This is a genomic window from Citrobacter sp. Cpo069 (assembly GCF_030332785.1).
GTDB lineage: Bacteria > Pseudomonadota > Gammaproteobacteria > Enterobacterales > Enterobacteriaceae > Citrobacter > Citrobacter portucalensis.
In genome coordinates, this window is record NZ_JAOWHD010000063.1 from 1 (window position 1) to 115,343 (window position 115,343).

Annotated in this window: 99 protein-coding genes, 1 tRNA gene and 1 other annotated feature (1 of these 101 running past the window's edge); of the genes, 49 read left to right on the forward strand and 51 right to left on the reverse strand. The window is 52.2% G+C overall.

Going from position 1 to position 115,343, the window contains the following annotated elements; genetic code table 11:
• Window positions 1–32: 32 nt before the first annotated feature.
• Window positions 33–1,001, forward strand: coding sequence for an IS5-like element IS903B family transposase (locus OGY08_RS22695; RefSeq protein WP_031942297.1), 969 nt, complete (start codon window positions 33–35; stop codon window positions 999–1,001).
• Window positions 1,002–1,026: 25 nt separating this feature from the next.
• Here the strand turns inward: OGY08_RS22695 and pdeB are convergent, their stop codons facing one another.
• Window positions 1,027–2,553, reverse strand: coding sequence for a cyclic di-3',5'-guanosine monophosphate phosphodiesterase PdeB (gene pdeB / locus OGY08_RS22700; RefSeq protein WP_286566641.1), 1,527 nt, complete (start codon window positions 2,551–2,553; stop codon window positions 1,027–1,029).
• Between the two features lie 188 nt (window positions 2,554–2,741).
• Between pdeB and OGY08_RS22705 the strand changes: the two genes are divergently transcribed.
• The gene (locus OGY08_RS22705) at window positions 2,742–3,002 is read left to right on the forward strand and encodes a type B 50S ribosomal protein L31 (RefSeq protein ID WP_008783961.1); all 261 of its coding nucleotides are present in this window, start codon (window positions 2,742–2,744) and stop codon (window positions 3,000–3,002) included.
• Window position 3,003: 1 nt separating this feature from the next.
• Entirely contained in the window at window positions 3,004–3,144 is a 141-nt protein-coding gene (ykgO, locus tag OGY08_RS22710; RefSeq protein ID WP_005125190.1) for a type B 50S ribosomal protein L36, read from the forward strand.
• A gap of 78 nt (window positions 3,145–3,222) precedes the next feature.
• On the opposite strand, the gene OGY08_RS22715 is transcribed toward ykgO, so the two are convergent.
• From OGY08_RS22715 to acrA, 6 genes are all read right to left on the reverse strand, one after another.
• Window positions 3,223–3,693: a YlaC family protein gene (locus OGY08_RS22715; protein WP_020996574.1), complete on the reverse strand. Its 471-nt coding sequence runs from the start codon at window positions 3,691–3,693 to the stop codon at window positions 3,223–3,225.
• Window positions 3,694–3,809: 116 nt separating this feature from the next.
• The gene (maa, locus tag OGY08_RS22720; protein ID WP_125362854.1) at window positions 3,810–4,361 is read right to left on the reverse strand and encodes a maltose O-acetyltransferase; all 552 of its coding nucleotides are present in this window, start codon (window positions 4,359–4,361) and stop codon (window positions 3,810–3,812) included.
• A gap of 181 nt (window positions 4,362–4,542) precedes the next feature.
• Window positions 4,543–4,761 (reverse strand): hemolysin expression-modulating protein Hha, encoded by a 219-nt coding sequence (gene hha, locus OGY08_RS22725; RefSeq protein WP_002892050.1) that lies wholly within the window; start codon window positions 4,759–4,761, stop codon window positions 4,543–4,545.
• Between the two features lie 27 nt (window positions 4,762–4,788).
• Entirely contained in the window at window positions 4,789–5,163 is a 375-nt protein-coding gene (gene tomB / locus OGY08_RS22730; RefSeq protein WP_003021733.1) for an Hha toxicity modulator TomB, read from the reverse strand.
• A 488-nt stretch (window positions 5,164–5,651) separates the two neighbouring features.
• Window positions 5,652–8,801, reverse strand: a complete 3,150-nt coding sequence (gene acrB, locus OGY08_RS22735; RefSeq protein WP_008783964.1) for an efflux RND transporter permease AcrB — start codon at window positions 8,799–8,801, stop codon at window positions 5,652–5,654.
• A 22-nt stretch (window positions 8,802–8,823) separates the two neighbouring features.
• Window positions 8,824–10,017, reverse strand: a complete 1,194-nt coding sequence (gene acrA / locus OGY08_RS22740) for a multidrug efflux RND transporter periplasmic adaptor subunit AcrA (protein ID WP_003831044.1) — start codon at window positions 10,015–10,017, stop codon at window positions 8,824–8,826.
• A gap of 141 nt (window positions 10,018–10,158) precedes the next feature.
• Here acrA and acrR point away from each other — a divergent pair, with 141 nt between their 5' ends.
• On the forward strand, window positions 10,159–10,809 hold the full coding sequence (gene acrR / locus OGY08_RS22745; RefSeq protein WP_003831045.1) for a multidrug efflux transporter transcriptional repressor AcrR: 651 nt from the start codon (window positions 10,159–10,161) through the stop codon (window positions 10,807–10,809).
• Window positions 10,810–10,937: 128 nt separating this feature from the next.
• Window positions 10,938–14,303 (forward strand): mechanosensitive channel MscK, encoded by a 3,366-nt coding sequence (gene mscK, locus OGY08_RS22750; RefSeq protein WP_125362855.1) that lies wholly within the window; start codon window positions 10,938–10,940, stop codon window positions 14,301–14,303.
• 39 nt (window positions 14,304–14,342) lie between these two features.
• Here the strand turns inward: mscK and OGY08_RS22755 are convergent, their stop codons facing one another.
• The 3 genes from OGY08_RS22755 to priC form a co-directional block, all read right to left on the reverse strand.
• Entirely contained in the window at window positions 14,343–15,266 is a 924-nt protein-coding gene (locus OGY08_RS22755; RefSeq protein WP_048214781.1) for an Rpn family recombination-promoting nuclease/putative transposase, read from the reverse strand.
• Between the two features lie 69 nt (window positions 15,267–15,335).
• Window positions 15,336–15,503 carry a pleiotropic regulatory protein RsmS gene (rsmS, locus tag OGY08_RS22760; RefSeq protein ID WP_065772037.1) on the reverse strand — a complete coding sequence of 56 codons (168 nt, stop codon included), beginning with the start codon at window positions 15,501–15,503 and terminating at the stop codon, window positions 15,336–15,338.
• Between the two features lie 14 nt (window positions 15,504–15,517).
• Complete coding sequence (gene priC / locus OGY08_RS22765; protein ID WP_048214780.1) at window positions 15,518–16,045, reverse strand: primosomal replication protein N''; 528 nt, start codon at window positions 16,043–16,045, stop codon at window positions 15,518–15,520.
• Window positions 16,046–16,114: 69 nt separating this feature from the next.
• Between priC and OGY08_RS22770 the strand changes: the two genes are divergently transcribed.
• From OGY08_RS22770 to hemH, 8 genes are all read left to right on the forward strand, one after another.
• On the forward strand, window positions 16,115–16,492 hold the full coding sequence (locus OGY08_RS22770) for a DUF454 family protein (RefSeq protein ID WP_008783969.1): 378 nt from the start codon (window positions 16,115–16,117) through the stop codon (window positions 16,490–16,492).
• A gap of 193 nt (window positions 16,493–16,685) precedes the next feature.
• Window positions 16,686–17,237 carry an adenine phosphoribosyltransferase gene (gene apt / locus OGY08_RS22775; RefSeq protein ID WP_003021759.1) on the forward strand — a complete coding sequence of 184 codons (552 nt, stop codon included), beginning with the start codon at window positions 16,686–16,688 and terminating at the stop codon, window positions 17,235–17,237.
• 210 nt (window positions 17,238–17,447) lie between these two features.
• Window positions 17,448–19,376 carry a DNA polymerase III subunit gamma/tau gene (gene dnaX / locus OGY08_RS22780; RefSeq protein WP_003831049.1) on the forward strand — a complete coding sequence of 643 codons (1,929 nt, stop codon included), beginning with the start codon at window positions 17,448–17,450 and terminating at the stop codon, window positions 19,374–19,376.
• Window positions 18,709–18,773, forward strand: a sequence feature (DnaX frameshifting element). Its footprint overlaps the gene before it by 65 nt.
• Before the next feature lie 57 nt (window positions 19,377–19,433).
• A complete protein-coding gene (locus tag OGY08_RS22785) occupies window positions 19,434–19,763 on the forward strand; it encodes a YbaB/EbfC family nucleoid-associated protein (RefSeq protein WP_003021764.1) in 330 nt (109 codons plus the stop codon).
• Window positions 19,763–20,368, forward strand: coding sequence for a recombination mediator RecR (recR, locus tag OGY08_RS22790; RefSeq protein ID WP_003831050.1), 606 nt, complete (start codon window positions 19,763–19,765; stop codon window positions 20,366–20,368). The genes OGY08_RS22785 and recR overlap by 1 nt, the downstream gene beginning before the upstream one ends.
• Window positions 20,369–20,478: 110 nt before the next feature.
• Window positions 20,479–22,353, forward strand: coding sequence for a molecular chaperone HtpG (gene htpG, locus OGY08_RS22795; protein ID WP_087051624.1), 1,875 nt, complete (start codon window positions 20,479–20,481; stop codon window positions 22,351–22,353).
• Between the two features lie 231 nt (window positions 22,354–22,584).
• Window positions 22,585–23,229 (forward strand): adenylate kinase, encoded by a 645-nt coding sequence (adk, locus tag OGY08_RS22800; RefSeq protein WP_003021773.1) that lies wholly within the window; start codon window positions 22,585–22,587, stop codon window positions 23,227–23,229.
• Between the two features lie 163 nt (window positions 23,230–23,392).
• Window positions 23,393–24,355, forward strand: coding sequence for a ferrochelatase (gene hemH, locus OGY08_RS22805; protein WP_003831052.1), 963 nt, complete (start codon window positions 23,393–23,395; stop codon window positions 24,353–24,355).
• Here the strand turns inward: hemH and aes are convergent.
• Window positions 24,352–25,311: an acetyl esterase gene (aes, locus tag OGY08_RS22810; protein ID WP_125362857.1), complete on the reverse strand. Its 960-nt coding sequence runs from the start codon at window positions 25,309–25,311 to the stop codon at window positions 24,352–24,354. The two genes, hemH and aes, sit on opposite strands and share 4 nt — an antisense overlap.
• Before the next feature lie 152 nt (window positions 25,312–25,463).
• Between aes and gsk the strand changes: the two genes are divergently transcribed.
• Complete coding sequence (gsk, locus tag OGY08_RS22815; RefSeq protein ID WP_003021781.1) at window positions 25,464–26,768, forward strand: inosine/guanosine kinase; 1,305 nt, start codon at window positions 25,464–25,466, stop codon at window positions 26,766–26,768.
• Window positions 26,769–26,813: 45 nt separating this feature from the next.
• On the opposite strand, the gene ybaL is transcribed toward gsk, so the two are convergent.
• Together ybaL and OGY08_RS22825 are read right to left on the reverse strand one after the other, a co-directional pair.
• On the reverse strand, window positions 26,814–28,493 hold the full coding sequence (gene ybaL, locus OGY08_RS22820) for a YbaL family putative K(+) efflux transporter (protein ID WP_048214776.1): 1,680 nt from the start codon (window positions 28,491–28,493) through the stop codon (window positions 26,814–26,816).
• Window positions 28,494–28,718: 225 nt separating this feature from the next.
• Window positions 28,719–29,939, reverse strand: coding sequence for an MFS transporter (locus tag OGY08_RS22825; RefSeq protein ID WP_286566645.1), 1,221 nt, complete (start codon window positions 29,937–29,939; stop codon window positions 28,719–28,721).
• 174 nt (window positions 29,940–30,113) lie between these two features.
• Between OGY08_RS22825 and ushA the strand changes: the two genes are divergently transcribed.
• Window positions 30,114–31,766 (forward strand): bifunctional UDP-sugar hydrolase/5'-nucleotidase UshA, encoded by a 1,653-nt coding sequence (gene ushA, locus OGY08_RS22830; RefSeq protein WP_125362858.1) that lies wholly within the window; start codon window positions 30,114–30,116, stop codon window positions 31,764–31,766.
• Between the two features lie 107 nt (window positions 31,767–31,873).
• Here ushA and ybaK read toward each other — a convergent pair whose 3' ends face one another.
• The 10 genes from ybaK to OGY08_RS22880 form a co-directional block, all read right to left on the reverse strand.
• On the reverse strand, window positions 31,874–32,353 hold the full coding sequence (gene ybaK / locus OGY08_RS22835; protein WP_003831056.1) for a Cys-tRNA(Pro)/Cys-tRNA(Cys) deacylase YbaK: 480 nt from the start codon (window positions 32,351–32,353) through the stop codon (window positions 31,874–31,876).
• A 201-nt stretch (window positions 32,354–32,554) separates the two neighbouring features.
• Entirely contained in the window at window positions 32,555–33,349 is a 795-nt protein-coding gene (locus tag OGY08_RS22840) for a TraB/GumN family protein (protein WP_003831057.1), read from the reverse strand.
• 153 nt (window positions 33,350–33,502) lie between these two features.
• Window positions 33,503–36,004, reverse strand: a complete 2,502-nt coding sequence (gene copA / locus OGY08_RS22845; RefSeq protein ID WP_032942557.1) for a copper-exporting P-type ATPase CopA — start codon at window positions 36,002–36,004, stop codon at window positions 33,503–33,505.
• Between the two features lie 147 nt (window positions 36,005–36,151).
• Complete coding sequence (locus tag OGY08_RS22850; protein WP_008783976.1) at window positions 36,152–36,922, reverse strand: heme ABC transporter ATP-binding protein; 771 nt, start codon at window positions 36,920–36,922, stop codon at window positions 36,152–36,154.
• Complete coding sequence (locus OGY08_RS22855) at window positions 36,919–37,911, reverse strand: FecCD family ABC transporter permease (RefSeq protein ID WP_219013519.1); 993 nt, start codon at window positions 37,909–37,911, stop codon at window positions 36,919–36,921. Before OGY08_RS22855 ends, OGY08_RS22850 begins: the two co-directional genes overlap by 4 nt.
• 51 nt (window positions 37,912–37,962) lie before the next feature.
• Window positions 37,963–38,586, reverse strand: a complete 624-nt coding sequence (gene chuY, locus OGY08_RS22860) for an anaerobilin reductase (protein ID WP_125362860.1) — start codon at window positions 38,584–38,586, stop codon at window positions 37,963–37,965.
• Window positions 38,586–39,080 (reverse strand): heme utilization cystosolic carrier protein HutX, encoded by a 495-nt coding sequence (gene hutX, locus OGY08_RS22865; protein ID WP_032942563.1) that lies wholly within the window; start codon window positions 39,078–39,080, stop codon window positions 38,586–38,588. Before hutX ends, chuY begins: the two co-directional genes overlap by 1 nt.
• Before the next feature lie 12 nt (window positions 39,081–39,092).
• Window positions 39,093–40,430 carry a heme anaerobic degradation radical SAM methyltransferase ChuW/HutW gene (gene hutW / locus OGY08_RS22870; RefSeq protein WP_111465977.1) on the reverse strand — a complete coding sequence of 446 codons (1,338 nt, stop codon included), beginning with the start codon at window positions 40,428–40,430 and terminating at the stop codon, window positions 39,093–39,095.
• Window positions 40,431–40,448: 18 nt separating this feature from the next.
• Complete coding sequence (locus tag OGY08_RS22875; protein WP_125362861.1) at window positions 40,449–41,273, reverse strand: heme/hemin ABC transporter substrate-binding protein; 825 nt, start codon at window positions 41,271–41,273, stop codon at window positions 40,449–40,451.
• A gap of 2 nt (window positions 41,274–41,275) precedes the next feature.
• Window positions 41,276–43,420, reverse strand: coding sequence for a TonB-dependent receptor plug domain-containing protein (locus OGY08_RS22880; RefSeq protein WP_100272827.1), 2,145 nt, complete (start codon window positions 43,418–43,420; stop codon window positions 41,276–41,278).
• A gap of 290 nt (window positions 43,421–43,710) precedes the next feature.
• Between OGY08_RS22880 and cueR the strand changes: the two genes are divergently transcribed.
• Window positions 43,711–44,121: a Cu(I)-responsive transcriptional regulator gene (gene cueR / locus OGY08_RS22885; RefSeq protein ID WP_048214774.1), complete on the forward strand. Its 411-nt coding sequence runs from the start codon at window positions 43,711–43,713 to the stop codon at window positions 44,119–44,121.
• Here the strand turns inward: cueR and OGY08_RS22890 are convergent.
• From OGY08_RS22890 to OGY08_RS22905, 4 genes are read right to left on the reverse strand one after another with little or no spacing between them, the layout of a single operon-like run.
• A complete protein-coding gene (locus OGY08_RS22890) occupies window positions 44,118–44,834 on the reverse strand; it encodes a DUF3142 domain-containing protein (protein WP_125362863.1) in 717 nt (238 codons plus the stop codon). The two genes, cueR and OGY08_RS22890, sit on opposite strands and share 4 nt — an antisense overlap.
• Window positions 44,804–46,948, reverse strand: a complete 2,145-nt coding sequence (locus OGY08_RS22895) for a PA5441 family protein (protein WP_125362864.1) — start codon at window positions 46,946–46,948, stop codon at window positions 44,804–44,806. Before OGY08_RS22895 ends, OGY08_RS22890 begins: the two co-directional genes overlap by 31 nt.
• Before the next feature lie 19 nt (window positions 46,949–46,967).
• Window positions 46,968–47,426, reverse strand: coding sequence for an NfeD family protein (locus tag OGY08_RS22900; protein WP_048235951.1), 459 nt, complete (start codon window positions 47,424–47,426; stop codon window positions 46,968–46,970).
• Window positions 47,423–48,340: an SPFH domain-containing protein gene (locus OGY08_RS22905; RefSeq protein WP_003831073.1), complete on the reverse strand. Its 918-nt coding sequence runs from the start codon at window positions 48,338–48,340 to the stop codon at window positions 47,423–47,425. Before OGY08_RS22905 ends, OGY08_RS22900 begins: the two co-directional genes overlap by 4 nt.
• Window positions 48,341–48,473: 133 nt before the next feature.
• Here OGY08_RS22905 and fetA point away from each other — a divergent pair, with 133 nt between their 5' ends.
• Both fetA and fetB read left to right on the forward strand, forming a co-directional pair.
• Window positions 48,474–49,151, forward strand: a complete 678-nt coding sequence (gene fetA, locus OGY08_RS22910; protein WP_057067790.1) for an iron efflux ABC transporter ATP-binding subunit FetA — start codon at window positions 48,474–48,476, stop codon at window positions 49,149–49,151.
• Complete coding sequence (fetB, locus tag OGY08_RS22915; RefSeq protein WP_008783989.1) at window positions 49,138–49,917, forward strand: iron efflux ABC transporter permease subunit FetB; 780 nt, start codon at window positions 49,138–49,140, stop codon at window positions 49,915–49,917. The genes fetA and fetB overlap by 14 nt, the downstream gene beginning before the upstream one ends.
• A gap of 105 nt (window positions 49,918–50,022) precedes the next feature.
• On the opposite strand, the gene OGY08_RS22920 is transcribed toward fetB, so the two are convergent.
• Genes OGY08_RS22920 through tesA form a run of 3 tightly spaced genes read right to left on the reverse strand, consistent with a single transcriptional unit; the run spans window position 50,023 to window position 52,358 of the window.
• The gene (locus tag OGY08_RS22920) at window positions 50,023–50,877 is read right to left on the reverse strand and encodes a co-chaperone YbbN (protein WP_048226259.1); all 855 of its coding nucleotides are present in this window, start codon (window positions 50,875–50,877) and stop codon (window positions 50,023–50,025) included.
• A gap of 58 nt (window positions 50,878–50,935) precedes the next feature.
• Complete coding sequence (locus OGY08_RS22925; protein ID WP_032942576.1) at window positions 50,936–51,706, reverse strand: SDR family oxidoreductase; 771 nt, start codon at window positions 51,704–51,706, stop codon at window positions 50,936–50,938.
• Between the two features lie 28 nt (window positions 51,707–51,734).
• Window positions 51,735–52,358, reverse strand: coding sequence for a multifunctional acyl-CoA thioesterase I/protease I/lysophospholipase L1 (gene tesA / locus OGY08_RS22930; protein ID WP_032932667.1), 624 nt, complete (start codon window positions 52,356–52,358; stop codon window positions 51,735–51,737).
• Between tesA and ybbA the strand changes: the two genes are divergently transcribed.
• From ybbA to OGY08_RS22960, 6 genes are all read left to right on the forward strand, one after another.
• A complete protein-coding gene (gene ybbA, locus OGY08_RS22935; protein ID WP_008783992.1) occupies window positions 52,329–53,015 on the forward strand; it encodes a putative ABC transporter ATP-binding protein YbbA in 687 nt (228 codons plus the stop codon). The two genes, tesA and ybbA, sit on opposite strands and share 30 nt — an antisense overlap.
• Window positions 53,012–55,426, forward strand: coding sequence for a putative ABC transporter permease subunit YbbP (gene ybbP / locus OGY08_RS22940; RefSeq protein ID WP_125362865.1), 2,415 nt, complete (start codon window positions 53,012–53,014; stop codon window positions 55,424–55,426). The genes ybbA and ybbP overlap by 4 nt, the downstream gene beginning before the upstream one ends.
• A 186-nt stretch (window positions 55,427–55,612) precedes the next feature.
• Window positions 55,613–56,746, forward strand: a complete 1,134-nt coding sequence (locus OGY08_RS22945) for a porin (RefSeq protein WP_048214766.1) — start codon at window positions 55,613–55,615, stop codon at window positions 56,744–56,746.
• A 261-nt stretch (window positions 56,747–57,007) separates the two neighbouring features.
• Window positions 57,008–57,838 carry a MetQ/NlpA family ABC transporter substrate-binding protein gene (locus OGY08_RS22950; protein ID WP_048214765.1) on the forward strand — a complete coding sequence of 277 codons (831 nt, stop codon included), beginning with the start codon at window positions 57,008–57,010 and terminating at the stop codon, window positions 57,836–57,838.
• A 63-nt stretch (window positions 57,839–57,901) separates the two neighbouring features.
• Window positions 57,902–58,918, forward strand: coding sequence for a virulence-associated ABC transporter ATP-binding protein SfbB (sfbB, locus tag OGY08_RS22955; protein ID WP_125362866.1), 1,017 nt, complete (start codon window positions 57,902–57,904; stop codon window positions 58,916–58,918).
• Window positions 58,911–59,570 carry a methionine ABC transporter permease gene (locus OGY08_RS22960; RefSeq protein ID WP_003831085.1) on the forward strand — a complete coding sequence of 220 codons (660 nt, stop codon included), beginning with the start codon at window positions 58,911–58,913 and terminating at the stop codon, window positions 59,568–59,570. The genes sfbB and OGY08_RS22960 overlap by 8 nt, the downstream gene beginning before the upstream one ends.
• On the opposite strand, the gene mnmH is transcribed toward OGY08_RS22960, so the two are convergent.
• The 5 genes from mnmH to ppiB form a co-directional block, all read right to left on the reverse strand.
• Window positions 59,571–60,656, reverse strand: a complete 1,086-nt coding sequence (mnmH, locus tag OGY08_RS22965; protein WP_008783998.1) for a tRNA 2-selenouridine(34) synthase MnmH — start codon at window positions 60,654–60,656, stop codon at window positions 59,571–59,573.
• 96 nt (window positions 60,657–60,752) lie between these two features.
• Window positions 60,753–61,820, reverse strand: a complete 1,068-nt coding sequence (purK, locus tag OGY08_RS22970; RefSeq protein WP_008783999.1) for a 5-(carboxyamino)imidazole ribonucleotide synthase — start codon at window positions 61,818–61,820, stop codon at window positions 60,753–60,755.
• Window positions 61,817–62,326, reverse strand: a complete 510-nt coding sequence (purE, locus tag OGY08_RS22975; protein ID WP_003831107.1) for a 5-(carboxyamino)imidazole ribonucleotide mutase — start codon at window positions 62,324–62,326, stop codon at window positions 61,817–61,819. Before purE ends, purK begins: the two co-directional genes overlap by 4 nt.
• A gap of 238 nt (window positions 62,327–62,564) precedes the next feature.
• The gene (gene lpxH, locus OGY08_RS22980) at window positions 62,565–63,287 is read right to left on the reverse strand and encodes a UDP-2,3-diacylglucosamine diphosphatase (protein WP_032942583.1); all 723 of its coding nucleotides are present in this window, start codon (window positions 63,285–63,287) and stop codon (window positions 62,565–62,567) included.
• A gap of 2 nt (window positions 63,288–63,289) precedes the next feature.
• The gene (gene ppiB, locus OGY08_RS22985; RefSeq protein WP_003021875.1) at window positions 63,290–63,784 is read right to left on the reverse strand and encodes a peptidylprolyl isomerase B; all 495 of its coding nucleotides are present in this window, start codon (window positions 63,782–63,784) and stop codon (window positions 63,290–63,292) included.
• 173 nt (window positions 63,785–63,957) lie between these two features.
• On the opposite strand from ppiB, the gene cysS reads away from it, so the two are divergent.
• Complete coding sequence (gene cysS / locus OGY08_RS22990) at window positions 63,958–65,343, forward strand: cysteine--tRNA ligase (protein ID WP_125362867.1); 1,386 nt, start codon at window positions 63,958–63,960, stop codon at window positions 65,341–65,343.
• A 77-nt stretch (window positions 65,344–65,420) separates the two neighbouring features.
• On the opposite strand, the gene OGY08_RS22995 is transcribed toward cysS, so the two are convergent.
• The 3 genes from OGY08_RS22995 to folD all read right to left on the reverse strand — a co-directional run bounded on the left by OGY08_RS22995 (window position 65,421) and on the right by folD (window position 67,151).
• On the reverse strand, window positions 65,421–65,945 hold the full coding sequence (locus OGY08_RS22995) for a metal-dependent hydrolase (protein WP_057067804.1): 525 nt from the start codon (window positions 65,943–65,945) through the stop codon (window positions 65,421–65,423).
• A gap of 125 nt (window positions 65,946–66,070) precedes the next feature.
• Complete coding sequence (gene ybcJ, locus OGY08_RS23000) at window positions 66,071–66,283, reverse strand: ribosome-associated protein YbcJ (RefSeq protein WP_003831111.1); 213 nt, start codon at window positions 66,281–66,283, stop codon at window positions 66,071–66,073.
• Window position 66,284: 1 nt separating this feature from the next.
• Window positions 66,285–67,151 (reverse strand): bifunctional methylenetetrahydrofolate dehydrogenase/methenyltetrahydrofolate cyclohydrolase FolD, encoded by an 867-nt coding sequence (gene folD, locus OGY08_RS23005; RefSeq protein ID WP_003831112.1) that lies wholly within the window; start codon window positions 67,149–67,151, stop codon window positions 66,285–66,287.
• Between the two features lie 575 nt (window positions 67,152–67,726).
• Between folD and fimA the strand changes: the two genes are divergently transcribed.
• From fimA to sfmF, 6 genes are all read left to right on the forward strand, one after another.
• A complete protein-coding gene (gene fimA, locus OGY08_RS23010; RefSeq protein WP_032934356.1) occupies window positions 67,727–68,281 on the forward strand; it encodes a type 1 fimbrial major subunit FimA in 555 nt (184 codons plus the stop codon).
• A gap of 77 nt (window positions 68,282–68,358) precedes the next feature.
• The gene (fimI, locus tag OGY08_RS23015; protein ID WP_057067806.1) at window positions 68,359–68,892 is read left to right on the forward strand and encodes a type 1 fimbrial protein subunit FimI; all 534 of its coding nucleotides are present in this window, start codon (window positions 68,359–68,361) and stop codon (window positions 68,890–68,892) included.
• A 41-nt stretch (window positions 68,893–68,933) separates the two neighbouring features.
• A complete protein-coding gene (fimC, locus tag OGY08_RS23020; protein WP_008784004.1) occupies window positions 68,934–69,626 on the forward strand; it encodes a type 1 fimbria chaperone FimC in 693 nt (230 codons plus the stop codon).
• Window positions 69,627–69,633: 7 nt separating this feature from the next.
• Window positions 69,634–72,255, forward strand: coding sequence for a fimbrial biogenesis usher protein (locus OGY08_RS23025; RefSeq protein WP_057067808.1), 2,622 nt, complete (start codon window positions 69,634–69,636; stop codon window positions 72,253–72,255).
• Window positions 72,256–72,259: 4 nt separating this feature from the next.
• Window positions 72,260–73,267 (forward strand): type 1 fimbria D-mannose specific adhesin FimH, encoded by a 1,008-nt coding sequence (gene fimH, locus OGY08_RS23030; RefSeq protein WP_125362869.1) that lies wholly within the window; start codon window positions 72,260–72,262, stop codon window positions 73,265–73,267.
• Between the two features lie 34 nt (window positions 73,268–73,301).
• Window positions 73,302–73,796, forward strand: a complete 495-nt coding sequence (sfmF, locus tag OGY08_RS23035) for a fimbria assembly protein (protein ID WP_187392937.1) — start codon at window positions 73,302–73,304, stop codon at window positions 73,794–73,796.
• A gap of 49 nt (window positions 73,797–73,845) precedes the next feature.
• On the opposite strand, the gene fimZ is transcribed toward sfmF, so the two are convergent.
• The 3 genes from fimZ to fimW all read right to left on the reverse strand — a co-directional run bounded on the left by fimZ (window position 73,846) and on the right by fimW (window position 76,767).
• Window positions 73,846–74,478, reverse strand: a complete 633-nt coding sequence (gene fimZ / locus OGY08_RS23040; protein ID WP_003831119.1) for a fimbria biosynthesis transcriptional regulator FimZ — start codon at window positions 74,476–74,478, stop codon at window positions 73,846–73,848.
• 586 nt (window positions 74,479–75,064) lie between these two features.
• Window positions 75,065–75,787, reverse strand: coding sequence for a fimbria biosynthesis regulator FimY (gene fimY, locus OGY08_RS23045; protein ID WP_008784008.1), 723 nt, complete (start codon window positions 75,785–75,787; stop codon window positions 75,065–75,067).
• 386 nt (window positions 75,788–76,173) lie between these two features.
• Window positions 76,174–76,767: a fimbria biosynthesis transcriptional regulator FimW gene (fimW, locus tag OGY08_RS23050; protein ID WP_125363824.1), complete on the reverse strand. Its 594-nt coding sequence runs from the start codon at window positions 76,765–76,767 to the stop codon at window positions 76,174–76,176.
• A gap of 34 nt (window positions 76,768–76,801) precedes the next feature.
• Here fimW and OGY08_RS23055 point away from each other — a divergent pair, with 34 nt between their 5' ends.
• Window positions 76,802–76,981 carry a hypothetical protein gene (locus OGY08_RS23055; RefSeq protein WP_048235938.1) on the forward strand — a complete coding sequence of 60 codons (180 nt, stop codon included), beginning with the start codon at window positions 76,802–76,804 and terminating at the stop codon, window positions 76,979–76,981.
• A 39-nt stretch (window positions 76,982–77,020) separates the two neighbouring features.
• Window positions 77,021–77,097: transfer RNA gene (locus tag OGY08_RS23060), tRNA-Arg, on the forward strand.
• Between the two features lie 37 nt (window positions 77,098–77,134).
• Here the strand turns inward: OGY08_RS23060 and torS are convergent.
• Complete coding sequence (torS, locus tag OGY08_RS23065) at window positions 77,135–79,900, reverse strand: TMAO reductase system sensor histidine kinase/response regulator TorS (protein WP_286566667.1); 2,766 nt, start codon at window positions 79,898–79,900, stop codon at window positions 77,135–77,137.
• Between the two features lie 82 nt (window positions 79,901–79,982).
• On the opposite strand from torS, the gene torT reads away from it, so the two are divergent.
• The gene (torT, locus tag OGY08_RS23070) at window positions 79,983–81,014 is read left to right on the forward strand and encodes a TMAO reductase system periplasmic protein TorT (protein ID WP_241176339.1); all 1,032 of its coding nucleotides are present in this window, start codon (window positions 79,983–79,985) and stop codon (window positions 81,012–81,014) included.
• Here torT and torR read toward each other — a convergent pair.
• A complete protein-coding gene (torR, locus tag OGY08_RS23075) occupies window positions 80,987–81,679 on the reverse strand; it encodes a two-component system response regulator TorR (RefSeq protein ID WP_003831125.1) in 693 nt (230 codons plus the stop codon). The genes torT and torR overlap by 28 nt on opposite strands.
• A 131-nt stretch (window positions 81,680–81,810) precedes the next feature.
• On the opposite strand from torR, the gene torC reads away from it, so the two are divergent.
• Genes torC through torD form a run of 3 tightly spaced genes read left to right on the forward strand, consistent with a single transcriptional unit; the run spans window position 81,811 to window position 86,130 of the window.
• Window positions 81,811–82,989, forward strand: a complete 1,179-nt coding sequence (gene torC, locus OGY08_RS23080) for a pentaheme c-type cytochrome TorC (protein WP_003831126.1) — start codon at window positions 81,811–81,813, stop codon at window positions 82,987–82,989.
• A complete protein-coding gene (gene torA / locus OGY08_RS23085) occupies window positions 82,979–85,519 on the forward strand; it encodes a trimethylamine-N-oxide reductase TorA (RefSeq protein WP_241176338.1) in 2,541 nt (846 codons plus the stop codon). Before torC ends, torA begins: the two co-directional genes overlap by 11 nt.
• Window positions 85,516–86,130, forward strand: a complete 615-nt coding sequence (gene torD, locus OGY08_RS23090; RefSeq protein WP_286566671.1) for a molecular chaperone TorD — start codon at window positions 85,516–85,518, stop codon at window positions 86,128–86,130. Before torA ends, torD begins: the two co-directional genes overlap by 4 nt.
• A 55-nt stretch (window positions 86,131–86,185) precedes the next feature.
• Here torD and uspF read toward each other — a convergent pair whose 3' ends face one another.
• Window positions 86,186–86,614 (reverse strand): universal stress protein UspF, encoded by a 429-nt coding sequence (gene uspF / locus OGY08_RS23095; RefSeq protein ID WP_003831130.1) that lies wholly within the window; start codon window positions 86,612–86,614, stop codon window positions 86,186–86,188.
• A 527-nt stretch (window positions 86,615–87,141) separates the two neighbouring features.
• Between uspF and OGY08_RS23100 the strand changes: the two genes are divergently transcribed.
• Both OGY08_RS23100 and OGY08_RS23105 read left to right on the forward strand, forming a co-directional pair.
• The gene (locus OGY08_RS23100; protein WP_048235934.1) at window positions 87,142–88,236 is read left to right on the forward strand and encodes a NapC/NirT family cytochrome c; all 1,095 of its coding nucleotides are present in this window, start codon (window positions 87,142–87,144) and stop codon (window positions 88,234–88,236) included.
• Window positions 88,237–88,256: 20 nt separating this feature from the next.
• On the forward strand, window positions 88,257–90,701 hold the full coding sequence (locus OGY08_RS23105) for a trimethylamine-N-oxide reductase 2 (RefSeq protein WP_032942601.1): 2,445 nt from the start codon (window positions 88,257–88,259) through the stop codon (window positions 90,699–90,701).
• Window positions 90,702–90,770: 69 nt separating this feature from the next.
• Here the strand turns inward: OGY08_RS23105 and OGY08_RS23110 are convergent, their stop codons facing one another.
• The 5 genes from OGY08_RS23110 to cusR form a co-directional block, all read right to left on the reverse strand.
• Entirely contained in the window at window positions 90,771–91,574 is an 804-nt protein-coding gene (locus OGY08_RS23110; RefSeq protein ID WP_286566674.1) for an MBL fold metallo-hydrolase, read from the reverse strand.
• A gap of 83 nt (window positions 91,575–91,657) precedes the next feature.
• Window positions 91,658–92,161, reverse strand: coding sequence for a hypothetical protein (locus OGY08_RS23115; protein ID WP_008784020.1), 504 nt, complete (start codon window positions 92,159–92,161; stop codon window positions 91,658–91,660).
• A 372-nt stretch (window positions 92,162–92,533) separates the two neighbouring features.
• A complete protein-coding gene (locus tag OGY08_RS23120) occupies window positions 92,534–92,860 on the reverse strand; it encodes a PcoE/SilE family metal-binding protein (RefSeq protein ID WP_048214749.1) in 327 nt (108 codons plus the stop codon).
• A gap of 125 nt (window positions 92,861–92,985) precedes the next feature.
• Entirely contained in the window at window positions 92,986–94,437 is a 1,452-nt protein-coding gene (locus OGY08_RS23125) for a Cu(+)/Ag(+) sensor histidine kinase (protein WP_167820312.1), read from the reverse strand.
• Window positions 94,427–95,110, reverse strand: a complete 684-nt coding sequence (gene cusR / locus OGY08_RS23130) for a copper response regulator transcription factor CusR (protein WP_003831137.1) — start codon at window positions 95,108–95,110, stop codon at window positions 94,427–94,429. Before cusR ends, OGY08_RS23125 begins: the two co-directional genes overlap by 11 nt.
• A gap of 195 nt (window positions 95,111–95,305) precedes the next feature.
• On the opposite strand from cusR, the gene OGY08_RS23135 reads away from it, so the two are divergent.
• The 4 genes from OGY08_RS23135 (at window position 95,306) to OGY08_RS23150 (ending at window position 101,593) form a co-directional block, all read left to right on the forward strand.
• Window positions 95,306–96,688, forward strand: coding sequence for an efflux transporter outer membrane subunit (locus OGY08_RS23135; RefSeq protein ID WP_286566677.1), 1,383 nt, complete (start codon window positions 95,306–95,308; stop codon window positions 96,686–96,688).
• Between the two features lie 32 nt (window positions 96,689–96,720).
• Window positions 96,721–97,068, forward strand: a complete 348-nt coding sequence (cusF, locus tag OGY08_RS23140) for a cation efflux system protein CusF (RefSeq protein ID WP_057068636.1) — start codon at window positions 96,721–96,723, stop codon at window positions 97,066–97,068.
• Between the two features lie 77 nt (window positions 97,069–97,145).
• Window positions 97,146–98,438: an efflux RND transporter periplasmic adaptor subunit gene (locus OGY08_RS23145; RefSeq protein WP_191226292.1), complete on the forward strand. Its 1,293-nt coding sequence runs from the start codon at window positions 97,146–97,148 to the stop codon at window positions 98,436–98,438.
• 11 nt (window positions 98,439–98,449) lie between these two features.
• Window positions 98,450–101,593: a CusA/CzcA family heavy metal efflux RND transporter gene (locus tag OGY08_RS23150; protein ID WP_103015055.1), complete on the forward strand. Its 3,144-nt coding sequence runs from the start codon at window positions 98,450–98,452 to the stop codon at window positions 101,591–101,593.
• 52 nt (window positions 101,594–101,645) lie between these two features.
• Here OGY08_RS23150 and rclR read toward each other — a convergent pair whose 3' ends face one another.
• On the reverse strand, window positions 101,646–102,500 hold the full coding sequence (gene rclR / locus OGY08_RS23155) for a reactive chlorine-specific transcriptional regulator RclR (protein ID WP_286566682.1): 855 nt from the start codon (window positions 102,498–102,500) through the stop codon (window positions 101,646–101,648).
• Window positions 102,501–102,737: 237 nt separating this feature from the next.
• Here rclR and rclA point away from each other — a divergent pair, with 237 nt between their 5' ends.
• The 6 genes from rclA to OGY08_RS23185 all read left to right on the forward strand — a co-directional run bounded on the left by rclA (window position 102,738) and on the right by OGY08_RS23185 (window position 107,775).
• Window positions 102,738–104,063: a reactive chlorine resistance oxidoreductase RclA gene (rclA, locus tag OGY08_RS23160; protein WP_137377131.1), complete on the forward strand. Its 1,326-nt coding sequence runs from the start codon at window positions 102,738–102,740 to the stop codon at window positions 104,061–104,063.
• 171 nt (window positions 104,064–104,234) lie between these two features.
• Window positions 104,235–104,465, forward strand: a complete 231-nt coding sequence (rclB, locus tag OGY08_RS23165; RefSeq protein ID WP_048216347.1) for a reactive chlorine resistance periplasmic protein RclB — start codon at window positions 104,235–104,237, stop codon at window positions 104,463–104,465.
• Window positions 104,466–104,476: 11 nt separating this feature from the next.
• Window positions 104,477–105,037: a reactive chlorine resistance membrane protein RclC gene (gene rclC, locus OGY08_RS23170; protein WP_008784029.1), complete on the forward strand. Its 561-nt coding sequence runs from the start codon at window positions 104,477–104,479 to the stop codon at window positions 105,035–105,037.
• Between the two features lie 571 nt (window positions 105,038–105,608).
• Complete coding sequence (locus tag OGY08_RS23175) at window positions 105,609–106,304, forward strand: flagellar brake protein (RefSeq protein WP_192464014.1); 696 nt, start codon at window positions 105,609–105,611, stop codon at window positions 106,302–106,304.
• 21 nt (window positions 106,305–106,325) lie between these two features.
• Window positions 106,326–106,907: a helix-turn-helix transcriptional regulator gene (locus OGY08_RS23180; RefSeq protein ID WP_286566685.1), complete on the forward strand. Its 582-nt coding sequence runs from the start codon at window positions 106,326–106,328 to the stop codon at window positions 106,905–106,907.
• 100 nt (window positions 106,908–107,007) lie between these two features.
• Window positions 107,008–107,775: a putative bifunctional diguanylate cyclase/phosphodiesterase gene (locus OGY08_RS23185; RefSeq protein ID WP_003831149.1), complete on the forward strand. Its 768-nt coding sequence runs from the start codon at window positions 107,008–107,010 to the stop codon at window positions 107,773–107,775.
• A gap of 144 nt (window positions 107,776–107,919) precedes the next feature.
• Here OGY08_RS23185 and OGY08_RS23190 read toward each other — a convergent pair whose 3' ends face one another.
• A protein-coding gene (locus tag OGY08_RS23190; protein WP_219013520.1) for an autotransporter outer membrane beta-barrel domain-containing protein crosses the window boundary here: on the reverse strand, window positions 107,920–115,343 show its 3' portion. Its footprint extends 1,921 nt past the window's final position; the window shows 7,424 of its 9,345 coding nt (coding positions 1,922–9,345); its start codon lies off the right edge, out of view; the stop codon is at window positions 107,920–107,922.

Below are 115,343 nucleotides of genomic sequence, written 5' to 3' on the forward strand. Positions count from 1 at the left end.
GGCTTTGTTGAATAAATCGAACTTTTGCTGAGTTGAAGGATCAGATCACGCATCTTCCCGACAACGCAGACCGTTCCGTGGCAAAGCAAAAGTTCAAAATCACCAACTGGCCCACCTACAATAAAGCCCTCATCAACCGTGGCTCCATAACTTTCTGGCTGGATGATGAAGCTATTCAGGCCTGGTATGAGTCAGCAACACCTTCTTCACGAGGCAGACCTCAGCGCTATTCTGACCTTGCCATCACGACTGTGCTGGTCATTAAACGCGTATTCAGGCTGACCCTGCGCGCTGCGCAGGGCTTTATTGATTCCATTTTTTCTCTGATGAACGTTCCGCTACGCTGCCCGGATTACAGCTGTGTCAGCAGGCGGGCAAAGTCGGTTAATGTCAGTTTCAAAACGTCCACCCGGGGTGAAATCGCACACCTGGTAATTGATTCCACCGGGCTGAAGGTCTTCGGTGAAGGCGAGTGGAAAGTCAAAAAGCATGGCCAGGAACGCCGCCGTATCTGGCGTAAGCTGCATCTCGCCGTTGACAGTAAAACACATGAAATCATCTGCGCTGACCTGTCGCTGAACAATGTTACGGACTCAGAGGCCTTCCCCGGGTTAATCCGGCAAACCCACCGGAAAATCAGGTCAGCCGCCGCCGATGGCGCTTACGATACCCGGCTATGTCACGATGAACTGCGGCGTAAGAAAATCAGCGCGCTTATCCCTCCCCGAAAAGGTGCGGGTTACTGGCCCGGTGAATATGCAGACCGTAACCGTGCAGTGGCTAATCAGCGAATGACCGGGAGTAATGCGCGGTGGAAATGGACAACAGATTACAACCGTCGCTCGATAGCGGAAACGGCGATGTACCGGGTAAAACAGCTGTTCGGGGGTTCACTGACGCTGCGTGACTACGATGGTCAGGTTGCGGAGGCTATGGCCCTGGTACGAGCGCTGAACAAAATGACGAAAGCAGGTATGCCTGAAAGCGTGCGTATTGCCTGAAAACACAACCCGCTACGGGGGAGACTTACCCGAAATCTGATTTATTCAACAAAGCCAGCCAGCCCTGACCGTACTGCACGCCATGCTGGCGTAGCCAGGTTTCCTGATTCTTGGTTTCGATACCTTCCGCCACCATCTCAAGTTTCAGCGTTTTTGCTATCTCGATGATATGCGGCGTCACGTTGTTGTATTCCAGTGCATCAACGAACGATTTGTCTATCTTCAGGATGTCGACATCCAGATCCTGTAAATAGCTCAGGCTGGAATAGCCGGTGCCAAAGTCATCAATATAGATTGAATGACCCGCCTGACGGTATTTGGCAATAAACGGCGCGCTGTTTTTTGGGTCGGCAAACTCGCGTTCGGTTAGTTCCAGCGCGATTTGCGCAGGCTTAAGTTGCCAGTGGTTCACCTTCTGACCTAACAGGGCAGGAAGCGTTTCGGAAGACAGATCGGCTGACTCAAGGTTGATGGATATATGCTGCTCCGGATGCTGACGTAGCCATTTACCTAAATCTTCAAATACGCTTTCAATGATCAATCGGGTGAGGGACTCTGTCAGCCCGGTTTCATGCGCCAGCGCGACGAAAACTTCCGGCGACAGATAGCTTCCGTCGGCCTGCTGCCAGCGAGCCAGCGCCTCTGCTCCAACCACTTTCCCCGTTTTGAGCGAGATAATTGGTTGGTAGTGGACTTTGATGTCCCGATGCTGGATAGCGTCCTGTAATTGGTGATGGGGCGACTGTAAGCGGCGCAAAATACGCAAAACAAAGGCGGCGGTGAGCAAGCCTATAAGAATGCCTGCCGGGAGCCAGATCAGTGCCTGCCGGTGCCAGGTTTTTTGCAATGGCAGGGTAGATGCCCAGGTTACGATCGTAATACCCAACTCAGGAAAGGGGCGGGCGTTATAAATGCTGCCATCTTTTTTAAAATGAGTAATCGATTTTTCTTGCTGTACATGCTGCAAAACGTCCGATGGCAGATCGGCGCTACTGGCAACAACAACGTTGCGCACGGTGCCAATGATAGTCACTTCAATCGGCCATGAGCCAAAAGGGATGACGTCAATGAAAGAACCCGGATCGACCATCACAACATAATGTTCGCTCCCTAATGCTGCCATAAAGCGCTTGATGCCCAAATCATTTTGCGTGGTAAGCCATGCGCGATATCCATCAGGCGTGACTTTCATTGCGGGTGGAAATGCGTCTGCCTGGCTTCTTTTTTCCAGAGATGAGCATTGCGGAACATTATCTTTGAGGTACAGCACTTCCTGAATATAGCGGTAGCTATAGGACAAACGACGCATTTCCAGCAAATGCTCGTCACTGCAAGGCACCCCCTGAAATGCTTCAATATGGCGTAATGCTTTTTTCGCCTGCTCGCCTACGCGTTCCGTACGTAATGCGACTCGAGTTGAGAACATGTCGAGTTCATCGATAAATTTCGTTTCGACCTGACGATGTGCCAGCCACAGGCTTAAACCTACAGGCGCGAGGATGGAAAGGAACAGTACCCCAGTCACCAGGCTTATCAGATGTCGTGTTGTCACAGTGATATCCTTATTTACACAGCGTAGGGAAAGTATATCCGAAACCCCAAAAAGCTATTCGATTGGCATCATATATTTACGGCCATTTATCATCCCGTTTGACTCCCTGTAGCGTAAATCAGGTTGTGGTTTGTACAAGAGTGGTGTATTTTTATGGTTATGTTATAACGTATCAAATTGAGGTTGCTATGAAACCGGATATTCATCCTTTTTACCGTACCGTAGTGTTTCACGATACCAGTGCCAATGAATTCTTTAAGGTCGGTTCGACCATCAAGACTGAGCGTGAAATTGAGTTTGAGGGGAAAATGTACCCGTACGTGACCCTCGATATCTCTTCTAAATCACATCCGTACTATACCGGGAAACAAAAAACCTTTGATAATGAAGGTAGTGCAGCACGTTTCCAAAAACGTTTTGGTCATTTTATTGGCGTTAAGCGGGGTTAAAATGCAGGTACTCAATTCACTTCGCAGCGCAAAACAGCGCCATCCTGACTGCCAGATAGTAAAACGCAAAGGGCGTTTGTACGTTATCTGCAAAACGAATCCGCGCTTTAAAGCAGTACAGGGGCGTAAAAAAAGACGTTAGTTTCTTTGCCAGCATTTCAGGGATTAAAGTGCGTTACCTTCGCAGGAACGCACTTTTTTTATCTGTGCTGAGATGCCGTTACTGGCTGGTCTGGGCGCGGGTAAGCGTAAAGACATCGTAAAACGAGAGTTCGCCTTTGCGCGATATCATCTTTTGCAGCTGTGCTTTATGTTCGCTATCCACGGACGGTGAGTGCAGGATAGTATCGATGAGAGAGGAGGGGACAAAGCGAGTGTTGTACCATTCTCCGTTATAGCAAACTCTAAAATCCAGAACGTCGATATCTTCAAAGCGGTATCGTGGCGCAACGTCGAAAAAGAAAAAGCCGTTGAGTACAACGAACAGCACCACCAGCAGCCATACTGAATCGACTAACGTTTCTGACTGTAGCATCACCGCCAACGTGGCAAACCACGCAACATACATGCCGATAAACAGCCCTGGGTGTTTGCGAATAAAGCTGATGCTAAAGCGCGGTTTGTTGTCGCGCTTCTCTCGAATATTTAAATCGTCGATTGTTTCAGTAAGCAGGCGCTGTATTTCTGTCATCTCTTGCCTTCGTGATATCTGCAAAATTCAGGAGGGATCGCCCTATTTTAAAAGGGGATACCCTTTGAAGAAAGTAACAGATTAACCGCAATTTAGCATAACAGTTACATTTAAGATCACAGCGTTTTGATGATCCTCGCGGGATTGCCCCCAACCACGGTGTTTGCCGGAACGCTTTTAGTGACCACTGCGCCTGATGCCACAACCACGTTATCGCCCAGCGTGACGCCGGGATTGATCACTGCACGGCCACCTATCCAGACATTATTGCCGATAGTCACGGGCTTTCCGAACTCCAGGCCACTGTTGCGCTCGGTAGCATCCAGCGGATGGGTCGCGGTATAGATATGAACGCCTGGTGCCAGCATGCAGTTGTCGCCAATATGAATTGGACAGACGTCGAGCATAACGCAATCGAAATTAGCGTAAAAGTCTTTACCAAGATAGATGTTATAACCGTAATCACAACGGAAAGAGGGTTCAATATAGGCTCCCTCACTCTGACCTAACAGATCGTGCAGGATTTCCTGACGCTCATTTTTTTCATCGGGTGCGGTGAGATTGTAGCGATGGATCAACTGACGAGCGCGTAGTCGGTCACTGCGCAGCATTTCATCTGCCGGGCGATAGTATTCGCCGGCGATCATTTTTTGCTTTTCATTACGCATTACGAATTCCCTGTGTACTGAAGGTTATTTCAGCACAGTAAAACGTAATGCAAACAAGGGGAACGTTCCCGCTTCTTTGCTGTGATCATAGTCACGCGATTTGAATTAAATAACCATTGTAAATACGAAAATGGTCAGCCAGACAACGGTACCGCTATACCTGACTTAACCTTGAGTGCAATTAGCGAATGAATTTCCAAACAGAAGTTGGAATCTTGTCGTAAAGCTTATTCATGGTCAATTCAGCAAGGCGATGATCTGCTGCTGAGTAAAATACAGCCAGTTCGTTGTCGGACAATTCATATTTATTTTTTTCAATAACGCGCTCTAGCGTATCAATTGTCTGGCAACGTCGCAGGCGCATCAAATAATCTGTTTTAGTTAATGGTTTATCGGACATAACTCTTACCTATGATTGTAATAATTTTTAACAAGACAAACTAACAGGATTAGCCCTGGTGGCATTGACAAAACAGCGAAACAGTCGATTACCTGACTTCCGCCATTTCTGCAGATCCTGCGTATTAATACCATAACTGCTGAACAACATAAAAGTGTCATCCAGGTATTCATCTATCTGTGCGATCAGCTTATTGTCCTCATTGTACTTAATTTTATAATTAAGTGCGAAGGTTGCAATATGCTCTATCAGTTCATTGAGCTGCAAGCTGGTTGCAGAGGTAGGGTCATTAACCCAGCCATGGTTACTTTGTTCAAGGTTTGCAAGACAGTCATGATACAGAGTTTCGCAGAGAAATTTAAGCTGCGCGATATCATGTCTTTTGGGTGAGTATTCATCCATAACGCATCCCCTTCTTAGTGGCTTAAACTAACCGAACACCTTTCGGGATGGATACAACAACTACCTGGAACTTGCCCGCGACTCCTGATGATTTAACTATAATCTACTCTAAAAAAGATTTCATCGTCATATCACGAAAAATTACAATTATGTAAAATTATGATGCTAAGTCATTTTTACATTTTAACAGATAAATGCCGCTATTCGAAATGGGACAATTTCTTTATTCTTCGGGCAATCATCGGGTTATCTTGTTTAGGTTTAGCAACGAAAGGCAACAACCGACAATGTGAACCAGTGGATAGGATTAATCTTAATATTTATTAAAGTAAATAAGAACTCTCGCTGTTTTTTTAAGAATAGCCTTTAAGGCTGCAAGGATTATATCGCTTATTTATCCGATAGAAAATAAACGGAATGGCAATAAGTGATTTTTATGATTTTTCCAGAAAAAAGGCCGCTTGCGCGGCCTTATCTTTAGAGATGTATCAATGATGCTCTACTGAGTGGCTATGCTCAATATCTTCATTTTTGCGGCTAAAGCGGCGGCGTACCACCACAAAGAACACCGGAACAAAGAAGATAGCCAACACGGTAGCCGTCACCATCCCGCCCATTACGCCAGTACCAACGGCGTTCTGTGCACCGGAACCTGCGCCGGAGCTGATGACCAGCGGCATTACGCCCAGAATAAAGGCCAGTGACGTCATCAGGATTGGACGTAAACGCATGCGTACTGCGTCCAGCGTCGCCTCTATCAGACCTTTACCCTCTTTATCCATCAAGTCTTTGGCGAATTCGACGATAAGTATCGCGTTCTTCGCCGACAACCCAATGGTTGTGAGCAGGCCTACCTGGAAGTAAACGTCGTTGGTCAGGCCGCGGAACGTTGCTGCCAGCAATGCACCGATAACACCCAGCGGTACAACCAGCATTACGGAGAACGGAATTGACCAGCTCTCGTACAGCGCTGCCAGACACAAGAACACGACGATCAGTGAAATGGCATACAGGGCAGGGGCCTGGTTGCCGGACAGTCGTTCCTGGTAGGACATACCGGTCCAGTCATAACCGATACCGGATGGCAGTTTGCTGGCCAGTTGCTCCATCATGGCCATGGCTTCACCGGTACTTTTACCCGGAGCGGCCTGACCTAAGATTTCCATGGAAGGCAAACCGTTATAGCGTTCCAGACGCGGTGAACCGTATTCCCAACGTGAGGTAGAGAAGGCGGAGAACGGTACCATCTGTCCATCGCTGCCGCGGACATACCAGTTTCCAATATCTTCCGGCAACATACGGTATTTCGCTTCAGACATGACGTAAACTTTCTTCACACGACCACGGTCGATGAAGTCATTCACGTAGCTTCCGCCCCATGCTGCACCCAGCGTTGTATTAATATCACTAATGGAAACGCCCAGAGCCTGCGCTTTTTCCTGATCGATATCGATCTTGAACTGCGGCGTATCTTCCAGACCGTTAGGACGAACACCGACCAACAGATCAGGATGCTTCGCGACTTCACCAAACAGTTGGTTACGCGCCTGAGTCAGCTTCTCATGGCCCAGACCTGCCTGGTCAATCAACTGGAAGTCAAAACCGGTTGCGGTCCCTAACTCCACAATCGCTGGCAGGTTAAAGGCAAAGACCATCGCGTCTTTGATCTGCGAGAATGCGCCCATTGCACGTTGAGTAATCGCTTCAACTTTGTTCTCTTTACCTGGACGTTCACTCCAGTCTTTCAAAGAGACGAATGCAATACCGGTGTTCTGACCACGACCTGCAAAACCGAAGCCGTTAACGGCAAACACCGATTCAACGTTCGCTTTTTCTTTGGTCAGATAGTAATCCGTCATTTCGTCCAGCACCTTCTGGGTACGCTCTTGCGTTGCACCCGCTGGCAGCTGAGCCATAGACAGGAATACCCCCTGATCTTCATCTGGCAGGAACGAACTTGGCAGACGAACGAACAGATAGGCCATGCCCACAACGATGATCAGATACAGCGCCAGATAACGACCGGTGCTGCGCAGAATACCGCCTACGCTATCGGTGTAATGGTGCGTACTCTTATCGAACATGCGGTTAAACCAGCCGAAGAAGCCTTTTTTGCCTTCTCCGTGATCGCCTTTAGCAATCGGTTTGAGCATGGTCGCACACAGGGCAGGGGTCAGAATCAATGCCACCAGTACAGACAACGCCATCGCGGAAACAATGGTGATGGAGAACTGACGGTAAATTGCACCGGTAGAACCCCCGAAGAACGCCATTGGGATAAATACCGCTGACAGTACCATCGCGATACCCACCAGTGCGCCCTGAATCTGGCCCATTGATTTACGCGTTGCTTCCTTCGGCGGTAGTCCTTCCTCAGCCATTACACGTTCAACGTTCTCGACCACAACGATGGCGTCATCCACCAGCAGGCCGATGGCGAGCACCATCCCGAACATCGTCAGGGTGTTTATCGAGAAGCCGAAAATCGCAAGGACGGCAAACGTACCCAAGAGCACCACCGGCACGGCGATAGTCGGAATCAGCGTCGCGCGGAAGTTCTGCAGGAACAGATACATTACCAGGAACACGAGGATGATTGCTTCCGCCAGCGTTTTCACTACTTCGTGAATAGATATTTTCACGAACGGCGTGGTGTCATACGGGTAAACGATCTTCAGACCTGACGGGAAGAACGGTTCCATCTTCTTCAGTTCATCGCGGATAGCGTTTGCTGTATCCAGGGCGTTAGCACCTGTCGCCAGCTTGATACCCAGACCGGATGCCGGTTTACCGTTGAACTTCGCAATGATATCGTAGTTCTCACCGCCCAGTTCCACTTTCGCCACGTCACGCAGACGAACCTGGGAACCATCCTGATTCACTTTCAGCAGAATTTTGCTGAACTCATCAGCGGAGGTCAGACGGGTTTGCGCGATGATTGACGCGTTAAGCTGCTGGCCTTTCACCGGTGGTGTACCACCTAACTGACCGGCTGCAACCTGGGCGTTCTGCGCTTTGATGGCGCTGATTACATCAACCGGCGTCAGCTGGAAGTTGTTCAGTTTGTTCGGATCCATCCAGATACGCATCGCGTACTGAGAACCGAACAGCTGAACATCACCCACACCTGAAGTACGGCTGATGGCATCCTTCATGTTGGCGCCAACGTAGTCGGAAATATCCTCCTGCGTCATGGTGCCGTTGGTGTTGATAACACCGACAACCATCAGGAAGCTGCTGGATGACTTCTCAACGCTAACCCCTTGTTGCTGTACTTCCTGAGGCAGCAACGGCATGGCCAGCTGCAGTTTGTTCTGCACCTGTACCTGCGCGATATCCGCATCAGTACCAGACTGGAAGGTTAGGGTGATCTGCACGGTCCCCGTGGAGTCACTGTTAGAGGACATGTACATCAGGTTATCGATACCGTTCATGTTCTGTTCGATAACCTGCGTAACAGTATCCTGTACTGTTTTGGCATCAGCGCCAGGGTAGGTCGCGGAGATCGTCACTGCTGGCGGTGCAATAGTCGGATATTGCGCTACCGGCAATTTGAGGATCGCGAGCCCCCCTGCCAACATGATGATAATGGCGATCACCCACGCAAATATTGGGCGATCGATAAAGAAATTAGGCATGTCTTAACGGCTCCTGTTTAAGTTAAGACTTGGACTGTTCAGGCTGGCTACCGCTTTGGCCTTGCTGGTTGTTATCAGCGGTGATTTCCTGCGCTTTTACCTGCGCGCCAGGACGTACTTTCTGCAGCCCAGTGACAATCACGCGGTCGCCCGGCTTAAGTCCATCAGTGACTAACCATTTGTCGCCAATCGCTTGTGCCGCGACAATTTGACGAGTTTCAACTTTGTTGTCTGCACCGATAACCAATGCACTGGCATCGCCACGCGGTGTACGGGTAACGCCTTGCTGTGGAACCAGTAATGCCGTTGGGTTAATCCCTTCTTCCAGACGTGCGCGAACGAACATACCCGGCAGTAAGGTGTGATCCGGGTTAGGGAAGATGGCGCGTAACGTAATCGACCCGGTAGTTTGATCAACCGTCACATCAGAAAATTCCAGCGTGCCGGACTGCGGGAATTTAATGCCGTCATTGGTTACCAGTTCGACTTTCGCTTTGCCGTTCTCTTGCTTCAGCGTGCCGTTGGCCAGCTCTTGTTTCAGGCGCAGGAAGTCGTTGCTTGACTGCGTCACGTCCACGTAGATCGGGTCCAACTGTTGAACGGTCGCCAGCGCGGTCGCTTGACCGTTTTGCACCAGAGCACCTTCCGTAACGGATGATTTACCAATGCGGCCGCTGATCGGCGACGTCACTTTGGTATAGGCCAGATTGATGCGTGCAGTTTCTACCGCGGCTTTCGCGGCGACAACGGCGGCGTTTGCCTGCTGTGCGTCTGCCAGCGCGCTATCATAGTCCTGTTGACTGATGTACTTGGTACCCAACAGTTTCTGATAACGTTTAACCGTCAGTTGAGCGATATTTGCTGCGGCTTGTGCTTTGGCCAGATCGCCTTTTGCGCTTTCATAAGCGGCCTGGTAAGTCGCAGGATCAATCTGATAGAGAGACACACCCGCTTCGATGTCACCACCTTCGGTGAAATTACGCTTCAGGATAATACCGCTAACCTGAGGACGAACTTCTGCAATGCGAAACGCACTGGTGCGACCCGGAAGCTCAGTTGTTATCTGTAGAGGTTCAGTTTTGAGCGTAACAACTCCAACCTCTGGCATCTGCTGGCCCCCTTGTTGGGCCTGTTTGTCGTCACATCCTGTTAGCGCTAAGCTGCCTGAGAGCATCAGAACGACTGCCAGAGGCGTTAACCCTCTGTTTTTGTTCATATGTAAACCTCGAGTGTCCGATTTCAAATTGATCAATGGCTTAAAGCCCATAAACCCATTGCTGCGTTTATATTATCGTCGTGCTATGGTACATACATTCACAAATGTATGTAAATCTAACGCCTGTAAATTCACTGACATATGGCACGAAAAACCAAACAACAAGCACAGGAAACACGACAGCATATTCTCGATGTTGCTCTGCATTTGTTTTCGCAACAAGGGGTATCATCCACCTCGCTTGCGGAGATCGCAAAAGCCGCTGGTGTCACGCGCGGCGCAATCTATTGGCATTTCAAAAACAAGTCGGATTTATTCAGTGAAATCTGGGAGCTAGCAAAACCTAACATTGATGAGTTAGAGACTGAGTATCAGGCAAAATTCCCCGACGATCCACTATCAGTATTAAGAGAAATTTTAATTTACGTTCTTGAAGCTACCGTGACAGAAGAACGCCGACGTTTGTTGCTGGAAATTATATTCCACAAATGCGAATTTGTCGGGGAAATGGCCTCTGTTCAGTTAGCTCAACGCCATCTTTGTATTGAAAATTACGATCGTATCGAACAAACATTGCGGCACTGTATGGATGCCAATATGCTGCCGGAAAACCTGAACACCCGTCGCGTGGCGGTCCTGTTGCGTAGCTATATTACCGGAATCATAGAAAACTGGTTATTTGCCCCCGAATCGTTTGATCTGAAAAAAGAAGCTCGGGAATACGTCGCAGTGCTGCTGGAGATGTGCCTTATGTGCCCAACTCTGCGGCTTGGCGTGGCGGAAATCCACTAAATGTTTTGGGCCTGTACCAGGAATTCTCCTGGTCGTTTTGCCTGCTGCTATTCTGCCGGTCACAGCCGTGATATTCTTGCCGCTTGACTATTTTCGGTCACTTTTCCGGTTCAGAAACGTTCACTCTCATGACTATGTTGCAGCTCTATAAACGTTCACAGCATCTTATTGCTATTACCATCCTTTTCTTCATTCTCTTGCTTTCTTGCCAGTCGTCTGCTTTTGCGCGGGCGCAACAGAGTGGTGAACTGCCGACGAAAGCGGATATTCAGAGCCAACTGGATGCACTGAGTAAACAAAAAGATCTCTCCGCGCAGGATAAGCTGGTTCAACAGGATCTCCTCGATACCATCGCCACGCTGGATAAAATCGATCGCGTGAAAGATGAGACCGTACAGCTTCGTCAGAAAGTTGCCCAGGCGCCGGAGAAAATGCGTCAGGCGACGGATGCGTTAAATTCGCTCAGCGATGTCGATAACGACGATGAAACGCGAAAAACGCTGAGTACACTCTCCTTACGACAGCTTGAGTCGCGCGTGGCACAGGTTTTGGATGATCTGCAAAGCTCGCAAAACGATCTTGCTGCCTACAACAGCCAATTGGTGTCGCTGCAAACGCAGCCAGAGCGTGTGCAGAATGCGATGTACACCGCGTCGCAGCAAATGCAGCAAATCCGCAATCGACTCGATGGCACCAATGTGGGAGAGGCGGCGTTACGCCCCAGCCAGCAGGTGTTGCTGCAGTCACAGCAGGCGCTGCTGAGTGCGCAGATCGACCAACAGCGTAAGAGCCTCGAAGGTAATACTGTTTTGCAGGATACCTTGCAAAAACAACGTGATTACGTAACAGCTAACAGTAACCGGCTTGAACATCAGCTCCAGCTTCTGCAAGAAGCGGTGAACAGCAAACGACTGACGTTAACCGAAAAGACGGCTCAGGAAGCGGTAACGCCGGATGAAGCCGAGCGTATTCAGTCAAATCCGTTAGTGAAGCAGGAACTGGACGTTAACCATCAGCTAAGTCAGCGTCTGATTGCCGCGACCGAAAACGGCAACAACCTGATGCAGCAGAATATCAAAGTCAAAAACTGGCTTGACCGCGCGTTGCAATCCGAACGCAACATTAAAGAGCAGATTGCTGTCCTGAAAGGCAGTCTGCTGCTGTCGCGTATTCTGTATCAGCAACAACAAACGCTGCCGTCGGCGGATGAACTTGCCGATATGACTAACCGGATCGCTGATTTGCGTCTGGAACAGTTTGAGATAAACCAGCAGCGTGATGCGCTATTCCAGAACGATGCGTTTGTCGCCAAACTGGAAGAAGGGCACAGCAACGAAGTGAATGGTGAAGTCCATGATGCCCTGCTGCAGGTTGTGGATATGCGCCGTGAACTGTTGGATCAGCTGAACAAGCAGCTGGGCAACCAGTTGATGATGGCGATTAACCTGCAAATCAATCAACAGCAGCTAATGAGCGTGTCGAAGAACCTGAAAGGGATCCTCACGCAGCAAATCTTCTGGGTTAATAGTAATCGTCCGATGGACTGGGACTGGATTAAAGCCTTCCCGCAAACGCTAAAAGACCAGTTTAAGTCGATGAAAATCACGGTGAACTGGGAAAAAGCCTGGCCCGCCGTCTTTATTGCGTTCCTGGCGGGGCTACCGCTGCTGCTTATTGCCGGGTTAATCCGCTGGCGTTTGAAATGGTTGAAAGAGTATCAGGCGAAATTAGCCGCCGCAGTAGGGAATCTGCGTAATGACAGTCAGCTCAATACGCCAAAAGCGATTCTGATCGATCTGATCCGAGCGTTGCCGGCGTGCCTGATTATCCTCGCCGTGGGCCTGATTCTGCTTACCATGCAGTTGAATATCAGCGACCTGCTGTGGGCGTTCAGTAAGAAGATGACAGTCTTCTGGCTGGTGTTTGGTCTGTGCTGGAAGGTGCTGGAAAAAGATGGCGTGGCAATTCGTCATTTTGGTATGCCAGCGAAGCAGACCAGCCACTGGCGCCGCCAGATCGTGCGTATTAGCCTGGCGCTGTTACCGCTCAACTTCTGGTCAGTCATTGCTGAGCTGTCGCCGCTTAATTTGATGGACGATGTGCTGGGTCAGGTAGTTATTTTCCTCAACCTGCTGCTGATCGCCTTCCTGGTATGGCCAATGTGTCGTGAAAGCTGGCGCGACAAAGAGTCGCATGGCTTGCGTCTGGTTACCATTACTGTCCTCTCAATTATCCCGATTGCATTAATGGTGCTGACGGCGACAGGGTATTTCTACACCACGTTGCGCCTGGCCGGTCGTTGGATTGAAACGGTCTATCTGGTTATCCTCTGGAACCTGCTGTATCAGACGGTACTGCGTGGATTGAGCGTGGCGGCACGGCGTATCGCCTGGCGCCGTGCCTTAGCGCGTCGTCAGAACCTGGTGAAAGAAGGGGCAGAAGGAGCCGAGCCGCAGGAAGAACCGACCATTGCGCTTGAGCAGGTGAACCAGCAAACGCTGCGCATCACCATGCTGGTAATGGTTGCCCTGTTTGGTGTTCTGTTCTGGGCTATTTGGTCTGATTTGATAACTGTATTCAGCTACCTCGATAGCATTACGCTCTGGCATTACAACGGCACCGAAGCGGGAGCTGCGGTGGTGAAAGACGTCACCATGGGCAGCCTGCTGTTTGCGATTATTGCGTCAATGGTCGCGTGGGCGCTGATCCGTAACTTACCCGGCCTGCTGGAAGTGCTGGTGCTGTCGCGACTGAAGATGCGTCAGGGCGCTTCGTATGCGATCACCACGATCCTTAACTACGCGATCATCGCCATCGGCGCGATGACGGTCTTCGGATCGCTCGGTGTTTCATGGGATAAGCTACAGTGGCTGGCAGCAGCCCTGTCGGTTGGTCTTGGTTTTGGCTTGCAGGAAATCTTCGGTAACTTTGTTTCGGGTCTGATTATTCTGTTTGAACGCCCGGTCCGCATCGGCGATACCGTGACTATCGGTACGTTCTCAGGAACGGTCAGCAAGATCCGTATCCGTGCCACCACCATTACCGACTTCGATCGCAAAGAGGTGATCATCCCGAACAAAGCATTTGTGACGGAGCGTTTGATCAACTGGTCGCTTTCCGATACCACCACGCGTCTGGTGATCCGCATCGGCGTGGCCTACGGTTCGGATCTGGATAAAGTGAAGAAAGTGCTGCTGCAGGCGGCGATGGAACACCCGAAAGTGATGCACGATCCAGAGCCTGCGGTGTTCTTTACCGCCTTCGGCGCCAGCACGCTGGATCATGAACTGCGATTATACGTACGTGAACTGCGCGATCGTAGCCACACGGTTGATGAACTGAACCGTGCGGTCGATCGTTTGTGCCGTGAAAACGACATTGATATCGCCTTTAACCAGCTCGAAGTGCATCTGCATAACGCGAAAGGTGATACCGTGACCGAGGTTAAGCGTGACATCATTAAAGGTGATGATCCGACGCCTTCGGTAGGTTAAGTTGCAATCAGGGCGGCATATTTGTCGCCCTGATTGCATTTAGTGCGCCAGCGCGACCAGTTCTTCCTGCGTCAGGCCTGTAAGGTGCGTAATCAGCTCCAGTTCCAGGCCGCGGGCGAGCATTTTTTGTGCGATATTACGCGCTTCAACCTGCCGACCTTCTTCTAACCCTTTTTCCAGCCCTTGTTGTATGCCTTCCACTCTGCCTTTTTCTTCCAACCATTCGGCAATCGTCATCAGCTGTTCCTTGTACTGTGGCGCACTCTGCGCCAGATGGCGGACAAGTACGCCGGGTTCCGTGGTATTTCCTGCTTTAAGCATGTAATTAATCAAAACGTCGATTTGATATTCTGTCAGATGCTCTTGTGTTAAGAGTGTGACCAGTTGATCCAATAGCTCACTCAGATCCCGTCGACGAATATGTTTTTGCAGGAGTTCCAGCATCGCTACCCGTTGATGCTGCAAGATCTGATTATCTGGCATTACGGTCAGGTCTACCAGTGTAAATTCATTGCCGTAAAGCGCTTTCGCAAGCTTTGGTTCGCTAAACAGGTGATGCCAGTTAAGGGTATAAGGCCACGGGCTTTCCATACCATGGTAAAACAGGATAGGAACGACCAGAGGTAATGTCTTATGCCCGGCGTTAAGATGGTGTTGCATGGCGGCAATTGCGTAGCGCATCAGGCGAAAGGCCATGAATTTATCGGGCTTACTCTGATGTTCAATCAGTGCGTAAACGTAGCTGGGTCCATGTGTTGTTTGCAGGGAATAGAGGATATCTGAATAGCTGGTATGTAAATCGTCCTCAATAAAGCTGCCTGATTCCAGCGTTAATGTATCCATATCGCATATATTGAGAAATGCTTCAGGCAAATGGATCTGCAAAAAATCTCGGGCAACCTCCTTTTGCGTCAGCATTTGCCGAAAGACCGCGTCGTGGGGTGTGGTGGGGAGTCGTTCCATGATCTGTCCGTTATCGTCGTGATGTTGCGACGACTCTGACACCGAAGCCAATGGCAGACCAGAGGGCAATTAATCAGTTTGCGAGGTGCCTTCCGCAGTTTTAAGTTTGTTTTCATAATCACGCATGACGATCTCCAGCGCGCGTAGCACCGTTCGTGCTGGTAGCTGATTTTCCTCAAGTAAAACAATCAAATCGACGGCCAGTTTGACCTCGTCCGGGGCGTTCTCTAATGACATAAATTCTCCGGGGATTAACGGGTTAAACGCGCCAGCACGTTTTCTATTCTTGCCAGAGCATGGCGACAGCGCGCCAGCCGCGCCTCGAATGCTTCTACTTCACGATGCAGTTTTTGCTGTTCTTCAAAGCCGGTAGCCTGAGCCAGACGCTCTTTGCGTTCACGCGTCATTTCAACCAGACGGCGTTCAAATTCCTGATGTTGGACCCGCTTGCGCTGCCAGCGCGCCAGACCTGGAGAAGCGCTGTCCCACTCTCGAAGGGACCAACTGGCGGTTTCACGTGAAATCGCCTCTAACTGTGAGGCAAGGTGTTCCGCAAGCCAGGTGATTTGTGGGAGTTGCTGCTGCTCAACGGCGCGGCGCAGGGCAGTAAGATTATCGTCAGCTTCTTCCAGGCAGGCCTGCAGCAACGTGCTGCGCGTGTGAAACAGATGCCTGTCAAAGCGGGCGCTAAGCGTTGTGTGGTGCGCCAGCGGGGCGCAATGTTGTCGCAAGCGGTTAAGCTGGTTTTCGAGCGTCTGTAACAGCATGGCGGTTTTCACAACAACACTCCGATGAAAATGAGAACCGTTATGCTAAAGTAGCGATTCTCTGTGTTAAGTACTCATATTATGCAACGCATTATTCTAATCATCATTGGCTGGATAGCGGTAGTGCTAGGTACGCTGGGCGTTGTATTGCCTCTGTTGCCGACGACGCCGTTTATACTGCTGGCCGCCTGGTGTTTTGCCCGCTCATCGCCGCGTTTTCACGACTGGTTGCTTTACCGTTCGTGGTTCGGCGGGTATTTGCGCCACTGGCAAAAACACCGTGCGATGCCGCCGGGAGCAAAACCGCGCGCTATTTTGTTGATCCTGGTGACGTTTGGCATTTCACTGTGGCTGGTCAATATGATGTGGGTGCGCGGCCTGCTGCTGGTTATTCTCGCCTGTTTACTGATTTTTATGTGGCGGATCCCGGTGATTGATGAAAAACAACAAAAGCAGTAAAGCGCAATAATCGCTGTTGCAATTGTCTCTCACAGCCAGTAAATTCGACCGTTTTCGAGCACAGGCGCAGGTGGTCAAAGGTTAAGCAAGTGTAACCTTGGCTCTTATATAGACACAAAATCATTCAAGATACGTCGAGGATGAAGTGTTTAGTGCGCCGTGAAGTAATACTGTATTAATCAGGCACAAACTTATGACCGCGACAGCACAGCAGCTTGAGTTTCTCAAAAATAGCATCAAAAGCATCCACGACTACCCAAAACCGGGCATTCTCTTTCGTGATGTCACCAGTTTACTGGAAGACCCGAAAGCCTACGCCCTCAGCATTGAATTGCTGGTTGAACGCTACAAAAATGCGGGTATCACTAAAGTGGTTGGCACCGAAGCGCGTGGCTTCCTGTTTGGCGCGCCGGTAGCGTTGGGTTTGGGCGTCGGCTTTGTTCCGGTACGCAAACCCCGTAAGCTTCCGCGTGAAGTTATTGCTGAGACCTATGAGCTGGAGTACGGCACCGATCAGCTGGAAATCCACGTTGATGCCATCAAACCTGGCGATAAAGTGCTGGTTGTGGACGACCTGCTGGCAACTGGCGGCACGATTGAAGCGACCGTGAAGCTGATCCGTCGTCTGGGTGGTGAAGTTACCGATGCTGCTTTTATCATTAACCTGTTTGATCTGGGCGGCGAACAGCGTCTGGAAAAACAGGGGCTGACCTGTTATAGCCTGGTTCCATTCCCGGGCCACTAATTTAGGGCTATCTTTTTTGCCATTTTGGCCCCGGTCAGTGCTCGAAATCCTCACGTACTGCGTGTACGCTCCGGTTTCTGTGCGCTGCCCGAAACCAAACTGACTGCAACGATAACGCCCGAATATAACGTGTCAACCTCGCCGTCGCTGCGAGGTTGTGTTAGCATTATCCCCCTGTGAATCCACCCTCCAGCCTTTCAGAGCCTGCCAATGAGTTATCAGGTCTTAGCCCGAAAATGGCGCCCACAAACCTTTGCTGACGTCGTCGGCCAGGAACATGTGCTGACGGCACTGGCGAACGGCTTGTCGTTAGGGCGTATTCATCATGCTTATTTGTTTTCCGGCACCCGTGGCGTCGGGAAAACCTCTATCGCCCGCTTGCTGGCGAAGGGATTAAACTGTGAAACCGGTATCACCGCTACGCCGTGCGGCGTGTGCGATAATTGCCGGGAAATCGAGCAGGGGCGTTTTGTCGATCTGATTGAAATCGACGCCGCCTCACGCACCAAAGTCGAAGACACCCGTGACCTGCTGGATAACGTCCAGTATGCGCCTGCGCGCGGTCGCTTTAAGGTCTACTTGATCGACGAAGTGCACATGCTGTCGCGCCACAGTTTTAATGCCTTACTGAAAACGCTCGAAGAGCCGCCCGCGCACGTTAAGTTCCTGCTGGCGACTACCGATCCGCAGAAGCTGCCGGTGACTATCCTGTCGCGCTGTCTGCAATTCCATCTTAAAGCGTTGGATGTCGAACAGATTCGCCATCAGCTTGAGCATATCCTCAAAGAAGAGCATATCGCCCATGAACCACGTGCACTGCAACTGCTGGCTCGCGCCGCGGACGGCAGCCTGCGTGATGCGCTGAGCCTTACCGATCAGGCGATCGCCAGCGGCGATGGTCAGGTCTCGACCGAGGCGGTAAGCACCATGCTCGGCACGCTGGACGACGACCAGGCGCTCTCGCTCGTTGAAGCGGTTGTGGCTGCGGACGGCGAACGCGTTATGGCGCTGGTAAACGACGCCGCCGCGCGCGGTATCGAATGGGAAGCGCTGCTGGTTGAGATGTCGGCTTTGCTGCATCGTATTGCCATGGTTCAGCTTTCGCCTGCCGCGCTCGGCAGCGATATGGCCGCCATTGAACAGCGTATGCGTGAACTGGCGCGAATTGTTCCGCCAACTGATGTGCAGCTTTACTACCAAACTTTGTTAATCGGGCGCAAAGAACTGCCGTATGCGCCGGACAGGCGAATGGGCGTCGAAATGACGCTGCTGCGTGCGCTGGCTTTTCATCCGCGCATGCCGCTCCCGGAACCTGAAGTTCCACGACAGTCGTTTGCCCCGGTCGCACCCACGGCGGTGATGACCCCGACGCAGGTGCAGCAGCAGCCTGCGCCTGCCCAACAGCAACAGAATGTGCCGCTCTCCGATGCCACCAGTCAGGTGTTGGCGGCGCGTAGCCAGTTGCAACGTGCTCAGGGAGCAACCAAAGCAAAAAAGAGTGAACCGGCAGCCGCTTCCCGCGCGCGGCCGGTGAATAATGCTGCGCTGGAAAGACTGGCTTCGGTGTCGGAACGTGTTCAGGCGCGTCCGGCGGTCTCTGCGCTGGAAAAAGCACCGGCGAAGAAAGAAGCGTATCGCTGGAAAGCGACCAATCCTGTTGCAGAAGTTAAAGAAGTCGTTGCCACGCCGAAAGCGCTGAAAAAAGCGCTTGAGCATGAAAAAACGCCGGAACTGGCGGCAAAGCTTGCGGCTGAAGCCATTGAACGCGACCCGTGGGCCGCCCAGGTGAGTCAGCTCTCGCTGCCTAAACTGGTGGAGCAGGTGGCGCTTAATGCCTGGAAAGAAGAGAATGGCAACGTAGTTTGCCTGCACCTGCGTTCCACGCAGCGACACCTAAATTCCAGCGGCGCGCAGCAAAAACTGGCTGAAGCACTGAGTTCCTTAACGGGGTCAACGGTTGAATTGACCATCGTTGAAGATGATAATCCAGCGGTGCGTACGCCGCTGGAGTGGCGTCAGGCCATTTATGAAGAGAAACTCGCGCAGGCGCGTGAGTCGATTATTGCGGATAATAACATCCAGACGCTGCGTCGTTTTTTCGATGCGGAGCTGGACGAAGAGAGTATTCGCCCCATTTGATCGTGAGCCTAATGGTTTGACGGTCGTCATCCCTTAACGTGATTGAGAGAGAAGCCTATGTTTGGTAAAGGCGGTCTGGGTAACCTGATGAAACAGGCCCAGCAGATGCAAGAAAAAATGCAGCAGATGCAGGAAGAAGTCGCCAAGCTGGAAGTGACCGGCGAATCTGGCGCGGGTCTGGTAAAAGTGACCATTAACGGCGCGCACAACTGCCGTCGCGTGGAGATCGATCCAAGCCTGCTGGAAGACGACAAAGAGATGCTGGAAGACCTGGTTGCTGCGGCATTCAACGACGCGGCGCGTCGCATTGAAGAGACGCAGAAAGAGAAGATGGCCTCTGTTTCCTCCGGAATGCAGCTGCCGCCTGGCTTTAAGATGCCGTTCTGATGCAAACCAGCCCGCTGTTAACTCAGCTTATGGAAGCACTGCGCTGTCTGCCGGGCGTTGGCCCGAAGTCGGCGCAGCGCATGGCGTTCACGCTACTTCAGCGCGATCGCAGCGGCGGGATGCGTCTGGCACAGGCGTTAACGAAGGCAATGTCGGAAATCGGCCATTGTGCCGATTGCCGCACCTTCACAGAGCAAGACGTCTGCAACATTTGCTCGAACCCGCGTCGCCAGGAAAACGGTCAGATTTGTGTGGTGGAGAGTCCGGCGGACATCTACGCCATTGAGCAAACCGGGCAGTTTTCCGGACGTTACTTCGTGCTGATGGGACACCTGTCGCCGCTGGACGGTATTGGCCCTGATGATATCGGGCTGGATCGTCTCGAACAGCGACTGGAGTCTGAGCAAATCAACGAACTGATCCTGGCGACCAATCCTACGGTCGAAGGAGAGGCGACCGCCAACTATATTGCTGAGCTTTGCATGCAATATGGCGTTGAAGCCAGCCGTATCGCCCATGGCGTACCGGTCGGCGGCGAGCTGGAAATGGTCGATGGCACTACGCTGTCGCACTCTCTGGCAGGGCGACACAAGATTAAATTCTGAACAAACGGAGGCCGCGACGGCGGCTTCCGCTTGAAATCCTTCCCGCTTGTCCCCATTTCACCCTCAACGTGTTTTTACCATTGAAAATGGCATTGTTGAGGTAGATCTACATGAAAGGACAAGAAACTCGTGGTTTTCAGTCAGAAGTAAAACAGCTTCTGCACCTGATGATCCACTCTCTGTATTCCAATAAAGAAATCTTCCTGCGTGAGCTTATCTCTAACGCCTCGGATGCGGCAGACAAGCTGCGTTTCCGCGCCCTGTCTAACCCGGACCTGTATGAAGGGGACGGTGAGCTGCGTGTACGTGTTTCCTTCGATAAAGATAAACGTACGTTGACCATTGCCGATAACGGCGTGGGGATGAACCGTGATGACGTTATCGATCATCTGGGGACCATTGCGAAATCCGGTACTAAATCTTTCCTCGAATCCATGGGATCCGATCAGGCGAAAGACAGCCAGTTGATCGGCCAGTTCGGGGTGGGTTTCTACTCTGCGTTCATCGTGGCGGACAAAGTCACCGTGCGTACCCGCGCTGCGGGCGATAAGCCGGAAAACGGCGTGTTCTGGGAATCTGCGGGCGAAGGTGAGTACACCGTTGCCGACATCACCAAAGACGATCGCGGCACCGAAATCACCCTGCATCTGCGTGAAGGCGAAGATGAGTTCCTTGATGACTGGCGCGTACGTTCCATCATCAGCAAATATTCCGACCATATCGCGCTGCCGGTAGAGATCGAAAAATCCGAAGAAAAAGACGGCGAGACCGTGGTTTCCTGGGAAAAGATCAACAAAGCGCAGGCGCTGTGGACCCGTAACAAGTCGGAAATCAAAGACGACGAATACAACGAGTTCTACAAGCACATCGCCCACGACTTCACTGACCCGCTGACCTGGAGCCACAACCGTGTGGAAGGTAAGCAGGAGTACACCAGCCTGCTGTACATCCCGTCCCAGGCTCCGTGGGATATGTGGAACCGCGATCACAAGCATGGTCTGAAACTGTACGTCCAGCGTGTGTTTATTATGGACGACGCCGAGCAGTTCATGCCGAACTACCTGCGCTTTGTGCGCGGTCTGATAGATTCCAACGATCTGCCGCTGAACGTTTCCCGTGAGATCCTGCAGGACAGCACCGTCACCCGTAACCTGCGCAGCGCGCTGACCAAACGCGTACTGCAGATGCTGGAAAAACTGGCGAAAGACGACGCGGAAAAATACCAGACCTTCTGGAAACAGTTCGGCCTGGTACTGAAAGAAGGCCCGGCGGAAGATCACGCCAACCAGGAAACGATCGCTAAGCTGATGCGCTTCGCGTCTACGCACACTGACTCCTCCGCACAGACCGTGTCGCTGGAAGACTACGTGTCGCGTATGAAAGAAGGGCAGGAGAAAATCTACTACATCACCGCAGACAGCTATGCGGCAGCGAAGAGCAGCCCGCACCTGGAACTGCTGCGTAAGAAAGGCATCGAAGTGCTGCTGCTTTCTGACCGCATCGATGAGTGGATGATGAACTACCTGACCGAGTTCGACGGTAAGGCATTCCAGTCTGTTGCCAAAGCTGACGAGTCCATCGACAAGCTGGCGGATGAAGTTGATGAATCGGCAAAAGAAGCGGAAAAAGCGCTGACGCCGTTCGTTGAGCGCGTGAAAACCCTGCTGGGCGACCGCGTGAAAGAAGTGCGTCTGACTCACCGTCTGACCGACACGCCAGCCATCGTCACCACCGATGCGGATGAAATGAGCACCCAGATGGCGAAACTGTTTGCCGCTGCGGGCCAGGCCGTACCGGAAGTGAAATATATCTTTGAACTGAACCCGGACCACGTGCTGGTAAAACGCACGGCAGATACCCAGGACGAAGTGCAGTTCAAAGAATGGGTCGAACTGCTGCTGGATCAGGCGCTGTTTGCTGAGCGCGGCACGCTGGAAGACCCTAACCAGTTCATCCGTCGTATGAACCAGTTGCTGGTGTCCTGATACCCGTAATGTAATGCCGGATGGCGTTAACGCTTATCCGGCCTACAGCATCTCGTAATAGTATGCCGGATACGGTGTTTCCACCGCCATCCGGCATTTTCTCGCCTTATTTTTAATTTTCCCACCGTTAACCGTTTCAGCGTCGGGCGTCTTTCTTGAGCCAATTGCGTGATGGTGGTATCGTTTAGCGCTTTTTAAAAAATATCGACAACCTTTAAGGGGATTTTCGTAATGCGTATCATTCTGCTTGGCGCTCCGGGCGCGGGTAAAGGAACTCAGGCTCAGTTCATCATGGAGAAGTATGGTATTCCGCAAATCTCCACCGGTGATATGCTGCGTGCTGCCGTGAAATCTGGCTCCGAGCTGGGCAAACAAGCGAAAGACATCATGGACGCCGGTAAGCTGGTGACTGATGAGCTGGTGATCGCGCTGGTAAAAGAGCGTATTGCTCAGGAAGACTGCCGTAATGGTTTCCTGCTGGATGGCTTCCCGCGTACTATTCCGCAGGCAGACGCCATGAAAGAAGCGGGCATCAACGTGGACTACGTTCTGGAGTTCGATGTTCCTGACGAACTGATCGTTGACCGTATCGTGGGTCGTCGCGTACACGCTGCTTCTGGCCGCGTTTACCACATCAAATTCAACCCGCCTAAGGTTGAAGGTAAAGACGACGTGACCGGCGAAGAGCTGACCACCCGTAAAGACGATCAGGAAGAAACTGTACGTAAGCGCCTGGTGGAATACCATCAGATGACCGCTCCGCTGATCGGCTACTACTCTAAAGAAGCGCAGGCGGGTAACACCAAATACGCGAAAGTTGACGGCACCCAGGCCGTTGCTGACGTGCGCGCAGCGCTGGAAAAAATCCTCGGCTAATTTTTTCGCGTAATAAACCTCTTATCAGGCCTGCCATTATCGCGTAGGCCTGATAAGCGTAGCGCCATCAGGCAAATTCTCGTCTTACCTCTCACAGCAATTAGTTCTTCTTTATCGCTTTTCCGCTACAATTATCAACAATTTGAATCGATAAGAGGCGGTAATGCGTCAGACGAAAACCGGTATCCTGCTGGCAAACCTCGGCACTCCCGATGCCCCAACCCCCGAAGCCGTTAAGCGCTACCTGCGCCAGTTTTTAAGCGATCCACGCGTAGTTGATACGTCACCTGCACTGTGGTGGCCGCTTCTGCGCGGGGTGATTTTACCGTTGCGTGCGCCACGCGTAGCCAAGCTGTACCAGTCAATCTGGATGGAAGACGGTTCCCCGCTGATGGTTTATAGCAAGGCACAACAGCGGGCGCTGGCAGAACGCCTACCAAATACCCCTGTTGCGCTGGGAATGAGCTACGGTTCGCCGTCGCTTGAAAGCGCGGTCGATGAACTGTTGGCAAGCGGGGTTGAACACATGGTGGTGTTACCGCTGTACCCGCAATATTCCTGTTCGACGGTGGCGGCAGTCTGGGACGAGCTGGCGCGTATCTTAGCGCGTAAACGCGGTATCCCTGGCGTTTCATTTATTCGTGATTACGCCGATGACAGCAGCTACATCGATGCGCTGGCGAAGAGTGCCCGGGATTCATTTGCTCAACACGGTGAACCTGATTTGCTGCTGCTCTCCTATCACGGCATTCCGCAGCGTTACGCCGATGAAGGCGATGACTACCCGCAGCGTTGTCGCGATACCACCCGAGAGCTGGTTTCAGCGCTTGGCCTGCCGCCAGAAAAAGTAATGATGACCTTCCAGTCTCGCTTTGGTCGCGAACCGTGGCTGACGCCGTATACCGACGAAACGTTAAAAATGCTGGCGGAGAAAGGGACACAACATATCCAGGTTATGTGTCCGGGCTTCTCGGCAGATTGCCTCGAAACGCTGGAAGAGATAGCGGTACAAAACCGGGAGATTTTCCTCGAAGCTGGCGGTAAGCAATATGAGTATATTCCGGCGCTTAATGCCGCACCGGAACATATCGAAATGATGGTTAAACTGACCGACGCTTACCGTTAAAGCTGGGCTCTGAAGTAACGAGCGCCTTCCCGTAATGCATCGTCGGCGGTTTTCATCATTCGCGAATAGTGCAGGAAGGCGTGCAGCGTACCGGGGTACATTTTGTACTGGCAGGGCTGCTGATGCGCCTGCAACGTCTGGAATAGTAAGCAGCTATCGTCAATCAGCGGATCAAACTCAGCGCCAGCGATAAAACACGGTGGCACGTCACGCGTCAGATCGTTATTAAACAGGCAATAATACGGTGACTCGCGATCGTCAGCGCTACGCAGGTACGCGTTTTCGTACATCTGCAAGTCCTCGCGGGTTAACCCATCCCACGCTCCGCCCATCAGCCGTCGGCTCAGTGAATCCTGCAGGCCGTAAAGCCCATACCACAACAGCACCCCAGCCACCTTGCCGCAGACAATGCGTTTATCCCGCAGCCACAGCGCACTGGCAAGCGCCAGCATGGCTCCGGCGGAATCGCCCGCAAAACCGATATGATTCACATTAAGAGAATAGTCGCCAGCGTGCTGATGAAAATACTGGCAGACGGCGGCAATCTCTTCAATGGCTTGCGGGAAACGGGCTTCTGGCGCAAGCGAATAGTCGATACCAATTACCGTGCACTGCGTATAGCGCGCCAGCAAGCGCATAATACGGTCGTGGGTATCCAGATTACCGAGAATAAAACCGCCGCCGTGCAGATAATACAACGTTGCCAGACTATGGGGCTGCGGTGAGTAAATACGTGTGGCCACGGGGCCGCATGCGGTAGAAATAACGCATTCGCGAGTATTCATCTCTGGGGCATCGGCATTCCACAGCTGCCGTTCATGAATGTAGTGTTGGCGCTGGGCCACGAAGTCATCTGCAGCGGGCCACGGCGGCAGATCGTAGCGATGAAAATTCACCACGCTTTTCATTTCATCCGAAATTCTGTCGAGTACGGGGATCTTGTTTTCCGGCTTCATAAAACGCTCCTTGTGAAGGTGAGTTATTGTAGAAATTAATCCCGTATAAACTGCGATCTCACCGTCTGATATTGAAACTTAGCGCCGCATCGCATGCGTGGCAGGGAATGTGCTACCATGCATCGCTCAGTTAACCACCCGTAAAATCGACCATGAAATTTCCCGGTAAACGCAAATCCAAACACTATTTTCCCGTCAGCGCGCGCGATCCGTTGCTGCAACAAATTCAGCCAGAAAATGAAACCAGCGCAGCCTGGGTGGTAGGTATCGACCAGACGCTGGTGGATATTGAAGCCAAAGTGGATGATGACTTTGTAAAACGTTATGGATTAAGCGCCGGGCATTCTCTGGTGATTGCCGATGATGTCGCAGAAGCGCTCTACCAGGAACTGGTGCGTGAAAACTTGATCACCCATCAGTTTGCGGGCGGTACTATCGGTAACACGATGCACAACTACTCTGTACTGGCGGATGACCGCTCGGTGCTGCTGGGCGTGATGTGCAGCAATATCGAGATTGGCAGCTATGCGTACCGCTATTTATGCAATACCTCCAGCCGTACCGACCTGAACTACCTGCAAGGCGTTAACGGACCGATTGGCCGCTGCTTTACGCTGATTGGCGAGTCAGGTGAGCGTACCTTCGCAATCAGCCCTGGGCATATGAATAAGCTACGGGCGGATAGCATCCCTGAATCGGTGATTGCCGGAGCGTCCGCGCTGGTGCTGACGTCTTATCTGGTGCGCTGCGAACCGGGTGAGCCGATGCCGGAAGCGACCATGAAGGCGATTGAATACGCCAAAAAGCACAATGTGCCGGTGGTTCTGACCCTGGGCACCAAATTCGTCATTGCCGATAACCCGCAGTGGTGGCAGGCATTCCTGAAAGAGCATGTCTCTATTCTGGCGATGAATGAAGAAGAGGCTGAAGCGCTGACCGGCGAGAACGATCCGCTGCTGGCATCTGACAAGGCGCTGGATTGGGTGGATCTGGTGCTGTGCACGGCGGGTCCGGCGGGTCTGTATATGGCGGGCTTTACGGAAGAAGAAGTTAAACGTAAAACCCAGCATCCGCTGCTCCCTGGTGCTATTGCCGAATTTAACCAGTACGAATTCAGCCGCGCCATGCGCCATAAAGACTGTACCAATCCGCTGCGCGTGTATTCGCACATCGCACCGTATATGGGCGGGCCTGAAAAGATCATGAACACCAACGGCGCAGGTGACGGCGCGCTGGCGGCATTGCTGCATGATATTACCGCCAACAGCTATCACCGCAGCAACGTGCCTAACTCCAGCAAGCACAAGTTCACCTGGCTGACCTATTCGTCGTTAGCCCAGGTGTGTAAGTATGCTAATCGCGTGAGTTATCAGGTGCTGAACCAGCATTCACCGCGCCTGACGCGCGGTTTACCGGAACGTGAAGACAGTCTCGAAGAGTCGTACTGGGACCGTTAAATCTTGCATAGGCCGGATAAGCGATAACGCTATCCGGCACGGACATTAACTGGCCGTAGCAACTTCACCTGCAGGCGGCGTTTCAATCAGCTCCAGCATGGTGCGGGCGATTTCACGCTCACCCATGACGACCTGGTTGGCGCCGCGTTCGGTAATATATTCCACCTCATCGTCATAATGCGCGCGGGCGATAATCTCAATCGACGGGCATTTCTCACGTGCAGAAGCGACAATTTCACCCGCTTCATAACCATTGGGAATGGTCAGCAGCAGCCAGCGCGCGCAATCCAGATGCGCCAGATTCATAATCTCTTCGTTGGCGGCATTTCCCAGTACCGCGCGGATCCCACGCTCGCGCAGTTCATCCACCCGGGTACGTGAGGTTTCGATCACCACCAGCGGGATCCCCGCAGCCATCAATTTCTCACCCAGCAGGCTGCCGACGCGACCAAAGCCAACCAGCAAGGCATGATTGCAGATATCCACCGGAATTTGCTTCTCTTCTTCGATAGCCTCTTCCAGCGTCTGCTCCTCCAGCGTTTCTGTTTTGGCGAGGTATTTTTCTAACACCGCAAACAGCACCGGGTTGAGCATAATGGACAGGATTGCCCCGGCCAGCACCAGATTCTGTCCGGCCTGCGGCAGCAGGTTCAACGCCATTCCCAGACCCGCCAGGATAAAGGCAAATTCACCAATCTGCGCCAGGCTGGTGGCAATGGTGAGCGCTGTGCGTTGGGAGTGACCAAACAGGCGCACCAGGAAATAGGCGGCAAGGGATTTACCAAAGATGATAATCGCCAGCGTGCCCAGTACCGCCAACGGCTGCTGGATCAGAACTAACGGATCGAACAGCATCCCGACTGAAACGAAGAACAGCACGGCGAACGCATCGCGCAGCGGCAGAGTATCATGCGCCGCACGGTGGCTTAGTTCAGATTCATTCAGCACCATACCGGCGAAGAACGCGCCCAGCGCAAAGGAGACATCGAACAGCTCTACTGCGCCAAAGGCGATACCTAAGGCGAGGGCGAGGACAGAGAGGGTAAACAGTTCGCGTGAACCGGTTGCGGCGCTGCGGGCCATAATCCACGGTACCAGGCGACGACCCACCAGCATCATGATCGCGATAAACGCCACCACCTTACCGATGGTAATACCCATATCGACGGCCAGCGAGGCAAAGCCGACGTCTTCTTTTTCCAGCATCCCGGCGACGGCTGGCAGGAGAACCAGCGTCAGCACCATCATCAGATCTTCGACAATCAACCAGCCAATGGCAATTTGCCCGCGCTGGCTGTCAATGAGCTGTCGTTCTTCAAGCGCACGCAGTAGCACCACGGTACTGGCGGTTGAAAGACACAGACCAAAGACGATACCCACCATCAGTGACCAGCCCAATATGGCGGAAAGCGCCATACCCAGCAGCGTTGCCACCGCTATCTGGGCAATCGCGCCGGGAATGGCGATAGACTTTACCGCCATCAAATCCTTCAACGAAAAGTGCAGCCCCACGCCAAACATCAGCAGAATAACGCCAAGCTCGGCCAGCTCAGGCGCGAGCTTAGTATCAGCAACAAAACCAGGTGTAAATGGACCGGCCAGAACGCCCGCTAACAGATATCCCACCAGAGGAGAAATACGCAGTTTATTGGCAATCATGCCTAATATAAAAGCGAGCACAAGGCCGCCGACAATGGTGGTGATAAGCGGGGTGGCGTGATGCATTCCGTCTCCTTTGGTTGCTGTGATGATCCTGAAAACCCAAACTACGAGTAATAGTTTATGACAATTTTAATGTTTATGTTTATGAATAATTATTGAATTTTGAAGAAAACGGGATTTTAAGAGTAAAAAAGCACGGATCGGAAAAGTACGGTGATATGTGAGAGGTAAAGGCTGATGGCTACTGCAAGTAATGACGGCCAAAATTTACTTTTGGCCGTCAGAAAATCAGGCTTTGTGTCGGTTATCAGGTAAGAATATGGTCAGTATCCCCAGAAGTGGCAGGAAAGCACATATTTTGTAGACCAAATCGATGCTGGTATGGTCGGCTATTAGTCCTAGCACCGCGGCTCCCAAGCCGCCCATGCCGAAGGCAAACCCGAAAAATAGTCCAGAAACCATGCCGATACGCCCAGGAAGCAGCTCCTGCGCGTAGACCAAAATAGCAGAAAACGCCGATGCGAGGATAAAACCAATGATCACGGTTAAAATCCCGGTCCATTCCAGCGTTGCGTAGGGTAAAACGAGGGTAAATGGCGCAACTCCGAGGATAGAGCCCCAAATAACATATTTTCTGCCAATTTTATCGCCTAATGGTCCGCCAATCACCGTCCCGGCCGCGACGGCAAACAGGAAGGCAAACAGATGAAACTGGGCGTTTTGTACCGATAATCCGAATTTTTGCATCAGATAAAAGGTGTAATAGCTGCTGATGCTCGCCATATAGAAGTATTTGGAGAAAATCAGCACCAGCAGGATGCTTACCGCCAGCACCACTTTATTGCGCGGTAACGGATTTACGATGGCGACTTTCGGTTTTCCTTTACTCATCCGATGCTGCGCGGCATACCAACGGCTGATTTGTGTCAGGACGACAATCGCTAATAACGCAGCCAGAACAAACCAGGCCACATTACCCTTACCATATGGCGCGATGATGACAGCTGCCAGCAAGGGCCCCAGAGAGCTGCCGAAGTTGCCGCCAACCTGGAAAATTGACTGCGCCAGGCCGTGACGACCGCCGGAGGCCATGCGTGCCACGCGGGACGATTCCGGATGAAATACCGAAGAGCCGGTGCCAACCAGCGCCGCGGCGAGCAGCACCATATGGAAGCTGCCAGCCATGGCCAGCAAGACAAGTCCGCTCAGCGTGAAGCACATCCCAATGGGCAGCGACCACGGCATCGGGTATTTGTCCGTCCAGTAACCCACCACCGGTTGCAGCAGCGAGGAAGCAAGCTGGAAGGTTAGGGTGATCATCCCGATCTGCATAAACGTTAGCGAGAACTCTGACTGCAATAGCGGATAAATCGCCAGGATCAGCGACTGAATCATATCGTTTAGCAGATGGGAGAGGCTGATCGCTCCTAAAATGCCAAATGAGGTGCGTGCTTTAGCAACCGACGCTGACGCGCCAGCCACAGGCTGGGTTGGTTCACTTATTGCCATAGAAAGTCACTTCTGTTTGGGTTGCGATTATGAGGGTAATCTATTTTGTTATTATTACCTGACTAACATACCTGCGGAAGGTGTTTGAAGGAAGTCTCATTTCTGAAAACATTTTCGACTATTATTTCATATCATTGTAATTTCAGTCGTTGATTTTGGCTCAGGGAGAGAAATATGAAGTTTTTAAAACGGGGCGTGGCGCTGGCGTTATTAGCCGCATTTACGCTGGCAGGTCAGCCAGCGCAAGCGTACGAAAAAGATAAAACCTACAAAATTACCATTCTGCATACCAACGATCATCACGGTCACTTCTGGCGCAGCGAATACGGAGAATACGGACTGGCGGCGCAAAAAACGCTGGTGGACAGTATTCGTAAAGAGGTGGCAGAGGAAGGGGGAAGCGTACTGCTGCTTTCCGGTGGCGACATTAATACCGGCGTACCGGAGTCCGATCTGCAGGATGCGGAACCTGATTTTCGTGGGATGAACCTGATTGGCTATGACGCAATGGCGGTCGGAAACCACGAGTTTGATAATCCCATGACCGTACTGCGCCAGCAGGAAAAATGGTCCAAATTCCCGTTTCTCTCGGCCAATATCTATCAGAAAAGCACTGGCGAGCGTTTGTTTAAGCCGTGGGCCATCTTTAAGCGCCAGGATTTAAAAATTGCCGTACTCGGTTTAACCACCGACGATACGGCAAAAATAGGCAACCCCGAGTTCTTTACCGATATTGAGTTCCGTAAACCTGCTGATGAAGCCAAACTGGTTATCCAGGAACTGAATATGGGTGAAAAGCCAGACATCATTATCGCGACCACCCATATGGGACATTATGACAACGGCAACCACGGCTCGAACGCCCCTGGCGATGTCGAAATGGCGCGTAGCCTGCCGGCGGGATCGCTGGCGATGATTGTCGGTGGTCACTCGCAGGATCCGGTGTGTATGGCTTCAGAGAACAAGAAGCAGGTTGATTACGTACCGGGTACGCCGTGTGCGCCAGACAAGCAAAATGGGATCTGGATTGTGCAGGCGCACGAGTGGGGGAAATATGTGGGCCGGGCGGACTTTGAGTTCCGTAACGGCGAAATGAAAATGGTCAACTACCAGCTCATTCCCGTCAACCTGAAGAAAAAAGTGACCTGGGACAACGGTAAAAGTGAGCGCGTACTCTATACCCCGGAAATAGCTGAAAATCAGCAAATGCTTTCGCTGCTGACGCCGTTCCAGAATAAAGGTAAAGCGCAGCTCGACGTGAAAATTGGTAGCGTCAATGCGCGCCTCGAAGGCGACCGAAGCAAAGTCCGTTTCGTGCAGACCAACATGGGACATTTGCTGCTGGCTGCGCAAATGGCGCGAACCAGCGCTGATTTTGGCGTGATGAGCGGCGGTGGCATCCGTGATTCCATCGAAGGCGGTGATATCACCTATAAGAGCGTGCTGAAAGTACAGCCGTTCGGAAACATCGTGGTGTATGCCGACATGAGCGGGAAAGAGGTGATTGACTATCTGACCGCCGTGGCGCAAATGAAGCCGGACTCCGGGGCCTATCCGCAGTTTGCTAACGTCAGCTTTGTGGCGAAAGACGGCAAGCTTAACGATTTGAAAATCAAAGGTGAACCCGTTGACCCAGCCAAAACCTATCGCATGGCAACGCTAAGCTTCAACGCAACCGGTGGTGATGGCTATCCGCGCATTGATAACAAACCAGGCTATGTGAATACCGGGTTTATTGATGCAGAAGTGCTGAAAGAGTTCGTGCAGAAGAACTCACCGCTGGATGCCAGTGTGTATGAGCCGAGGGGTGAAGTTACCTGGCAGTAACAGGGCGGAGTGCCGGATGGCGGTGCGGGCACCTTATCCGGCCTACAGGTCAGTGCGATTTGTAGGCCTTAAAGCTGCGCGCCATCAGGCAATCAGTCTATAACCGCTTAATCGCGACGAGCGATGTCGGCGAATTTCGCATCCAGAATTTTCGCCAGATCGCCCGCTGCCAGTTCGATATCCAGCCCGCGTTTGCCGCCGGAAACATAAATGGTGTCAAACGTCTGGGCAGGGGCATCAATGAGCGTTGGCAATCTCTTTTTCTGTCCTAATGGGCTGATCCCCCCCACCAGATAACCGGTGGTTCGTTGCGCAACCATTGGATCGGCCATATCAACCTTTTTAGCCCCCAGCGCCTTAGCGACCTTTTTGAGATCCAGTTGACCGGCTACAGGCGTGACCGCAACTGCCAGATGCTTCATATCGCCATTCACGGCAACCAGCAGCGTTTTGTAGACCTGGTCCGCATTCAGACCTAACTTGCGTACCACTTCATCACCAAAGTTCGTCTCGGACGGATCGTGATCGTAGGTGTGAATCTGGAAAGAAATTTTGTTTTTTTCGAGTAATTTAACGGCGGGTGTCATAGCAATTTTCCTGGACCAGACAAAATACGACTCAAGCATACGCCTGATGTCTGTCTAAAAAATAGTACCATCTTGCGCAATAGTATTGGCAGGATGATGACTTTGAGCGACAATCGAACTACACCGATGCTTTAAGCATTGGGATCATAATAATGATGAAATTCCTCTTTGACGGGCCAATAGAAATATTGGCCATTTTTTTTACCGTAACATCTCCGGCAAATTTCCCTCTCCGTACAGATGTAGCGCGCCAACGGCCACGACGTAATGACCAGCAGGCATCGCCCTGAGCCGATCGCGCCAGGCAGTGTTGCGTTGATGCATCAATACGTCATACAACGACTGGCTAAAGGTATTGGGAAGCGTCAGTTCGCTATTGCGTGGCGGTGTTTTAAGCCACCAACCCATCATCTGTTGCAACAATCTGGCATTGGTATGCCAGTGCGTCAGAGTATCGTCCAGCAGGGCCAGTCCGTTATCAGGCAACTGACATAACAGCTCGATTTGGCTGGATGCGCCTTCCAGTTCGATGACGGGTTTATGCGCTTGCTTTGCCGCTTTCAGCAATTGGTAATCAATTCCGTATTCCGCCCGTAGCCCCAACTGCTGTGCCTGTGTCGCCTGTAATACCATGGCGATTTGCCACAACGGCTGAGTAGATAACAGGGAGGGGGAAATGCCCAGTTCATTGGTGACTTTACGCAGGTTTTCTAACTGCTCCGGGCTGATACGTTCTTCGAGTGCGGCAAATGTAGGAAGGTTAGCAAACGGCGCGTCGTCACCGGAAACATCTGCTTCGACAATCAGCGCATCGGCATGGTTGAGTTTTTTGAGTAATTTGGCAGGCAGAGGTGCCATATCGCGACTGCCCATATGAATACTGCCAATCAGATGAAAATGGCGGTTGCCGGGCAATGAAATGTCGATGGCAGGCCAGGTATAGTGGTTGCCGCGTAGCGCGGTGAAAAATGTTTTTACCCGGTATAACAGATCCATACGACCTCCCTAAGTAGACTTTCATGCTAGCGCGTGGTCCTGGAAGGTGCAATGCGAGAATCGCCGGATGGCGACGCGAAATCGTCTTATCCAGCCTACAATGCTACCTGCAATTTGTAGGCTGGATAAGCATGAGCGCCATGTGGCAGAAGGTTACTCTTTCGGTTTGAAGCGTAGCAGTCGGTTAGCGTTGCTCACCACAGTAATGGAGGAGAGCGCCATCGCCGCCCCTGCAACGACCGGATTCAGCAGAGTTCCGGTGAACGGCCACAGGATCCCAGCGGCAACGGGGATACCGATGCTGTTATAAATAAACGCGCCGACCAGGTTCTGCTTCATATTACGCAACGTTGCCCGGGAGATAGACAGTGCATCCGCAACGCCCATCAGGCTATGACGCATCAGCGTAATCGCGGCGGTTTCAATCGCCACATCGCTGCCGCCACCCATGGCAATTCCGACATCGGCCTGAGCCAGCGCAGGCGCATCGTTAATACCGTCACCCACCATGGCAACCTGACGCCCCTGGCTTTGCAGACGTTTAATCGCCTCGGCTTTACCGTCCGGCAGAACACCGGCAATCACCTCATCAATACCGGCTTCTTTGGCAATAGCGTTAGCCGTGGTCGGGTTGTCACCGGTAAGCATCACCAGACGATACCCGTTGCGGTGCAGACGCTGAAGTGCTGCCACGCTGTCGCTACGCAGCGGATCACGCACCGCTAACAGAGCCGCCGCTTTACCATCAATCGCCAACAGGACCGGGGTTGAACCCTGGGATGCCTGAGCGGTGATTTCAGCTTCCATTTCAGTGGTATCTACCTGTTGCTCATTGAGCAGCGCCTGGTTGCCCAGCAGCAGCGTATGACCTTCCGTTTCACCGCTTACGCCTAAACCGCGCAGCGTACGGAAACCATTGACCTGTGGCAGCGTAACATCACCGGCTTTGTCCAGTATCGCTCTGGCCAGCGGGTGGCTGGACCCCTGTTCAAGGGCTGCTGCCAGACGAATTGCCAGTGCTTCATCGGTGTTGCCAAACGTTTTGATGGCGACAACCTGCGGTTTACCTTCAGTCAATGTCCCGGTTTTATCAAATACGACGGTATCAAGCGTACTGGCGCGCTGAAGCGCATCGGCATCACGTACCAGAACCCCAAACTCAGCAGCACGACCCACACCGGAAATAATCGACATTGGTGTAGCCAGGCCCAGCGCACAAGGGCAGGCAATAATCAGTACGGTAGTGGCAATCACCAGCGTATAAACAATTTGTGGTGCCGGCCCGAAGAAATACCAGATTGCCGCACTCACCAGCGCAATGACGACGACGACCGGAACGAACACTGAGGAGATACGGTCGGCTAGTTTACCAATCTCCGGTTTACTGCTTTGCGCCTGGCGCACCATACGAATAATGCGTGACAGCGTGGTATGGCTGCCAACGGCACTGGCGCGGAACAGCACGCTGCCATCCTGTACGACCGTACCGGCGTGGACGCTATCGCCTTCGCCTTTTTGTTGCGGAATAGGCTCTCCGGTCAGCATGGCTTCATCCAGCCAGGCTTCGCCCTGAGTGATTTCGCCATCTACCGGAACGCGGTCACCGGTGGTCAGGCGCAGCAACATTCCCGCCTGAACGTCTGCCAGCGGCACGTTCTTTTCGCCTTCGTCGGTAACAACACGCGCGGTCGGCGGCGTCAGATCGAGTAATTTTTCCAGTGCTTTGGACGAACGCTGGCGAGCCCGCGCTTCCAGCATGTGCCCGAGGTTAATCAGACCGATAATCATCGCACTGGCTTCATAATAGAGGTGTCGCGCTTCCATCGGGAACCATTGCGGCCAGAGGTTGACGCTCATGGAATAAAGCCATGCCACCCCCGTACCCAGCGCCACCAGCGTATCCATGGTCGCGGTGCCGTTCATCAGGCTTTTCCACGCGTTGCGGTAAAAATGACCGCCCGCGAAAACCATCACGGCAAGCGTTGCCAGACCAATCGTCAGCCACAGGCTGCGGTTGTCGGCAGTGACCATCATGTTTTCGCCAATCATTCCCCATACCATGACAGGGATACCCAACAGCAGCGCGACGGCCGCCTGCCAGCGAAAACGTTTCATGGTTGCTACGGCGGTTTCTTGCTGACGCTCGCGGCGCTTAACATCATCTTCAATGGCTTCTGCGCCGTAGCCCGCTTTTTCCACCGCTTTCACTAACTGGTCGGCGGACGCACTGCCCATTACCAGCGCAGTACGTTCCGCCAGGTTTACCCGTGCCTGCGTGACACCCGGTACGCTTTGCAGAGCATCTTGTACGCGGATAACACAGCTGGCGCAGCTCATGCCGTTTAACAGCAACTGTTGGCTGTCATCATCAGCCGTAGCTGCCGGAAGCTCGGAAGGGACCGCTGCCAGTGCTTCCGACGGGATTGATGACTCCGTCAGCGGTTTAGCCTTTGGGTGGCTTAACTCCGCGCCGTAACCGGCTTGTTTGATGGTTTCAATCAGCGCTTCAGCACTAGCGCTCCCGGTGATGTGCGCTTCAGTCACAGTGACATCCGCTTGCTCAACGTCCGGGCGTTGCTCCAGACTTTCTTTAACGCGTTTTACGCAGTGACCACAGGACAAGCCGTCCAGGGTTAGATCGATTGTTTGAGACATAACCAACTCCTTTATTGCAGGATTAACTGACTGTGATAAAGGTTAAACCTTCCATCTAGGGGAAGGTCAAGGGAGTTTTTAGAAAAGGTGCAAAAAGGGCGTAAAGGAAGAAAAACGGGAACGTCAGGTCAGCACGTTCCCGGTCTGTTATTGATTGAGAACGATAAGCGGCGTTCGATGCTGCGGTTCATTCATCACCGTGAGATCGGCGCCGTACAGTGCATTTAGTGACGATTGCTGCAGAACATCCTGCGGACGACCGTTATCAACTATCCTGCCGCGTTCCATCAATACAACGCGGTCAGCATAGCGCGCCGCAAGGTTGAGATCGTGCAGGACGCAGCAGACGCTGAACTGTCGTTCACCTACCAGACGACGCAGCAGACGAAAAAGATGCTGTTGGTGGTGAATATCCAGGGCGGAGGTGGGTTCATCGAGAAACAACCATTTTGGCCTGGGTTCGGGCTCCCAAAGTTGAACCAGCAGACGCGCCAGCTGTACCCGCTGTTGTTCTCCTCCCGACAGGTGCCGGTAATCGCGCGCGGCCAGCGCCTGGCAGTCACACAACGTCATGATGTGCTCCGTTTCATCGCCCGTGTTGCGCGTACGATACGGATGCCTGCCCATGCGGATGACCTCCTGCACGCTAAACGGGAAGGCCATATGACTGTTCTGGCGCATCACAGCACGGGTTTTGGCCAGCTCGGTGATTGGCCACTCGTTCAGCGGCTTGCCAAACAAGCTACAACGCCCGCTGTGGGGCTGCAGATAGCCCGTAAGCTGGCGGAGTAGCGTTGATTTTCCTGCCCCATTCGGGCCAAGAATCGCGATGATTTCTCCATCAGGTAGCGTCAGGGAAACGTCATCGGTCAGTCGTCTGCCCTGAATGTGGTAGACCAGATTTTCAGCGACGATCATGACATCCTCCGGCTACGCAGTATTAACCACAGGAAATACGGTCCACCGATCAGGCTGGTTAACAGACCAACGGGCATTTCGGCAGGCTGAACAAGTGTGCGGGCCAGCGTGTCGGCAATCAGAAGTAAACAGGCACCGGCCAACGTAGAGCAAGGAATCAACCAGCGATGATCGGCGCCGGTAGTCATTCTGATCAGATGCGGGATCACCAGGCCAATAAAGCCAATCACGCCGCTGACGGAAACGGCAGCGCCAACCAGGAGCGAGCTGAGCAACAGTAACTGCTGGCGCTTACGTTTGACGTTTACGCCGAGGTAATGCGCCTCTTCATCACCCAATTGCAGCAAATTAAGCGTTCCTGCCATACAGACGGTGACAGCAATGGCTGGAAGAACAAACGTGCTGGCAACCAGCAGCGTTGGCCACTGGGCCTGGCCGAGATTCCCCATCATCCACAGCGTAAGTTGACGTAGCTGCTGTTCGTCACCCACATAGCTCAGCACGCCAATAGCCGAACCGCACAGAGCATTGATAGCGATACCGGCTAACAGCAGTTGCATCATTCCGCCGTGGTTATGACGCTGGCCTATTAGAAAAATAATCGTGCAGACCACCATGCTGCCCGCGACGGCAAAAATCATCTGCTCATACAACACCAGCACTACGGGGAATGAAAATGGGATAACTATCGCGATGCCGACCATCAGCGCGGAGCCGCTGCTGACGCCAAGCAGGCCGGGATCGGCCATTGGATTGCGAAAAAGTCCCTGCATAATGACCCCTGCCGTAGCCAGCGCAGCACCGACCAAAACGGCCAGCAGTACGCGGGGCAGGCGGATGTTCAACCAGATATCTCGGTATTCGTCGTTGAACAGGGCGCTGAAGCTAATGTTCAACGCCCCCTGGCTGGCACCGAACAGCATCAGAGCGACCAGCAAGAGAGAAAGGCCCGTCAGAATGCTGACGGAAGAAAGCGAGTCCTTAAGCACGCAACGCTCCATAACGTCTTTGCGGCGCGAAGTTTCCGCGCCGCGAGGGGTTTACGCGGGTTTCAGTCCCGGCTCAACCAAACTGTAAATCTGGTTATTGAGTGCCGGCGCCGTGGCCAGTTCGTGAATGTGCCTGGCAACATCTGCGCGCATCACAAAGCCATGACACTCCTCGGTCTGTATGCGTTGCGCCAGGCCTGTGGCTTCACCGTTCAGCAAACCGCCGGGGCGGAGAATGGCGTAGTCCAGTTGACTGGTTTGTAGCCAGCTTTCAGCCAATGATTTTTCCCGTACGGCCTGGCCAAATGCGGCCCTGGCGCGTGGGGACAAAAAGGGCCAACTGTTACCACAGCCCAGGGAGGTGACCAGAATCATGCGTTTGATCTCAGCTTTTTCTGCTTCATCAATGACGGTTCTGTGCGCCAGATAATCCTGGGCACCACCCATGGAGGAGATCACCGTGGCATGCTGACCCGCTGCGCGACAGGCGCAGGCGGTGACCTGGCTGTCGCAGGCGTCGCCAATAAAGACCTGCACACCTTTTTCCTGCAGCCCGGCAGCAACCTGGGGATTACGAACGACGGCAATCACCGGACGATGCTCCGCCAGCGCGAGTTCCAGCGTTTTCGCGCCGACGCCGCTTCCACCTGCACCAAAAATAAGCCATGGAGCCATCAGGCATGTTCCTTTAAAGATGAAGACAACGTGTGAAAGGCGCTGACCTGTTCGGCCAGCAGCTGTCGATGCTCATCGCGACCGAGGAAAATTTTGAACATAGCGCTACCCGCCTGGTTGAAGAAGAGAATGGACGCAGTGTCCATTCCCATAAATTTGCGTTCAATCAGGGCAATATGCGTGCAGTTTTCTGCCTTGATATGACCGGTCATGCCTTTTTTGCCGCGCAGGTTGAAGTAACCGTGGCGGTGGAATCCGGAAGGTAATTCACCAGTGAATTCCAGAATGACATCAGCAGTATGGACCAGGGTGGTGACTTTGCCCCATTCGCAGACGGTTTCCCAGACGGTATCAAATTGACTGCCGGAAACCAGCGTTGGGGAAGGGAGGTTTTTCACCACCTCCAGCAATGTAGTGTTGTACTGGGCTGCGATAGCTTCCAGCGTACCGTCCGGCTCAGTTTTCAAAAAATCCTGTAAAGAGACATGGCTCATTATTCACTCCTTTTATGGTTGCTCTACCGCAATGCGCGGCGCGTTAAGTTCCTGAATCAGTTCATCAAGAGACTGCAAAATATTGCTCGCCCAAAAACGCCCTTCATTGGTCAGGCGTACACAGGTGCTGGCATCTCGCGTCAGTCCTGCGTGATGCCATTGGGTCAGTAGCGGGGCCAGTTTTTGTGCATGAGGCGTCAGCTCATCCAGCGGAACGCGGGCCGTCTCAATACCAGCCTGGAGAGTGTGTCGCCACTGGAAACCACGCTCGGCGGTGCGCATCATCATCATTAGCGGTTTTTTTCCGGCGGCGATAGATTCATGCCATGTATTCAGGTTGCGCTCGACCATCCAGGAATAGCCATTGACTGACCCTCCTGCGCCAGAGCCGAATGCCAGACAGTCTGCACCCTGTTTAATCAGCAGGTTGTACAGATTGCGTTCCCGTGTGGTACGCGCCCAGTGGCTGTTGCTGATGCAGCGCCAGCCCGCGCTGTCCATGAAATCGCAGCCCTGAAGATAGAGATCGCGGCGTTCGGCGGGAGAGGGAACGGTTGTGCGCCCGGTTTCAACCGCTTTGCCAAGCGGTGTATTAGGGATCAGATTCAGCGCATAAAGATCTACGCCGTCGAGGCCGATGTCGCGGGCAATCGCCAGATCCTCGCCCCACAGTTTTGCGTCTTGTCCTGGCAGACCAAACAGCAGATCGCACACCACGGCGGCACGATCTCGTTTTACCAGTCCCTGCATAAAGGCCGTCGCGGTCGGGCCGTCCGAAGTACGCGCCATTTTCTTGCGGATTCGGCTGTTAAAAGACTGAATACCGATTGAAAATCTATTGGCGCCAGCGTCAAGGCAGGCATCAATTCGCGCATCGTCAAAATTGAGCACCCGTCCCTCAATGGTGATTTCGCAGTCCGGCGCCAACGGTAGCTTGTCACGCAGCGCGGTAATGATTCTGGCCAAGTCCTGTGCAGACAGCGCAGAAGGCGTACCGCCGCCAAAATAGACGGCGTGAATGGGGGCCGACTGATGTAATGCGCTATCAGCTTCCATCTCTATTTCGCGCAACAGCGCGTTGGTGTAGAGGGCGCAGTTGTCTTCTTCAAATCGGTTTTGATAAAAACCGCAGAAAGTACAATGTGTTGCACAAAAAGGAATATGCAAGTACACCAGCCGTTTACGCGGTGGGGTTGGCTGGTTGATGACCTCCTGCCAGGTCTGTGACAATAGCTCTTTGGCAACCGGGATCGCCCCACGCCAGGGCATCGTGGCGCGGCGATCCTTAAATGGCTGACTTCCCTCGAGCGCAAAATGCGCGGTGAGATCCAGCGAATGTTCAGTTTTCATTCTTCTTAATAAATCCAGTTAGTGAGGCCAGAATTGCTGGTGCAGGGCTTCAACCGCATCGGCGACGCGTGGTCCCATTCCCAGAATCAGCGCCTGGTCTACCGCCACAATGCGCTGGTTTTTCCAGGCCGCAGTGTGGGTAATACCGGCAATCGCGCTCAGGCGAGCCAGACCGCCATCGACCATTTGCGACGTCACCACGATCACCTCCGGGTTGGCGGCGATCAGTGACTCCGCGCTGTAGCTTTTATACTGCGCATGGGTGGCGACATTTTGTGCGCCTGCGAGGGTCATAATGGCATCGGCAACGCTGCCTTTTCCGGCGATCTGAGGTGCGCTGCCGCCAGCAGAGAGAATGAACATGGCTTTGACCGGCGCGTTTTTCGCCGCCACGCTGTGCTTAATACGCTCCAGACGTTGCTGCAGGCGATTGACTAGCGCCTCACCTTGGTCAGGAATGTGCAGTGTTGTAGCCAGTTCTCGAATGTTGGCGTACATCTGTTCGACGGTGGCCGGTACGCGCGGCAACGTCACGACGTTAACCTTTTGCGCCCGCAACTGATCCAACACGATTTGGGGACCTGCATCCTGCCAGGTGATAAAGCTGTCCGGATGGAGCGACAAAATGCCCTCGCTGCTTAACTGCTTCCAGTAGCCGATATGCGGGAGTGCGGCAGTTTCGGGCGGATACAAGGTGGTTTCATCAACGCCAACCACCCGGTTGCCGACGCCCATGGCGTATACCAGTTCACTAAGCGAGCCGCCCGCCACCACCAGGCGGTCGGCGGACTGGGCACTGAAAACGCAGGCGAGGCTCAGTAAGCCAATCATGAGTTTTTTCATCGTCAGAAATTCCACGCAAAGCCAACGGCGGCATTGAAACCAGCATCTGGAATAGATTCATGTGCGGTTCTGTAACGCTTATCGGTCAGGTTGTTGAGCGCGAGGTTGACCTGATACTGGTCCTGCGGACCGAACTCGGTGTTGAATGCGAGGTTAAGTGTGGCCCAGCCTGGGTAGTTGATTTCCGTGGTGCCGGTATTATCTTTAGCGCTGGACGCCGCGCGGATAAAGGCATCGGACGTCACGTTAGCGACATTCATCAACCAGGTATGTTTCAGGCCGACACGCCCGGTCAGCGTGGGTTCGCCGGTATCCCAGGTTTTTAGGGTATTGCCTTCGTACTGACGGCGAATGAGATTACCGCTCAGGTAAGGTGAAACCGCCCAGCCGTTGTATTCTGCGGTGAGTTCCATGCCCCAGGTTTTGGCCCGATCGATGTTTTCGTAGTAGTAATAGCCGCCCCGTGAAGAGGTGGTATTACCGCTGCAAACGGGTTGGCCTGAACAGGCCAGGCTGGCGATATAGTCTTTGGCTTCGGAGTAATAAATGGCGCCGTCAATCAGCCACATATTCCCTTTATACCGTGCGCCCAGCTCATAGTTATTCGAGTGTTCCGCCTTCAGGTTTGGGTTGCCGTAGGTCACGCTTCCGCCTGCGGACGTCTGCATAAACAGCTGAGTCAGCGTGGGGAAAACATAGCCCTGGGCATATGCTGCCCGGAGTTCAAGATCTTTAAAACCGGAATAGCGTAGGCTGGTTGAGGTCACCAGTTCATCATCGTGTACTGAATTTCCCCCGGTGGAATGCCAGGTGCTGCCGCTGCTTTGCAGGGTTTGAGTATCGTTGCGATTGAGCTTCGAAGACAGCCAGTACTGGCGTGCGCCTACGGTCCAGGTCCAGTCATCGGCAAAGCGCCAGTCGTTTTGCGCGAACAATGAGGTGTTGCTTTGCTCCGCTTCGTTGTATGACAGGGTGCGGGTTTGCGTATCGAAGAAGCCGGTAGCTGCGGTCTGGCGCGTACTGCCGTCCGTGTCCTGTTTGATTTTGTCATGCTGATATTGAGTGCCAATCACCAGCTCGTTGTTCGCGGGAAGGGAGAAATTGCCCTGCAGCGTTACCCCCTGGGTATACTGTTTGTCGTTGGTATTGGTTTGATTGTTTATCGTCAGCGCTTTAATCGCCGGGCTGGGGATTACCTGAGTCGTTTTGACCCGGTTTTCAAATTTGCGCTCTATTGTCTGGGTGTATGCGTCAACATGGATTTTCTTCAGGTAATCCCCGCCAGCCGCGTAGTCGTAGAAAAGACCGATTTTCTCGCGTTCCAGCTTAGGTATTTTGACGCTAAAGTCGTCGAACTGGCCCTCTGGATCGTCAAACCAGGTTTGAGTAGACAGTTTGTAACGATCGAGGGAGAGTCCGATTTTATGGCGATCGAAATTGTAGCCAAGCCACACGCCCTGGCCGTTATTACGGAAATTGGTGTCGGGCAATCTCCCGTCAGGTGTATCGCGGTCCCCCTGGTCGGAATAGCTGCCATTGATGCGGTAGTCAAAGTTTCCGATGCTGCCCCAGGCTGCTGCTGATTCTTCCCATCCTGCCGTTGCGGAGTTATAAACGGCCTTAACGCTGCCGCCGAGAGGCTTATCGCCGCCTTTTTTGGTAATAAAGTTTACGACACCGCCAATCGCCTGCGAACCGTAAAGGACAGAGTAGGGGCCTTTTACTACTTCAATCCGTTCCAGCGCGGATTCGTCAATCAGCAAACCGGCCCCGTAGTTTTGCCCGGCGCGCTGGTAGCTGACGACCTGGCCGTCGATCAAAATCAGCACCCGCGAAGAGGCTTCGCCACGGATACGAATTTGTTTCCGGCCAGCGAGGGCGTTATCGGTGACTTCGACGCCGGGAATATCTTGTAAATCATCAGCAATAGAAACGCTGGTGGAGTTTTGCAGCGTCTGGCGATCGATAACCTGAATAGTTGCCGGGCTATCCCAGAGACTACTTTCAGAGCGGTTAGCCGTGACGATCACCGTATCATCGTCGGGCGTTGAAGCGTGTGTTGTAGAGGTAGCTGCAGAAGCAGCGCCGGACATGCATAATGTCAGGGCTGAAAGAATAAATGGCCTTTGGTTAATCCGTGGCAACATAAGAGAACCTTTATTAAATGTAAATGATCATAATTATCATTCGCATTTGTATATAAAAATGTTTCCCTTTGTTCAATATGAAAGATGCATAATCAATATATCTTTTGATTTGAGTCAATTTTGTACGGTCAATAAATACTGAAATGTGATCTGTATCGGGTATAACAATGTGAATAGAAAGGATTTATTCATCTCTTTGTTGGCTTATAATGTGCAGATTTCTCGGGTAAATGATTACGGCAATCTGGGCTATAATGTGGCTCAGCACCAACAAGCTCCGCGGGGGAAATGTGAATATTAGCGATGTTGCGAAAAAAACCGGTTTAACCAGCAAAGCCATTCGCTTTTATGAAGAGAAAGGACTGGTGACGCCGCCGCTGCGTAGTGACAATGGCTATCGCACTTACAACCAACAGCATCTGAATGAACTGACGTTGCTGCGTCAGGCGCGGCAGGTTGGGTTTAACCTGGAAGAGTGCGGCGAGCTGGTAAACCTGTTTAACGATCCGGCGCGTCATAGCGCGGATGTGAAAAAGCGCACCCTGGAAAAGGTGGCTGACATTGAGCGGCATATCAGAGAATTGCAGGCCATGCGCTTGCATTTACTGGCGCTGGCAGACAGTTGCCCTGGCGATGACAGCGCTGAATGTCCGATTATGGATAATCTCTCCGGTTGCAGTCATCACAAAGCGAAGGCTTAACGGCGAGAGGGATTAAGCATAAACACCACCGTGCCGCGGTACCACGGGGATTTCTCAAGCTGCGCTTCAGCCAGTGGATCCTGGTTACCGTTTTGCACCAGTCCCAGCTTAAATGGAATGCGCAGGCGGCTCAGCGCGGGTAGATACGCCTGATAATTCGTCACCGTGTGACGCCCCTGATAGCTTTGCACCACCAGTTCATCGACCGCCAACGCGTTCAGCGTAGCGACGTCGCCCGTTTTTGCCCAATCCAGTAGTCCGGTTACGCCTAGCGCAAACTCGGCCGGGAGCTGTTGGCGCAGTTGCTGCAGAAAGCGGGCGTAGTCGGTCAGTTGATGGGTCGCAGCGTCAAAATCAACCTGCAGGCCGACGACGTGATTCCCTGCAATCTGCCAGCGCTGCATCAACCGTATGATACGCGCCGGGATCTCTTCCGGTACGTCGAGGGTGGTAAAGCGTACGGTCAGCCAGATTGAGGGAAAAGACAGACGACTGACCGGCAGTCCGAGGCGCTGGAACACCACGTTACCGGAACGAACCAGTACCTCGCCCTGGTGCAGATAAACCGTTTGCGCGTCTTTCAGCTCGTAACTGGCTTTCACCCCAGACCACAGCCAGAAGGCTGAATGTTCACGGGCGGCGACGATATCCGCCGCCTGTGCCTGGCCGAGAAGCAGTGCGGTTACCAGTAATATTTGAGTTTTTGCGCCCATGGGCTTCCCGGATACTGCGTTTTCAGTTGGGTGAACCAGCCCTTACGCTGCAATTTGTCCACGTCTTCTCCGCCACATTCGTTAGCGCCTGATGGCGCATAGCACATGATGGCGCGATACAGCGCGAAGCTCTTATCTTCGACTTCCGCGGTGGGTGAGGTGATTACCTGCTGGTAGTAGCTCTGTCTGTCGAACTGGCCGAACGGTTTCTTGCGCGAGATAGCTGATTCAAGCACATCGTTGCCAGCGCTGTTTTTCCACAGATCAACATGTGTTTGCGTGGTGCGGAAGAATTCGCCAAGGCAGTTCAGCGCGTGAGCATCATCCGCTTTTTTGCTCAATACCGTTACCGTTTCATTGAGGCTGCGGCACGTATAACCCGCCTGCGCCGTGTTGCCATTCCAGTCGAATATGCTCAGGTTAACGTCATCAAACGCTTCGCCAATGACCGGTGATGTAATCGCGCTGGCCCGTTTTCTGTCAGTAAGCCAGTCGCCAAAACGATTATCTGTAAGATCCCGCACCAGCAGCGTATGCAACGCAATGGTACGCTCTTCGTTATTCGGGCCATGAACGGCCTGCTGGCGCAGCAGTTCTGGTGTGGCCTGCGTTTTCAGTACCTGCGAACGAAAGCGCAGGTTGGTCACCGCGCTATTCGGTGCGAAAACCGCTGCCACGTCGCCGCTATACACCAGCGTGGCGGCAAGCTTAGCCTGTACATATTGCTGCTGTTCGTTATCCTGGCTGAGTTTTAACAACTGCTGCCAGAAATTGCGCGCCTCGGCCCATTTCTTCTGACCCATTAGTGCTTCGCCGTAAAGTACCTGTTCGCTGAAGGCGAGAGTATCGTGAGCGGCAAGTTTCTGCGCTGGCGTAACTGCCTGAATAATTGCCGCGTAGTTGCCCGTTGCCAGCCACAGATTCAGTTGCAGATCGCGCCATAGCGGCAGTTTTTGGCTCTGTTCAAACACCGGTTTGCTGGCGTCGAGCTGTGCCTGCGTCAGCGTGGGTTTGCTGTTGTTATCCAGGCGCAGCGCGCGTAGCAGTTCGATATAGCTGACTCGCGGCGCGTCGGGGAAGGCCTCAACGACGGACTGGTCGTAGAACGCCATGCCATAGACATTATCGTATTCGATGACATTTTCGCGCAGTTGCTGTGCGTCAGCCGACTGCTTCAGCGTCTGTTCATACAACCCGGCCAGCTGCGGCCATGACTGTAAATACCAGTTGATGCGACGCAACATGCCTCGTGAAGAGTCAGCGTAGAGTCCTTGGGGAAAACGCTGCAGATAGGCCTGCGCCAACTCTTGAGCCTGAGTGGCATCCTCGCGGTTAATTTTCGCAATATCAAAATCGCCGTACTCGCCCACACTGTTCTGACTGCTCTTGTTCAACGCCGTGCGCATCAGCATGTATTGCGCGGTCTCTGCCAGCCACGGACGATCGCTTTTGGCAAGCTCAGTGAAATCCCGTTCGGCACTGGCATAATCACCGGCATAGAAACTGGCGGCTGCTGCCAGATAGCTTTTATAGGGCAGCGCAGGAGAATCTGCCGCCAAGGTGGCAAGAGAAGACTCAATTTGCTCGCGGGTTGCCCCAGAAAGCAGTCCCGTACGCGCCTGGGCTAAAGCCTGACGCTGTTCCGCTGTTAATGTGGAATCGGCCAACAGCGCGGCAAAAAAGGCGCTAACGCTCTCGGCGTTATTCGAAACATGACGGTTCTCTAGCTCAGCGTCATTGATGTTTATTTCGTCGGCGCTAATGTTCAGCTCGGCCATCTGTCGGGAGAGAGGACTGTCCGCGGCGGATGCCTGAGCTGCCGCTGTTTGCGGGGCAGCCTCATCCCATTGCGGGTGATAGGCAAAATAGAAATCACGGGAGCGGGTGATGTCTGCGGGCATTGATTGCACCGGCAGAGCAAATGATTTTTCCTGGCTCAGCAGCCGCAGCAGATTGTCGCGGCTGTCGTTTTCAGGGTTAAAGGTCGGCGTTCCCTTTAGTAGACAGCTGTCGTCGCTCCATTTGCAGTCTTCCATATCGAACGAAGCGAATGCCTGCGGGGCGGCGGTCAGCAATGTGCAAAGGGCAAAGGCAAGGGATGTCTTCCTGACCATAGTCTTATTTCCTGTCTCTTTAGTGTGATACCGCTTTTATAATCAGGGTGATTCCCTCAACGGCAATGACTTCAACCTGCGTTCCGGCGCTCAAATCATCGCGGGCGCTAACGGGCCAGGAGCTGTCGCCGACGCGCATATGTCCCCGGCCATTGACCAGGTTAGTTTCCAGAGTAAATCGACGGCCAACTAACTGTTGTCCACGTTGGTTAAGATGGCTGTCGGCTGGCTGCTGCTCCTGAACGCGTCTTGCCAGCCACTTCCACCACAGCCAGGCCGCCAGCAGGGTGAGGGCGGCGAACATCGCCCCCTGCCACGCCCAGTCTAGTGGAACGAGCCAGATGACCAGACCGGTAATCACCGCTGCCACGCCACTCCACAGCAGATAGCCGTTGCCGCCCAGCATCTCGGCGGCCAGTAACAGACCACCGAGGCTGAGCCAGAAGATATGCGGGTGCACCAGAATCATCGCTATCATGATTTTTTCCGCTCGCTGGCGCTGTCCTTAACCAGTTCGGCGATCCCGGCAATGGAGCCCATCAGGCTGCTGGCATCCAGCGGCATCATCACCACTTTGCTGTTATTCGACGAGCCGATATGCTGCAGCGCTTCGGTGTATTTCTGTGCCACGAAGTAGTTCACGGCCTGAATATCCCCGGCGGCAATGGCTTCAGACACCATCTGTGTTGCGCGGGCTTCTGCTTCTGCGGAACGTTCACGCGCTTCAGCCTGTAAAAATGCGGACTGACGTTCACCTTCCGCGATGAGGATTTTCGACTGCTTCTCACCTTCGGCCTTGACGATTTCCGCCTGGCGGATCCCTTCGGCTTCCAGAATGTAGGCGCGCTTGGTACGTTCGGCTTTCATCTGCGCGTTCATGGCGTCAATCAGTTCCGCCGGTGGACGCACGTCACGAATCTCAATACGGGTGATTTTGATGCCCCAGGGATTGGTGGCCTCATCAACAATATGCAGCAGGCGCGTGTTGATGTTGTCACGCTGGGAGAGCATTTCATCGAGCTCCATCGAGCCGAGAACAGTACGAATGTTGGTCATGGTCAGGTTGATGATCGCCAGTTCCAGGTTGCTGACTTCATACGCGGCTTTCGGCGCGTCGATTACCTGAATAAAGCATACAGCATCAATCGAGACGTTGGCGTTATCTTTGGAGATGACTTCCTGAGAGGGGATATCAAGCACCTGTTCCATCATATTGATCTTACGACCAATGCGGTCCATGAACGGTACAACAAGGCTTAAACCCGGTTGCAGGGTTTTGGTGTAACGGCCAAAACGCTCTACCGTCCACTGATATCCCTGCGGGACGATTTTGACGCCTGCGCCGACGATCACCAGCGCGACAAAAATAAGAATAGGAATAAAAATGAGCATTGATGAAACCTCCTGTTGTGCTGTCCTTTACTGCCTCATTAGTCAAATTATACCCGATTTATCAAGGTGGGCTCCCCTATAATAAATTACAGGGATAGACTATCTGCACGAAAGATGTAAAAAGGGATTGGTAATGGAAGAAAGCAGCATTCTGCTTCAGTTAAAAAATGTCGCATGGCAGGCAGGGGCGACGCAGGTTCTTAATAACATCTGTTTTGATCTCCACGCCGGAGAATTTAAGCTGATTACCGGCCAGTCCGGCTGCGGTAAAAGTACGTTACTCAAGATAGTCGCGTCGTTAATTAGCCCGAGTTCTGGTGAAATCCTTTTTGAGGGTAAGGAGATATCAACGCTTAAGCCTGAAGCTTATCGCCAGCAGGTCTCTTATTGCGCGCAAACGCCCGCTTTGTTTGGTGACACCGTTTACGACAATCTCATTTTCCCCTGGCAAATTCGCGACAAACGTCCGGATCCGGATGTGTTTCTGGCCGATCTGGCCCGCTTTGAGTTACCCGAGACGATCCTCAAAAAAAATATCAATGAGCTATCCGGCGGCGAAAAGCAGCGCGTCTCGTTAATTCGTAATTTGCAGTTTCTGCCGAAAATTCTGCTGCTTGATGAAATCACCAGCGCGCTGGATGAATCCAACAAGCGTAATGTGAACGAATTAATTCACCACTATGTTCGCGATAAGAATATTGCTGTGCTGTGGGTGACGCATGACAAAGATGAAATTGATCATGCGGATAACGTCATAACCCTTCAACCGCACGCCGGTGAAATGCAGGAAGTAAGTAATGAACGAGCATAATATTACCAATGAATCCCTGGCGTTAGCGATGATGCTGGTGGTGGTCGCGATACTGATCAGCAACAAAGAAAAGCTGGCGCTGGAAAAAGATATTCTCTGGAGCGTTTGCCGGGCAGTGGTTCAGCTTATTATCGTGGGCTACGTGCTGAAATATATTTTCGGCGTCAACCATAGCATTCTGACCTTATTGATGGTGCTGTTTATCTGCTTTAACGCGGCCTATAACGCGCAAAAACGCAGTAAATATATTGATAAAGCTTTTCTCTCGTCGTTTATTGCTATTACGGTGGGAGCGGGGCTAACGCTTTCGGTGCTGGTTCTTTCAGGCTCTATCGAGTTCACGCCGATGCAGGTCATCCCGATCTCCGGCATGATTGCAGGCAATGCGATGGTGGCGGTGGGGCTGTGTTACAACAATTTGGGGCAGCGGTTTAACAGCGAGCAGCAGCAAATTCAGGAAAAACTCAGCCTCGGCGCAACGCCGAAGGTGGCTTCTGCACCGCTTATTCGCGACAGCATTCGCGCCTCGCTGATCCCGACGATTGATTCAGCGAAGACCGTAGGACTGGTGAGTTTACCGGGAATGATGTCAGGACTGATCTTTGCAGGTATTGACCCGGTAAAAGCAATTAAGTATCAGATTATGGTGACGTTTATGCTGCTTTCGACCGCCAGCCTGTCGACCATTATCGCCTGCTACTTAACCTATCGAAAATTCTATAACTCACGTCACCAATTAGTGGTAACGCCATTAAAGAAACCGTGATGTGATGCCGTATGGCGGCTACCGCCATATCCGGCCGACGGGAATGAGGTGTTGGTTGTGTTTGTAAGCCCGATAAGCGTAGCGCCATCGGGCATGATGAACCAATTAGTACAACAGCGCGTACAGCTGGCGGCGATACTTCGAGGCCAGCGCATCACCGGTACCCAGTGCGGCAAGGATCTCCTGGAAAGTCTTACGTGCCTGACCATCGGCAGCCGTAAGATCTTTCTTCAGGTGGCTGAACAGTAATTCCAGCGATTCCTCGTTGCGCCCGACCTGGTGCAATTGAATAGCCAACTGCGTTGCCAGCGCCGCATCCTGTGGATTGCTGGCGACCTGCTGCTGCAACTGTTGGATTTCCGGTGTATCAGCGGCCTGCTTCAGCAGTTCGATCTGTGCGATAAGCCCTTGATAGCGGGTGTCCTGATCCTGCAACGGAATGGTTTTCAGCACCGCTTCGGCTTCGTCAGAACGGTTCAGGGCGATTTGCGTTTCCGCCAGCAGCAGACCGATTTCGCTGCTCTGGTTGGAGATCTGCCAGGCTTCTTTCAGCAGCGGCAGCGCATCCGCGTGATTACCGGCTTCGATGAATTCGATAGCCTGGCGTGCTTTCAGCTCTTCTTCGCTCGGCAGCACTTTCTCCAGCAGCGCGCGAATAACCTCTTCCGGTTGCGGACCCTGGAATCCATCTACCGGCTGGCCGTTCTGGAACAGATAAACCGTAGGGATCGCGCGCAGACCAAATTGGGAGGCGATCATCTGCTCGGCGTCGCAGTCCAGCTTAGCGAGAATAAACTGACCGTTATACTGGGCGGCAAGGCTCTCCAGTACCGGCGTTAATTGCAGACAATGCTGGCTGCGCTCAGACCAAAAATAGAACAGGACCGGCGTGGTCATCGACTGTTCGAGGGTCTGCTGTAGGTTCGATTCGTTAATGTTAACAATATTCTGTGTGGACATGGAGTTACTCTCTTTTGTCGATTTCTTGTTACATGGGGGCTGACGCGCGAGCTTCAACTCAACCCTGTAAAATTTTGTCCATTATGCGGCCTGGCAACAGGCGTTTAAGCAGCATCACTGCCCAGGTCACCAGCGTAACCGGATAACGTAGCTTTGGTTTATCGCTCTCAAACGCATGACGCACTTTGGCGACAACCGCTTCTGGTCCCAGCGTAAAACGCGCGGCAATGCCGGGATTTTCAACGGGAGCATCGCTCTGGGTCTGGTTGACGTTTTCGGTAAAGCGGGTACGGATGGGGCCGGGTTCAATCAGGCTGATCTTAATCCCGCTGTGGCGCAGTTCCATACGCAGTGCGTCGGACCAGGCTTCCAGTGCATATTTGCTGGCGGCATAGGCGCCGCGTCCCGGCGTTGAGATCAATCCCATTACCGAGGAGGTCATCACGATGCGCCCTTCGCCGTGGGGTAACATGGCAGGTAACAGGCGCATGGTAAGCTGATGTGCGCCAAAGAAGTTGGCGGAAAACTGCTGTTCCATCTGTTCGCGGCTGATGGTGGACAGGGGACCATAGACACCGTATCCGGCGTTGTTAAAGATCCCATATAAACGATTATCGGTCAGGGCGATCACTTCATCGGCGGCACGATCCACGCTTTCGGGTGAATCCAGATCCAGCAATACGCCGGTGAATCCCATACTGTTCATACGCGCGACATCGTCAGGTTTGCGGCAGCCTGCCAGAATTTGAAAACCCTGGCGCTTTAGCTCAAGCGCGCTTTCCAGACCGATTCCGCTGGAACATCCTGTTATTAAGACCGATTTTTGCATAACTTTACCTGTCAGGATCTCCGTTGTTTTACGAGTCGTGATTTACTAGAGGTGTGAGATGTTGCGCCATCCAGTCGGCGATAAACGGCTGGGCGTCACGGTTAGGATGAATACCATCATCCTGCATCCACTGGGGTTTCAGATAAACCTCTTCCATAAAAAAAGGCAGCAGAGGAATATCAAACTCTTTGGCGAGCTTTGGATAAATCGCGCTAAAGGTTTCATTATAACGGCGACCGTAGTTTGCCGGCAGACGAATTTGCATCAGCAGTGGTTCGGCATTTGCCGCTTTTACGTCCTGCAGAATCGTGCGCAGGGTTTGTTCGGTTTGCGCAGGTGCGAAGCCGCGCAGGCCGTCGTTGCCGCCAAGTTCGACCAGTACCCAACGCGGCTGGTGCTGCTTGAGTAATGCTGGCAGACGGGCCAGACCTTGCTGCGAGGTGTCGCCGCTAATGCTGGCATTCACCACCGGCGTTTTGGTTTGCCATTTATCATTAAGTAGCGCAGGCCACGCGGCGCTGGCGGACATTCGGTATCCGGCGCTCAGGCTGTCACCCAGAATTAATAACGTGTCCGCTGCGGCGGCGCGGAAAGTTAACAGGACCAGGAACAGGAAAGGCCAATGCCAGCGGAAAACATTGTTGAAGTTCATCATCTTAAGAAATCCGTCGGTCAGGGTGATCATGAGCTATCCATCCTTACCGGAGTTGAACTGGTTGTCAAACGCGCCGAGACCATTGCGTTGATTGGCGAGTCGGGATCGGGGAAATCCACGCTGCTGGCGATTCTCGCCGGGCTTGACGATGGCACCAGCGGTGAAGTCAGCCTGGTGGGGCAGGCGCTGCACACCATGGACGAAGAAGCCCGGGCGCAGCTGCGGGCGCGGCACGTGGGTTTTGTCTTCCAGTCATTCATGTTAATTCCGACCCTCAACGCGCTGGAAAACGTCGAACTGCCCGCGCTGTTGCGCGGCGAAAATAGCGGAAAAAGCCGCGACGGGGCAAAAACGCTGCTCGAGCAACTTGGGCTGGGAAAACGTCTCGATCATCTTCCGGCCCAGCTTTCCGGCGGGGAGCAGCAGCGCGTGGCGCTGGCGCGGGCCTTTAACGGTCGCCCTGACGTGCTGTTTGCCGATGAACCAACGGGCAATCTCGATCGCCAGACCGGAGACAAAATAGCCGACCTGCTGTTTTCTCTGAACCGGGAACACGGCACCACCCTGATTCTGGTGACGCATGACCCGCAGTTGGCGGCGCGTTGCGACAGGCGCTTACGTCTGGTGAATGGACAGTTGCAGGAGGAGGCATGATTGCACGCTGGTTCTGGCGCGAATGGCGCTCGCCTTCACTACTGATTGTCTGGCTGGCGCTGAGCCTGGCGGTAGCTTGTGTGCTGGCGCTGGGCAATATCAGCGATCGTATGGAAAAAGGGCTGAGCCAGCAAAGCCGTGAGTTTATGGCGGGCGATCGGTCGCTACAAAGTTCGCGTACCGTGCCGAAAGCGTGGATTGACGAGGCGCGACAGCGTGGCCTGAAGGTGGGCGAACAGCTCACCTTTGCCACCATGACTTTTGCCCGGGATACGCCGCAGCTGGCGAACGTCAAAGCGGTAGATGATGTGTATCCGATGTACGGCACGCTGCAAACCAACCCGCCGGGACTGAAACCGCAGCCGGGCTCGGTGCTGCTGGCCCCACGTCTGATGGCGCTACTCAACTTAAAAGTCGGTGATTCCATCGACGTTGGCGATGCCACGCTGAGCATTGCCGGGGAGGTGGTGCAGGAGCCGGACTCTGGTTTTAATCCGTTCCAGATAGCACCGCGTCTGATGATGAACATGGCGGATGTCGAAAAAACGGCGGCGGTCCAGCCGGGAAGCCGCGTGACCTGGCGCTATAAATTTGGCGGGACGCCATCGCAACTGGAAGCCTATGAAAAGTGGCTGCTGCCACAGTTAAAGCCTGAACAGCGCTGGTATGGGCTGGAGCAGGATGAAGGGGCGCTGGGGAAATCACTTGAGCGTTCGCAACAGTTCTTGCTGCTGTCGGCGCTGTTAACGCTGTTGCTGGCGGTCGCCGCGGTTGCCGTGGCTATGAGCCATTATTGCCGCAGCCGTTACGATCTGGTGGCTATTCTGAAAACGCTCGGTGCGGGCAGAGCGCAACTGCGCAGGCTGATTGTTGGTCAATGGCTGATGGTGCTGGCGCTGTCTGGCGTGACCGGCGGACTATTCGGACTGTTATTCGAGCGCGTGCTGGTGCTGCTGCTCAAGCCGGTTCTGCCTGGAGAACTACCGCCTGCCAGCTCCTGGCCGTGGTTATGGGCACTAGGCACCATGACGGTGATTTCGCTATTGGTGGGGTTACGCCCTTACCGCCTGCTGCTGGCAACGCAGCCGCTGCGGGTGCTGCGCCGTGACGTGGTGGCAAACGTCTGGCCCCTGAAGTTTTATTTGCCGGTGGTCGTGATAGTCGTGATTGCACTGCTTGCTGGACTGATGGGCGGAAGTCCACTGCTGTGGGCGGTACTGGCTGGTGCGGTGGTACTGGCGCTGTTGTGCGGGGTGCTCGGCTGGATGCTGCTCAACGTGCTGCGTGGTCTGACGCTCTCCTCACTGCCGCTGCGTTTGGCGGTCAGTCGACTGTTACGCCAGCCGTGGTCAACGCTCAGCCAGCTATCGGCATTTTCGCTTTCCTTTATGCTGCTGGCGTTGTTACTGGTGCTGCGCGGCGATCTGCTCGACCGCTGGCAGCAGCAAATGCCGCCGGAAAGTCCGAACTATTTCCTGATCAACATTGCCACCGAGCAGGTGGTTTCGCTGAAGGCTTTCCTGTCCGAGCATCAGGTGATCCCGGAATCGTTCTATCCGATTGTGCGGGCGCGTCTGACGGCTATCAATGAGAAGCCGACCGAAGGCAATCAGGATGAGGCGCTGAACCGCGAGCTTAACCTGACCTGGCAGGATACCCGACCGGATCATAACCCGATAACCGCCGGAAGCTGGCCGCCAAAAGCGGGCGAAGTGTCGATGGAAGAGGGGTTAGCGAAACGGCTGAACGTCAAACTCGGCGATCGGGTGACTTTTATGGGCGATACCCAGGATTTCAGCGCCACGGTCAGCAGTCTGCGCAAAGTGGACTGGGAAAGCCTGCGGCCCAACTTCTTCTTTATCTTCCCCTCCGGCGCGCTGGATGCTCAGCCGCAAAGCTGGTTAACCAGCTTTCGCTGGGAGAACGGCAACGGCATGCTAACGCAGCTTAACCGCGAATTCCCGACCATCAGCCTGCTGGATATTGGCGCCATCCTCAAACAGGTGAGCCAGGTGCTGGATCAGGTGAGCCGCGCACTGGAGGTGATGGTGGTACTGGTCACCGCCTGTGGCATGCTGCTGCTATTGGCGCAGGTCCAGGTCGGGATGCGTCAGCGTCATCAGGAGTTGGTGGTCTGGCGCACGCTGGGAGCAGGTAAGAAGCTGCTGCGTACCACGCTGTGGTGCGAGTTCGCCATGCTCGGGATGGTTGCCGGACTGGTGGCGGCCATCGGTGCGGAAACAGCGTTGGCGGTACTGCAAACCAAAGTGTTTGATTTCCCGTGGGAGCCAGACTGGCGACTGTGGGTAGTATTACCATTTAGTGGAGCATTGCTGCTCTCTTTATGCGGCGGATGGCTCGGTTCACGTCTGCTAAAAGGTAAAGCGCTGTTCCGTCAGTTCAGTAGTTAATTCATATTCGTGATGATTACGCACCGGTTTTAAAATCGGTGCGTCTTTTTTTCTATGTAGCACAAATTGATAACTCCTTGATATTTAACAGCACAGAACAATAAAAACCCAACAACACGAGAGTATTAATAAACGTTAATATTTGTGTGCTGAATAATTGGCAGGCTATCTATCAAGGTATAAATAATGACTATAAAAAAAACAGCGCTGGCGGTATCGATCGGCGCAGCAGTGGCATTAACGACTTTCGCTTCACAGGCGGAAATCACGGTCCTGAAACAAGATCCGCAGGCGGGCAACCCGCTGAGCCGTCTTAACTTCACCGTCGGCGGCAGTATTCGTCCGCAGTTCCAGAATATGGCCGGTGACGATGGTAAGAATGGCTACAAACGTAATGGCTTCGATGGCGGTACACGTTTCCGCTTCGCCGCTGACTACTATCTGTTTGATGATATCAGTTGGGTGAGCTACTACGAGCTGGGCGTTAACTTCCCGGCGATGTTCAACTGGGATAACCACTACGCTGACGGTGCCAACGATACCACGCGTCGTATGCTGTACACCGGTCTGAAGAGTGCAACCTGGGGTACGCTGACCTTCGGTCAACAGAACAGCATTTACTATGACGTGGTCGGGGCGAAAACGGATATCTGGGACTACGATATGATCGGTCAGGCGCCAGGTAACGGTATCAATGGCGACTATGACGGTTCCTATCGTACACGTAAATCTCTGAAGTATAAGAAAACGGTGGGGGATGTTGATCTCTATGCATCTTATTTGTTCAGCGATGATTACAACCCGAACAACGGTCTGCGCTACAAGCGTAAAGGCGGCGGCTCACTGGGTGTGGATTATCACATTACCGATGACCTGACCTGGGGTACGGCGTGGAACTACACTCGCGCGGAAATGCGTGGCAACACCAGCAAAACCTACGATCAAAACATCGTCGGTACCGCGCTGAGCTGGAAACCGGACAACTGGACCTTCTCGATGGGCGGCGGTTGGTATCAAAACTTCATGACCACCAAAAAAGTCTCTGTTAACGACTACTTTGCCGGTGACGCCTGGGGTCTGGAATACTTCGCCGGTTACACCTTCCCGGTGGGTCAGTATGCGCTGAAATCCGTTCAGCCTTACTTTATGGGCGACCGTATTGAGTACGTGAATGGCCGTAACTATCTGCGTACCGACAACGGCGTGGGGATCAGCTTCCAGCTGGATTACGGTTTCCGTGTTGATTACGAACACGTCTTTACCTCCAGCACCGACAATCTGGGTGACATGAACCTGGTTCGTCTGCGTTACGACTTCTAATCGAACGCCTGCCGCCCGATACGCTTGCGCTTATCGGGCCTAAGAAAGCTGTTGTAGGCCGGATAAGGCACTTGTGCCGACATCCGGCTTTTTCATACCTTCTTTCATTTAAAAACATACTCTGCAACATCATGAAATAATTTCAAGGACAGCAGGTTGTGATCTGTGTCATGTTAACAATCAGCCTGTTAACGGGCCAACAAGAACAACGTCGCAAGAACGGCGTGAGACATGACACCACAACGTTAAAATGGAGAGAATATGGGATTGCGTCAGAGTTTACGCGTCGCGACCGGGGCGCTGTTACTGGCCTGTGGATTACAGTTTGCTCATGCGAACAGTGACCCGCACACAATCGTGTTTGGCGTCGCGCCTGGGCCATACGGTGATATGGTGAAACAGGCCATTGCCCCCACGCTGAAAGAGAAAGGCTATAAGGTAGTGGTGCGCGAATTCAGCGATTACGTGCAGCCAAACATGGCGCTCTCCAACGGTAGCATTGATGCTAACCTGTTCCAGCATTCGCTCTATTTTGACAAATTCACCGCCGATAAAGGCCTGAAGCTGAGCAAGCTGATTGTGGTCCCGACGGCCGGGATGGGGTTTTACTCGCACAAAATCAAAAGCCTGGATGAGTTGAAAAAAGGGGATGTGATCACGTTGTCCAACGATCCGACCAACCTGGCCCGCGGTCTGCGTTTCCTGCAATCCATTGGCCTTATCACCATCAAAGATAATATCGATCCTACGAAAGCCTCCGAGCGCGATATCGCCAGCAACCCGAAAGGACTGGTATTTAAACCACTGGAAGCGGCACAACTGCCGCGCACTTTGGACGGTGTGACCGGCGCGCTGGTCAACGGTAACTTTGCCGTGGCGGCAAAACTGGATCTTTCCAGCGCCATCAAGCAAGAGCACCTGGACGAAAATCTGAAAAATATCATCGCGGTACGCAGTGAAGATGCGGATAAACCGTTCGCGAAAGATATTGTTGAGGCGGTGAAATCTCCGGCGTATCGCGCGGTGATCGACGATCCGCAAAATATCTACAGCGCCTTCCAGAAACCGGAATGGATGTCGACAGCCCAATAATCGCTGCGCACAAGGGTTAACAGGGGCAGCGACGACTGCCCTTTTCGCATTTCTGAGGTGGCTATGATTGAGATTGAGAAAGTTTGCGTGGATTTTAGCGCAGGCCGTGGACCATCAACCCGGGCGGTTGATGACGTTAGCATGCGCATTGGCGCAGGTGAGATATTTGGCATTGTCGGAACCAGCGGCGCGGGGAAAAGTACGCTGCTGCGCACCCTGAACGCCTTAACGCGTCCGAGCCAGGGAAGCGTGAAGGTGAACGGCGTAGAAATTTCTGCGCTGGAAGGGGGGCATCTACGTAAAGCCCGTCAGCGTATCGGGATGATTTTTCAACATTTTAACCTGATGCATACCCGTACCGTGGCGCAAAACGTCGCCTTTAGCCTGAAGGCTGCCGGATGGGAGCGCAGTAAAATTGGCCCGCGCGTGAGCGAAATCCTGGCGCTGGTGGGGCTGTCAGACAAGGCGAACCGCTTTCCGGTTCAGCTCAGCGGTGGGCAAAAGCAGCGTGTGGGTATTGCCCGCGCGATTGCCAATCATCCGGATGTGTTGCTGTGTGATGAACCTACTTCCGCCTTAGATCTCGAAACCTCAGCCACGATTCTGGCATTGCTTAAGCAGATCAACCAACAGTTGGGGATCACGATCGTGCTGATCACTCACGAGATGAACGTGATCAAATCGATTTGCGATCGCGTGGCGGTAATGTCTGGCGGCAAGGTGGTGGAGTCTGGTGAGGTGTTTGACGTTTTTGCTCACCCGCAGCACGCGTTCACGCAGCAGCTGGTGTCGCATACCCTCAATTTGACGCTGCCCGAGCGTCTGCGCCAGCATCTGCCTGGTCAGTTGCTAAAAATTCTGTTCATCGGCGATTCGGCGGAACAGCCGGTGTTGTCAGAAGTCGCGGTTAAATTTGGCGTGGCGGTGAACATTCTGCACGGCAAAATTGAATATATTGGCGAACGTGCGCTGGGGATTCTGGTGGTGCAACTGACCGCGCCGCATAACCCTTCTGCGGTGGAAGTCGCCGTGGAACATATTCGTCAACGTACTGCACAGGTGGAGGTGATTCGTGGATGATTTATTGCCTGATTTGACGCTGGCGTTTAATGAAACCTTCCAGATGCTGAGCATCTCTACGGTGCTGGCAATTATTGGTGGTCTGCCGCTCGGTTTTCTGATTTTCGTCACCGACCGGCATTTATTCTGGCAAAACCGTTTTGTGTATCTGCTCAGCTCCGTGCTGGTGAATATCATTCGTTCGGTACCGTTTGTGATCCTGCTGGTTCTGCTGCTGCCGCTAACCCAGTTTTTGCTCGGGAATACCATTGGCCCTATTGCGGCGTCGGTCCCGCTCTCGGTGGCGGCAATCGCTTTCTATGCCCGTCTGGTTGATAGCGCGTTACGTGAAGTCGATAAAGGCATTATTGAAGCGGCGGAAGCGTTTGGTGCCAGCCCGATGCGCATCATCTGCACCGTTCTGTTACCTGAAGCGAGCGCGGGTCTGCTGCGTGGGTTGACGATAACGCTGGTGAGTCTGATCGGTTACTCCGCGATGGCCGGGATCGTTGGCGGCGGCGGAGTCGGCGACCTGGCGATTCGCTTTGGTTATTACCGCTACGAAACCCAGGTCATGATCGTCACCGTGGTGGCGCTGATTATTTTGGTGCAGGTTGTTCAGGTGCTGGGTGACTGGCTGGCAAAACGCGCAGATAAGCGCGACAGACACTGATCACTGTGCGTTAAGCCACTCGGCAACGTCCTGCCATGTGCCGCGAAAGACGATTTTCGCGGCTTTCTTTTCCAGCTGATAACGATACATCGGGTCGTAATACTCATTGAGCAACGGCACCAGCCAGCCCATATGGGCATCGGTGCTGCCCGTTGCCTGCTGTTCGCGTAGAGCCACGTCGAGCAGGGTGGTCAGCTCGGCAAAACGTTGTAAACCCAGGCGACGGCGGATAGCAAACAGGCCGTGGTGCAGATACTCGCTGTACTCCTGCCAGCCCTGGCTCTCGCCATAAGCGTGGGTAAAATCGTGGTGCATCTTCACGAAATACTCTTCGCGTAGTCGCTCCAGACGACGCTCAAAAGGATCGTCCACCACCGCAATTGATGCCTGGGTCATGCGCTCGCGCAGGCATTCTGGCAGATGATTAGCCCCGATCATGCGGCCTTCATCTTCCAGTACCCACAGACGTAAATCCTGACGGCTATCGGTTTTGAGCATTTCAACCGCCAGCAGGTTTTCAAAACTCGCCTGACTCAATTGAGGTTCAACGGTGCGCCCAAACGAGGAGCCGCGATGGTGCGCCAGACCTTCGAGATCCACACCGTTTGGCTGCTGTTGCACCAGCTGCGTTTTACCGTTCCCGGTACAGCCGCCAATTAAGACGATCGGCTTTTGCACTAATTCTTCAGTCAGCTGTATCACTGCCTGGCGCAGGGCTTTGTAACCGCCTTTAATCAGCGGATAGTCAATACCGGACTCATGCAGCCACTGCTGCACAATATGCGAACGCTGACCGCCGCGCGCGCAGCATAAATAGCCTGCAGGATTTTGACGGCAGGCGTCCTGCCAGGCCCGCATTCTCTGTTGGCGGGTCTCACCCGAGACCAGTTGATGGCCGAGCGCGAGGGCGGCTTCGGGTCCCTGACGTTTATAACAGGTCCCAACGGCGGCACGTTCGTCATCGTTCATTAAGGGAAGGTTGATTGCGCCCGGCATTGCGCCCTGCTGAAATTCCACGGGGGCGCGTACATCGATTAAAGGCGTACCGGCAAGCAAAATTGCGCGGTAGTCCGTTCCATCGTTCATGTTTGATCCTGAAAATACAAAACAGCAATGGAGGGGATTTTACGCGCCAGAGGAGGGGCCGGGGAAGGATAAAATCAACTCCCCGGCATTATTGGCTTATTTCAGTTTTGACTGCGCCCAGATAATACCGCTGGCATATTCCGGCGGCAGCAGGGGGATAAGCGCTTCCAGCGTTGCGCTAAGGCGCGCGGTATCGCTGTCGCTCAGGTTCAGATGACCCACCTTACGCCCTTCACGCACCTCTTTGTCATACCAGTGCAGATGCACCAGCGGCAGCTTCAGCCAGTCGTAGTTCAGGTCGCTACCAATCAGGTTTACCATCACCGAAGGGTGGTTCACCACCGGCGTCGGTAATGGCAGGTTGGTAATGGCACGTAGATGCAACTCAAACTGGCTGATGCTGGCGCCGTTTTGCGTCCAGTGGCCACTGTTGTGCACGCGCGGAGCCAGTTCGTTAATCAGCAGACCTTCCGGGGTGATGAAACACTCCATCGCCATCACGCCGACATAGCCCAGCTCCTGCATGATGGCAGAGAGCATTGCTTCAGCCTGTTCCTGCTGTCTGGCGTTAGCCTGTGGGAATACCACGCTGGTGCGCAGAATACCGTCCTGATGGAGGTTATGGGTCAGCGGATAGAAAACGGTGCTGCCGTCGTGCGCACGAGCGCCAACCAGGGAGACTTCACCGGAGAAGTTGATTCCCCGCTCGACGATGCACTCGCCGTAGCAGTCGTCCGGCAGTTGCTCAGTTTCATTTGCGCGCAAGCGCCACTGTCCACGTCCATCGTAGCCGCCGACGCGACGTTTCACGATCGCCAGCTCGCCAAGTTTGTCGAATACCGCAGACCATTCGCTTTTATCTGCCAGCAGCTGCCACGGCGCGGTCGCCAGACCGAGCTTGTCAAAAAGCTGCTTTTGCGTCAGACGGTCGGCAATAATCGGGAAGACGTCGCGGTTGACAAACGCCGGGTGGCGTGCCAGTTCGCGGGTGAGTGCCGTTTCCGGCCAGCGCTCAATCTCAGCGGTGATCACGCTTTGCTGAAAAGGGACCGCAGCCGGTTCAGCGTCCAGCCCGACGGGCCAGACCGCTATGCCCAGTGGCTCACCGGCCTGGCGCAGCATGCGCCCTAGCTGTCCGTTGCCAAGTACGCAGACCTGCTTCATGCGACACCTCGCGGGTCCGGGTTCTCCAGCACCTCATCGGTTTGCGCTTTGCGCCAGTCGTTCAGACGCTGGTGTAATGCTTTGTCGTGTGTTGCCAGAATTTGTGCTGCCAGCAGGGCCGCATTTGCCGCGCCCGCTTTGCCGATAGCCAGCGTGCCGACCGGAATACCGCGCGGCATTTGAACGATAGAGTAGAGGCTATCTACGCCACTCAGCGCTGCGCTTTGCACCGGGACGCCTAAAACAGGCACCAGCGTTTTCGCCGCAATCATGCCAGGCAAATGCGCTGCGCCACCGGCCCCGGCAATAATCACCTGATAACCGTTCTCCTCAGCGCTTTCGGCGAAGCTAAACAGTTTGTCTGGGGTGCGGTGGGCGGAGACGACTTCAACATGATGCGGAACGTCCAGGATTTCGAAGATTTCGGCGGCGAACTGCATGGTAGCCCAGTCGCTTTTGGACCCCATCACGATGGCGACACGCGCCGGATTATTGCGGGAAGACATGCGTCTGAAAACTCCTGTGGTGCACTACACTCGACTTTTGAGGCCACAGAGAATAGCATAATTCACCGCCAAGGAAAACGATTGCGCGCTTTGCACTTCACTCTTCAAGTAGCCTCTTTGTTGGCTGCATCTGCTCACCCCAGTCTCTTACTTTTGTAAGCTCCAGGGGACTCACAGATTTGCCGCCTCGATGCAACTCGAATAGTTTTGTGTAAAGAGGAACTGGGTATCTGCAGAATTAAAACGGAAAGGCGATCAGTTCAACGTCGTCAGGGGTGACTTTGATCATCGAACCTTCGGTGTGCCATGCGCCTAATACCACGCGGAAAGCGGGTTGCTCATTGGCCGTAAGTTTGTGGACGGCAGGGCGGTGGGTATGGCCGTGAATTAACCACTGAACCTGATGTTTTTCCATCTCGCTAATCACGGCCTGCTGATTCACATCCATGATTTCCAGAGATTTGGTGTTGTTGGCTGCTTTGCTGTTGGCACGCATTTTCGCAGCGATTCGCTGGCGAACGAACAGCGGCAGAGCGAGGAACAGCTTCTGTAACCAGGGTTGATGCACTTTGGCGCGAAATGCCTGATAGCCTGCGTCGTCGGTGCATAAGGTGTCGCCATGCATGATCAGCACCTTGCGGCCATACAGGTCGAGCTCTTTTTCTTCGGGAAGCAAGGTCATGCCGCTCGCACGGGCAAAACGTTTACCGAGCAGAAAATCACGGTTGCCGTGAATAAAAAAGCAGGGAACGCCGGAATCAGTCAGTGATTTTATCGCCGCGGCCATTTCACGATGCAGCGGATTAGGATCGTCGTCACCAATCCAGGCTTCAAACAGGTCGCCAAGAATGTATAGCGCATCGGCCTTTCGCGCATCACCGGCTAAAAAACGCAGAAAACCGGCGGTGATCGCCGGTTCTTCTGTGCAGAGGTGAAGATCTGCAATAAACAGTGTCGCCACGATTACTCGCTGACGGTCACGTTTTCGATGATAACGTCTTCTTTTGGCACATCCTGATGCATACCGCTGCGACCAGTGGAAACGCCTTTGATTTTATCAACCACGTCCATGCCTTCAACAACTTCAGCGAACACGCAGTAACCCCAACCCTGCATGCTTTCGCCGGAGAAGTTCAGGAAGTCGTTGTCTGCAACGTTGATGAAGAACTGTGCGGTTGCGGAGTGCGGAGCCTGAGTACGCGCCATCGCCAGCGTACCACGGGTATTTTTCAGACCGTTGTTCGCTTCGTTTTTGATCGCTTCTTTCGTGGCTTTTTGCTTCATGCCTGGCTCGAAACCGCCGCCCTGGATCATGAAACCGTTAATAACACGGTGGAAAATGGTGTTGTTGTAAAAACCTTCGCGGCAGTAGTCCAGGAAGTTTTTAACTGTTTCAGGCGCTTTATCATCAAACGTTTTGATTACGATATCGCCGTGATTAGTGTGGAAAGTAACCATTTTTGCATCCTGTTCCGATAGATTGGTGCTTCGACCCCGTCAAGGGTCAGAGTTAGGGGTGTGTTATAGCATAACCGCAAGCTGCGATCACCTCGCAAAGTGTGCTGCTTCCGGTCTAAATTATGGGTATTATACAGACTTTACTATCCACACACGTCTACACGGAATCTTCGATGTTAAAAATCTTTAATACACTGACGCGCCAAAAAGAGGAATTCAAACCTATTCATGCCGGGGAAGTCGGCATGTACGTGTGTGGTATTACCGTTTACGATCTCTGTCATATTGGCCACGGACGTACCTTCGTTTCTTTCGACGTCGTTGCGCGTTATCTGCGCTTCCTCGGCTATAAGCTGAAGTATGTGCGCAACATTACCGATATCGATGACAAAATCATCAAACGCGCGAATGAAAACGGCGAAAGCTTTGTGGCGTTGGTCGACAGAATGATCGCGGAAATGCACAGCGATTTCGATGCGCTGAATATTCTGCGCCCGGATCTGGAACCGCGTGCTACGCACCATATCGCTGAAATTATCGAAATCACTGAACAACTGATTGCCAAAGGTCACGCTTACGTTGCCGATAACGGCGACGTGATGTTCGACGTGCCGACTGACCCGAACTACGGCCAGCTGTCGCGCCAGGATCTGGATCAGCTGCAGGCAGGCGCACGCGTTGACGTGGTTGATGTGAAACGCAACCCGATGGACTTCGTGCTGTGGAAAATGTCCAAAGAAGGCGAGCCGAGCTGGCCGTCTCCATGGGGCGCGGGCCGTCCGGGCTGGCACATCGAATGTTCGGCGATGAACTGCAAACAACTGGGCAACCATTTCGATATTCACGGCGGCGGTTCGGACCTGATGTTCCCGCACCATGAAAACGAAATCGCTCAGTCCACCTGTGCACATGACGGTGAGTACGTTAATTACTGGATGCACTCAGGGATGGTGATGGTTGACCGCGAGAAAATGTCCAAATCGCTGGGCAACTTCTTTACCGTTCGCGACGTGCTGAAATACTACGACGCCGAAACCATCCGCTACTTCCTGATGTCTGGTCATTACCGTAGCCAGTTAAACTACAGCGAAGAGAACCTCAAGCAGGCGCGTTCTGCGCTGGAGCGTCTGTATACCGCGCTGCGTGGCACCGACAAATCCGTTGCGCCAGCCGGTGGCGAAGCCTTTGAAGCGCGCTTTATTGAAGCGATGGACGACGACTTCAACACCCCGGAAGCCTACTCCGTGCTGTTTGATATGGCACGTGAGGTTAACCGTCTGAAGGGGGAAGATATGGCGGCGGCTAACGGCATGGCTGCGGATCTGCGTAAGCTTTCCAGCGTACTGGGCCTGCTGGAACAGGATCCAGAAGCGTTCCTGCAAAGCGGTGCGCAGGCGGATGACGGTGAAATCGCTGAAATTGAAGCGTTAATCCAAAAGCGTCTGGATGCACGTAAGGCGAAAGACTGGGCGGCAGCTGACGCCGCGCGTGACCGTCTCAACGAGATGGGCATCGTGCTGGAAGACGGTCCGCAGGGTACCACCTGGCGTCGTAAGTAACTCTGTAATGCCCGGTGGCGCTTACGCTTACCGGGCCGTGTAGGCCGGATAAGACGCATCGCGTCGCATCCGGCAGATTAATGTTTCCGATACCACCACAGCACACCCATCATTACGATTCCCGGCAGCCATACCCACATCAACTCCGACATGATCACCTGGTGCCCGTACGGCGTGGCGTAGCGTGATAACGCAAACGGGGCGACTTTAATCACCTGCCATGGCGCGAAGAAGCGCTCATCCGACCACGGCCACAGCCAGCCGACGCCTTTACCGCCGGTGGTGACAGAATCCAGCAGACTGTGCGACAGCAGTGAAACCGTCAGGAATAGCCAGCAGCGAATCAATCCCGCCTTAAACCATCGTCGGCCAATCAAGACGCAGAGCAGCGGTACCACGAAGGCGAACAGCAGTGAGTGGGTAAATCCCCGGTGGCCAAACACATTGCCGTAGGCGACGCCGAACTTAAATGACAACACGTCGGCATCTGGCAGCATGGCCAGAACGATGCCAGCAAACAGTAATCGTGGGGGGATGACTTTAAGTCCGAGACCTAACCCTAAACAGAGCGGAACGGCCGCGTGGGTAACGATAGTGGGCATGATGATCGCTTCGTATGGAAAAACAACATGCTATCAGTTCACTGTGAAGTGGGGATGAAGTCATTATCTGAAAACGAGAGGGGGAAGTGGCCGGATACGGTGTTAACCTCATCCGGCACTTAGGGTCACGCCACGACGTTAATGCTGTGGCCTTCAAAGCTGACGGTCTGTCCGGCAACGATTTTGCAGCGTTTACGCGTTTCAACAACGCCATCGACCTTCACTAACCCTTCGCCAATAGCAATTTTTGCCTGGGCGCCACTTTCGCTCCAGCCTTCCAGCTTCAGCAAATCGCAGAGTTCAACGTGTGGGTGTTTACCCAGTGAAAATGTGGCCATCTTAAACGTCCTTTACATCATGATATTCAACACACGCCTGCAGCGTGTTTTCGATAAGTGTGGCGACCGTCATTGGTCCTACGCCGCCGGGGACCGGCGTGATATATGACGCTCGTGCGGCCGCATCGTCAAAGACCACATCGCCAACAACCTTACCATTCTCCAGACGGTTGATGCCGACATCAATCACAATCGCGCCTTCTTTGATCCACTCACCAGGAATAAAGCCCGGTTTACCGACGGCAACAATCAGCAGGTCAGCATTTTCTACGTGGCGGCGCAGATCTTTGGTGAATCGGTGGGTGACGGTGGTGGTGCACCCAGCCAGCAGTAGCTCCATACTCATTGGGCGACCGACAATATTCGAGGCACCAATGACCACGGCATTCAGACCGTAGGTATCGATGTTGTAACGCTCAAGCAGGGTAACAATACCGCGCGGAGTACATGGGCGCAGGCGCGGCGCGCGCTGGCACAGACGACCGACGTTATACGGGTGGAAACCGTCAACGTCTTTATCTGGCGCAATACGTTCCAGCACTTTCACGTTGTCGATACCCGCCGGCAAAGGCAGTTGTACCAGGATACCGTCGATGGTGGTATCTGCATTGAGCGTATCGATCAGCTCAAGAAGCTCCGCCTCGCTGGTGGTTTCAGGCAGGTCATAGGAGCGGGAGACAAACCCCACTTCGTCACAGGCTTTGCGTTTACTCGCAACATAAATCTGCGAAGCCGGGTTGCTACCTACCAGCACAACAGCCAGGCCTGGGGCGCGTAATCCAGCCGCTAAACGCGCCTGAACTTTTTGAGCAACCTCAGAGCGCACCTGCTGCGCAATCGTTTTACCGTCAATAATCTTTGCTGCCATCAGAGAGAGAATTCCGTCTGTTACGTTAAACCGAAGGGGATGTCACTATTTTGTCAGAAGCGGGGCGTGCTGTCAGTTTTCGTTTGCGTTTTTACGTGCGATAACGGGTGTCATGGTCAGAGAATCGGATCAGCACAGAGGCTGAAGTCTCCCAGGTAATTAATGAGCATGCGAATTAAAATTAACGTGAATGAAACAATGCATCACCCTGGTGTTTTCAGGGGTAATGCGCCATAAACCAGTCTGTTACGTACCTTTATGGGAGCATTTAAGTAATATTCACCCAGATTTTTCTTAGGTCCCAATAAGAATTGGCCAGGGTCAATAAAAGGATTTGCAGGTATTTTTCATTAATTGAAATGTTTAATTTAACCCTGTGACGAATAGTCATATTCGCGAAGATTAATTAGTGAATCAAATACTCAGGAGAGTTGGGGTAAAAGGTTAGCTAATTCTCTTGCGATATATATCTTTACAGGATGCAGAGATAATTAGCCTGACATTTAATGTCGATAATGATTCAAACGGATCCCGCAGGATGCCGGAGCCGGATGTGTGTAATTCAAGGGAAATCCATGAAACGTAAATTAATGACCTCTTCTGTTATTGCCAGCCTGATGTTAGTTGCAGGTGCAGCGGTTGCAGCCGATCCGGTAAGCGTTAGCGGCGGTACTGTGCATTTTGAAGGTGAACTGGTCAATGCAGCCTGTGCAGTCAGTACTCAGTCATCCGATCAGGTTGTCACCTTAGGCCAGTATCGTACCGCCAGTTTTACCGCAGTTGGCGATACAACGGCGCAAATTCCGTTCTCCATCGTGCTGAACGACTGTGACCCAAAAGTTGCCGCAACCGCAGCCGTGGCTTTCTCTGGTCAATCCGATATTACCAACAACAACCTGCTGGCTGTCACTTCTGCAGATAACGGTACCACTGCCAGCGGTGTCGGGATTGAGATCCTGGACAATACGTCCACCGCGCTGAAGCCGGATGGAGCTACCTTCTCTACCGCTCAGGCGCTGGTAGAAGGGACCAACACCCTGCGTTTCTCTGCGCGTTACAAAGCCACAGCCACCAGCGCTACGCCGGGTCAGGCAAATGCCGACGCGACGTTCATCATGAAGTACGAATAAGCCGTTCTGATTTGCGCAAGGATGACGTTCGCCTCACTGGATGAGGCAATTTCCGGGGATGATGAAGGATGCGGCAGATGATAGGGAAAGGCGTGGCGCTGGCGGGAATGCTGTGCGTACTGCCTGTGTTTGCACATACGGTAATACTGGAAAGTGGTCGCCTTCACTTACGGGGGCAGCTCGTCAATGGTGCCTGTACGGTCGCTACCGACAGCCAAAATTTGCGGGTGCAAATGGGGCGGTATCGCACCAATGCTTTCTCCGGGACGGGAAGCTTTGCCTCTACCAGCGTGCCGTTTTCACTGCGCTTAACGTCATGCAGCTCCGATGTTTATGACCACGTTGGGATTGCGTTTGCAGGTGTGACACCAGCAGAAGATCCGCAGGTTTTTCTTGCCAGTGGTGATGCGTCTGCGGCTTCGGGGATCGGTCTGGCGTTATTTGATGAGCGCCAACAGCAAATTATTCCGAATGCGCTGCCGCTTCATTATGCGCCGATTATAACGCAAGAGATGACGTTTCATTTCACTGCTCGTTATCGGGCTGTCTCGGAAAATATAACGCCGGGAACGCTTCGTTCAGACGTGTGGTTTACGTTGGTTTATCCCTGATTAATTTCCCAACGATAATCACACCAAAGGTATTTGTAGCTATGTTTAATTATCTAAAATCAGGTTTTATCCTTTTACTGGCCTTATTTTCTGCTGCCAGTGTTCAGGCTGCCGGAGGCATTGCATTAGGTGCCACCCGCGTTATTTATCCAGCCGATGCCAAACAAACGTCCCTGTCTATTAGCAATAGTGATACCAAAGAACGTTACCTGGTCAATTCATGGATCGAGAATAGCGCAGGCGTTAAAGAAAAATCGTTTGTGGTTACGCCTCCGCTGTTCGTCAGCGAACCCAAAAGCGAAAACACGCTGCGTATCATCTATGCAGGTGTTCCGCTGCCCAAAGACCGTGAATCGCTGTTCTGGATGAATGTGAAAGCCATTCCGTCAGTCAATAAAAACAGCCTTGAGGGTAAAAACGTTCTGCAACTGGCGATTCTGTCCCGCATCAAGCTTTTTGTCCGTCCGAATAATCTGCCGCAAATTCCGGAAGATGCGCCCGGGATGCTGAAATTCTCCCGTACCGGCAACCACCTGAAAATCAATAATCCGTCAGCGTATTACGTCACCTTGGTCAATCTCAACGTGGGGAAAACGAAGGTTGATAACGTGATGGTCGCGCCGAAAAGTGATGCGCAGGTCCTGCTACCAACGGGCGTTCAGGGCAACGTCACGTTCCAGACGGTCAATGATTATGGCGCCGTGACCCCGGCCCAAACGGTTAGCGTGCGTTGAGATAACGATGAATAAGACAACGTATTTTCCTGGCCTGTTACCGGGGGTTACGCCACCGCTGGCGGGGGTGGCGTTGTCCACGCTGGCGGCGCTCTTTCCCTCTTTAAGCCATGGGGAAAGCTATTTTAATCCGGCCTTTTTATCTGCGGATACGGCAACCGTGGCGGATTTATCACGTTTTGAAAAAGGCAATCATCAGCCTGAAGGCGTTTATCGCGTGGATATCTGGCGCAACGATGAGTTTGTTGCCACTCAGGATATTCGTTTTACGACCAGCGCGGGAAAAGCCGGGGAGAAGTCTGGTGGGCTGATGCCGTGTTTTGGACTCGACTGGGTGAAGCGCCTTGGCGTCAATATCACCGCATTTCCGGCACTCAGTAAGGATCCGAACGATACCTGCATCAATCTACCTGAGGCGATTCCAGGCAGTGAGATTGCATTTGATTTTTCTACCCTGCGCTTGAACGTCAGCCTGCCGCAGGCGTCAATGTTAAACAGCGCGCGTGGCTATATTCCGCCGGAGGAGTGGGATGAAGGGATCCCGGCTGCGCTGGTCAACTACAGCTTTACCGGCAGCCGCGGCAGTGACACTGACAGCTATTTCTTAAGTATGCTCAGTGGCCTGAACTATGGCCCCTGGCGCTTGAGAAATAACGGCGCATGGAGCTATTCCAAAGGTGACGGATACCACTCACAAAGCTGGAAAAATATCGGTACATGGCTTCAGCGCGCGATTATCCCGCTGAAGGGTGAACTGGTGATGGGCGACAGCAACACCGGCAACGACGTTTTTGACAGCGTCGGATTTCGCGGGGCGCGGCTCTATTCCTCAGACAGTATGTATCCCGACAGCTTACAGGGCTACGCGCCAACCGTTCGCGGCATTGCGCGTACCGCAGCGAAACTGACCATTCGTCAGAATGGCTATGTGATTTATCAAAGCTATGTGTCACCGGGCGCTTTTTCGATAACCGATCTCAACCCGACGTCATCCAGCGGTGACCTTGAGGTGACGGTGGACGAAAAGGACGGCAGCCAGCAGCGCTATACGGTGCCGTACTCCACGGTTCCCTTGTTACAACGAGAAGGGCGTTTCAAATACGACGTGGTTGCCGGGGATTTTCGCAGCGGCAATAGCCAGCAATCTTCACCGTTCTTTTTCCAGGGAACATTAATTGCCGGGTTACCAGAAGGCTACACCGCTTATGGCGGTACGCAGCTGGCCTCACGTTACACCGCGGTAGTTTTAGGCACCGGCCGAAACCTGGGGGACTGGGGGGCGGTTTCTGTGGATTTAACCCATGCGCGCAGTCAATTGGCGGATGACAGTACGCATCAGGGGCAGTCTTTGCGTTTTCTGTATGCAAAATCGCTGAACAACTTTGGTACAAACTTCCAACTGTTGGGATATCGCTACTCAACGCGCGGTTTCTATACCCTCGACGATGTCGCGTATCGCAGCATGGAAGGGTATGAGTATGAATACGACAGCGAAGGCAATCGCCACGACGTGCCCGATGTGAAGAGTTACCACAACCTGAGTTACAGCAAAAAGGGCCGCTTCCAGATTAACATTTCGCAGAACCTGGGAGACTACGGCTCGCTGTATGTTTCGGGGAGTCAGCAAACGTACTGGAATACCTCAGACACCAATACCTGGTATCAGGTGGGCTATGCCAGCGGCTGGCAGGGAATTAGCTATTCACTCTCCTGGTCGTGGAATGAATCGGTAGGCATCTCCGACACCGACCGTATTCTGGCATTCAATATGTCAGTGCCGTTCAGCCTGCTAAGCGGACGGCGCTACTCGCGTGATAACGCGCTCGATCGCACCTACGCCACTTTTAATGCCAACCGCAACAGCAACGGACAAAACAGCTGGCAGAGCGGGATCGGCGGTACGTTACTGGATGGACGCAACCTGAGCTATAGCGTGAATCAGGGGCACAGCAGCACCAACGGTTACAGCGGAAACGCCAGCGCCAACTGGCAGGCGGCTTATGGCACGCTGGGCGTGGGATACAACTACGATCGCGATCAACATGACTATAACTGGCAGCTCTCCGGCGGCGTGGTGGGGCATGCGGACGGTATTACCCTCAGTCAGCCGCTGGGGGACACCAATGTGCTGGTTAAAGCACCTGGCGCGCAGGGTGTGCGGATAGAAAACCAGACCGGCGTGCAAACCGACTGGCGCGGATACGCGGTGATGCCGTATGCCACCGTTTATCGCTATAACCGCGTCGCGTTAGATACCAATTCAATGAACAACAATACCGATGTGGAAAATAACGTTAGCAGCGTCGTGCCAACGCAAGGGGCATTGGTGCGAGCAGCGTTTGATACACGTATCGGCGTGCGGGCGCTGATAACCGCGAAATATGCAGGTAAACCTGTGCCATTTGGATCCGTTGTGCGTGAAAACACCAGCGGCGTGACCAGTATGGTGGGCGAAGACGGACAAATCTACCTGAGCGGCTTACCGCTAAAAGGCGAATTGCTGATCCAATGGGGGGAAAGCGCTAACGCTCGCTGCGTGGCGCACTATGCCTTGCCTGAGGAGAGTCTGAAACAGGCGGTGACGCTCACGAACGTGACGTGCGAATCTCCAACGGCACGACAGGAATAATACGATGAAACGACAAACAGGTTTGTTACTGGGAAGCGCTTTACTGCTGATGGCTCATTCGTCCTGGGCGACGGTCTGCCAAAACTCGAATGGCACACCAACGGATGTTTTTTACGATCTGTCGAACGTCTTTAACAGCAGCAATAATCAGCCGGGGCAGGTGGTGACGTTACCGGAAAAATCGGGCTGGGTTGGCGTTAATGCCACCTGTCCGGCTGGGACAACGGTGAATTACACCTATCGAAGCTATGTCACTGAACTTCCGGTTCAAAGTACCGAGGGTGGTTTTCAGTATCTGAAGCTCAATGACTACCTGCTGGGGGCCATGAGCATCACCGACAGCAATGCCGGGTTGTTTTATCCTCCGCGAAATTATATCCGTATGGGCGTTGACTCGAACGTTTCGAAGCAGAAGCCTTTTGGCGTACAGGATTCAAACCTGGTGTTTAAACTCAAAGTGATCCGCTCGTTTATTAACATGGTGCCGATCCCGCGCCAGACCATGTTCAGAGTCTATGTCACGACCAGTACCGGAGATGCGCTAAGCACGCCGGTTTATACCATCAGCTACAGCGGTAAGGTGGAGGTTCCACAAAACTGTGAGGTGAACGCAGGGCAGATTGTCGAGTTTGATTTTGGCGATATTGGCGCATCGTTGTTCAGCAAGGCGGGGGCAGGAAACCGTCCCGAAGGCATTAATCCGCAGACCAAAACGGTGGCGATAAAATGCACCAACGTCGCCGCACAGGCCTACTTAACCATGCGGGTAGAGGCCGAGAAAGCCTCCGGGCAAATGATGGTATCGGACAATCCTGACTTAGGGTTCATTGTCGCCGACAAAACCGGTAGACCGCTGACGCCCAATAATCTGTCCAGCACGATCCCATTTCAACTGGATGATAACGCCGCGGCAAACGTGAGTATTCGGACATGGCCGGTCAGCGTGACGGGGAATAAACCTACTGAAGGGCCTTTTACTGCCCGTGGCTATCTGCGAGTAGATTATGACTAACAAGCAAACGCCAACTTCATGGGCGCTTCTGGTGATGCTGCCCATACTGACATTCAGCTCGTTGTGCCATGCGGCCTCATCGCTGGGCGAAATCAATATTGAACTGCGCGGAAACGTGGTGGACTTTACCTGTGCGGTGATTGCCAGCGACAGCAATAAGTCGGTTGAATTGGGCACCTGGCCAACAAAGCAGTTACAGACCAGCGGGGATACTACCCAACCAGTCGCGTTTACGCTGAAGCTGGAAGGCTGCCCACCGGGATCCGCGTCAATAACGTTTTCTGGTACTCCGGCCCCCGGTACGACGTTGCTGGCGCTTGATGACGCGGTGATGGCGCAAAAGGTGGCGATCGAACTGCATGACAGTGACCGTACGCGATTACCGCTCGAGCAGGCCAGCCAAACCGTAGGGATTGATGAGAACGGCAATGCCACGCTGACCTTTTTCGCCAACTATATCGCGTTAGCAGACGGGGTTCAGCCAGGCCTCGCCAGGGCCGATGCCACATTTATGATTAACTATAACTAATCAATGCGCGGATAAAACGCTCCCGAACGAAGTCTCGCCGGGAGTGCTATTACATTAATTCATGCATTTTTGCGTAATCGATCAGCTCAACGATAGTATGTAAGCCGAGTTTGGCGTAGATGTTAGCTTTGTGAGCACTAATCGTTTTATTGCTGAGTAACAGCTGCTCAGCAATTTCCTTATTAGAGAGCCCATTTGCCAGATAACGCAAAACCGTAACTTCGCGATTAGAGAGCGGCATGTCATTCAATACACCTTTTTTCATATTTATATTGTTAATGAAGTTAAGGGTGTCTGAAGGGAAAAAAGAATATCCCGATAAAATCATTTTTACCGCATTGTAGATATCATTTAAATCCTTTCGTTTACTGACGAAACCATTTGCACCGGCCCGGATAGCACGCCCGGCATAAAAAGACTCCGATTTGGAGGAGAGAAACAGCACCCGAGTATTCTCCTGCAGAGACTTTATTCTCTTGAGTAATGTAAATCCATCTGAACCAGGTAGTTCAATATCCAGAATGACAAGATCGACAGGGTAAGTGCGCAGGTGCTCTATTGCCGTACGGCTGTCATCGGTCTTCAACACAACCTGGATATTACTGTTTTTTTCAAGTAGTACTTCTATCGACATTCTGACAATAGGGTGTTCGTCCATAATGATAACGGATGCTGGTTTCATTGTTGTATGCCTCAAACTGTATGCGTATCTTGATAATTTTATAAAACATCAGGCGTTATAATATTGTCAAATAGCCAAGGGTTGTTCTGAGGGAGAGTCGAATAAATATTATTTCATCCTTGTTTATTCGGTTGCTCTTCTACAGAACAATGAATTTGTGGAAAATCCATTTCACACTGGGAAAACTAACAATTAATCAGAAAACTATGGGGATTATACCTGCTCTGTTCTTTCGGAAAAGGCTTACAACATTCAGGTTGTTAATGTCAGTTAGGATGTTCTAAAAGATCCAGATGTGTTAATGACTATTGGCATTATTTTACTGCTGTTTGAATTATGGCAGACTGAAAAAAATTTTTAAATGGTAAAAACAATACAATAAACTAATTGTTTAGGATTTGTTAAGGTGGGAATGACGCTATTTGTGCTGATATGCACAGAATCAGTATGGTTTACTGGGGTGGTGGAAGTTAGCATAATACCAGGAATAGTTGTAAATATTAAATAGTTGTGAAATTTAGATCTTTTATCTCATATAAAAATAAGTAATTTCCTAAAAAATCTTATGGCACATAGGGTTATGGTGTTAAATTAAATGAGCAGAGGTAACGCTGAGGCGATGTATCAGGTGCAAAAAACGCTGCCGGTTTGCTAAGCCCAGACGCGCAATCAGCTGGTTCAGGCGATAGATGATACGGTGGTAGGGGCGAGCTTGTAACAAAGCAATCTCTTTTAAGGAGTTACCTTGTAAAAGTAATTCCACCATCTCCCAATCGAGCTGGTTTATGTGCCTGGAGTGAATATAGTTAAGGACTGGCGACAATAAAGCGCGGCGCATCTCCGGGAGGCGCAGGCTACGTGACAAGATATAAAATGGACCGGACAGAGAAATAAAAGGGATTAGGTCTTCATCGTGGCGGGAAAGCAATATGAAGATTTGGATGTTATTCCGCGGTTTAATTAGCTGGCGCAGATACTCCAGAACATCAAAATAAGAGATTGTTAAACCTTCCATATCAACCACTAACTGACTAATTACCGACTCTCGCAGGCTGACTTTGGCCGATTCAATGGTCTGGAAGATCGCGGTACGTGCTCCTGAAAATAAATGTCGACCCAGCGTATAGGCCAGATAGTAATCTGTCGTAATAATCGCCTGAGATATAGTGTCACTCGGTAATGTGTATTCGAGTTTTTGCGTCAGATACTCAAGTTGGTCAAATACTTGTGATGTGTAGTGAGGATATTGCCAGGTACAGTTAGTGTTTCGTATACGGCGATGTCGATCCCGGCGTTTTGCGCTGTGCATCCTTTTCCATTCCATTTCTGTTGCGGCAGGTCTGGATAAATTGCCGACTATAAACATCCCTGACCCAAATTTTCTCCAGCGTAAAGGCGAGTTTCCTTGTGCTGTTGGGTTTCAATGCTTCAGCAATCATCAGACTGGCAATTGCGTATCCCATCAGAATAATCTGCCGGAAGTTTTCTGATGTCTTACTCAATGCCCAAAAAGTCGTTTTATCCAGTTCAACCTCTCTATGGGATTAGATAAAATATTACCGGGTGTGTCTTTCTGTTACCCCGGAAATAGTAAGCTAGGATTATTCTGGCAGCATGGAGATAGGTACAGTAGGTGCCGATACTTAATTGGTGATGAGATTTTTCTCAATAAAAAATCAGGCAGAGAGATGCCACCTAATTTTGTAGAAAGTTCAGATGCGCCCGGATGTATCTTAAGAATTGCTGATCGTTTTTCACATGCAGCTTTTTCATAATGCTGCGACGGGTGGCTTTAGCCTGAATTTCGCTTACCGAGAGCAAGTGAGCCGTTTCGGCTAAGGTATAGCCGCTGGCGAGAAACATTAAGAACTGACGTTCTTCGATAGAAAAGTTGCGAGTGGTGCAGTAATGGCAGATAGTTGCGGGCACGTTGTTGCGCAGCGCACGTTTTTGCAGGATGAGGACTAATTTTTTAGTCATTTCCTCAACGTCATCTTCCCGATAGATCAGTGGCAACATGTACAGGCAGGGCCGGAACATCAGCTTATCTTTATCGTTTCTGTTGCAGATGACAACCCGGTGTTGGCGGCGGGTATGGATCGGAATCTGATAGCAATCGGCGCTGAGCCAATCTTCATCCAGGGAAATAAACGCGATGTCAGCGCGATCGATATCCTCGACAGGCAAAAAGCAAATCTCCTGATGCCACTGATTTGCCAAATGGGAGATGATAATTTTTAGTCCATGTTCAAAGTGACTGTTTTCTTCCTTGATGGCGATACTTAACATTAAAGAGTTCCTGAACCGCTGGAGGGGTAAGGGAATGTTAAGCAAAATCATAAATATTCTAAATACATGTATCCCTAAATCTGGCGTTTCGTGGGCTGAGTTGTTACCAGGCGATTTCCTGGATACCCTTGAACCAGCAGAAAAAATCAACATTCGTTCACTTCGCCAGCAACTGAAACAAAAGGCATTGACTCAGCAGGCGCTGACCGTATAATTCACGCGTTTCATCTGCATGAAGTAATCACTTCGCAATGCGCCCTTAGCTCAGTTGGATAGAGCAACGGCCTTCTAAGCCGTAGGTCGTAGGTTCGAATCCTACAGGGCGTACCATTCAAAGTCAGTCCCTATGCTCAGCTTCAACGTACCGTTACGCGCGGGACGGTTTTTCTGCTTCCAGCCAACGTTCTACCTCATAAAGACTTTGTTGGATCTCCTCTCTGAGTGAAAAATCACCCAACGGCTGCTGTTCAAGTGCTGCACACATCGTGCTGGCTGAGCGCATTCCCATGCTGGCGCAGCTGCTTTTTAGCTGATGCGTCAGACGTTTTATCCGCTCGTCGTCATGTGCTGCGCGGGCAGCGTCAATCTCATCTAATACAGGAAGAGTGTGTTGCTTAAAGAGCGCTAACCATTCGTGCACCTTTTGCCACCCCATAACCTGGATATCTCCAGCCAATTGCTGAAAATCTAACCGTTTGTTGTCATTTTCTGATGCAAGCGGGAGAGTCGCACTACCGTGCAGATAATGCGTAATAAGTCGACTGAGTTCATCCCGGGGGACTGGTTTTTGAATAATGCCAAGGAACAGGGTGCTGGTTCTTTGGCTTAGCGTTTCGTCGATGACGTGCGCGCTAAAGCCGATCAAGCTAAGTGCCGGATAGTCGTGGGCTAACTGCTGTGCCAGCGTGATCCCGTCGATATCAGGAAGATCGAAATCAACCAGAGCTGCATCGTAGCGTGTATCTTCCTGCAATATTTTTAGCGCCTCAGCGGCACTGCTGGCAGCAGTAACCTGTGCGCCATTGAGGATGAGCATTTCAGTACTGATACGTTGTGTAAGAGGATTATCCTCGATAAGCAATAAGCGTAAGCCCTGTAAAGATATGGAGCGTTGTGCGGGTTTCATGATGGGCATCGTGGTTGCCCGCAATGGCAGACGCAGCTGGAAACAACTCCCGACGCCGGGTGTGCTGGTGACGCTCAGCTCTCCCTGCATTGCCTGGGCAAGACTGGCGCTGATGGTTAGTCCGAGTCCGGTTCCACCTCGTTTACTGCTTACCTGAACAAACGGCTGAAAAATATCGTGCTGGCGGGCAGGGTCAATTCCACATCCCGTATCTTCAACCTCGATGTACCAGTTTTTGCCCTCACATCGGCTACGCAGGATGATGTGTCCCCGATCGGTAAAGCGTAGTGCGTTGTTTAATAAATTAGTAATGATTTGCCGGATGCGGCGCGGATCACCACGCAGGGAAGCGGGAACGTCATCGGCAAAATCCGCAACCAGCACGACCGGGCGACCAGCAACGCGGCTGTTCATGAGTTGAAGCGTACTTTCCAGCAAGGGTTTGGGTTCAAAAGGCTCATCGCCTATTGCCACATTTTTTCCACCGGCTTCGATGGCGGAATAGTCCAGAATATCGTTGAGGATGGTCAGCAAAGACTCGCCCGAGTCGGTGATTGCGCGTAGATTTTCCCGATGCTGTGCCAGGGAGGGATTGTCTGAGAGTAACTGCGCAGTGCCGAGGATACCATACAGCGGGGTGCGTATTTCATGGCTCATGGCGGCAAGAAACGCCGATTTTGCCTGGTTAGCTTTTTCAGCTTCTGCACGGGCCTGTCGGTGTTCAGATACCATAGAACGCAGCTCTGTGGTGCGAGCTTTAACCTGTGCAGCCAGATGTTCGCGATGGCTATTGAGGGCGTGAACGCTGCCGCGAAAGGCATCCATCAACCGCCCGATGGTATCCAGTTCACGAACGCCTGCGGTTTCCGGGAATGGGGAGTCAATATCCCCCTCCAGCAGACGCTGTAACGCCTGGGTTTGCTGTGCCAGTGGTCGAGTGACTGAGCGATAAACCACACGCCAAAGTATAAGAATCAGCAAACATAATGACACGCCACCTAACAGCAGCAGCAAGTGTTGCCCGCGCTGGCTGGCCTGTTTGAGATGTGCCAGTCCGCTTTGATTACGCTGGCCGATGATTTCCACCAACTGGCTGACTTCGCTACTGAAACGGGTAAATTGCTCGATATTATTCTGCGATAAGATCTGCAATTGGGTCGTGATGTCATTATCCTGGCGATACAGGGACAGCAGCTCAACATAACGGCTAATCGTATTGACGGTGTTGGCCACCTGAGTGCGCACCACGGGATCTTCAATACGTATTTGTCGGCGCTGAAGTACTCTGACGGCGGCATTCAACTGGTTTTCCAGCGCAGCCAGGTTATTCTGCGCCTGGTTATTCCCCAGATTCATCACCATTTGCTGCACGCGTAGCGCACTCAGGCGCAGTTCATTCATCTGGTTATAATATTCCAGATCGATATCGATGAGCCTGTCCAGCGCGTGTTCAGCGGCCTGCCCCTGATGGCTCTCAATCAAATCATAAATGCTGGCCTGTGTCGCTCCCGCCGACGTGGCGGCATTACTGGCCTGACCGCGTGCCATTTCGGCAACGTCAGCGGTGGCCTCAATAATTTGCTGGCTGAGTTGTTGCTGTTGAGCGCGTAATTTCAGGCGTTCGCCAACCATCTCCCCCTGATGGCTTAACGACCGGGCGATTTCTTTCTCCTGCTGTTCAATGGCAGAAGTATCAAAGCCCTGCTCACGAAGGGTTTTGAGTAATGTGGTTATTTTCAGACTCTGGGCGGTTAACATTCTCCCCTGAGCCAGCCACATATTTCCATTGTCTGCGGTGGTCAGATTTTGTGCGGAAAACAGTTCCCAGGCGCTGGCTTCGCTGAGCTGGCGTGCCATATCCATGGTTGGAATTAGCGCCTGGGTATTGGCCTGCTCAACCTGGCTGACAAAACGCAGGTTATACCAGCCTGTCAGCGTACTGATGAGAGTCAGTGCCGCCATCAGCGCAAAGCCTATCCACAGTCGTTTGGTCAGAGATAAATTCACTGTCTGGTCGCCACAGATTAAAAAGGTTGAGTCCAAAAGTGGAAAGCAACTAGGATAAAGCCTTATCAATGTTGAGGCTATCATGCGCGTATTGGTTTTCCTGTTAATCACGCTTTTTCCCGGTTTGAGTCATGCGGCTGGGGCCGCATTGCTGCGCTGGCAGGATACGCAGCAGGCAGTCCCGGAACTGCAATCGGACGTTACTGCAAACAAAGTCTGGAAACTATGCGCGCTGTATCCCAGCCTGAAAGACTCCTATTGGCTTTCAGTGAATTACGGCATGCTTGAGGCGGCGAGAAAATACGGAGTAAGTCTGAAGGTGTTAGAGGCGGGAGGGTATCGTCAGTTCTCCACGCAAAAAACACAAATCGCCCAGTGCCAGCAATGGGGAGCAGATGCCATATTGCTGGGTAGCAGCACGACGACTTTCCCGGATCTTTCCGCGCAGGTAGGCGCGTTGCCGGTCATTGAGGTAGTGAATGCGATAGACGATCCGACGGTGAAAGCACGGGTCGGTGTTCCGTGGTTCCAGATGGGGTACCAGCCGGGCCGCTATCTGGTCAAGTGGAGCGGCGGCAAACCGTTAAAGGTTCTGCTATTGCCAGGACCTGATGGCGCCGGAGGCAGCCGCGAAATGGTGGCAGGATTCCGTCAGGCGATTGCCGGTAGTCAGGTGAACATCGTGGATGTGGCGTTGGGGGATAATGATATTGAAGTTCAGCGCAACCTGTTGCAGGAGATGCTTGAGCGTCACCCGGATGTCGATGTGGTTGCCGGTACGGCAATTGCTGCGGAAGCGGCGATGGGAGAGAAGCGGAATCCGGGGACGCCGCTAACCGTGGTCTCTTTTTACCTGTCGCATCAGGTGTATCGCGGACTTAAACGCGAAAGAATCATTATGGCTGCCAGCGATCAGATGGTCTGGCAAGGTGAACTGGCGATTCAACAGGCGATCAGGGTGCTACAAGGGCAACCGGTACCGGAAAATATCAGTCCGCCGATCCTGGTGCTCACCCCGAAAAATGCCGACAGCCAGCATGTTCAACGCTCGCTGTCTCCTGGCGGGTTCCGTCCGGTTTATCTGTATCAGTACACGTCGGCCGCTAAAAAATAACCTTCGCCGTGCTGTGTCACCAGTAAATCAGCCCGTAGCTTGTGGCGCAAACGGCGGATCAGTACATCTACGGTGCGTAAGTCTGGATTGTCTACCCGTCGTGCCGAAAGCATACGCAGTAAACGTTCGCGGCTGAGAATTTCCCCCGGATTGGTGACAAAGGCGACCAGCATTTCATACTCGGCGCGGGTGAGTTTGATCGTCTCATCGCCCAGCTCCAGGGTATGCCGGGAGACATTCAGGCAGTATCCGGCAAACTGATAGCAGTTATCTTTGGTCTCCGGCTGTGCCTGGCGGGCAAGATCGATACGCCAGAGCAAATTTTTAACCCGAACCACCAGTTCACGTAGCTCCAGCGGCTTGGTGACATAATCATCAGCGCCCATTTCCAGGCCAACGATCCGGTCAATTTGATCGCTACGACCTGTCACCAGAATGATCCCCACCGTTGAGCGTTCGCGCAGGGCGCGGGTCAGCATTAAGCCATTTTCGTCCGGGAGGTTGATATCCAACAGAATGAGATCGACAGGATATTGTGACATGATTTCACGCAGACCAGCTCCGCTGGCGGTGACAGAGACATGATAACCTTCCTGTTCAAAATATGCCTGTAACCTCGCCTGGGTAACGGGTTCATCTTCAACAATGACAATGTGATGCGGCATCCTGATGGTGTTCTCTTTCTGTTCATATCTGTTCACATTGTGCCGTAAGCCATTCATCCTGACCAGTGTTGCTGTTCACATTTGAGAAATAAGATCCTCTGTAACTAAACCATAAGATTACAGGGGCTATTATGCGGAAACTATGGAGGGCGCTGCTCAGACCGAGCGCACGTTGGTCAGTGTTGGCGCTGGTCGTTATCGGGATTGTGGTCGGTATTGCGCTGATCGTCTTACCGCACGTTGGTATTAAATTAACCAGTTCTACCGAGTTTTGCGTGAGCTGCCACAGTATGCAGCCGGTTTACGAAGAATATAAACAGTCTGCGCATTTTCAGAATGCCTCCGGGGTGCGCGCAGAATGTCATGACTGCCACATTCCATCCGATATTCCAGGCATGGTGAAACGTAAGCTGGAGGCCAGCAACGATATTTACCAAACCTTTGTTGCCCACTCTATTGATACTCCAGAGAAATTCGAAGCCAAACGCGCTGAGCTGGCGGAGCGCGAATGGGCGCGAATGAAGGAGAACAACTCCGCGACCTGTCGTTCTTGTCATGACTATGATGCGATGGACCACGCGAAACAACATCCTGAAGCTGCGCGCCAGATGAAGATTGCGGCCAAGGACAACCAATCCTGTATCGACTGCCATAAAGGTATTGCACACCAGCTTCCCGATATGAGCAGCGGTTTCCGCAAGCAGTTTGATGAGTTACGCGCCAGGGCGAACGACGATGGCGAGACGCTCTACTCTCTGGACATCAAACCTATTTATGCCGCCAAAGGTGATAAAGAACCTGCAGGTTCACTGCTGCCCGCTTCTGAAGTGAAAGTGTTAAAGCGTGACGGTGACTGGCTGCAAATTGAAATTGTGGGCTGGACCGAGAGTAATGGGCGTCAGCGCGTGTTGGCGCAACTGCCGGGCAAGCGCATTTTTGTGGCTTCCATTCGTGGCGACATCCAGCAGCACGTGAAGACGCTGGAGCAAACCACCGTTGCGGAAACGAATACGCCATGGAGTAAATTGCAGGCCACTGCCTGGATGCAGAAGGGCGATATGGTTAACGATATCAAACCTATCTGGGCTTATGCCGACTCGCTCTATAACGGAACCTGTAACCAATGCCACGGTGCACCAGAGAAAGAACACTTTGATGCTAACGGTTGGATTGGCACGTTGAACGGCATGATTGGATTTACCAGTCTGGATAAACGCGAAGAACGTACCTTGCTGAAATATTTGCAGATGAATGCCTCTGACACTACGGATAAGCCGCATGGCGATAAGGGAGAAAGCAATGAAAAATAACGATCTCTTTCAGGCATCGCGCCGACGTTTTTTGCTGCAACTGGGCGGCTTGACCGTAGCTGGTATGTTAGGGCCTTCGCTGCTCACGCCGCGTAGCGCTAATGCCGCAGAGGTGCAGGGGGCAGGCGTCAAAGAGGGGATTCTGACCGGTTCTCACTGGGGGGCGATTCGTGCCACCGTGGTTGACGGTCGTTTCATTGAAGCCAGGCCGTTCGAGCGCGATAAATACCCGTCAAAAATGATCGCCGGACTCCCGGATCACGTACACGGTGGAGCGCGTATTCGCTACCCGATGGTCCGCGTGGACTGGTTGCGTAAACGCCATCAGAGCGATACCTCGCAACGTGGAGATAACCGCTTTGTGCGCGTTTCGTGGGATGAAGCGCTGGATTTCTTCTATCAGGAGCTGGAGCGCATTCAGAAGACTTATGGTCCGAGCGCGCTGCTAACGGCCAGCGGCTGGCAATCGACCGGGATGTTCCATAATGCTTCCGGGATGCTGGCGCGTGCCATTGCGCTGCATGGCAACAGCGTGAGTACGGGGGGCGACTATTCCACCGGTGCCGCTCAGGTGATCCTGCCGCGTGTAGTCGGGTCAATGGAGGTATATGAGCAGCAGACTTCCTGGCCACTGGTACTCGAAAACAGCAAAACCATTGTGCTGTGGGGTTCTGACCTCATCAAAAACCAGCAGGCGAACTGGTGGTGTCCAGATCATGATGTCTACGAATACTACGAGCAACTGAAGGATAAAGTGGCGCGGGGCGAGATTTCGGTCATCAGCGTTGACCCGGTCATTACCTCGACTCACGACTACCTGGGCCGCGACAAGGTTAAGCACATCGCCGTGAATCCGCAGGCTGATGTGCCGCTACAGCTGGCGCTGGCACACACGCTGTATACCGAGAAGCTCTACGATAAGCATTTCCTCGAGAACTACTGCGTTGGGTTTGAGCAATTTCTGCCTTATCTGCTGGGAGAAAGTGACGGACAGCCTAAAGATGCCCAGTGGGCGGAAAAAATCTGCGGGATTGATGCTGAGACAATCCGTGAACTTGCGCGGCAGATGGCGGGCGGCAGAACGCAAATTATTGCTGGCTGGTGCGTGCAGCGTATGCAGCACGGGGAACAGTGGGCGTGGATGATCGTGGTGCTGGCCTCAATGCTCGGGCAAATTGGCTTACCCGGGGGGGGATTTGGCTTTGGCTGGCACTACAACGGCGCGGGCACCCCAGGGCGTAAAGGCGTTATCCTGAGCGGATTTTCTGGTTCTACCACCGTTCCACCGGTACATGACAGCACCGATTATAAGGGCTACAGCAGTACTATCCCGATCGCGCGTTTTATCGATGCGATTCTGGAGCCGGGCAAGAGCATTAACTGGAACGGTAAAACCGTCAAGCTGCCACCGTTGAAGATGTGCGTTTTTGCCGGGACCAACCCTTTCCATCGTCACCAGCAGATCAACCGTATTATTGAGGGCTGGCGGAAGCTGGAAACCGTTATCGCCATCGACAATCAGTGGACTTCGACCTGTCGATTCGCCGATATCGTATTGCCGGCGACAACCCAGTTTGAACGTAACGATCTCGACCAATATGGCAACCACTCCAACCGCGGCATTATCGCTATGAAGCAGCTGGTGCAGCCGCAGTTTGAAGCGCGTAATGATTTCGATATTTTCCGCGATCTTTGCCGCCGCTTTAACCGTGAAGAAGCGTTCACAGAAGGGTTGGATGAGATGGGCTGGTTGAAGCGCATCTGGCAGGAAGGAAGCCAGCAAGGGAAGGGACGCGGTGTTCATCTTCCGTCTTTCGACGTTTTCTGGAATCAGCAAGAGTACGTTGAATTCGAACATCCGCAGATGTTTGTCCGTCATCAGGCCTTCCGCGAAGATCCCGACCTTGAACCTCTGGGGACGCCGAGCGGTTTGATCGAGATATATTCGAAAACTATTGCCGACATGCAATATGACGATTGTCAGGGGCATCCAATGTGGTTTGAGAAAATCGAACGTTCACACGGTGGGCCTGGATCGCAACGTTGGCCGCTACATCTGCAATCCGTCCACCCGGATTTCCGTCTGCATTCACAGCTCTGCGAGTCCGAAGCGCTGCGCAAGCATTACGCGGTAGGTGGCAAAGAGCCGGTGTTTATTAACCCGCAGGATGCCAGCGCCAGGGGGATCCGCAACGGCGATATAGTTCGTGTATTTAACGCGCGTGGACAAGTGCTGGCCGGCGCGGTTGTCTCCGATCTCTACTCGCCGGGCGTGGCGCGCATCCATGAAGGTGCCTGGTACGATCCTGATAACGGTGGAGAAATCGGAGCGCTGTGTAAATACGGCAATCCGAACGTGTTAACCCTAGATATCGGTACGTCTCAGCTGGCGCAGGCGACCAGTGCGCATACTACGCTGGTGGAAATTGAGAAATATACCGGTAAGGTGGATAACGTGACGGCGTTCAGCGGCCCGATAAAAATGGTGGCGCAGTGCGAATATGTCCCGGCACAGAAGGTGACGTCATGATGAAACACACCTCCCTGACGACAGAACAGATGGCCTGTGTTTATGCATGGTTGGCGCAAATGTTTTCCCGGGAGCGTGACGGTGAGGGATTAGCGCAATTGCAGTCCAGCGAAATGACGGAGTGGTTCACCGTACTCAAAGGTGAACCGTCGCTTGAGGCGGATGTTCTTTTGCTGGAAGCGAAAATTGCCGCGCTCAAGGTACGTGAAGACTCTACCCTGGAACTGGCGGCTGATTTTTGCAGCCTGTTCCTGATGTCGGATAAACACGCCGCGTTACCCTATGCGTCGGCTCATCTTGAAGAAGGGCCAAACTACGGGGTCATTAAACAACTGTTATCTGATGCGGGCATGCAGGTAAGCGATACGTTTAGCGAATCAGCCGATCATCTGGCGATTTTTATCGAACTGCTGAGCCATCTGCATTTTTCTCTTGGTGAGCCAGGGGTTAGCCGTCAGCGTATTGATGCGTTGCGCAGAGAAACGCTGGCGGGGCTGTTACGCTGGTTACCGGAGTTCACCGCTAAATGCCGCCGATATGATGACTTTGGTTTCTACGCTGCGCTGAGCCAGCTGCTGCTGTCATTTGTCAGGCTGGATCATCAGAACTGAGTGATGGCCTGAGCCACAGAAAAACGGGAGCACATTCGCTCCCGTTTTAACCCTATCACCGCACAACCAGCACCGGGCATTTCGCGTGGCGGACTACGGCTGCCGCCGTTGAACCCAGTAAATAAGTGCTAAACCCCGGCTTGTGTGAGGCGATGACGATAAGCTCGGCGTCAACCGCCTCCGCCAGCTTGAGGATCTGATCCTTCGGCGGGCCGTAAACGACGTGGGTTTGAGTCCTGCCGGCAGGAATATTGAACTGCTTAATAATTTCTTCGAGTTTTTCGCTGGCCTTGGCCTGCAGACCACTTCTGTCCGGAAATTCGGTAGAGTAGGCCAGTCCCAGCGAGGCATAGAACGGAACGGTAGGAATAACGGCTAAAAAGTGGACCTTCGCGGTTTTAGCATGCGCCTGGACCTGCGGCACAACATGACGAGTGAGATCGGCTTCAGAGATATCAATGGGCACCAGAATTGAGCGATACATATTCACTACCTCCTGTTTGTTTTACCTCTACCCTGAGTGTAGCGAAAGTTGTTTCTGTATAATAAGTGACCAGATCAAGGATGTGTGCATCAGTGCGCGTCATTAAGCAGTATGTACTGTAAGCCTATCTTGAATATATTTCTGAGCAAAACCAAAAGAGATGTCCCCTCGTTAATGCTTGCCATCTCGAAATAGAAAAGGGTGCTTTTTTATATTTTTCATTGTATATTTAATTATATAACGATGGCCGTTAAGGGGGTAATTTCAACAGCGTTATGAACTCCGTAATTTTTTATTCTGACATCATCTTACTTTACAGATGTATAAACTTGGAAAGTGGTTTAAAAATCTGTTTTTAAAGAAAAAACAATAATTACATTTCGTTCTCACTAATTATGCGAGCCTCTTCAAACTTACCCATTTGCTGATTCTCATTTCTCTCCGCGCTTGATGAATATCAATAAATAGCTGCTTTAGGATATTTATTGTCTACCTCTAAAAGGGTATTCGTCTGATGGAATTAAAAGATGAGAAAAATAAATAAAACTATCCTATGGACGATGCTGCTGTGCATTGTTCTTGGTGCAGTTATTGTTTTGGCAGGGCAATGGACATTACATAAAACCTCGAGTACAGAATTCTGTTTGTCTTGCCATACGATGCAGGCGCCCTACGAAGAATATACAGGCTCGGTTCACTTCCAGAATCAGAAAGGCATTCGCGCAGAGTGCGCGGACTGTCATATCCCGGAGGGCGGTCTGGATTTTCTGGTGGCTAAGCTGCGGGCCTCAAAAGATGTTTATCATCAGTTCATAACCAAAAAAATCGATACCCCGGAAAAATTTGAAGAACACCGTCTGGAGATGGCGCAAACCGTTTGGGCACAGCTCAAGGCTAATGATTCTGCGACCTGCCGTAGCTGCCACAGTATGGACGCCATGGATCTTGCCGCACAAAGCGCGGATGCTCAGAAGATGCACAAAATGGGCATCGCGGAAAAGCAAACCTGTATTGATTGCCATAAAGGCGTCGCCCATTTCCCACCTGAAATAAAAATGGATGACAGTGCGCTTAAAGGACTTGAAGCGCAGTCAGCCTCCACCCCAGCTTCAGCAACTGAACTTTATGCTGTAAGCAACACCGCGCTTGGCGATCTGGGAACTGTTTACCCGGCAACCAAAATGCAGGTCCTGAAAACAACGGACAATGCGCGACTGGTCGAGATTCGCGGTAGCCAGATGCAAGGAAGTGAACAGGTTATTTACTACGCAGCAGGGCAGCGTTTGATTCTTGCCAGCCTGAGTGAAAAAGGTCAACAGTCGCTGAAGATCCTCTCCGACTGGAAAAAAGATGACTACGGCAATGCGTGGCGAGATGTCGTGCTGCAGGGCGAATGGAGCGGTTCCGCACTCGCCAGCCGTGAACCTATGTGGGATTACGCGCGCAAACTCGACAATGTTTACTGCGCGGGCTGTCATGCGCCAATTCCGGCGAATCACTTCACGCTTAACGCCTGGCCTTCAGTAGCCAAAGGGATGGGGGCCCGCACCAATATCAGTGAAACCGAACTGGATATCCTGAGCCGTTACTTCCAGTACAACGCTAAAGACATGAATAAATAAGCGATCAATCAGGAGAAATCATGAAACTCACAAGACGTGACTTTATTAAGACGGCTGGCGCGGCAACCGGGACAATGGCGATTTCTTCGGTGATCCCAATGCCAGCCTGGGCCGAAGGCCAGAATGGCGGAGCAATCCTGACGGCAGCACGTTGGGGTGCGGTATACGTGGAAGTAAAAGATGGAAAAGTGGTTTCCTCAAAAGGTGCGTTGCCGAAAACGGTGCCGAACTCATTACAGCAAACCGCGCCAGATCAGGTTCATACCAATATCCGCGTGAAGTATCCGATGGTGCGCAAAAGCTATCTGGAAAACCCGGGTAAAGCGGATGGCAAACGCGGTAACGATCCCTTCGTGCGGGTCAGCTGGGAACAGGCGCTGAAGCTCATTCATGAACAGCACAGCCGGATCCGCAGCAGCTATGGTCCCGCTTCGATATTTGCCGGTTCTTATGGCTGGCGATCCAGCGGCGTTCTGCATAAGGCGCAAACCTTACTGCAACGCTATATGAGCATGGCCGGTGGCTACGCTGGGCATACCGGAGATTATTCAACCGGTGCCGCGCAGGTGATCATGCCATACGTTGTGGGATCGGTTGAGGTTTATGAGCAGCAAACCACCTGGCCGATGGTGCTTGAGCACAGTCAGGTCGTGGTGCTGTGGGGGATGAACCCGCTCAACACCCTTAAGATTGCCTGGAGCAGCACGGATGAACAAGGGATCGAATACTTTAATCTGCTGAAGAAATCAGGGAAAAGCGTCATCGCCATCGATCCGATGCGTTCTGAAACCATCGAGTTCTTTGGTGATAATGCGACCTGGATTGCGCCACATATGGGGACCGACGTGGCAATGATGTTAGGGATCGCCCATACGCTGGTGAAGAAAAACCTTCACGACAAAGCCTTCCTGGAAAAATACACTACCGGATATCCGCAGTTTGAAGAGTACCTGCTCGGCAAGAGCGATAAAGTAGAGAAAACCGCCGAATGGGCATCTGGCGTGTGTGGCGTGCCTGCTGAGCAACTGGAAAAGCTGGCGGAAATTTTCTCCAGCAACAAAACCATGCTCATGGCAGGTTGGGGGATTCAGCGCCAGCAATACGGTGAGCAAAAACACTGGATGCTGGTGACTCTGGCGGCGATGCTGGGGCAAATTGGTACCGAAGGCGGCGGCTTCGGGTTCTCTTATCACTATTCCAATGGCGGTAACCCAACGCGCATCGGTGGGGTTTTACCGGCGATCTCCGCCAAAATTGAGGGTGGGTCATCGGCAGGTAATGACTGGGCGGTTTCCGATGCGGTGACCAGCCTGCCGGTAGCGCGAATTGTCGAAGCGCTGGAAAACCCAGGCGGCAAATATCAACATAACGGTAAAGAGCAAACCTTCCCGGATATCAAAATGATCTGGTGGGCGGGCGGCGCTAACTTTACCCATCATCAGGATACCAACCGCTTAATCAAAGCCTGGCAGAAGCCTGAACTGGTTGTCATCTCTGAATGCTACTGGACCGCTGCGGCCAAACACGCCGATATCGTTCTGCCAATCACCACCTCGTTTGAGCGTAACGATCTGACCATGACCGGTGATTACAGTAACCAGCATCTGGTACCGATGAAGCAGGTCATTGAGCCGCAGTTTGAAGCGCGTAGTGATTTTGACGTATTTGCCGATCTGGCTGAGATGCTCAAGCCGGGGGGGAAAGCTGTCTACACCGAAGGCAAAGACGAAATGGCGTGGCTGAAGCAGTTCTATGACGTCGCGCAAAAAGCCGCCCGCGCCCAGCGTGTTGCCATGCCTCAGTTCAACGCGTTCTGGCAGCAGAATAAACTGATCGAAATGCGTGAGAATGAAAAGAATAACAAATATGTGCGCTACGCGGATTTCCGCAGCGATCCGGTGATGAACGCACTCGGAACGCCGAGCGGCAAGATAGAAATCTACTCGAAAACGATTGAAGGCTATCAGTATAAAGACTGTCCGCCGCATGCGTCCTGGATTGAACCGGATGAATGGAAAGGAACTGCGGATAAAGATCAGCTGCAGCTACTGACGGCGCACCCGGCACATCGTCTGCATAGCCAGCTGAACTACGCGTCGCTACGTAAAGAGTACGCGATTGCCAATCGTGAACCGGTGACGATTCATCCGGATGACGCAAAAGCCAGAGGGATTGCCGAGGGCGATCTGGTCCGCGTATGGAATGCTCGTGGACAGGTTCTGGTTGGGGCGCACGTCAGCGACGGCATCAAACCGGGTATCATCTGTATTCATGAAGGCGCATGGCCGGATATTGAAAACGGTATCTGTAAAAATGGCGGCGCGAACGTGCTGACGGCGGATATCCCGACTTCAAGACTGGCGAACGGCTGTGCCGGGAATACCAGCCTGGTATACGCAGAAAAATACACCGGTGAAGCGCCAAAACTCACCGTCTTTGATGAGCCAGCAATTGTCACCATGTAATGATGACTGATAAACGGGGGCCGTAAGGCTCCCGTTTTTTATTGCTGTTTGGGCAACGTTTTACTGTTGTTACTCAGCCAGCACTATCACATCTCCCGTTGCCGGGGCGTCAGTTCCCGGTAGCCACAATCGCCCCCACGAACCGGTGCAATGACAGCCGAGCAGTTTTTCGGGTTGCTGTTGCTGAATAAATTGTCGGGTCCGCCATAGCTTAGCGGGGGAGGCGGCGCGTAAATGAAAGCCACCGACTAGGGCATAAATTTTGTTAACCCCGGTGATTTTCTGGCAATGGCGTACGATGTTTTCTATTCCCCGATGCCCGCAACCGGTAATGATGACTAACCCGCGTGCAGATTTATAGATCAATACGCCTTCGTCACTGATGTAATCTGGCTGGAGTGTTTTCTCGCTAATCACGCCATAGGACTGTGGCGTGGGGACACTGATTTCCCCGGACCACAAAAAACGATCGCTGATAGCCAGCGGCTCGCGGGTGTATTCCATTATGAATCGAGAGTAGTTGTTATCACGCGAGAGTTTTTTAATTTTTCGTGGTATTCCCGCAACCGTTATCGATGCGTAACGCTCGCAGGCCAGTTGAGGATGGCAAATGATACGGCTGTTATCCGCAAGCCACGGCACGCCGCCGCAGTGATCATAATGACCGTGCGACAGCACTACGGCGGTTAATTGCGTCAGGTCTACGCCCATTTGCGTAGCGTTGTGCATGAAGCTGCCATCCGGCCCGGTATCAAACAATATTGTGGTTGTTTCATCCTGAACTAACAGACTTAATCCAGGCTTGGCCAGTATTGATTTTTCTGCGCCAGCAGCACGTCGGTTTTCAAGCAGCACCGTGAGAGTTAAAGCCATGCCTGACTCCCGTATTAAAACGGTATACTGTAATGCATCGCTTTTGAGAGCGCTGTGATCGCAGCGCTCTTTAGCGTTATCCGTTATTCACGCACAATTTTGCCTGCATTTCCTGCATCGCTGTCATTCCAGCTACCGTGACCATTTGTTTTAATGGTGTAAGTGGCATAACCGACGCGGAAGGTCATCGTATCCTTATAGGTATTTACGTCACGCACTTCATTACCATTGACGTAAACGCCGGAATCTTCGACGTGAATATCAACACTGCGTTGACCATTGGCAAATTTGGCTACGTAATTTCCGCTGAATTTGCCATCAATACCGGCATTATCGTGGTTATCCGTGTTAGTGGTATTTTGCTGTTTTTCACCATGATGATGACGATTCTGCTGGCCGTTGCTGTTCTCAATAAAGCCATGATCGCGGTTCCACTGATAGGATTTATTCACATCGCAGCCATTGAGTTCACTCATCTGCGTACAACCTGAACGTTCATACTTTTTCTGCATTGCCGGGGTAATTGCACATGCTGTTGTGGCAGTTGTCAGGCCAAGGACCAGGAGGGTTAGCAGACGTTTATTCATTTTTTACTCACTATCATCATTAAATTTATTTATAGGAATGCGAACATTTGGACTGTCATGTTTACGACGACGGCAGTCTCCCATTAAATATTAATGAAGCATACCAGGGGGAATCCTAATTTATAATTAGGGTGGGGTGATGAATGCTGTAATACGCAACAAAACAAGCCGTTTATTTACTTATTTTATACAACCCGGGTAGAGAACTAAGATGTATTCACTTTTAGAAGAAGGATTTAATAAATTATTAATATTGACATTAACGATGAAGTGGGACGCGGGCTTGTATATAAACAGGCCCGCGTGGGGAGAGTAGTCCACAATATTCAAACTTCGCGTATTTATGGATGTCGTTGTCAATATAGTTCGTCTTTACCCCTGAGTGGAGATCTGCGCGCGGTGCTGCTCGGCCTGTACCTCATGAGCAAATGAATGGCCGTTGTTTACCGATTGGTGAACAACCATCGCTTTTTCATGTTCATTCATTTGTGAAAATGATTTCGCATTGGTTGATATTGACGATGAATTATTTGCTTGCGCGGCGTGTGCTTGTGCCATTTGTTGATGTGCAGGAGCATCGCTGTTATTCATCATTTCATGAGCCATTGCGGCCTGCTGATGCATTTTGGGTGTTTCTGCCGCATTAACGCCAGCTGAAATAAAAAACGCGATAGCTAAAAAAGAGGACATCTTATTCATCATATTTCTCCTGTTTGGGTTTACGGAAGAAAGTATAATTAATAGGGGCTGTCAGTGGCGTGACAGGATTATGACGGTTGTGTCAGACAACAGGTGATGACGGGTATAAGCGTCATCACCATAAATTACATCGCGTGCTTGGGCAGCGTCAGAATAAAGCGAGTGGCATGAGGGTCGGAAGTCACCGAGACTTTTCCTTGATGAGCAGTCACAATCGATTTCACAATCGCCAGACCAATGCCGCTGCCTTCACCCTTACGCTGTCGTGAAGGGTCCACTCGATAAAAGCGGTCAAAGAGTCGCGGAAGATGTTGCGGGGGAATGGGGTTTCCGGGATTCTCAACGACTATCTGCACCTGGCCATCCGCCTCTTTCACCCGCACGGTTACCGACTCGCCTTTTGGCGTATAGCGCATGGCATTTGACAGCAGATTACTCATTGCCCGGCGTAACATTAATGGGTCGCCAGAAACCCAGCATGCGCGTCCTTCAAACCGTAAACCAACCTCACGCTCTTCAGCCCAGGCTTCGAAAAAGTCGAACACTTTACCGACCTCATCAGCCAGATTGAGTGCTTTTTTTTCTGGGATCAGCTGATTGTTATCCGCCTGCGCCAGAAACAGCATATCACTCACCATCTTCGACATACGGCCAAACTCTTCGAGATTGGAATACAGCACATCTTCCAGTTCTTTTTGGCTGCGGGTCTGGCTGAGCGCAATTTCCGTTTGGGTGACGAGGTTAGTAATTGGCGTGCGGATCTCATGGGCAATATCCGCTGAGAAGTTCGACTGGCGTTTAAATACGTCCTCGATGCGTTCGATCATGTGATTAAACGAACTCACCAGCTGTTCCAGTTCAATAGGAACAGCTTGCGGATCGAGGCGTACATCGAGATCTTTCGAGGTGATATTTTGGATGCGACGACTGACGTTACGAATCGGTTCATGACCTTTGTATACGGCGAACAACACGATAAAGACAATCATCATGCTAATCAGCGATGCTGTCATAATCAGCTTGTTTTTCAGATCGTTAATATAGTGCAGATGAAAGTCGATCGATAATGCCAGATACAGCGTATACGCTGGTTTTCCATCAGCGAGTTGTCCTACCGGCAGGCGAATCATTCGCCAGTTAGACGATGTTTTCTGTCCGTGGATATGTTTGGAGGTTTGCAGTGTGGGGCCTGAGATAATAAAAACATCGCTGGCATGAGCATTTTTATCGGGCCTTGCACTGGCGATAAACTGCCGGAGATCCGGCGCATTGGGCGAATGGAAAATGGCCTTTTGGTTGTTATCTTCCAGAGAAATAATGACGTTCGAATAACCCGCCACCACATTTTTTAGCGTTTCCAGGCGGCGTGATTCTGGCTCGTTGGGTTGGTTAATAATCCTCTCCAGCGTGGCGCTAATCTCTTGTAAATCGTTGATGTCCTGCTCGGCGAAGTGGACTTTCACGGAGTGGATCATTATCCATGCAAAGGCGAAAAATGAAGCAATTGTCGCCAGGCTGATAAAAAAGGTCAGTCGTGTCGCCAGTGAAAAAGGGCGCCGCCATCGTTTACTGGTCATCAGGAACCTCAAGCATATATCCCACACCGCGCACGGTCTGAATCAGTTTCGGCTCAAAATCGTTATCAATTTTGGCGCGTAGACGCTTAACGGCGACGTCGATGGCATTAGTATCGCTGTCAAAATTCATATCCCAGACCTGGGAGGCGATCAGTGAGCGGGGTAAAACTTCCCCCTGATGGCGCAGGAAAAACTCAAGCAGCGTAAACTCTTTGCTGGTCAGGGTGATGCGCGTACCGCTGCGGGTGACTTTCCTGCTGACCAGATCGACCATTAAATCCGCGACCTGAAACTGGCTTTCAACAATCACCGCAGCGCCCCGGCGCAGCAGCGTTCTGACCCGTGCCAGCAGTTCGGCGAAGGCAAACGGTTTAACCAGGTAATCATCAGCACCTAATTCCAGACCTTTAACCCGATGTTCAATGGTACCCAGTGCGGTGAGGAGAAGAATGGGCATTCCTTTGTTGGCGGAACGCAGCATCCGCACGATATCCCAGCCGTTTACATCCGGCAGCATGATGTCGAGTATGAGCAGGTCGTAATCGCCGGTCATCGCCAGGTGATACCCGTTCAGGCCGTTATCCGCCAAATCCACAACAAAACCCGCTTCCGTCAGGCCTTTCGTCAGGTATTCACCGGTTTTTTTCTCATCTTCGACTATCAAAACCTTCATCGCATTCTCCTTCTCGCACTGGTTGTGCGGACTTTCAATTCTAGGGAAGCGGGATCGGATAGCAATCTGTTATTGGGAAAATGACAGTTTTGTCATTTTCCTGTCACCGGTTAAACAGAGTCACTTCGTTAAAGTACAAGACTATAAATTCCTACTTATTTTAGGGACATCAGTCCGGTCAGGACGAGAAGAACTATGAGCAAATTTAAGCTTCTTACTCTCAGCGCTATATTCGTGCTCGCTGGTTGTTCATTGGCGCCGGACTATCAGCGCCCGGCCTTGCCGGTGCCACAGCAATTTTCTTTAAGCCAGAATTCCCTGGTGTCGGCTCCTGGTGAATACCAGGACACGGGGTGGCGAACCTTTTTTTTTGACGACCAGGTGAAGGCGTTGATTGGTGAGGCGCTGATCAATAACCGCGATTTACGCATGGCGACGCTGAAGGTTCAGGAAGCGCGAGCGCAGTATGGCGTCACGGACGCTGACCGTTATCCGCAAATCACGGCAGGCTCCAGCGGTACCTACAGCGGTAAATTAAAAGGTGATAGCAGCACCGATCGTGAATTCGAAGCTGGACTCAATCTCAGTTTCGACCTGGATTTCTTTGGGCGGCTTAAAAATATGAGTGAAGCCGAACGGCAGAACTTCTTCGCCAGCGAAGAGGCGCGTCGGGCGGTGCATATCTTATTAATTTCCAACGTGTCGCAAAGCTATTTCAACCAGCGTCTGGCTTACGCGCAGTTGCAAGTTGCCGAAGAAACGCTGCAAAACTATCAGCGCTCTTATGCTTTTGTAGAGAAGCAACTGATAACCGGTAGCACCAACGTACTGGCGTTGGAACAAGCGCGCGGTGTGATTGAAAGTACGCGTAGCGAAATTGCCAAGCGTAAAGGTGAGTTGGCACAGGCCAATAACGCGCTGCAACTGTTGCTGGGTACATACGGGAAATTACCCGATGACCAGGCGCGCAGCCGTGGGGATATTAAACCGGTAACGCTGCCGCCATCGTTGTCGTCGCAAATACTGTTGCAGCGCCCGGATATTATGGAAGCTGAGCACGGATTATTGGCGGCAAATGCCAATATCGGTGCTGCGCGGGCGGCATTTTTTCCGTCGATAACGTTGACCAGTTCCGTGTCCAGTAGCAGTAGCGATCTTTCCAATTTATTTAATGCCTCCAGCGGCATGTGGAATTTTGTCCCCAAAATAGATATTCCAATCTTCAACGCCGGACGTAATCAGTCCAATCTCGACCTGGCAGAAATTCGCCAGCAACAGTCAGTAGTTAATTACGAACAAAAAATTCAGAACGCGTTTAAAGAAGTGGCGGATGCACTGGTGTTACGCCAAAGCATTGCCGATCAAATTAGTGGGCAGCAGCGTTATCTGGATTCATTGCAAATCACACTACAGCGCGCCAGAGCGCTTTATCAGAATGGCGCAGTTAGCTATATCGAAGTATTAGACGCAGAACGTTCTTTATTCGCTACGCGGCAATCGCTGCTCGATCTTAATTACGCCCAACAGGTTAATGAAATTAAACTGTTTGCTGCCTTAGGCGGCGGTTGGGTGGAGTAATCCTTAATATTAACTTTTCAGGAGCATGATGTATGAATACTACCGCCAAAGCCGTACTGTTTAGCCTTTTCTCTGTGGTTATGTTTAACGCCCAGGCCAATGAAAATCAGCATGGCGAGATGATGAATATGCAGCCAGCGGCTCAACAGGAACAACTCATTAGCGCTAACGGGGTGATTGAAGCTGTTGATATGGAGAGTAAAAAAATCACGATTAAGCATGACCCTATTCCAGCGGTGAACTGGCCGGCCATGACGATGCGCTTTACGCTGGTTGCTGATACGAAGGCTGATGATATTAAGCCAGGCGATAAGGTCGCGTTTACGTTTGTTCAGCAGGGAAATCTCTCTGTGTTACGCGATATTCACATCAGTAAATAACGTTCTCGCTGGTCTCTTTTATTCTTGCCCGAGTTTTTTGCGAACGCGGGTGAGACTATCGCGCAATGGAAATCACTATGGCGTCTTTAAATATTAAAAATACCGCGCTTATTCTCGGTAGCATGATTGCCGGCGGGATTATTTCTGTCGGTGTTTATACTTATTATTCATCGGTAAAAATATCGTCTGTAGCCGGGCCAGTTCAGCAAAAAGAAGCCAGAAAAGTGTTGTTCTGGTATGACCCCATGTATCCGAACACGCGCTTTGATAAACCGGGTAAATCGCCGTTTATGGATATGGATCTGATCCCGAAATATGCCGATGAAGAGACCGCGAACGCGTCATCGCCTGGCGTGCGCATCGATCCTACACAGACCCAGAACCTGGGGCTGAAAACAGAGCCAGTGCGTCGTGGACCACTGCACTACGCGCAAACGTTCCCGGCCAACGTTAGTTATAACGAATACCAGTTTGTTATTGTCCAGGCACGCTCTGCGGGCTTTATCGAGAAGGTTTACCCGCTGACCGTGGGGGACAAAATTAAGAAGGGTTCGCCGCTGATCGACCTGACTATTCCTGATTGGGTTGAGGCGCAGAGCGAATATTTATTGCTGCGGGAAACGGGTGGTAGCGCGACGCAGGTGGAAGGGATTCTGGAGAGATTACGTCTGGCTGGAATGCCTGAAGCAGATATCCAGCGCTTAAAATCGACGCGTAAAATTCAGACCCGCTTTACTCTAAAAGCGCCTATCGATGGGGTGATCACCGCATTCGATTTGCGTACCGGTATGAACATTTCCAAAGACAATGTGGTCGCGAAAATTCAGGGTATGGACCCGGTATGGGTTAGCGCGTCGGTCCCGGAATCTATCGCCTGGCTGATTAAAGATGCCTCGCAATTTACCATCACCGTGCCCGCCTGGCCGGATAAGCCTTTCACCATCAGCAAGTGGAGTATCTTACCAAGCGTTGATGCTACCACGCGTACGCTCCAGCTCCGTTTACAGGTCGATAACCCCGACGAGGCGCTCAAGCCCGGGATGAATGCTTACCTGCAACTGAAAACACAAAGCGAGCCAATGCTGCTGATCCCGTCTAAGGCACTAATTGATACGGGTACCGAGCAGCGGGTCATCACCGTTGATAACGAAGGCCGATTTGTGCCGAAACAGGTTGCGGTATTCCATGAATCCCAGGGGCTGACGGCTATCCGCTCCGGCCTGACCGAAGGCGAAAAAGTGGTGTCCAGTGGCCTGTTCCTGATTGATTCTGAAGCGAATATCTCTGGCGCACTGGACCGTATGCGCGCCCAGAACAGTAAGGCGCAAGACGCAGCCGCCATGCCAGCCCAGGCGACCCATTCACACTGAGGACATGATAAATGATTGAATGGATTATCCGTCGTTCGGTGGCAAACCGTTTTCTGGTGATGATGGGGGCGCTGTTTCTTAGCGTCTGGGGAACCTGGACCATCATCAATACGCCGGTTGATGCGCTGCCCGATCTCTCTGATGTTCAGGTGATCGTCAAAACCAGTTATCCGGGGCAGGCGCCGCAAATTGTTGAAAATCAGGTGACCTACCCGCTGACCACCACCATGCTGTCGGTACCGGGTGCGAAAACCGTGCGCGGTTTCTCGCAGTTTGGTGATTCCTACGTGTACGTCATTTTCGAAGATGGTACCGATCCTTACTGGGCGCGCTCGCGCGTACTGGAGTATCTCAACCAGGTTCAGGGAAAATTACCGGCTGGCGTTAGCGCGGAAATGGGACCGGACGCCACGGGCGTTGGCTGGATATTTGAGTACGCGCTGGTGGATCGCAGTGGGAAACATGATCTGGCGGAATTACGCTCTCTTCAGGACTGGTTTTTAAAGTATGAGTTAAAAACGATTCCTAACGTGGCGGAGGTCGCTTCGGTAGGCGGCGTGGTTAAACAGTATCAGGTCGTTATCGATCCGATGAAGCTGACGCAATATGGCATCAGCCTGGCGGACGTGAAATCGGCGCTGGATACGTCGAATCAGGAAGCGGGCGGCTCATCTGTTGAGATGGCTGAAGCGGAATATATGGTCCGCGCCAGTGGATATCTGCAAACGCTCGATGATTTTAATAACATCGTCCTGAAAACAGGGGCCGACGGTGTACCTGTTTACCTGCGCGATGTGGCGCGCGTACAGATTGGGCCGGAAATGCGCCGCGGGATCGCCGAACTGAATGGCGAAGGCGAAGTCGCGGGCGGGGTGGTTATCCTGCGTTCCGGTAAAAATGCGCGTGAGGTGATCTCTGCCGTTAAAGCCAAACTCGACACGCTGAAAAGCAGCCTGCCGGAAGGCGTAGAGGTAGTTACAACATACGATCGCAGTCAGCTCATCGATCGCGCCATTGATAACCTCAGCTACAAGCTGCTGGAAGAGTTTATCGTCGTGGCGCTGGTGTGCGCACTGTTCCTGTGGCATCTACGTTCGGCGCTGGTGGCGATTATTTCCTTGCCGCTGGGGCTGTGTATCGCGTTTATCGTGATGCATTTCCAGGGTTTGAACGCCAACATCATGTCGCTAGGGGGAATTGCCATTGCCGTCGGGGCGATGGTTGATGCCGCAATCGTGATGATTGAAAACGCCCATAAGCGGCTCGAAGAGTGGGGGCATCAGCATCCGAATGAAAAGCTCGATAACGCAACGCGCTGGAAGGTTATTACTGACGCCTCGGTAGAAGTCGGCCCGGCATTGTTCATCAGCCTGTTGATCATCACGTTGTCGTTTATCCCCATTTTCACGCTTGAGGGGCAAGAGGGGCGACTGTTCGGCCCGCTGGCGTTCACCAAAACGTATGCGATGGCAGGCGCGGCATTTCTGGCGATTGTGGTTATTCCTATCCTGATGGGGTTCTGGATCCGTGGAAAAATACCGGCCGAAAGTAGCAACCCGCTTAACCGTTTTCTGATCCGTATTTACCATCCGTTGTTGCTGAAGGTGTTGCACTGGCCCAAGATCACCATTCTGGTGGCGGTGCTTTCAATACTGACGGTTGTCTACCCGCTGAATAAAGTCGGTGGTGAATTCCTGCCGCAGATTAACGAAGGCGATCTGCTGTATATGCCTTCGACATTGCCGGGGATCTCAGCGGCGCAGGCAGCGGACATGCTGCAGAAAACCGACAAGCTGATCATGACCGTTCCGGAGGTGGCGCGCGTGTTTGGTAAAACCGGTAAGGCAGAAACCGCAACAGACTCCGCGCCGCTGGAAATGGTTGAAACGACGATCCAACTGAAGCCGCAGGACCAGTGGCGTCCGGGGATGACGATGGACAAAATCATCGCCGAGCTGGACAAAACCGTACGCTTGCCGGGGCTGGCGAATCTGTGGGTTCCGCCGATTCGTAACCGTATCGACATGCTCTCTACGGGGATCAAAAGCCCAATTGGCATTAAGGTGTCGGGTAATGTTCTGGCAGATATCGACGCCACGGCGGAGCAAATTGAAGAGGTGGCCAGAACCGTGCCGGGTGTCTCTTCGGCGCTGGCCGAGCGTCTGGTGGGCGGACGCTATCTCAACGTAGATATTAATCGTGAAAAAGCGGCCCGGTACGGCATGACCGTAGGTGCTGTGCAGCTGTTTGTCACTTCAGCGGTAGGAGGGGCAATGGTGGGCGAAACGGTGGAAGGGATTGCACGCTATCCTATCAACCTGCGCTATGCGCAGAGCTATCGTGATAGCCCGGAAGCATTGCGTAATCTGCCGATTCTGACGCCCATGAAACAGCAAATTACGCTGGCGGATGTCGCCGATGTGACGGTGGTTTCGGGGCCTTCGATGCTGAAAACCGAAGATGCGCGACCAACCAGTTGGATTTACATCGACGCCCGAGATCGTGACATGGTCTCAGTGGTGAACGATCTGAAAAAGGCTATTGCTGAAAAGGTCCAGTTAAAGCCTGGGACCAGCGTGGCGTTTTCAGGGCAATTCGAGCTGCTTGAGCGCGCCAGCCATAAGCTCAAGTTGATGGTGCCAATGACGCTGATGATTATCTTCGTCTTGCTTTATCTGGCCTTCCGTCGCTTTGGCGAAGCGCTGCTGATTATCACCAGTGTGCCTTTTGCGCTGGTGGGCGGCATCTGGTTCCTTTACTGGATGGGTTTCCATATGTCGGTCGCAACCGGAACCGGATTTATCGCCCTGGCAGGTGTTGCTGCGGAGTTTGGCGTGGTGATGCTGATGTACTTGCGCCACGCTATTGAAGCCGAACCCGCGCTGGAAAATCCGCAAACCTTTACGGCGGACAAGCTGGATGAAGCGTTATATCACGGTGCCGTGCTGCGCGTGCGCCCAAAAGCGATGACCGTGGCGGTGATTATCGCGGGTCTGTTACCTATCTTGTGGGGGACGGGAGCTGGCTCAGAAGTCATGAGCCGCATCGCCGCGCCGATGATTGGCGGCATGATCACCGCGCCATTGCTGTCGCTATTCATTATTCCGGCTGCGTATAAGCTGATGTGGCTGCACAGACACCGCGGTCAAAAATAATGCTCTAAAGCGCGCGCCTGCATTCGGATTTGTTGCCGAAGCAGGCGCCGCGTTATACCTCCAGTGCCTTCACGCGTTTGCGGTACTCGCCCGGCGTGCAGCCAAATTCCCGTAAAAAGACTTTATGGAATGACGATTCGCTGGCGTAGCCCACCGACTCGGCCACCACAACCAATGGCTGCGACCCGCGAGACAGCATCTGGGCAGCGAATTGCAGGCGTAATGTGGTTAATACTGCGAGCGGCGTGGAGTTTGAGACTTCACGAAATAGCTGCGCGAAGCTGGCCCGCGACATATGCGCACGTTTCGCCAGTTCTTCGACGGTCCAGGCAAACGCCGGTGACTCCAGCATCATGAAGACGACAGCCCCTAGTTTGGGATGAAGCAGTAGATTTAACACGTTCTGAACGGGGGTCGCCTTGGTTAACCATTCGCGAACGGCTAAGGCGAACAGTGTGGCGCATTGTTGACTGCAGACTACACTGGAACCTGGCAGAGTACTCATGGATTCCTGTTGCATCAACGCAATCATGGCCTTGAGCCAATGGCTGACAGGGCTATTTTCATCAGGTGCCAGAACTAATACTTCCGGTAATGCAGTTAAAAAATAGCGTGAGGAAGCGTGCAATCGAAGGCTGCCACAAACAATGTGTGTTTGTTCATCGCCAGACTGGCAGAGCCGATGTGCGGAGTTTTGCGGCAAGAGCATGATAGTACCGGGCAGCAGAGTAAAAGATGTCCCATCGGGCATGTCCAGTTGGGCTGCCCCTTGTGTGACCGTATGCCAGCGGATAATGGACAATTCACCTGCTGCGTGCGGCAGTTGCCAGTCCCTGCTCAGTAGGCAGTTTTGGTCAATTGAGCCTTGTGGGTCGTTAAGCATCAGTAATCGGCTAAGGGCATCCATGTAGACTCCTGAACATTTTTTGTTGTCGTTTATTGAAACGATATTATCTCTTTATTTCATTATTATATTAATACCTTCAAAGTGTTAGTATAATAATTCATTCTCGAAACGTTAGTCATCTTTAAGGCTAATTTAGACGATCTGACAGTTATCTGCGAGTTGTGGATACATTGTTTCGGCAGAGTTAGAGCTATATTTCAGTTCATCAAACGAACAGTGACTTGGCGGAGAGACAGCATGAATCAGTATCAGGCGATTATTATTGGATTTGGCAAAGCGGGTAAAACGCTGGCGGCAACACTGGCCAAAACGGGTTGGCGGGTAGCGATTATTGAACAGTCAAACACCATGTATGGTGGGACATGCATCAACATCGGCTGTATCCCAACCAAAACCCTGGTACATGATGCTGAACTTCAGCATGACTTTGCCGAAGCAATGCAACGCAAGGCCTCTGTTGTCAGTTTTCTGCGCGATAAAAATTTCCATAATCTTGCCGATCTGGAAAACGTGGATGTGATTGAAGGTCGTGCTGAATTCGTTGATAACCATACTGTGCGAGTCGTGCAGTCAACAGGCGAGATTGAGCTGAGCGGCGAGAAAATCTTTATTAATACTGGCGCCCAGTCAACGATTCCAAACGTTGAGGGATTAACCACGACACCTGGCGTATTTGACAGCACCGGGCTGTTGAATTTGACGCAACGTCCAGAGCGTCTGGGCATTTTGGGCGGTGGGTATATCGGCGTTGAATTCGCATCGATGTTTGCCAACTTTGGTAGCAAAGTCACTATTTATGAAGCAGCTCCGCAGTTTTTACCTCGTGAAGACCGGGATATTGCTGACGCTATCGCCAACATTTTACGCGACAAAGGCGTCGAGCTGATCCTCAATGCCAACGTGCAGTCGGTCTCCTCTCATGATGGTGCAGTACAGCTGCACATGCCGGAGGGTGCCCAGACGGTGGATGCGCTGTTGGTAGCATCAGGTCGCAAACCGGCGACAGAAAACCTGCAATTGCAGAAAGCGGGTGTGGATGTAAACGATCGTGGTGCCATTGTTGTGAATAAATATTTGCGTACATCGGCAGATAACATTTGGGCAATGGGCGATGTCACTGGTGGATTACAATTTACCTATATCTCACTGGATGACTTCCGTATTGTGCGTGACAACCTGCTAGGCGAGGGGTTACGTAACACGGGCGATCGCCAAAACGTACCGTATTCCGTCTTTATGACGCCGCCGCTTTCCCGCGTCGGAATGACTGAAGAACAGGCTCGCGCCAGCGGTGCGGCGGTGCAAGTCGTGACGTTGCCGGTAGCGGCTATCCCGCGTGCACGTGTGATGAATGATACGCGTGGTGTTCTTAAAGCGGTGGTGGATAGCGAAACGAAACAAATATTAGGCGTGTCGCTGCTGTGCGTGGATTCTCATGAAATGATTAATATCATCAAGACGGTTATGGATGCGGGGTTACCTTATACCACATTGCGTGACCAGATATTTACCCATCCAAGTATGAGCGAATCATTAAACGATCTCTTTTCTCTCATAAAATGATAATAGCGTAGTGTGCATATTTGCCCCACCCGTGTGGGGCTTTTTTTATTTGTTTTTTATATTCCTGATACTAATTGACAGTTATTCTGGCGTTACGGATGAAATAAAATAAGGTGGCATGTTTTATTATATTTCCACTGAAATAACTCGTTAATGGAAATAGAAATGAACATGCTTAAAACTACGTTACTAATGACTGCGTTACTGACTGCTCCGGTGACATTTTCCGCGTTAGCGCAAACCGAGGTTGCCCACGTTAGCGTATCAGCCGTGTCTGGCTCTCCTTCCGTGGTGGAAGATGCCATTGCGAAACTGGCGCAGGAAAAGAATGCGACTTCCTGGAAAATTACCTCAATGCGCATTGATAGCAGCACTCACGCAACGGCAATTTTGTACAAGTAAGGAGAGCCGGGATGGAAAAGTATCTTCGTATATTGGGCAAGGGCGATAGAGTTGGATTAACCTTGATTCGCCTGAGTATCGCGATTGTTTTTATCTGGATTGGTTTATTAAAATTTGTACCTTACGAAGCCGACAGCATTACGCCGTTTGTCGCCAATAGTCCGGTAATGTCATTTTTTTATGAGCATCCAGAAGAATACAAACAACATTTAACCCACGAAGGTGAATTCAAACCGCAGGCTCGTGAATGGCAGACAGCGAATAACACGTATACGTTCTCAAATGGCCTGGGCGTAGTCGAAGTTCTTATCGCTTTGCTGGTGCTGGCTAATCCTGTTAGCCGTTGGTTGGGATTAATTGGCGGCGTTCTGGCATTTGCCACACCAATTGTTACCTTATCATTTTTAATAACCACACCAGAAGCATGGGTAATGCCTCTGGGTGATTTACACCACGGATTTCCGTACTTGTCAGGCGCCGGGCGGTTGGTGTTAAAAGATACGTTAATGTTGGCGGGAGCAGTGATGATTATCGCAGATTCATCCCGATCAATAATTAAGCAGCGGTATTGAATTTTTAACGTTGTGCCCTCTGTAAGATAGCAAGCCACTATAGTTCGATTCGGTACTTACCGGGCCAGCAGGATGCTGGCTTTTTTTCTGACTTAAGGTAAATTTATTAAGCATATATAAATTGCAATTATTCAATTTAGAAGCATAACGAGTCAGAGCTATATTTTTAGTTAATGATAGAGTGCAGTAAACATCTTCTCTTATCCCCCGCGATAGCACGCCAACCAGCATGTTGCTTAGCCCCTCCATCATGATTGCTTTATTTTTTTTCTGTACAATTCTTGCTATTTGTTATCTCAAAACCTCATTTTAAAAATTTTGTTATTCGCTTTTGTTATAGCCAGTACGCAAGTTCGCGTGGTTTTAGGCCTGGCTTGAGCTAGAATTAATCCTGATTAAATGTTTTTACGTATCAATAACTGACTAAAGATAGTTAAAAACTTAATTTTTAACCAACTGTTTGACATGGAATCCACTATGGTAATTAAGCACCAGGGGTGGATGCTGATCTCGCGTTTTGTGAGTAACCAAAGGCGGGACATATCTTAAATATGGAAATAAGGGTTTTAGAATGAGCTTTGGCTTAGCAAAGGAAGACAAGTTTGAAATCATCGCTATCCTTCGTGAAGAGCTTCATAAGAAAACGAAACTGGAAATCCTGTGTGGAGACAGTAGCGTTATCACGCAGTTAGAGAAGATTGATTTCGAACGGTTTGTCATCTCCGGACACGGAGACATTGTTCCTGAAAAGGTCCAATACTTTATCCTGCACAGTGAAAGCGGGATTGTAAAATTTAGTGCCAGGTTCGAACAAACCTCGTCAGCAGGTGCGGAAGCAGGATTATCCTACTTCATCCCGGATATGATTTTCTTTGCCCAGCAGAGACAAAATCAGCGTTTTTCATTCCTGAAGGGTTATGACTTTTTCTGTTTTGGTCGTTACAAAAACGGAGAAAACTACTCTCTCAAGATTAAAAATATCTCGCAGGGTGGTTGTGCGTTAATCGTTAAAGATGTAAACGCCCGTTTTCTTTATAAAAATGCGGTGATTAAAAATGCCTCTCTGGATTTCGATACCTTTGGCAGTTTACAACTGGACTTAAAAGTGATCGATGTCGTCCCGATCAATGAATTTGATGAGGATAACCAGTTGTATTCTTGTCATCAGATTTCATGTGAGTTCGACTTTAAAAATCGTCGTGAAGAGACTGAAGTCGAGAAAATCATTATTAAATTTTTAATGAGTAACAAGATTAGAAGCTTATAAGGAACGGTGAACAGGATGTTGATGTGTGGCAGTGATAATTTTGTGGGCAATGGTATGTTTGCCTACCTGACCAGCAAACATGTACCGATACAAACATTCCAGTTTGAGGATATGTTGCATCAGTCATCATTATGCCAGCATCAAACCATGGTTTTTAATATCATTGATAATGAACAAGCGTGTTCAGACATTGTTCAGTTTTTGAATAAAAACCGATGCAAATTTTATAATAACGTCGTGGTGATTGTTGCTGATAGTTTGGTGGCGAAATTATGCGTAGAGTTATTATATGTCGAAAAAACAATAGTTTTGACTGAAAAATCTTCACTGCGCGATTTTGGTCAATTGGCGAAATTATCAGTCGGGAAATGGAACCCCCGACTGTATCGTTCGCAGAAGAGATTAACCGAAAGAGAACAGCAGATCCTGAACTTACTGGTAAGTGGTTATACAGCCAAAGAAATTTCTGAGTTAGTTAGCCTGAACTATAAAACGATTCAGGCACATAAGATGAGAGTCGTCGCCAAACTTGGCCTGACCAATACCTCTGATTTAAATAAGTTAATTGTCAGATTTACCCATCGTATGTCTTTTTTACCCTAACCTGACCATTCTTTTCTGATGTAATACACCTAATAGTAGATACAATTTGGGAGTGATTTTGACTGGTTTTTAATTTTATGATTTGTAGAGGGAGAGGGGAATGTTTAATTCCAATGAGGTGCTAACTGCGCTTGAAAAGGCTTTGAATACCAGTCAACTTTATATGGTTTATCAGCCTATTTTCAATTTGCATGCCCAGCGTATAAGCGGATTTGAAGCATTAATGCGTTGGAATAGTCCTCAGATGGGTATGATCTCTCCCGATGTTTTTATTACCTTACTGGAAGATAGCGGCAATATTATTTCCATTGAAGATATGGTTACTCACTCTCCGTGGGATGTTGCAACTTCCTGGCCTGACCCCATTGTATTATCCGTCAATATTTCCGCGCTTGAATTCTGCGATCCTCTGCTACCCCAACGCGTCAGACAAAATCTTGCCACTTCCGGACTGCCGGTCCATCGATGCCAAATAGAGGTCACGGAAACGTCACCGCTGTGTGACAGCCAGATTGCGGCTAAAAATATGACGGAATTAAAGGCGATAGGGGTCAAGCTTGCACTTGATGATTTTGGAACCGGCCATGCTAATCTTAATTACCTGTTGAAATATCCTTTTGACACTTTAAAAATTGATAAGGAATTTGTCACCGGTATTGAGCCCGACACCCGATCAACGAAGATTGTTGAGGGTATTATTTCACTGGCGCATAATTTTGGCATTGAAGTTCTTGCCGAAGGGGTGGAAACCCAGTCCCAGCTGGAGCGGTTGATGCAGATTGGTTGTGACAAAATTCAAGGCTTTTTCATTTCTCCCCCGGTGCTGGCAGAAGAGATCCCTTCACTCTTAGCACAATATAATCGTTAATCCCTCCTTTTCACGTTTCCCAACCCCTTGGTTGTTTCGCGTTGCTGTTAAGTCTGTAGACCTGATAAGCGTAGCGCATCAGGCGGCTTTGAACGGCAAAAAAAAGCCCCCTGCAGAACAGGGGGCTGGTGAGTTTATGTCAGCTTAGAACGATTTCTTAAAGCCGATAGAGGCATTGACCGGCGCTTCTACCTGCGATTTACTGCCGCCGTTGCTGAATTGCGTACCCAGCTCACCGTAGACCTGCAGGTTTCTGTCGATGGACCATGACAGGCCGGCTGCAACTTCAGTGCTGGAGTACTGCTGTGAAGATTCCAGCGTGGTGGTGGCTACCGCATTGGTAAAGTGCGTTTTGTCTTTTGAACCCAGACCCTGCCAGACGTTTACCCTGCCATACGGCTGGAATTTGCCATGGCTGGTGTCATAGTCAGCGACCAGACGCACGCCCAGACGCGCGGTAAAGGAATCCGCAGTATCCATTTTCACTTTCGTTGGGGTCACACCATCCAGCGTGCTGTTATCAAAGTCGCTGTACTGGTAGATCAACTGAGCCTGAGGTTCCAGACTCCATGCGCTGGCACCTAAACGGAACGATTTACCTACCTCTGTCGACGCCGTCAGCGTGTTGCCTCTGACCGTATACGAGCCGTTGTTACCGGTCGCCTCCAGGCGGGATTTATGGTTACCGTACTGCAGGACGTTATCAACATACATACCGTCACCCGAGAACCAGGTAGCATAGCCGCCGACGTAAAATGCGTTGTCGTCGATGTTACCGCCTTTGCCATCGCTGCCTGTCTTCGTGCCTTTCACGTTGCTGTCGATATCAAGGATGCTGGTATACATCCCGGCTTTCCAGCTTTCGTTAGCATACATATCAACGCCGACCTGAATGCCCATGGTATGGGAGCTGGTTTGTGTACCGGCCGCGTCATCCAGTTTGGTTTTACCGGAGTAGCCAATCATTCTTGCCCACGCGCGATTGTCTTCATCAATGCCCGGTTTAACCTCGTCACCCATACGTTGGTGCATGTTACCCAACAGGCTAAGATCACCCTGACGTACGACGCTGGCGAGGCCAGAATACAGCATGGTTTCTGGACGGTATTCACTTCTCAGATACCAGTTTTCACCCTGACCTTGAGCATTACCCGCATGCAGTTGATACTCAAACGCACCTGCAGCCATACGATCGGCGGCAAGATGGAAGGCATCCCGCGACGTTTGTGCGGTGGTGGTTGCGCCATTGAGCGCTGTCACCACTTCGATACCATCCCCAATGGTCGGCGCGCCGAGACCAGAACCATCGACATCCAGCAGCGTGCTACCGCTGGCTTTACCGCCATCGATAATCAGACGGTCGGCAATGCCTGAGCCGCTACCATTCTGGATAGCCGCCATGTTGATAGTCCCTTTTTCGCCGGTGTAATCCCCTTTGACGGTTAAGGTTGTGCCAGTCTGCTGACCGATGAGCGAGACATCGCCACCGTTGCTCAGGCCCGCTACCGTTTGGTTGTAACCCTGAGTGTTCAACGTGGTGTCTGCGACCACATAGTGGTGCGATGCGCTACTCAGGGTGTTGGCATTACCCGCTTGCAACACGCCGTTGGCGATCAACGTCGCGCCGCTGTAGCTGTTTTCGCCTTGCAGCTCGGTAATGCCGCTACCGGTCTGATGCAACTGGCCTTTACCACTGATATTGCCGGTCAGCGCCAGGGTATCGCCACGATTGACGTTGAGTACGCCGTTATCAACGACATCCCCCTGAATGCTGCCGATATCACCGCCGTTACCCAGCTGTAAAACGCCTTGTTCGATGGTGGTGCCACCGGTGTAGGTGTTATCCAGCGTCAGGGTGAGGGAGCCTTTACCGGTTTTGGTCAGTTGACCGTTACCTTCGACTTCAGTCAGCAGAGAAACGTCATGCCCGTTGGTGTCGAATGTCCCGCCGCCGGATTCCAGCGTCACCTGACGGGCAGTATCAAACGCTTCGCCATACTTCAGCGTACCGCCATTAAAGGTAATTCCCGTATCTGCCGCACCCAGGTTGGTATCGCCCGCTACCTGCAGCGTCCCGGAGGTGATGGTCGTTCCGCCGCTGTAGGTGTTGTCGCCCGTGAGGATGAGGGTACCGAGATCGCCTTTATTCAGGCCGCCGGTACCGCGGATCACGCTGTCGATAGTCGCGGTGTAGTTGGCGCCGTCTACTGTGCCATCGCCAACGCGAATCAGGGTGTTGGCCGTATCGGTGGTAATGGCTTCGCCGCCCACGCGATAACCATCGGTGGCGAACTGCGCGCCGCTGATGATGACGTCGCCTTTGCTGTTATCGACGGTCACGTTGCCTGCTTCACCCTGGAAGACGGCAAACGCGGCATCGGTAAACGGTGCGTTCAGCGCGCCTTCCGGCGTTGATTCATCGGTAGTCCAGTTGTCGTTACCCTGGCTGGATTGCCAGATACCGTCGCCGCCGTTGATGACGCCGTTGTTTTTCAGCTCGCCATTCTCACCGCCGGTGCCGTCCCAGAAGCGCAGCGTTAGTCCTGCGTGGTTGACCAGGTTGACCTGATTTTTCACCGATGTCTGCACGTACAGGCTGTCAGCCGCTTCCGGCGCGTTAGCAATATCCATCACATTGTTGGTCAATGTGCCGGTGTAGTTGATGACGCGATAGACGCCGACATCAAAGCTGCCGCCCGGTGAGGTTTCAATGTTGAGCTTACCGTCGAGCGTCAGATCGCCATTTACATCAATCAAGTCGTTGAAAGCACCGCCCGGGGTGTAAGCCTGACCAAACTGATAATCCAGCTGTGCGTTATCACTGAGCGTCAGCGAACCGGTAGTCAGTTTACCCACGCTGTTGATGGCCGCACCTGCGGTAATATGAGCGTCGTCCAGCACATCAACCGCGCCGCCAATAATCCCGTTACCGCCGAGCGTTGCCCCGGATTTCACTGTCACCTGGCCGGTAGCCGCAGACTGATTACCGTTGACCAGCAGCACGCCTTCATTGACGTCCGTGGTGCCGGTGTAAGTATTGTCGCCGGTCAGCGTTAACGTACCTTCACCGATTTTCACCAGGCTGCCGTCGTTGCCGCTGATAATGCCGCTGATGGTGTCATCAAGATGCAGATTACCCAGCGACAGCTCTTTATTGCCCAGTTCGACATTACCCGCACCGGACAAGGAGCCGATCGATGTTGCGCTGTCGACTGCGCTGATATCGACCTTACCGCCCGCCAGGTTTTTAACGACGGTATTTTCTGCCATCGCCTGGTCAGCGAAGGTCATCAGTCCGCTGTTGTTCACGGTGGCATTACCGCCGCTGGCGTCTTCTTCCAGCGCCAGAGTACTGTCTTTTGACACGTTAACCGTCGCGTTGCCCGCGGTGGCGTTGTTGGTTAACACCGCTTTCGCCGTGCCCGTCAGGTTCAGCATTGCGCTCGCTGCGGTGACGTTATCTGCCAGCGTTAACAGGCTGTCGGCGATGTTCATAGTCAGGGATTTCAGGCTGGTATCTGTCCCGCTGACATTGAGCGTCGCGCCCTTATTGACGTTCACGGTGCTGCTTTCGTTACTGCCAAAGGCTCCGGTTTTGCTGACGTTGACCGTCACATTGTTGGCGTTTCCGGTACCAGCAATTTCTGTGTCGCCTTTGTAGCTGTTTGCGCGGTCGAGCGACAAGGTGCTGCTCGCATCGCTAGAGCTGCTGGTGACTTTCAGTTTACCGTCGCCAGTAATCTCACCGGTTGGCGTGAAGTGGTGCGAATTGAGATCGAACACCGCTGCGTTCTCATTCGCTCCCAGCTCGATGGTGCGATTGCTGGTCAGGTCCGCGCCCAGTTGCAGCGTTGAACCGTTATTGATTGCCAGGTCAGTTCCGCTCTGGCCGAGATTGCTGTCGGAGGAGATCTGCAACGTGCCGCCATCAATGCGCGTGCCGCCGCGATACTCGTTGTCACCGCTGAGAATCAGACGGCCAAGGTCGGTTTTCACCAGCGTCAGCTTATCAGCAGTACTGGCTTCGCGGATAACAGACTCAATGGTCGCGGTATAGTTTTGCCCCGCGCCACCGGCGCCAACGCGCAGCAGCAGTTCGCCAGTTCCCGGCGTCTGGCCTGCGTGGGTCGCGTTTTCCGTGGTGGCATACGCGTTAAGCGCATCGCCTTTAACGACATAGCCATCGGCATCAAACTGTGCCCCGGAGAAGTTAACTTCTCCCGCGGCGTTGTCCACGGTAACTGTACCGCCTTTGGTGGTGAAGACGGCGAAGGACTTCTGTGCCCAAGGGGCGTTACCTTCACCGGTTGCGGTGGTCCAGTTGTTATCACCCTGGCTGCCGATTGCCATCCATTTGCCATCGCCACCGTCAATTTTGCTGTCGCCTTCAATGCCCGACGCGCCGTGGCTCTGATTGACGGTTGCGCCGTCCCAGAACTGCAGGGTAACGCCGTTGGCGTTCACCAGGTTGACCTGTTTGTCGATGGAGGTCTGGACAAAAATATTGCTCTTATCCTGACTGTCCGGTATTGCGCCTAATTCCAGCGTCTGGTTATCCAGCGTGCCGCCGTAGTTATAGATACGGTACACGCCCGGTCCGAAGTTACCGCCCTGTGAAGTGGTGACATCCAGAGTCCCGTCCAGTTGCAGATCGCCCGCGACGTTAATCAGATCGTTTAGCGCGCCGCCTGGCGTATAGGCCTGACCCAGTTCGAAAGCGGAAGTCGTTTTGCTACCAAGCTGCAGATTACCGTTAATGGATAACGTACCCGCACCACCGTCACCGGCACTGAGGGTCGTGGCATCGTTCATCAGCACGTTGCCGCCGATAGTGCCATTACCGCCAAGTGTGGACGTGCCGCTAACGGTGGTGGCACCGCGCGCCGCGCTTTGATCGCCATTCACCAGCAGCGTGCCGTTGGTAACGGTGGTGTCGCCGGTATAGGTGTTGTTGCCGTTCAGACGGGTAATGCCGCCGCCGATTTGCTGTAGCGCGCCAATACCGGAGATCACGCCGTTGAGCAGCACGGTGTTGGCGCGATTAATCGCCAATATGCCGTTGTCGATAATGTCTGACACGGCGCTGACTTCGCCTGTATTTCCGCCGTCACCCAACTGCAGCGTACCGGTTTGAGCGATAGTGGTAGAGCCGGTGTAGGTATTGTTAGCGGTGAAGATCGTGGTACCGCCCGCCGCACGTTCGAACTTCCCGTCACCGCTGATGATACCGCGATAAATTTGCGCCGCTGAAGCATCACCCTGGGTATCGAAGATAACCCGGCTGCCTGTGCCCTGGGTCGTAACATTGTAATCGCCAATGCTTGCTGCAGTACTGGTCGGCTCGACGTGGTCGCCGGTGCTCAGGGTTGCGCCATTGTTTACGGCAATGGTTTTGCTTGCCAGTGTCAGGTTTTCTACGACGCGGACATCCGCGTTTGAGCCGCTGATGGTCAGCGAATCCCAGCCGGTGCCGATGTTGGTGCCAGTGGTCAGATTGTCGCTCGCCAGCGTACCAATCTTCGCACCTTTTGTATCGGTGAAGGTGAGGGCGTTGCCGCTACCAGCTTCAGTAGTGATGTGGCGTGTTTTATCCAGCGTCACATTGCCGATGTTGGCTTTATTGTTACCGCCAGTACCGGCGAAATTCACTTCACCCGCATAGGAGCCACTACGCCAGTTAAAGATGTCCGCACCTTCGCCGGTATTGATTACGCCGCTGGTTACACCGCCGCTGATATCAATGGTGTCATTGCCTTTGCCGGACTGAATGGCCACGGCCGTGTCGTTGATGGCCTGCAGGGTTCCCGTGTTGGTAATGGTTTTACTGCTGTCGCCGCTGGCGTCAATTACCGGTGAGGTGGTGCTGGCAGAGATAATCTTGCCGCTGTTGGTCAAGGCGCTGACGTTTTTCGCGATGATCGCCGAACCGCCTGCGTCGTTATGCACGTTAATGTCGGCATTGGTGGTGACATTACCGTCGGTATTAGCGCGAATCCCGCTGCCTTCGCTGTTCAGCACCTCAATGGTGTAGCCTTTGCCGATGGTCAGATCGCCCGTCACCGAGCCGCCATCGCGTTGTTCAAAAGCGAAGCCGGTACCTTTCCCGTTGACGTTGAGGATATTTCCAGCGCTGTCTTTATCGGTCATGGTCAACGCCACGCTGGTGCGGATGCCTGCGCCATCGTTGGAGTTTATGGTGACGTTTCGTAACAGGATATTGTTATTGTTAGCATCGTTTTGAATGCCAGCACCGTCACCCTTTGCACTGATCTCCACATTTTGCGCGGACAGAGCGCCAGCGCCTTCGGCCAGACGAATACCGTCAGCGGTGCCATCGGTAGTAATACTGTCGCCAGAAATACCGTTAATTAGCAGGCTGGCTCCTTGGGTGAGCAGAACCCCGGCAGTACCATTATCAACCTGAACTTTGCCCAGTGTATTGATCTGTGCGCTGGCACCTGAAGCTCTAACACCGATGCCGTTGCTGACATGCAGAGCGCTGGAAGAGTTATTGGTTAAGCTCCCGCCTTGTTGAACATCAACACCGATGCTGTCGACGCTGGCCAGATCAATAATCGAGTTGGTATCCAGGATCAGGTTGCCCTGATTCCTCGCCACATAGGCGATAACCTCATTGCCGCTAGCTTCAGAGGTAATCTTCGCGTTCGAGGTGAGGGTGGTGCTAGTAGGATCACCCTGCGTGCGACCATTCAACTGGTGAGCCTGACCATCCACAACCCCGGCAATGGTTCTTTCGCCGGTTAAATTGATGGTGGTTTTATCACTGATGGTCCCTTTCGCGCCGCCTTCGATTACCAGTGCCGCTGAGTCGCTGCCCTTAACGGCAAACGTTGCTTCACCAGTATCTACGCTACTGCCAGCGCCGGTGGCGAGAACGCCCACGGAATTCTTACCGTTGAGGGTAAGATCAAGGTTGGAACTGGACTGATCTTTCGGGTTAGTCGTGTTACCGGCCAGCAATGCGCCATTGGCGATACGGAAAATGGTGGTGCGATCCTGACCATTGTCATTCATCACCGCCTGACCAATGTTGGCGGTAGCGCCTTTACCAAACAGGTAATAACCAATCTGATCGGTGTTGTTGAATGTCGGGCTACTAAGACTGTCAACGTTAGCGATGGCGTTATCACGTACGTGCACACCGATGTTACCGGCTTTATCCAGCGTAATGTTGGAGTAAACGTTGACCACTGCCTGGCCGCTGCTGCCACCTTCAGCCCAAATAGCGTAGTTACGGTTACCGACGCCGCCTTCTCCGTCCACCACGATAGAGCCCGCAGCGCTGGTGGTGACTTCGGCATTTTTGTTATTGGCGCTAACGTGGATCCCCACGTTGTTGGTGCCATTTACGTTAATCTTGCCGTCGTTGCGGATTTCCTGATTATTTTCCGCGCCGCTGTCGCGTACGGAGATGCCGTAGTTTTTACTGCTGCCCCCGTCAGAACCTCCATTGATCACGATATTGCCGGTATTGAGAACGTTGCCCGTGGCATTTCCGACCAGAATCCCCGCGGCGTTGCGTATGCCGGTTCCCAGCGTGATCAGAC

Excerpts from the sequence above, each read along its gene's own strand:
- OGY08_RS22705 (WP_008783961.1), top strand. The coding sequence starts at position 2,742 with ATGAAACCGGATATTCATCCTTTTTACCGTACCGTAGTGTTTCACGAT.
- ykgO (WP_005125190.1), top strand. The coding sequence starts at position 3,004 with ATGCAGGTACTCAATTCACTTCGCAGCGCAAAACAGCGCCATCCTGAC.
- OGY08_RS22715 (WP_020996574.1), bottom strand. The coding sequence starts at position 3,693 with ATGACAGAAATACAGCGCCTGCTTACTGAAACAATCGACGATTTAAAT.
- maa (WP_125362854.1), bottom strand. The coding sequence starts at position 4,361 with ATGCGTAATGAAAAGCAAAAAATGATCGCCGGCGAATACTATCGCCCG.
- hha (WP_002892050.1), bottom strand. The coding sequence starts at position 4,761 with ATGTCCGATAAACCATTAACTAAAACAGATTATTTGATGCGCCTGCGA.
- tomB (WP_003021733.1), bottom strand. The coding sequence starts at position 5,163 with ATGGATGAATACTCACCCAAAAGACATGATATCGCGCAGCTTAAATTT.
- acrB (WP_008783964.1), bottom strand. The coding sequence starts at position 8,801 with ATGCCTAATTTCTTTATCGATCGCCCAATATTTGCGTGGGTGATCGCC.
- acrA (WP_003831044.1), bottom strand. The coding sequence starts at position 10,017 with ATGAACAAAAACAGAGGGTTAACGCCTCTGGCAGTCGTTCTGATGCTC.
- acrR (WP_003831045.1), top strand. The coding sequence starts at position 10,159 with ATGGCACGAAAAACCAAACAACAAGCACAGGAAACACGACAGCATATT.
- mscK (WP_125362855.1), top strand. The coding sequence starts at position 10,938 with ATGACTATGTTGCAGCTCTATAAACGTTCACAGCATCTTATTGCTATT.
- OGY08_RS22755 (WP_048214781.1), bottom strand. The coding sequence starts at position 15,266 with ATGGAACGACTCCCCACCACACCCCACGACGCGGTCTTTCGGCAAATG.
- rsmS (WP_065772037.1), bottom strand. The coding sequence starts at position 15,503 with ATGTCATTAGAGAACGCCCCGGACGAGGTCAAACTGGCCGTCGATTTG.
- OGY08_RS22770 (WP_008783969.1), top strand. The coding sequence starts at position 16,115 with ATGCAACGCATTATTCTAATCATCATTGGCTGGATAGCGGTAGTGCTA.
- apt (WP_003021759.1), top strand. The coding sequence starts at position 16,686 with ATGACCGCGACAGCACAGCAGCTTGAGTTTCTCAAAAATAGCATCAAA.
- dnaX (WP_003831049.1), top strand. The coding sequence starts at position 17,448 with ATGAGTTATCAGGTCTTAGCCCGAAAATGGCGCCCACAAACCTTTGCT.
- OGY08_RS22785 (WP_003021764.1), top strand. The coding sequence starts at position 19,434 with ATGTTTGGTAAAGGCGGTCTGGGTAACCTGATGAAACAGGCCCAGCAG.
- recR (WP_003831050.1), top strand. The coding sequence starts at position 19,763 with ATGCAAACCAGCCCGCTGTTAACTCAGCTTATGGAAGCACTGCGCTGT.
- htpG (WP_087051624.1), top strand. The coding sequence starts at position 20,479 with ATGAAAGGACAAGAAACTCGTGGTTTTCAGTCAGAAGTAAAACAGCTT.
- adk (WP_003021773.1), top strand. The coding sequence starts at position 22,585 with ATGCGTATCATTCTGCTTGGCGCTCCGGGCGCGGGTAAAGGAACTCAG.
- hemH (WP_003831052.1), top strand. The coding sequence starts at position 23,393 with ATGCGTCAGACGAAAACCGGTATCCTGCTGGCAAACCTCGGCACTCCC.
- aes (WP_125362857.1), bottom strand. The coding sequence starts at position 25,311 with ATGAAGCCGGAAAACAAGATCCCCGTACTCGACAGAATTTCGGATGAA.
- gsk (WP_003021781.1), top strand. The coding sequence starts at position 25,464 with ATGAAATTTCCCGGTAAACGCAAATCCAAACACTATTTTCCCGTCAGC.
- ybaL (WP_048214776.1), bottom strand. The coding sequence starts at position 28,493 with ATGCATCACGCCACCCCGCTTATCACCACCATTGTCGGCGGCCTTGTG.
- OGY08_RS22825 (WP_286566645.1), bottom strand. The coding sequence starts at position 29,939 with ATGGCAATAAGTGAACCAACCCAGCCTGTGGCTGGCGCGTCAGCGTCG.
- ushA (WP_125362858.1), top strand. The coding sequence starts at position 30,114 with ATGAAGTTTTTAAAACGGGGCGTGGCGCTGGCGTTATTAGCCGCATTT.
- ybaK (WP_003831056.1), bottom strand. The coding sequence starts at position 32,353 with ATGACACCCGCCGTTAAATTACTCGAAAAAAACAAAATTTCTTTCCAG.
- OGY08_RS22840 (WP_003831057.1), bottom strand. The coding sequence starts at position 33,349 with ATGGATCTGTTATACCGGGTAAAAACATTTTTCACCGCGCTACGCGGC.
- copA (WP_032942557.1), bottom strand. The coding sequence starts at position 36,004 with ATGTCTCAAACAATCGATCTAACCCTGGACGGCTTGTCCTGTGGTCAC.
- OGY08_RS22850 (WP_008783976.1), bottom strand. The coding sequence starts at position 36,922 with ATGATCGTCGCTGAAAATCTGGTCTACCACATTCAGGGCAGACGACTG.
- chuY (WP_125362860.1), bottom strand. The coding sequence starts at position 38,586 with ATGGCTCCATGGCTTATTTTTGGTGCAGGTGGAAGCGGCGTCGGCGCG.
- hutX (WP_032942563.1), bottom strand. The coding sequence starts at position 39,080 with ATGAGCCATGTCTCTTTACAGGATTTTTTGAAAACTGAGCCGGACGGT.
- hutW (WP_111465977.1), bottom strand. The coding sequence starts at position 40,430 with ATGAAAACTGAACATTCGCTGGATCTCACCGCGCATTTTGCGCTCGAG.
- OGY08_RS22875 (WP_125362861.1), bottom strand. The coding sequence starts at position 41,273 with ATGAAAAAACTCATGATTGGCTTACTGAGCCTCGCCTGCGTTTTCAGT.
- OGY08_RS22880 (WP_100272827.1), bottom strand. The coding sequence starts at position 43,420 with ATGTTGCCACGGATTAACCAAAGGCCATTTATTCTTTCAGCCCTGACA.
- OGY08_RS22890 (WP_125362863.1), bottom strand. The coding sequence starts at position 44,834 with ATGGGCGCAAAAACTCAAATATTACTGGTAACCGCACTGCTTCTCGGC.
- OGY08_RS22895 (WP_125362864.1), bottom strand. The coding sequence starts at position 46,948 with ATGGTCAGGAAGACATCCCTTGCCTTTGCCCTTTGCACATTGCTGACC.
- OGY08_RS22900 (WP_048235951.1), bottom strand. The coding sequence starts at position 47,426 with ATGATAGCGATGATTCTGGTGCACCCGCATATCTTCTGGCTCAGCCTC.
- OGY08_RS22905 (WP_003831073.1), bottom strand. The coding sequence starts at position 48,340 with ATGCTCATTTTTATTCCTATTCTTATTTTTGTCGCGCTGGTGATCGTC.
- fetA (WP_057067790.1), top strand. The coding sequence starts at position 48,474 with ATGGAAGAAAGCAGCATTCTGCTTCAGTTAAAAAATGTCGCATGGCAG.
- fetB (WP_008783989.1), top strand. The coding sequence starts at position 49,138 with ATGAACGAGCATAATATTACCAATGAATCCCTGGCGTTAGCGATGATG.
- OGY08_RS22920 (WP_048226259.1), bottom strand. The coding sequence starts at position 50,877 with ATGTCCACACAGAATATTGTTAACATTAACGAATCGAACCTACAGCAG.
- OGY08_RS22925 (WP_032942576.1), bottom strand. The coding sequence starts at position 51,706 with ATGCAAAAATCGGTCTTAATAACAGGATGTTCCAGCGGAATCGGTCTG.
- ybbA (WP_008783992.1), top strand. The coding sequence starts at position 52,329 with ATGCCAGCGGAAAACATTGTTGAAGTTCATCATCTTAAGAAATCCGTC.
- tesA (WP_032932667.1), bottom strand. The coding sequence starts at position 52,358 with ATGAACTTCAACAATGTTTTCCGCTGGCATTGGCCTTTCCTGTTCCTG.
- ybbP (WP_125362865.1), top strand. The coding sequence starts at position 53,012 with ATGATTGCACGCTGGTTCTGGCGCGAATGGCGCTCGCCTTCACTACTG.
- OGY08_RS22945 (WP_048214766.1), top strand. The coding sequence starts at position 55,613 with ATGACTATAAAAAAAACAGCGCTGGCGGTATCGATCGGCGCAGCAGTG.
- OGY08_RS22950 (WP_048214765.1), top strand. The coding sequence starts at position 57,008 with ATGGGATTGCGTCAGAGTTTACGCGTCGCGACCGGGGCGCTGTTACTG.
- sfbB (WP_125362866.1), top strand. The coding sequence starts at position 57,902 with ATGATTGAGATTGAGAAAGTTTGCGTGGATTTTAGCGCAGGCCGTGGA.
- mnmH (WP_008783998.1), bottom strand. The coding sequence starts at position 60,656 with ATGAACGATGGAACGGACTACCGCGCAATTTTGCTTGCCGGTACGCCT.
- purK (WP_008783999.1), bottom strand. The coding sequence starts at position 61,820 with ATGAAGCAGGTCTGCGTACTTGGCAACGGACAGCTAGGGCGCATGCTG.
- purE (WP_003831107.1), bottom strand. The coding sequence starts at position 62,326 with ATGTCTTCCCGCAATAATCCGGCGCGTGTCGCCATCGTGATGGGGTCC.
- ppiB (WP_003021875.1), bottom strand. The coding sequence starts at position 63,784 with ATGGTTACTTTCCACACTAATCACGGCGATATCGTAATCAAAACGTTT.
- cysS (WP_125362867.1), top strand. The coding sequence starts at position 63,958 with ATGTTAAAAATCTTTAATACACTGACGCGCCAAAAAGAGGAATTCAAA.
- OGY08_RS22995 (WP_057067804.1), bottom strand. The coding sequence starts at position 65,945 with ATGCCCACTATCGTTACCCACGCGGCCGTTCCGCTCTGTTTAGGGTTA.
- ybcJ (WP_003831111.1), bottom strand. The coding sequence starts at position 66,283 with ATGGCCACATTTTCACTGGGTAAACACCCACACGTTGAACTCTGCGAT.
- folD (WP_003831112.1), bottom strand. The coding sequence starts at position 67,151 with ATGGCAGCAAAGATTATTGACGGTAAAACGATTGCGCAGCAGGTGCGC.
- fimA (WP_032934356.1), top strand. The coding sequence starts at position 67,727 with ATGAAACGTAAATTAATGACCTCTTCTGTTATTGCCAGCCTGATGTTA.
- fimI (WP_057067806.1), top strand. The coding sequence starts at position 68,359 with ATGATAGGGAAAGGCGTGGCGCTGGCGGGAATGCTGTGCGTACTGCCT.
- fimC (WP_008784004.1), top strand. The coding sequence starts at position 68,934 with ATGTTTAATTATCTAAAATCAGGTTTTATCCTTTTACTGGCCTTATTT.
- OGY08_RS23025 (WP_057067808.1), top strand. The coding sequence starts at position 69,634 with ATGAATAAGACAACGTATTTTCCTGGCCTGTTACCGGGGGTTACGCCA.
- fimH (WP_125362869.1), top strand. The coding sequence starts at position 72,260 with ATGAAACGACAAACAGGTTTGTTACTGGGAAGCGCTTTACTGCTGATG.
- sfmF (WP_187392937.1), top strand. The coding sequence starts at position 73,302 with ATGCTGCCCATACTGACATTCAGCTCGTTGTGCCATGCGGCCTCATCG.
- fimZ (WP_003831119.1), bottom strand. The coding sequence starts at position 74,478 with ATGAAACCAGCATCCGTTATCATTATGGACGAACACCCTATTGTCAGA.
- fimY (WP_008784008.1), bottom strand. The coding sequence starts at position 75,787 with ATGCACAGCGCAAAACGCCGGGATCGACATCGCCGTATACGAAACACT.
- fimW (WP_125363824.1), bottom strand. The coding sequence starts at position 76,767 with ATGTTAAGTATCGCCATCAAGGAAGAAAACAGTCACTTTGAACATGGA.
- OGY08_RS23055 (WP_048235938.1), top strand. The coding sequence starts at position 76,802 with ATGTTAAGCAAAATCATAAATATTCTAAATACATGTATCCCTAAATCT.
- torT (WP_241176339.1), top strand. The coding sequence starts at position 79,983 with ATGCGCGTATTGGTTTTCCTGTTAATCACGCTTTTTCCCGGTTTGAGT.
- torR (WP_003831125.1), bottom strand. The coding sequence starts at position 81,679 with ATGCCGCATCACATTGTCATTGTTGAAGATGAACCCGTTACCCAGGCG.
- torC (WP_003831126.1), top strand. The coding sequence starts at position 81,811 with ATGCGGAAACTATGGAGGGCGCTGCTCAGACCGAGCGCACGTTGGTCA.
- torA (WP_241176338.1), top strand. The coding sequence starts at position 82,979 with ATGAAAAATAACGATCTCTTTCAGGCATCGCGCCGACGTTTTTTGCTG.
- torD (WP_286566671.1), top strand. The coding sequence starts at position 85,516 with ATGATGAAACACACCTCCCTGACGACAGAACAGATGGCCTGTGTTTAT.
- uspF (WP_003831130.1), bottom strand. The coding sequence starts at position 86,614 with ATGTATCGCTCAATTCTGGTGCCCATTGATATCTCTGAAGCCGATCTC.
- OGY08_RS23100 (WP_048235934.1), top strand. The coding sequence starts at position 87,142 with ATGAGAAAAATAAATAAAACTATCCTATGGACGATGCTGCTGTGCATT.
- OGY08_RS23105 (WP_032942601.1), top strand. The coding sequence starts at position 88,257 with ATGAAACTCACAAGACGTGACTTTATTAAGACGGCTGGCGCGGCAACC.
- OGY08_RS23110 (WP_286566674.1), bottom strand. The coding sequence starts at position 91,574 with ATGGCTTTAACTCTCACGGTGCTGCTTGAAAACCGACGTGCTGCTGGC.
- OGY08_RS23115 (WP_008784020.1), bottom strand. The coding sequence starts at position 92,161 with ATGAATAAACGTCTGCTAACCCTCCTGGTCCTTGGCCTGACAACTGCC.
- OGY08_RS23120 (WP_048214749.1), bottom strand. The coding sequence starts at position 92,860 with ATGAATAAGATGTCCTCTTTTTTAGCTATCGCGTTTTTTATTTCAGCT.
- OGY08_RS23125 (WP_167820312.1), bottom strand. The coding sequence starts at position 94,437 with ATGACCAGTAAACGATGGCGGCGCCCTTTTTCACTGGCGACACGACTG.
- cusR (WP_003831137.1), bottom strand. The coding sequence starts at position 95,110 with ATGAAGGTTTTGATAGTCGAAGATGAGAAAAAAACCGGTGAATACCTG.
- OGY08_RS23135 (WP_286566677.1), top strand. The coding sequence starts at position 95,306 with ATGAGCAAATTTAAGCTTCTTACTCTCAGCGCTATATTCGTGCTCGCT.
- cusF (WP_057068636.1), top strand. The coding sequence starts at position 96,721 with ATGAATACTACCGCCAAAGCCGTACTGTTTAGCCTTTTCTCTGTGGTT.
- OGY08_RS23145 (WP_191226292.1), top strand. The coding sequence starts at position 97,146 with ATGGCGTCTTTAAATATTAAAAATACCGCGCTTATTCTCGGTAGCATG.
- OGY08_RS23150 (WP_103015055.1), top strand. The coding sequence starts at position 98,450 with ATGATTGAATGGATTATCCGTCGTTCGGTGGCAAACCGTTTTCTGGTG.
- rclR (WP_286566682.1), bottom strand. The coding sequence starts at position 102,500 with ATGGATGCCCTTAGCCGATTACTGATGCTTAACGACCCACAAGGCTCA.
- rclA (WP_137377131.1), top strand. The coding sequence starts at position 102,738 with ATGAATCAGTATCAGGCGATTATTATTGGATTTGGCAAAGCGGGTAAA.
- rclB (WP_048216347.1), top strand. The coding sequence starts at position 104,235 with ATGCTTAAAACTACGTTACTAATGACTGCGTTACTGACTGCTCCGGTG.
- rclC (WP_008784029.1), top strand. The coding sequence starts at position 104,477 with ATGGAAAAGTATCTTCGTATATTGGGCAAGGGCGATAGAGTTGGATTA.
- OGY08_RS23175 (WP_192464014.1), top strand. The coding sequence starts at position 105,609 with ATGAGCTTTGGCTTAGCAAAGGAAGACAAGTTTGAAATCATCGCTATC.
- OGY08_RS23180 (WP_286566685.1), top strand. The coding sequence starts at position 106,326 with ATGTGTGGCAGTGATAATTTTGTGGGCAATGGTATGTTTGCCTACCTG.
- OGY08_RS23185 (WP_003831149.1), top strand. The coding sequence starts at position 107,008 with ATGTTTAATTCCAATGAGGTGCTAACTGCGCTTGAAAAGGCTTTGAAT.